The 115343-nt window shown below is 60.3% G+C and carries 101 protein-coding genes and 3 pseudogenes (3 of these 104 cut by a window edge); 63 read left to right on the top strand and 41 right to left on the bottom strand.

What is annotated here, in order from left to right; genetic code table 11:
* The 7 genes from HBN98_RS12140 to aspA form a co-directional block, all read right to left on the bottom strand.
* A protein-coding gene (locus HBN98_RS12140; protein WP_083367513.1) for a DUF6543 domain-containing protein crosses the window boundary here: on the bottom strand, positions 1-4248 show its 5' portion. It extends 357 nt beyond the left edge of the window; 4248 of the gene's 4605 nt are visible here — the first part of the coding sequence; its start codon is at positions 4246-4248; the stop codon falls past the left edge of the window.
* 151 nt (positions 4249-4399) lie between these two features.
* Positions 4400-5500, bottom strand: coding sequence for a polyamine ABC transporter substrate-binding protein (locus tag HBN98_RS12135; protein ID WP_083367514.1), 1101 nt, complete (start codon positions 5498-5500; stop codon positions 4400-4402).
* Positions 5497-6522, bottom strand: a complete 1026-nt coding sequence (locus HBN98_RS12130) for a histone deacetylase family protein (protein WP_083367515.1) — start codon at positions 6520-6522, stop codon at positions 5497-5499. The genes HBN98_RS12135 and HBN98_RS12130 overlap by 4 nt, the downstream gene beginning before the upstream one ends.
* Before the next feature lie 207 nt (positions 6523-6729).
* Positions 6730-7722, bottom strand: coding sequence for an AraC family transcriptional regulator (locus HBN98_RS12125; protein WP_083367516.1), 993 nt, complete (start codon positions 7720-7722; stop codon positions 6730-6732).
* Positions 7723-7924: 202 nt separating this feature from the next.
* The gene (locus HBN98_RS12120) at positions 7925-8929 is read right to left on the bottom strand and encodes an asparaginase (RefSeq protein ID WP_083367517.1); all 1005 of its coding nucleotides are present in this window, start codon (positions 8927-8929) and stop codon (positions 7925-7927) included.
* A 170-nt stretch (positions 8930-9099) separates the two neighbouring features.
* On the bottom strand, positions 9100-10545 hold the full coding sequence (locus HBN98_RS12115) for an alanine/glycine:cation symporter family protein (protein ID WP_064589863.1): 1446 nt from the start codon (positions 10543-10545) through the stop codon (positions 9100-9102).
* A gap of 485 nt (positions 10546-11030) precedes the next feature.
* Entirely contained in the window at positions 11031-12455 is a 1425-nt protein-coding gene (gene aspA / locus HBN98_RS12110; protein WP_003229645.1) for an aspartate ammonia-lyase, read from the bottom strand.
* 180 nt (positions 12456-12635) lie between these two features.
* Between aspA and HBN98_RS12105 the strand changes: the two genes are divergently transcribed.
* The 5 genes from HBN98_RS12105 to HBN98_RS12085 all read left to right on the top strand — a co-directional run bounded on the left by HBN98_RS12105 (position 12636) and on the right by HBN98_RS12085 (position 16462).
* On the top strand, positions 12636-13544 hold the full coding sequence (locus HBN98_RS12105; RefSeq protein WP_064589862.1) for a LysR substrate-binding domain-containing protein: 909 nt from the start codon (positions 12636-12638) through the stop codon (positions 13542-13544).
* A 332-nt stretch (positions 13545-13876) separates the two neighbouring features.
* The gene (purE, locus tag HBN98_RS12100) at positions 13877-14368 is read left to right on the top strand and encodes a 5-(carboxyamino)imidazole ribonucleotide mutase (RefSeq protein WP_003229641.1); all 492 of its coding nucleotides are present in this window, start codon (positions 13877-13879) and stop codon (positions 14366-14368) included.
* A 10-nt stretch (positions 14369-14378) separates the two neighbouring features.
* Positions 14379-15461, top strand: coding sequence for a 5-(carboxyamino)imidazole ribonucleotide synthase (locus HBN98_RS12095; RefSeq protein ID WP_083367518.1), 1083 nt, complete (start codon positions 14379-14381; stop codon positions 15459-15461).
* A gap of 117 nt (positions 15462-15578) precedes the next feature.
* Positions 15579-15824: a GlsB/YeaQ/YmgE family stress response membrane protein gene (locus tag HBN98_RS12090; protein ID WP_003229635.1), complete on the top strand. Its 246-nt coding sequence runs from the start codon at positions 15579-15581 to the stop codon at positions 15822-15824.
* A gap of 101 nt (positions 15825-15925) precedes the next feature.
* On the top strand, positions 15926-16462 hold the full coding sequence (locus HBN98_RS12085; protein WP_027610367.1) for a DUF3299 domain-containing protein: 537 nt from the start codon (positions 15926-15928) through the stop codon (positions 16460-16462).
* Between the two features lie 125 nt (positions 16463-16587).
* On the opposite strand, the gene HBN98_RS12080 is transcribed toward HBN98_RS12085, so the two are convergent.
* Positions 16588-17487, bottom strand: a complete 900-nt coding sequence (locus HBN98_RS12080; protein ID WP_083367519.1) for a D-hexose-6-phosphate mutarotase — start codon at positions 17485-17487, stop codon at positions 16588-16590.
* A 58-nt stretch (positions 17488-17545) separates the two neighbouring features.
* Positions 17546-17950 (bottom strand): acyl-CoA thioesterase, encoded by a 405-nt coding sequence (locus tag HBN98_RS12075; RefSeq protein ID WP_003229628.1) that lies wholly within the window; start codon positions 17948-17950, stop codon positions 17546-17548.
* 375 nt (positions 17951-18325) lie between these two features.
* Here HBN98_RS12075 and HBN98_RS12070 point away from each other — a divergent pair, with 375 nt between their 5' ends.
* From HBN98_RS12070 to HBN98_RS12035, 8 genes are all read left to right on the top strand, one after another.
* Entirely contained in the window at positions 18326-19624 is a 1299-nt protein-coding gene (locus HBN98_RS12070) for an MFS transporter (protein WP_083367520.1), read from the top strand.
* Between the two features lie 213 nt (positions 19625-19837).
* A complete protein-coding gene (locus HBN98_RS12065) occupies positions 19838-20842 on the top strand; it encodes a phosphate ABC transporter substrate-binding protein PstS (protein WP_083367521.1) in 1005 nt (334 codons plus the stop codon).
* Between the two features lie 425 nt (positions 20843-21267).
* Positions 21268-23301: an ABC transporter permease subunit gene (locus tag HBN98_RS12060; RefSeq protein ID WP_169844055.1), complete on the top strand. Its 2034-nt coding sequence runs from the start codon at positions 21268-21270 to the stop codon at positions 23299-23301.
* A 15-nt stretch (positions 23302-23316) separates the two neighbouring features.
* A complete protein-coding gene (gene pstA / locus HBN98_RS12055; protein ID WP_064589857.1) occupies positions 23317-24987 on the top strand; it encodes a phosphate ABC transporter permease PstA in 1671 nt (556 codons plus the stop codon).
* Between the two features lie 144 nt (positions 24988-25131).
* A complete protein-coding gene (gene pstB / locus HBN98_RS12050; protein WP_007962289.1) occupies positions 25132-25965 on the top strand; it encodes a phosphate ABC transporter ATP-binding protein PstB in 834 nt (277 codons plus the stop codon).
* A 72-nt stretch (positions 25966-26037) separates the two neighbouring features.
* The gene (gene phoU / locus HBN98_RS12045) at positions 26038-26799 is read left to right on the top strand and encodes a phosphate signaling complex protein PhoU (protein WP_003229617.1); all 762 of its coding nucleotides are present in this window, start codon (positions 26038-26040) and stop codon (positions 26797-26799) included.
* A gap of 178 nt (positions 26800-26977) precedes the next feature.
* A complete protein-coding gene (locus HBN98_RS12040; RefSeq protein ID WP_064589856.1) occupies positions 26978-27934 on the top strand; it encodes a response regulator in 957 nt (318 codons plus the stop codon).
* A gap of 204 nt (positions 27935-28138) precedes the next feature.
* Positions 28139-29035, top strand: a complete 897-nt coding sequence (locus tag HBN98_RS12035; RefSeq protein ID WP_064589855.1) for a peptidoglycan DD-metalloendopeptidase family protein — start codon at positions 28139-28141, stop codon at positions 29033-29035.
* Positions 29036-29221: 186 nt separating this feature from the next.
* On the opposite strand, the gene HBN98_RS12030 is transcribed toward HBN98_RS12035, so the two are convergent.
* The 3 genes from HBN98_RS12030 to phoB all read right to left on the bottom strand — a co-directional run bounded on the left by HBN98_RS12030 (position 29222) and on the right by phoB (position 32736).
* A complete protein-coding gene (locus tag HBN98_RS12030; protein WP_064589854.1) occupies positions 29222-30562 on the bottom strand; it encodes a hemolysin family protein in 1341 nt (446 codons plus the stop codon).
* 123 nt (positions 30563-30685) lie between these two features.
* A complete protein-coding gene (gene phoR / locus HBN98_RS12025; RefSeq protein ID WP_186352785.1) occupies positions 30686-31972 on the bottom strand; it encodes a phosphate regulon sensor histidine kinase PhoR in 1287 nt (428 codons plus the stop codon).
* Positions 31973-32046: 74 nt separating this feature from the next.
* On the bottom strand, positions 32047-32736 hold the full coding sequence (gene phoB, locus HBN98_RS12020) for a phosphate regulon transcriptional regulator PhoB (protein ID WP_003229608.1): 690 nt from the start codon (positions 32734-32736) through the stop codon (positions 32047-32049).
* Between the two features lie 151 nt (positions 32737-32887).
* Between phoB and HBN98_RS12015 the strand changes: the two genes are divergently transcribed.
* Entirely contained in the window at positions 32888-33274 is a 387-nt protein-coding gene (locus HBN98_RS12015) for a COG4315 family predicted lipoprotein (protein ID WP_083367523.1), read from the top strand.
* Positions 33275-33387: 113 nt separating this feature from the next.
* On the opposite strand, the gene ubiA is transcribed toward HBN98_RS12015, so the two are convergent.
* Together ubiA and HBN98_RS12005 are read right to left on the bottom strand one after the other, a co-directional pair.
* Positions 33388-34278, bottom strand: coding sequence for a 4-hydroxybenzoate octaprenyltransferase (gene ubiA / locus HBN98_RS12010; RefSeq protein ID WP_083367524.1), 891 nt, complete (start codon positions 34276-34278; stop codon positions 33388-33390).
* Positions 34278-34838, bottom strand: a complete 561-nt coding sequence (locus tag HBN98_RS12005) for a chorismate--pyruvate lyase family protein (protein WP_064589850.1) — start codon at positions 34836-34838, stop codon at positions 34278-34280. Before HBN98_RS12005 ends, ubiA begins: the two co-directional genes overlap by 1 nt.
* Before the next feature lie 201 nt (positions 34839-35039).
* On the opposite strand from HBN98_RS12005, the gene HBN98_RS12000 reads away from it, so the two are divergent.
* The 3 genes from HBN98_RS12000 to HBN98_RS11990 all read left to right on the top strand — a co-directional run bounded on the left by HBN98_RS12000 (position 35040) and on the right by HBN98_RS11990 (position 36843).
* On the top strand, positions 35040-35207 hold the full coding sequence (locus HBN98_RS12000) for a rubredoxin (RefSeq protein WP_064589849.1): 168 nt from the start codon (positions 35040-35042) through the stop codon (positions 35205-35207).
* A gap of 21 nt (positions 35208-35228) precedes the next feature.
* Positions 35229-36377 carry an NAD(P)/FAD-dependent oxidoreductase gene (locus HBN98_RS11995; protein WP_083367525.1) on the top strand — a complete coding sequence of 383 codons (1149 nt, stop codon included), beginning with the start codon at positions 35229-35231 and terminating at the stop codon, positions 36375-36377.
* A 190-nt stretch (positions 36378-36567) separates the two neighbouring features.
* On the top strand, positions 36568-36843 hold the full coding sequence (locus HBN98_RS11990; RefSeq protein WP_003213368.1) for an HU family DNA-binding protein: 276 nt from the start codon (positions 36568-36570) through the stop codon (positions 36841-36843).
* A 95-nt stretch (positions 36844-36938) separates the two neighbouring features.
* On the opposite strand, the gene HBN98_RS27905 is transcribed toward HBN98_RS11990, so the two are convergent.
* The 3 genes and pseudogenes from HBN98_RS27905 to tssI form a co-directional block, all read right to left on the bottom strand.
* On the bottom strand, positions 36939-38018 hold the full coding sequence (locus HBN98_RS27905) for a hypothetical protein (protein WP_229754977.1): 1080 nt from the start codon (positions 38016-38018) through the stop codon (positions 36939-36941).
* A 13-nt stretch (positions 38019-38031) separates the two neighbouring features.
* A pseudogene (locus HBN98_RS11980) lies at positions 38032-38301 on the bottom strand (DUF2931 family protein); the annotation flags it as partial.
* A pseudogene (gene tssI, locus HBN98_RS11975) lies at positions 38295-39437 on the bottom strand (type VI secretion system tip protein TssI/VgrG); the annotation flags it as partial. The pseudogenes tssI and HBN98_RS11980, both read right to left, overlap by 7 nt.
* A gap of 715 nt (positions 39438-40152) precedes the next feature.
* Here tssI and tssA point away from each other — a divergent pair.
* The 32 genes from tssA (at position 40153) to HBN98_RS11815 (ending at position 78317) form a co-directional block, all read left to right on the top strand.
* Positions 40153-41715, top strand: a complete 1563-nt coding sequence (gene tssA, locus HBN98_RS11970) for a type VI secretion system protein TssA (RefSeq protein WP_003229588.1) — start codon at positions 40153-40155, stop codon at positions 41713-41715.
* A gap of 32 nt (positions 41716-41747) precedes the next feature.
* On the top strand, positions 41748-42251 hold the full coding sequence (gene tssB / locus HBN98_RS11965; protein WP_003229587.1) for a type VI secretion system contractile sheath small subunit: 504 nt from the start codon (positions 41748-41750) through the stop codon (positions 42249-42251).
* A 25-nt stretch (positions 42252-42276) separates the two neighbouring features.
* Positions 42277-43752, top strand: coding sequence for a type VI secretion system contractile sheath large subunit (gene tssC / locus HBN98_RS11960; RefSeq protein WP_064589845.1), 1476 nt, complete (start codon positions 42277-42279; stop codon positions 43750-43752).
* A 9-nt stretch (positions 43753-43761) separates the two neighbouring features.
* Positions 43762-44169: a type VI secretion system baseplate subunit TssE gene (gene tssE, locus HBN98_RS11955; protein WP_064589844.1), complete on the top strand. Its 408-nt coding sequence runs from the start codon at positions 43762-43764 to the stop codon at positions 44167-44169.
* An 11-nt stretch (positions 44170-44180) separates the two neighbouring features.
* Positions 44181-44705: a PAAR domain-containing protein gene (locus tag HBN98_RS11950; protein WP_083367526.1), complete on the top strand. Its 525-nt coding sequence runs from the start codon at positions 44181-44183 to the stop codon at positions 44703-44705.
* Positions 44706-44717: 12 nt separating this feature from the next.
* Entirely contained in the window at positions 44718-45647 is a 930-nt protein-coding gene (locus tag HBN98_RS11945; RefSeq protein ID WP_083367527.1) for a DUF6402 family protein, read from the top strand.
* A 52-nt stretch (positions 45648-45699) separates the two neighbouring features.
* Positions 45700-46113, top strand: a complete 414-nt coding sequence (locus tag HBN98_RS11940) for a hypothetical protein (protein WP_151101614.1) — start codon at positions 45700-45702, stop codon at positions 46111-46113.
* Between the two features lie 124 nt (positions 46114-46237).
* Entirely contained in the window at positions 46238-48025 is a 1788-nt protein-coding gene (gene tssF / locus HBN98_RS11935; protein ID WP_083367529.1) for a type VI secretion system baseplate subunit TssF, read from the top strand.
* Positions 47989-48996 (top strand): type VI secretion system baseplate subunit TssG, encoded by a 1008-nt coding sequence (gene tssG / locus HBN98_RS11930; protein ID WP_064589840.1) that lies wholly within the window; start codon positions 47989-47991, stop codon positions 48994-48996. Before tssF ends, tssG begins: the two co-directional genes overlap by 37 nt.
* Before the next feature lie 11 nt (positions 48997-49007).
* Complete coding sequence (tssH, locus tag HBN98_RS11925) at positions 49008-51665, top strand: type VI secretion system ATPase TssH (protein WP_083367530.1); 2658 nt, start codon at positions 49008-49010, stop codon at positions 51663-51665.
* Between the two features lie 10 nt (positions 51666-51675).
* Entirely contained in the window at positions 51676-53196 is a 1521-nt protein-coding gene (locus HBN98_RS11920; RefSeq protein WP_083367531.1) for a sigma-54 interaction domain-containing protein, read from the top strand.
* Positions 53197-53511: 315 nt separating this feature from the next.
* Entirely contained in the window at positions 53512-53652 is a 141-nt protein-coding gene (locus tag HBN98_RS11915; protein WP_003229566.1) for a hypothetical protein, read from the top strand.
* Positions 53653-53670: 18 nt separating this feature from the next.
* The gene (tagH, locus tag HBN98_RS11910) at positions 53671-54864 is read left to right on the top strand and encodes a type VI secretion system-associated FHA domain protein TagH (protein ID WP_083367533.1); all 1194 of its coding nucleotides are present in this window, start codon (positions 53671-53673) and stop codon (positions 54862-54864) included.
* 5 nt (positions 54865-54869) lie between these two features.
* A complete protein-coding gene (tssJ, locus tag HBN98_RS11905; RefSeq protein WP_007962325.1) occupies positions 54870-55370 on the top strand; it encodes a type VI secretion system lipoprotein TssJ in 501 nt (166 codons plus the stop codon).
* Positions 55371-55372: 2 nt separating this feature from the next.
* Positions 55373-56704: a type VI secretion system baseplate subunit TssK gene (gene tssK / locus HBN98_RS11900; RefSeq protein WP_007962327.1), complete on the top strand. Its 1332-nt coding sequence runs from the start codon at positions 55373-55375 to the stop codon at positions 56702-56704.
* A 5-nt stretch (positions 56705-56709) separates the two neighbouring features.
* A complete protein-coding gene (icmH, locus tag HBN98_RS11895; RefSeq protein WP_003229559.1) occupies positions 56710-57585 on the top strand; it encodes a type IVB secretion system protein IcmH/DotU in 876 nt (291 codons plus the stop codon).
* A gap of 12 nt (positions 57586-57597) precedes the next feature.
* The gene (gene tssM, locus HBN98_RS11890; RefSeq protein WP_083367534.1) at positions 57598-61137 is read left to right on the top strand and encodes a type VI secretion system membrane subunit TssM; all 3540 of its coding nucleotides are present in this window, start codon (positions 57598-57600) and stop codon (positions 61135-61137) included.
* Positions 61137-61865, top strand: a complete 729-nt coding sequence (locus tag HBN98_RS11885; RefSeq protein ID WP_027610389.1) for a PP2C family protein-serine/threonine phosphatase — start codon at positions 61137-61139, stop codon at positions 61863-61865. The genes tssM and HBN98_RS11885 overlap by 1 nt, the downstream gene beginning before the upstream one ends.
* Positions 61862-62863: a serine/threonine-protein kinase gene (locus tag HBN98_RS11880; RefSeq protein ID WP_083367535.1), complete on the top strand. Its 1002-nt coding sequence runs from the start codon at positions 61862-61864 to the stop codon at positions 62861-62863. Before HBN98_RS11885 ends, HBN98_RS11880 begins: the two co-directional genes overlap by 4 nt.
* 28 nt (positions 62864-62891) lie before the next feature.
* Entirely contained in the window at positions 62892-64946 is a 2055-nt protein-coding gene (locus tag HBN98_RS11875) for a type VI secretion system Vgr family protein (protein ID WP_083367536.1), read from the top strand.
* 51 nt (positions 64947-64997) lie between these two features.
* Entirely contained in the window at positions 64998-67727 is a 2730-nt protein-coding gene (locus HBN98_RS11870; protein ID WP_083367537.1) for a hypothetical protein, read from the top strand.
* A complete protein-coding gene (locus HBN98_RS11865; RefSeq protein WP_151101618.1) occupies positions 67724-68608 on the top strand; it encodes a hypothetical protein in 885 nt (294 codons plus the stop codon). The genes HBN98_RS11870 and HBN98_RS11865 overlap by 4 nt, the downstream gene beginning before the upstream one ends.
* A 314-nt stretch (positions 68609-68922) precedes the next feature.
* A complete protein-coding gene (locus HBN98_RS11860) occupies positions 68923-69348 on the top strand; it encodes a hypothetical protein (protein WP_083367538.1) in 426 nt (141 codons plus the stop codon).
* 9 nt (positions 69349-69357) lie between these two features.
* Entirely contained in the window at positions 69358-69819 is a 462-nt protein-coding gene (locus HBN98_RS11855; protein WP_083367539.1) for an XAC2610-related protein, read from the top strand.
* Between the two features lie 20 nt (positions 69820-69839).
* Complete coding sequence (locus HBN98_RS11850) at positions 69840-71198, top strand: lysozyme inhibitor LprI family protein (protein ID WP_083369386.1); 1359 nt, start codon at positions 69840-69842, stop codon at positions 71196-71198.
* Positions 71199-71264: 66 nt separating this feature from the next.
* Positions 71265-72659 carry a TIGR01777 family oxidoreductase gene (locus HBN98_RS11845; RefSeq protein WP_083367540.1) on the top strand — a complete coding sequence of 465 codons (1395 nt, stop codon included), beginning with the start codon at positions 71265-71267 and terminating at the stop codon, positions 72657-72659.
* A gap of 9 nt (positions 72660-72668) precedes the next feature.
* Positions 72669-75119: an alpha/beta fold hydrolase gene (locus HBN98_RS11840; protein WP_083367541.1), complete on the top strand. Its 2451-nt coding sequence runs from the start codon at positions 72669-72671 to the stop codon at positions 75117-75119.
* The gene (locus tag HBN98_RS11835) at positions 75116-75625 is read left to right on the top strand and encodes a hypothetical protein (protein WP_003229535.1); all 510 of its coding nucleotides are present in this window, start codon (positions 75116-75118) and stop codon (positions 75623-75625) included. The genes HBN98_RS11840 and HBN98_RS11835 overlap by 4 nt, the downstream gene beginning before the upstream one ends.
* An 87-nt stretch (positions 75626-75712) precedes the next feature.
* The gene (locus HBN98_RS11830; RefSeq protein ID WP_083369387.1) at positions 75713-76168 is read left to right on the top strand and encodes a hypothetical protein; all 456 of its coding nucleotides are present in this window, start codon (positions 75713-75715) and stop codon (positions 76166-76168) included.
* Positions 76169-76172: 4 nt separating this feature from the next.
* Positions 76173-76718 carry a hypothetical protein gene (locus HBN98_RS11825; RefSeq protein ID WP_003229531.1) on the top strand — a complete coding sequence of 182 codons (546 nt, stop codon included), beginning with the start codon at positions 76173-76175 and terminating at the stop codon, positions 76716-76718.
* Complete coding sequence (locus HBN98_RS11820) at positions 76705-77556, top strand: tetratricopeptide repeat protein (RefSeq protein ID WP_083367542.1); 852 nt, start codon at positions 76705-76707, stop codon at positions 77554-77556. The genes HBN98_RS11825 and HBN98_RS11820 overlap by 14 nt, the downstream gene beginning before the upstream one ends.
* Before the next feature lie 2 nt (positions 77557-77558).
* Positions 77559-78317: a lysozyme inhibitor LprI family protein gene (locus tag HBN98_RS11815; protein ID WP_083367543.1), complete on the top strand. Its 759-nt coding sequence runs from the start codon at positions 77559-77561 to the stop codon at positions 78315-78317.
* A 59-nt stretch (positions 78318-78376) separates the two neighbouring features.
* On the opposite strand, the gene HBN98_RS11810 is transcribed toward HBN98_RS11815, so the two are convergent.
* A complete protein-coding gene (locus HBN98_RS11810) occupies positions 78377-78748 on the bottom strand; it encodes a DUF6124 family protein (protein ID WP_064589828.1) in 372 nt (123 codons plus the stop codon).
* Between the two features lie 599 nt (positions 78749-79347).
* Between HBN98_RS11810 and HBN98_RS11805 the strand changes: the two genes are divergently transcribed.
* Complete coding sequence (locus tag HBN98_RS11805; RefSeq protein ID WP_003229522.1) at positions 79348-79731, top strand: helicase; 384 nt, start codon at positions 79348-79350, stop codon at positions 79729-79731.
* 245 nt (positions 79732-79976) lie between these two features.
* On the opposite strand, the gene HBN98_RS11800 is transcribed toward HBN98_RS11805, so the two are convergent.
* From HBN98_RS11800 to exbB, 6 genes are all read right to left on the bottom strand, one after another.
* A complete protein-coding gene (locus HBN98_RS11800) occupies positions 79977-81377 on the bottom strand; it encodes an aminoacyl-tRNA deacylase and HDOD domain-containing protein (protein ID WP_016985804.1) in 1401 nt (466 codons plus the stop codon).
* 79 nt (positions 81378-81456) lie between these two features.
* Positions 81457-83532, bottom strand: coding sequence for an ATP-dependent DNA helicase RecG (gene recG, locus HBN98_RS11795; protein WP_064589827.1), 2076 nt, complete (start codon positions 83530-83532; stop codon positions 81457-81459).
* 9 nt (positions 83533-83541) lie between these two features.
* A complete protein-coding gene (locus tag HBN98_RS11790) occupies positions 83542-84471 on the bottom strand; it encodes a hydrogen peroxide-inducible genes activator (protein ID WP_027610401.1) in 930 nt (309 codons plus the stop codon).
* 275 nt (positions 84472-84746) lie between these two features.
* Positions 84747-85496, bottom strand: coding sequence for an energy transducer TonB family protein (locus HBN98_RS11785; RefSeq protein ID WP_064589826.1), 750 nt, complete (start codon positions 85494-85496; stop codon positions 84747-84749).
* Complete coding sequence (gene exbD, locus HBN98_RS11780; RefSeq protein ID WP_041071566.1) at positions 85493-85921, bottom strand: TonB system transport protein ExbD; 429 nt, start codon at positions 85919-85921, stop codon at positions 85493-85495. The genes HBN98_RS11785 and exbD overlap by 4 nt, the downstream gene beginning before the upstream one ends.
* A 6-nt stretch (positions 85922-85927) precedes the next feature.
* Positions 85928-86881, bottom strand: coding sequence for a tonB-system energizer ExbB (gene exbB, locus HBN98_RS11775; protein WP_083367544.1), 954 nt, complete (start codon positions 86879-86881; stop codon positions 85928-85930).
* Positions 86882-87069: 188 nt separating this feature from the next.
* On the opposite strand from exbB, the gene HBN98_RS11770 reads away from it, so the two are divergent.
* Positions 87070-87927 carry an SDR family oxidoreductase gene (locus tag HBN98_RS11770; RefSeq protein WP_083367545.1) on the top strand — a complete coding sequence of 286 codons (858 nt, stop codon included), beginning with the start codon at positions 87070-87072 and terminating at the stop codon, positions 87925-87927.
* A gap of 138 nt (positions 87928-88065) precedes the next feature.
* On the opposite strand, the gene HBN98_RS11765 is transcribed toward HBN98_RS11770, so the two are convergent.
* From HBN98_RS11765 to HBN98_RS11740, 6 genes are all read right to left on the bottom strand, one after another.
* Positions 88066-88806, bottom strand: a complete 741-nt coding sequence (locus tag HBN98_RS11765) for a putative periplasmic lipoprotein (protein ID WP_083367546.1) — start codon at positions 88804-88806, stop codon at positions 88066-88068.
* Positions 88807-88879: 73 nt separating this feature from the next.
* The gene (locus HBN98_RS11760; protein WP_003229509.1) at positions 88880-89260 is read right to left on the bottom strand and encodes a RidA family protein; all 381 of its coding nucleotides are present in this window, start codon (positions 89258-89260) and stop codon (positions 88880-88882) included.
* Positions 89261-89284: 24 nt separating this feature from the next.
* Positions 89285-91390, bottom strand: a complete 2106-nt coding sequence (gene spoT, locus HBN98_RS11755; protein WP_064589822.1) for a bifunctional GTP diphosphokinase/guanosine-3',5'-bis pyrophosphate 3'-pyrophosphohydrolase — start codon at positions 91388-91390, stop codon at positions 89285-89287.
* Between the two features lie 57 nt (positions 91391-91447).
* Positions 91448-91711 carry a DNA-directed RNA polymerase subunit omega gene (gene rpoZ, locus HBN98_RS11750; protein WP_008030604.1) on the bottom strand — a complete coding sequence of 88 codons (264 nt, stop codon included), beginning with the start codon at positions 91709-91711 and terminating at the stop codon, positions 91448-91450.
* A gap of 167 nt (positions 91712-91878) precedes the next feature.
* Complete coding sequence (gene gmk / locus HBN98_RS11745; RefSeq protein WP_064589821.1) at positions 91879-92499, bottom strand: guanylate kinase; 621 nt, start codon at positions 92497-92499, stop codon at positions 91879-91881.
* Positions 92500-92509: 10 nt separating this feature from the next.
* A complete protein-coding gene (locus tag HBN98_RS11740; protein ID WP_083367547.1) occupies positions 92510-93373 on the bottom strand; it encodes a YicC/YloC family endoribonuclease in 864 nt (287 codons plus the stop codon).
* Between the two features lie 270 nt (positions 93374-93643).
* Here HBN98_RS11740 and rph point away from each other — a divergent pair, with 270 nt between their 5' ends.
* Both rph and HBN98_RS11730 read left to right on the top strand, forming a co-directional pair.
* The gene (gene rph / locus HBN98_RS11735) at positions 93644-94366 is read left to right on the top strand and encodes a ribonuclease PH (RefSeq protein ID WP_064589819.1); all 723 of its coding nucleotides are present in this window, start codon (positions 93644-93646) and stop codon (positions 94364-94366) included.
* A 29-nt stretch (positions 94367-94395) separates the two neighbouring features.
* Positions 94396-94764 (top strand): DUF4870 domain-containing protein, encoded by a 369-nt coding sequence (locus HBN98_RS11730; RefSeq protein ID WP_003229492.1) that lies wholly within the window; start codon positions 94396-94398, stop codon positions 94762-94764.
* Between the two features lie 76 nt (positions 94765-94840).
* Here HBN98_RS11730 and HBN98_RS11725 read toward each other — a convergent pair whose 3' ends face one another.
* Entirely contained in the window at positions 94841-95620 is a 780-nt protein-coding gene (locus HBN98_RS11725; RefSeq protein WP_003229491.1) for an exodeoxyribonuclease III, read from the bottom strand.
* An 82-nt stretch (positions 95621-95702) separates the two neighbouring features.
* Here HBN98_RS11725 and pyrE point away from each other — a divergent pair, with 82 nt between their 5' ends.
* Positions 95703-96347 carry an orotate phosphoribosyltransferase gene (pyrE, locus tag HBN98_RS11720; RefSeq protein WP_007954442.1) on the top strand — a complete coding sequence of 215 codons (645 nt, stop codon included), beginning with the start codon at positions 95703-95705 and terminating at the stop codon, positions 96345-96347.
* Positions 96348-96534: 187 nt separating this feature from the next.
* Here pyrE and argB read toward each other — a convergent pair whose 3' ends face one another.
* The 4 genes and pseudogenes from argB to coaBC form a co-directional block, all read right to left on the bottom strand.
* Positions 96535-97440, bottom strand: a complete 906-nt coding sequence (gene argB, locus HBN98_RS11715; protein ID WP_003229488.1) for an acetylglutamate kinase — start codon at positions 97438-97440, stop codon at positions 96535-96537.
* Between the two features lie 17 nt (positions 97441-97457).
* Positions 97458-98834, bottom strand: a pseudogene (locus HBN98_RS11710) (phosphomannomutase/phosphoglucomutase); the annotation flags it as partial.
* A gap of 331 nt (positions 98835-99165) precedes the next feature.
* A complete protein-coding gene (gene dut, locus HBN98_RS11705) occupies positions 99166-99621 on the bottom strand; it encodes a dUTP diphosphatase (RefSeq protein ID WP_003229483.1) in 456 nt (151 codons plus the stop codon).
* Positions 99622-99626: 5 nt separating this feature from the next.
* Positions 99627-100835, bottom strand: a complete 1209-nt coding sequence (coaBC, locus tag HBN98_RS11700) for a bifunctional phosphopantothenoylcysteine decarboxylase/phosphopantothenate--cysteine ligase CoaBC (RefSeq protein WP_003229480.1) — start codon at positions 100833-100835, stop codon at positions 99627-99629.
* Between the two features lie 135 nt (positions 100836-100970).
* On the opposite strand from coaBC, the gene radC reads away from it, so the two are divergent.
* Entirely contained in the window at positions 100971-101645 is a 675-nt protein-coding gene (radC, locus tag HBN98_RS11695; RefSeq protein WP_064589817.1) for a RadC family protein, read from the top strand.
* Positions 101646-101778: 133 nt separating this feature from the next.
* Here radC and HBN98_RS11690 read toward each other — a convergent pair whose 3' ends face one another.
* Positions 101779-103365, bottom strand: coding sequence for an ABC transporter substrate-binding protein (locus HBN98_RS11690; protein ID WP_083367550.1), 1587 nt, complete (start codon positions 103363-103365; stop codon positions 101779-101781).
* 446 nt (positions 103366-103811) lie between these two features.
* Between HBN98_RS11690 and rpmB the strand changes: the two genes are divergently transcribed.
* Together rpmB and rpmG are read left to right on the top strand one after the other, a co-directional pair.
* Positions 103812-104045 (top strand): 50S ribosomal protein L28, encoded by a 234-nt coding sequence (gene rpmB / locus HBN98_RS11685; RefSeq protein WP_003229474.1) that lies wholly within the window; start codon positions 103812-103814, stop codon positions 104043-104045.
* A gap of 11 nt (positions 104046-104056) precedes the next feature.
* Positions 104057-104212 carry a 50S ribosomal protein L33 gene (gene rpmG / locus HBN98_RS11680; RefSeq protein WP_003177274.1) on the top strand — a complete coding sequence of 52 codons (156 nt, stop codon included), beginning with the start codon at positions 104057-104059 and terminating at the stop codon, positions 104210-104212.
* Between the two features lie 179 nt (positions 104213-104391).
* Here the strand turns inward: rpmG and HBN98_RS11675 are convergent, their stop codons facing one another.
* Entirely contained in the window at positions 104392-104754 is a 363-nt protein-coding gene (locus HBN98_RS11675) for a cupin domain-containing protein (RefSeq protein ID WP_064589815.1), read from the bottom strand.
* Between the two features lie 234 nt (positions 104755-104988).
* Here HBN98_RS11675 and HBN98_RS11670 point away from each other — a divergent pair, with 234 nt between their 5' ends.
* Both HBN98_RS11670 and HBN98_RS11665 read left to right on the top strand, forming a co-directional pair.
* A complete protein-coding gene (locus tag HBN98_RS11670) occupies positions 104989-106482 on the top strand; it encodes an aldehyde dehydrogenase (protein WP_064589814.1) in 1494 nt (497 codons plus the stop codon).
* Between the two features lie 184 nt (positions 106483-106666).
* Positions 106667-107809 carry an MFS transporter gene (locus tag HBN98_RS11665; protein WP_064589813.1) on the top strand — a complete coding sequence of 381 codons (1143 nt, stop codon included), beginning with the start codon at positions 106667-106669 and terminating at the stop codon, positions 107807-107809.
* Between the two features lie 86 nt (positions 107810-107895).
* Here HBN98_RS11665 and HBN98_RS11660 read toward each other — a convergent pair whose 3' ends face one another.
* Together HBN98_RS11660 and HBN98_RS11655 are read right to left on the bottom strand one after the other, a co-directional pair.
* On the bottom strand, positions 107896-109464 hold the full coding sequence (locus HBN98_RS11660; RefSeq protein WP_083367551.1) for a phospholipase D family protein: 1569 nt from the start codon (positions 109462-109464) through the stop codon (positions 107896-107898).
* A gap of 60 nt (positions 109465-109524) precedes the next feature.
* Positions 109525-110946 carry an aminotransferase-like domain-containing protein gene (locus tag HBN98_RS11655; protein ID WP_083367552.1) on the bottom strand — a complete coding sequence of 474 codons (1422 nt, stop codon included), beginning with the start codon at positions 110944-110946 and terminating at the stop codon, positions 109525-109527.
* 179 nt (positions 110947-111125) lie between these two features.
* Between HBN98_RS11655 and HBN98_RS11650 the strand changes: the two genes are divergently transcribed.
* A complete protein-coding gene (locus HBN98_RS11650) occupies positions 111126-111371 on the top strand; it encodes a DUF1127 domain-containing protein (RefSeq protein WP_083367553.1) in 246 nt (81 codons plus the stop codon).
* 107 nt (positions 111372-111478) lie between these two features.
* Here HBN98_RS11650 and HBN98_RS11645 read toward each other — a convergent pair whose 3' ends face one another.
* The gene (locus tag HBN98_RS11645) at positions 111479-112789 is read right to left on the bottom strand and encodes an NAD(P)/FAD-dependent oxidoreductase (protein ID WP_083367554.1); all 1311 of its coding nucleotides are present in this window, start codon (positions 112787-112789) and stop codon (positions 111479-111481) included.
* Positions 112790-112935: 146 nt separating this feature from the next.
* Between HBN98_RS11645 and HBN98_RS11640 the strand changes: the two genes are divergently transcribed.
* Entirely contained in the window at positions 112936-113289 is a 354-nt protein-coding gene (locus HBN98_RS11640) for a YkgJ family cysteine cluster protein (RefSeq protein ID WP_064589808.1), read from the top strand.
* 110 nt (positions 113290-113399) lie between these two features.
* Here HBN98_RS11640 and HBN98_RS11635 read toward each other — a convergent pair whose 3' ends face one another.
* Positions 113400-113888: an Lrp/AsnC ligand binding domain-containing protein gene (locus HBN98_RS11635; protein WP_003177284.1), complete on the bottom strand. Its 489-nt coding sequence runs from the start codon at positions 113886-113888 to the stop codon at positions 113400-113402.
* Between the two features lie 156 nt (positions 113889-114044).
* On the opposite strand from HBN98_RS11635, the gene dadA reads away from it, so the two are divergent.
* Positions 114045-115343, top strand: partial view of a D-amino acid dehydrogenase gene (dadA, locus tag HBN98_RS11630; protein WP_083367555.1) — the 5' portion only. The gene runs 6 nt beyond the window's last position; only the first 1299 of its 1305 coding nucleotides appear in the window; its start codon is at positions 114045-114047; the stop codon falls past the right edge of the window.
* Positions 115321-115343 carry the 5' end (the start) of a RidA family protein gene (locus HBN98_RS11625; protein ID WP_064589806.1) on the top strand. 331 nt of this gene lie beyond the right edge of the window, so the window shows 23 of its 354 coding nt (coding positions 1-23); its start codon is at positions 115321-115323; the stop codon falls past the right edge of the window. The genes dadA and HBN98_RS11625 overlap by 29 nt, the downstream gene beginning before the upstream one ends.

Here is a 115343-nt window from a genome sequence, read left to right as displayed (position 1 = left end):
TTCGATCCGTATCCGCTGGCCTTCGGCGTTCAGCCGATCCCGGGCCTGATGCAGTTCGGTCTTCAGCTTCGTGGCAACCGGGCGCTGGCTTGCGGTTGTACCGGGGAGGTTCAAGGCCCTTTCCAGGGCTCTGGCGCTTTGATCGAAGTGTTCGCTTTTCTGGCGAAACAGGTCCTCGATTTCTACCGGGATGCGCCCGGGTTTTTTTGAGCTGGCTTCGGTTTGCCTAATGAAGCCTTCCAGACCGTCAAGCAGGCTCTGCCCTTCGGTCAGTTGTGCGGTGAGGGGCATTGGCGCGGCGGGGCGCCGGCGTCTGGCCGGGACGCGTTCGACCCAGACGCCCGGCGTCTTTTCGTGGAAGGTGGCGATGACTCTGCCGGTCATCGGCGCGCGCACCTCCAACAGGACCGGCTCGCCCGGCTGCGCGGGTCGTACTTCACCGACCACCGTGCCTTTGAAGCGTGTCTTGACCACGCGTTTGCGAGGTGCACGCGCAGGTCTTGAGGGCCCGGGACGAGGTTCCGCGGGGACATGCTCGCGCAACAATTGCGCCAGATGGTCTTCGGTGAGTGTCTGAAACTCGCCGATTCGCTTGCGCATATGCTGGAAGGGCTCATCCAGCACGGCGTCCTTGTGCTCGAGGGCGAAGTCCTCCATCGCTTGATCAATGGCGACAAACTGTTCGAGCAGTCCGTCGAGGGCTTCGTTACGTTCGCTGAGGCTTGCGGGGTTTTCCTCCAGCATCAGTTCCTGTGAGGTCTGGATCACCAGGTTGGTGGTGTCGAGCAGGCGGCAAAAGTCAGCCCGGGCCTCATTCAGTGCGGCGGTATCACCTTCCTTGAGACACACTTCACGGGCCAGCGACACTTGTAGCGACTTGAGGTCATTGAGGCTGAACGCCGGCAACCGCTGGCGATACTGCACGATCACTTCGGCCGCATCGCGGCCGAGTCGCTCCAGGGCCTGAAACTTTGATCGGGCGAATTCAATTTTGCTGATCACGCCTTCAGTCAGGTCGACCATTTGTTGATAGGTCGCACGGTCACCGGCGGCACCGTTGATTTCTTCGGCCTCCAGCAGGGCCAGAGTATCGCGCAAGGTCTGAACGAAAGCGGGGTTCTTCTGATCAAGCCATGTCTGGTTAAAGTGCAGCTGGGTGTCGAGCATCGTGGTCATGGCGTTACGGTAGTTGGGCACGGTCTGCAGCAGGCTCAACGCCTTGAGCTGTTCCATCGGCGCCTCGTATTGAAGTGTGCGACGGTCAAGCTGTTCCAGAAACGCTTGTCGCAACCCAGGCAATGTCTGGTCGTTGGCATCCCTCATTTTCTGGTGAGCGGCCAGCAGTTCGGTTTTTGCTTTGGCGCGCTCGTCATCGAAGTCGGAAAGTTGCTGTTTGAGCTCGACGATGCGTTGCCGGTTTTGCTCTTTCACCGCTTTGCGCCTTGCCGACAAGCCACCGCCGCGCAGGCGCAGACGGGTGTCGACGAACCACTGCCCGGCGGCGTTGCCGATCAATGCAGGGCCTCTGCGTGCGGGCTGTTGCCGGGTGTCGATCATCGATACCGCACCCGTTTCGTCGACGGCCACTTCAAACCAGCGCTCACCGATCGGCGCATAGTAGCGGGCGCCCAGGCGATGAAGGTGGCGGTAAAGACCGCTGCCGCTATCGGGTGGCACCAATAATGGGGGACGGGTGACAGCGAAGCGTTCCAGCGTTTGCGTGAGGCCCAGGGCCGCATCGGTCAGCACGCTGGTGCGATGTTGCGCCGGGGCCGGCTCACCCGCGATATCGGGCAGGTGCACAATGCTGATCGGCGCCGGCGGTTTTTCCGCCAGCACGGTTTGCGAGGCATTCGAGTCCATTTTTTCGCTGCCTCGGGCGTTCGACTGACGGGTACTGGCGCGATGGGCGAGGACCATCGCGAGGATCAGCAACAGGTCGGTCATGGCGCTGGCCTGTTGCTGTCGCTCACCTCGTTCGCCAGCGTCGAGGGTCTGCTGGACGTCGTCCAGCACCTGCCAGATCCAGGCAACGGTGCCGACCGTGCGCCCGAGAAAAGGCAGCGCCGCATTGAAGATCATCCATGCATCCTGCTTGAACGTCGCCCAGCGGTTTTGCGCATTGGACACCGATTGTCTATGCGCCAGTTCGACCAGCGCATCGACGTTGGCCTTGAACAGGAAAACCAGATAATCGGTGGCGACGACGCGCGAGCCAAGGGTCAGCGTGCCACCCATCTGTAACGGGGTCAGCGGGTCTGCCAGCAACTGCGCGAGCGACCAGACCGAGGGCAGGCTACCGGTGAACACGTAGTTGGCATAGTTGGCCCGCACCCCGTCGGGCAACCAGGCCAGCACCGATTGCCGTAGCGTTGCCGAGTGCTTGATCGCGTAGATCAGGTTGGCGGGTGTCGGATATTGGCTCAGGGGCTGATCGAGCAAGGGCCGGTAAAGCAGGCAGGGCCCCTTGTCCATGTGCCGGGGGCCGATCACGAACATGTTGGCCACTTCGTCCGCAGCGCCGATCAGGCGCCAGCCGGGATTGAACGCCAGTGGACGGATGACAATTTCCTGACCGTCGACCCAGCGATTGGCTTCGAGCGCCTGAACCACGGCAGCCACATAGCGATAGCCCAACTCATCGATACCGTCCTGGCCGCGGATCTTCTGCTGCAAGGCCAGCAGCGGCAGTTCGACTTGCAAGTGACGGGTGAACAGATTCTGCCGGCGCAGGCTTTCCACCGGGTCATCGAGCAGCTTGTCCTTGATCAGCGCCGGGTAGGTCTTGCCGATGTCGACGCTTGTGATCAGCGCTTCGAGGTAGGCCAGCGTCATCCACGACGGCAACGTTGCCGCGCTTTTGCTGCGCACGATCTTGTTGCCCAACGGCACGGCGATCAGGTTTTGCAGAGCCAGGTCGACCAGGCTCAGTGTGGTGCGTTCCGGCTCCGTCAGCGGCACGAAAGTGCCCCAGACTACGACGCTGTCGACCTCGATCTCGATGTCCGCCAGATTCACCGTCGCCGCATCGGCGTGCTCCTTGAGCATGGCTGCGCGCAGGCTATCCAAAGCAAACTCGCGGATCGGCTTGATGCCGTCCTGAAATGACTGGTCGTTTGTCTGCGTGCGAACGGTCGCCAGATCCATCAAGTGCCGGCTGTACGCCGTGAGGTCGGCGGGGGAGGCGTTGATCATCCAGTCCGGCAAACTTTGCTCGACCCGATTGAATTGCGAAGAGGCGTGTTTATCCGTGGGGTCGAGTTCATTGTTGGCGCGGCTGATATGCGGGGCCGGATCGCGTTTCGCGGCATCGCTGTCCTTGGCCAGTGCGCCGATGGCGTCGGCCTGCAGAGCAATCAGGCTGCACGCCAGATGATCAAAGTAATTGCCTTCGGGTTCGATCAAACGCCATTGCAGCGCGTTGTCAGGTTTCTCTCTGTCGGTGTACCTCACCAGGGACTCGCCGAGGGTCTGCAGCGTGTCGTAGCGTTCAAAGCCACCGGTCACGGTGTGCGCGAGGATCAGGCTGCGCGACCCTGCGGTTCCGATCAGTACGGCCATGTCGAGGGTGTTGAAGCGGGGCGCGCCGCCCTTTGTGTGGCCGAAGTCGAGGTCGATAAGGCAGGCGCGTGATTGATAGGGGTCGTTTGCCGTGCGCGCATTTTTCTCCGGGTGGCTGAACAGGTGGCGCGTCATGCTGACTTCGTCTTGGGTCCATTCCGGCCCGGCGTCGACGTTCCAGCAATCGCGCAGAGAGTTGGATAACCGTTTCCAGCGCGGCGTCGAGGGCTGCACGAGCTGATTCCAGTAAGCGATTTGCTGTTCCTGAAAGGCGAAAAACAGCAACGGCGCGAGTTCGTTGATCAGGTGCCCGATGACCTCAATGCTCACGGGCATCTGCACCGGAACCGGCGCTGAGGGATCCAGGGTCAGGTAGTGCTCACCATCGAAATAAAACACCGGGGTCGACGCCACGCCATGACGTACCAGTGCATCGGTCAGTGATTCGTAGTGTGATTGTCCAGGGCTGATGTGCTGTTCGTTAACGCGCCAGGTGGGCGTCACTACCAGCGCCAGACGGGGATCGATATCGAGTTGCGGATAAAGGGTTTTCAGGGCCGGCAGCAACGCCTGAGTAGCGACTTCGCGGATCGAAGGACCGGTCACCAATTGCGTAACCAGATCGTCCTGATCGTCCTGTTCGTTGGTGAGGCCGAGGTCGGTGGCTGGGCTGGAATCTTCGGTCATGATCACATCCTGTGTGGGGAGGCACCGTCGGGTGTTCGGTGCACATGACGCTCCACGGTAGTGACGCCGGCAGAAGGGCAGGTGGTAGATAAATATTGCGGGCAAAAAAAGACCTGCGTGAACGCAGGTCTTTCGGGTGCGGCGGCCGGCGTCAGGTGCCGGACTTGATCTTGGTCCAGGCCCGGGTCCGCGCCCGCTCGGCATCGCGGGGCAATGGCTGCAGGGTGTACAGCGTATTCATCGCCGCATCGGTCGGGTACAGGTTGGGATTGTTGCGGATCGCCGGGTCCACCAGACCGGTGGCGTCCTTGTTCGGGTTCGGATAGCCGACGAAGTCGCTGACCGGCGCAATCACCGCCGGTTGCAGCAGGTAGTTGATGAAGGTGTAGGCGTCTTCCGGGTTTTTCGCGCCCTTGGGTATCGCGAGCATGTCGAACCAGATCGGCGCACCTTCCTTGGGCAGGCGCATGTCGACCACCACACCGTTCTTCGCTTCCTTGGCGCGGTTGGCCGCTTGCGAGAAGCTGCCGGAATAACCGACCGCGACGCAGATGTCGCCGTTGGCGATATCGGCCATGTACTTGGAGGAGTGGAAGTAGGTGATGTACGGGCGGATCTTCATCAGCAGCGCTTCAGCCTTGTCGTAGTCCGCAGGCTTCTTGCTGTTGGGATCGAGCCCCAGGTGTTGCAGGGCCAGCGGCAGGATCTCCGACGGCGAGTCGAGCAGGGCCACGCCGCACTGCTTGAGCTTGCTGATGTTCTCTTCCTTGAAGATCAGGTCCCAGCTGTCCACCGGCGCGTTATCGCCCAGCGCGGCCTTGACCTTGGCCGGGTTGAAGCCGATCAGGATTGTGCCGTACATGTACGGTACGGCGAACTGGTTGCCCGGGTCGTTGGCCTCGATCAGCTTCATCAGTTTCGGATCGAGGTGATTCCAGTTCGGCAGCTTGCTGCGATCCAGCGGCTGGAACACCCCGGCCTCGATCTGCTTGGCGAGGAACACGTTGGACGGCACCACCACGTCATAACCGGAGTTGCCGGTCAGCAGCTTGGCTTCCAGCGCTTCGTTGGTGTCGAAGATGTCGTAGACCAGTTTGGTCTGGGTGTTCTGTGCCTTGAAGTCTTCCAGCGCCTTGGGCGTGATGTAGTCGAACCAGTTGTAGACGCGCAAGGTGCGTTCTTCGGCGTGAACAGCGCCGCTCAGCAACGCCGCACACAGGGCTGGCGCGAGGAGGTGCTTGAAGTGGTTCATTGTTCGAACCCTTCCAGCACGTTCACCGCGTTGATGCCGATTTCCTCCACCGCGTAACCGCCTTCCATGACGAACAATGTCGGCTTGCTGAGGGCGGCGATGCGCTTGCCCATGGCCAGGTAATCCGGGCTGTCGAGTTTGAACTGCGAGATCGGATCGTCCTTGAACGTGTCGACACCCAGCGACACGACAATGATGTCGGCGCCGTAGCGGTCGATCTCGTTGCAGGCCTGTTCCAGCGCCGCGCTCCACACGTCCCAGCCGGAGCCGGCCGGCAGCGGGTAGTTGAAGTTGCAGCCTTCACCGGCGCCTTCGCCGCGCTCATCGTCGTAGCCGAGGAAGAACGGAAACTCGGCTTCCGGATGGCCGTGGATCGAGGTGAACAACACGTCGCTGCGTGCATAGAAAATCGACTGGGTGCCGTTGCCGTGGTGGTAGTCGACGTCGAGGATCGCGACTTTCTTGTGGCCCTGATCAAGGAACGCCTGGGCGGCGATGGCGGCGTTGTTAAGGTAGCAATAACCGCCCATCAAGTCGCTGGCGGCATGATGTCCCGGTGGACGGCACAGGGCAAAGGCGCTGCGTGCGCCGCGCTGGATTTCCGCCTGGGCAGTCAACGCCACTTGCGCTGCGCTGTAGGCCGCTTGCCAGGTGCCGGCGGTGATCGGTGCGCCGCCGTCGAAGCTGTAATAGCCGAGCTGGCCGTGCAGGCTGGTCGGTTTGATCTGCCGCAGCGTGCGCGCCGGCCAGGTGTAGGGCAGCAGGTCGCCGTCGGTGTTGAATTCGGTCCAGCGCTGCCACGCACCCTTGAAGAAGTCGAGGTAGTCGCGGCTGTGGATCCGCGCGATCGGCTCCAGGCCGAAATCCTTCGGTGCCTCGACCGGGCCCAGGTGCTGGTGTTGGACCCGTTGCAGCACGTGGTCGGCGCGCGAAGGCATCTCGAAGCACGGCTTGAGCTGGCCGTCGATGAGTTCGCAGCGGCCATGGTGCAGGTGGTGATCGTCTGAGTAGATCGTCAGCATTTGTTGTTCTCCGCAGGGCTGATTCGGTTACCCCCAGTGTTGCGGCGCGCGGCGAATCGGAGAACGGCAGGAAAGGCCAAAAGGGGATCGATATGGCCAAAAGATCTGACCGTTATTCGCCCCTTTTTAGATCAAAAAATCGCAGCCTTCGCCAGCTCCTGCAGAGATCGGTGCAGGAGCTGCCGAAGGCTGCGATCTTTTGAACGTTCAGGTTCTGAACTGACTCGGCGCCACGCCGCTCCAGCGCACGAACGCATGGCGGAAGCTCGCGGTCTCGCTGAAACCCAGGGTTTCGGCGATGCGGTAGATCGGCAACTGATCCTCACACAGCATCTGCTTGGCGCGCTCGAAACGCAGTTCGTCGAGCAGTTCCTGATAACTGCTGCCCATGTCCTTGAGGTGTCGGCGCAAGGTGCGCGGCGAGCACTTCATCTGCTGGGCCAGGCCTTCGAGCCCCGGCGCGGCATTCAACTGAGCGCTGAGCAACTGGCGGATGCGCCCGAGCCAGGCCTGGCGGCCGGTGAATTCGAGGTTCTGCTTGCGGCAGCGCTCGGCCATCGCCTGATGGGTAATGGCGTCGGCCAGTGGCAGCGGCTGCTCGAGCCAGCGGCGGTCGAAGGCGAAGGCGTTGTCCCGGGCGGCAAAGTGCAATGGGCTGGCGAAGTGTTCGGCGTAGCTGTCGCGATAATCCGGCGCGGCGTGCTCGAATCGCGTGGCGAGCAGCGGCAGCGGATGACTCAGCAAGTCATCGCAAATGACTTTGAGCGAAACCAGGCAGAACTCGGCGTTGAACACCGCCATCGCCGGACTCTCGCGGTAATCGGCGGCGACGAACCAGACGCGCTCGCCATCGTCTTCCAGACTCAGTTCGAAAAGTGTTCCCAACAGCGCCGGATAACGGATCGCCAGGCGCAAAGCGTCACCGAAGGTGGCACAGGTCAGCAGCGCGTAACCGAGAATGCCGTAGCAGGACACATGCATGCGCCGGCCCAGTTCGAGGCCGATGTCGTGCTTGAGCGCGACTGCGTTGGCGCAGACCTGCATTTCCTGATTGGTGGTGATGCGCGTGTCGGTGCGGTGCAAATCCGCGGCGCTGATGCCGCTGCCCGTGAGCAAGGCGTCACTGGAGAGGCCTTGATCCTTGAAGGTGTTGAGCACCAGCGAGACGGCGTTGAGGGTGGTGAGGTGGGAGTGCAGCATAAGATCTTCCAGCCTTGGGGATGGCTGGAGTGCAGCAAGTTGCATGCCGGACGCCGATCAAACTGTGGGAGGGCGGTTGTGGTGAGGGAGCTTGCTCCCGCTGGGGCGCGCAGCTCCCCCAAAATATCGCGACTGCTTCGCAGCCGAGCGGGAGCAAGCTCCCTCGCCACAGGGGCTCACTCCTACAGGGGGGGGCGTAGTGTCAGATCAGCTCGCCACACAGGTCGAGTTCGATCAGTCGGCGCACTTCAGCCGATTCCAGACCGGCGCCCAGCAACGCCTGCAACTTGCCGAACGCCGCTTCGCGGGTCATGCCGCCACCGGACAACACGCCCACGCCACGCAGCCGGCTGCCGGCCTCGTAAACGTCCAGTTCGACCCCGCCTTCATGGCACTGTGTGACCGCGACCACCACCACACCGCTGTCCCGGGCACGGCCGAGGCTTGCGAGGAACTCGGGGTTGTCGCTCGGTCCGGTGCCGCTGCCGTAGCACTCCAGGACCAGGCCCTGGATGCCGCCGTCGAGCAGGCCGTCGACAATCCCGGCGCTGATGCCGGGGAACAGCGGCAGTACCGCGACATTCGCCAGTCGTTTCGGCTGGTTGTAGTTCAGCGCTGCCGGGATCGACGTGGCTTTCACCCCGCCACCTTGACGCTCCAGGCGCTTGAACGGATGCCGGCCGAAGCTGCGCACTTTCGCGCAACGGGTCGGGTCCAGCAGCTCGCCGTGGAAGTACAGGTGCACGCCCGGCGCCAGGCCCTGGCCGAGCGCAACCAGTGCGCCGCCGAGGTTTTCCCAGGCATCGCTGTCAGCCACGCCCGCCGGCAGCATGGAACCGGTGAAGCACACACGCGCCTGCAGGCCGAGCACCTGGAAACTCATCGCGGCGGCGCTGTAGGCCAGCGTGTCGGTGCCGTGCAGGATCAGCACGCTGTCGCAGCCTTGCACGTCCACGGCATCGACCACCGCTTCACGCAGTTGCTGCCAATAGGCCGGGGTCATGTTGGCGCTGTCGATCAGCGGCGACATTTCCCGGAAGCGCCACTGCGGCACCACCAGCTCAGGCTGGCTGTGCAGGTAGTCGCGCATGCGGGCTTCGAAACCGGATGCCGGGGCCAGCCCGTTGGCACTGGCCTGCATGCCGATGGTGCCACCGGTGTAGAGCACCATGACCTGTTGGGCGGCGGGGTAGGAATTGGCAATCATCTGAAGGTCTCCACAAGAGATGACATTGTAGGAGTGAGCCTGCTCGCGATAGCGGTTCATCATTCAACATTGATGTTGGCTGAAAGACAGCTATCGCGAGCAGGCTCGCGCCTACAGGTAGTGCATCACAATAACTGACGGGCGCAGGGGATGCGCCCGTCATTCACCTGTCAGCGTTGCGCTGCAGGGACGCCTTGCGGCTCGACTTCGCTCTTGCCGGCGGCTGGCGCGTCGGCCGGCCAGGCCTTCAGGTCCAGGTCCAGATCGGCAAACTTGCTGGAGTCGAACACGGGCTGCTTGACGCCGGCGCGGCGCTGCTCGTCGTAGTCGCGCATCACACGCATGCCGACCTTGAACAGCATCGCCAGGGCCATCAGGTTGACGAAGGCCAGGCAGGTCATGGTGATGTCGGCGAAGGCGAACACCGTCGAAAGGTCCTGCATCGAACCCCAGACCACCAGCGCCAGCACCAGGCCGCGGAACGCCATCAGCGCAGCGCGGTTGCGGGTGAGGAATTGCAGGCTGTTCTCGCCCAGGTAGTAGTTGTAGAGGATGCAGGTGAAGACGAACAGCGACAGCGCGACGCTGACGAAGATGCGGCCCCAGTCACCGACCACGGCGGCCAGCGAGTTCTGGGTCAGGACGATGCCGTCACCTTCGAAGCCCGGGGTGTAGAAGCCCGACAACAGGATCAGCAGTGCGGTGCAGGTGCAGATCACGAAGGTGTCGAGGAACACGCTGAAGGCCTGAACCACGCCTTGGGCGCCCGGGTGTTTCACCGAGGCCACGGCGGCGACGTTCGGCGCACTGCCCAGGCCCGCTTCGTTGGCGAACACGCCACGCTTCACGCCCATGACGATGGCGCTGCCGAGCAGGCCGCCGAAGGCCGGGTCGAGACCGAAGGCGCTCTTGAAGATGGTTTCCAGCATGGCTGGCACGTGTTCGATCTGGGTGCCGATCACGTACAGGGTCACGCCGATATAGGCCAGGGTCTTGACCGGTACCAGCAGGTCGGACACCGCCGCGATGCGCTTGATACCACCGATGAAGGTGATGGCCAGCAGCACTGCCAGGACGATCCCGGTGTGACGCGGGTCGAAGGCAAAGGCGTTTTGCAGCGAGTGGGTCACGGTGTAGGACTGCAGGCCGATGAAGGCGAAGCCGTAGGTGACCAGCAGCAGGATGGAGAACACCACCGCCATGCCTTTGAGCTTCAGGCCGTGCTGGATGTAGTAGGCCGGGCCGCCACGGTACAGGCCGTCGCCATCGGCGCGCTTGTAGACCTGAGCCAGGGTGCATTCAAAGAAGCTGCTGGACATGCCGACCAGTGCGGTCACCCACATCCAGAACACCGCACCTGGCCCGCCGAGGGTCACGGCGATGCCGACACCGGCGATGTTGCCTGCACCGACACGGCCGGCAAGGCTGAGCATCAGGGCCTGGAACGAGCTGAGTTGCCCGCCGCTGCTTTTCAGGCTGTCGCGGAACACCGCGAACATGTGGAAGAAGTGCCGCAATTGAACGAAACGCGAGCGAATCGTGAAGTAGCTACCGAGCCCGACAATGAGCACGATCAGTACTTTCCCTGAGAGGAAGTCGTTAATGACTTCGAGCATGGATTTTTCCTCGCTGTTTTTTGTGTAAGCAAATGCTGGATGTTCAGAAACATCGCGTTACACCGGTTTGCGCACGGCACAACAGGTGAGGCGAAGGTTTCGTCCCGGATCCATTTCGCGGGTTTGTTATTAGTTCGGGTTTCGCATGGGTTATGGCCTCGTTACCGACGACCGCTCACGCGAAGAGGGGCGGCACTATACCGATCAGTGCGGCGCCCGTCTGCACGCTCGTGGTGCAAGCGACGAAACGAGGGTGCTGCAAGATCAAAAGATCGCAGCCTTCGGCAGCTCCAACAGGGGTACATCGATCATGTAGGAGCTGCCGAAGGCTGCGATCTTGGCGGTATCTGATACACAAAACATTTAACGTCCTGCCCGCAAAGAAGTTAAAAAAAAGGGCTTGGGGACAAATCCCCAAGCCCTCAAAAGGTGAGAGGTGTCTAGTCCCTCGACCTGGTGAGCGGTGCTACAAGAAATGCGTCGGCTCAGGCTTTGAGCGGAACCAGACGCGGAGCAATCATGTTTTCCGGGCGCAGGATGTCGGCGAGCATGGCTTCGTCGAGCAGACCTTCTTCGCGCACCAGTTCCAGCACGCCGCGGCCGCTTTCAAGGGCGATACGGGCGATGCGGGTGGCGTTTTTGTAGCCGATGTACGGGTTCAGCGCGGTGACCAGACCGATCGAGTGCTCGACCAGTTCGCGGCAGCGTGCTTCGTTGGCGGTGATGCCGACGATGCAGTGCTCGCGCAGCATGTCCATGGCGCGTTGCAGCAGGCGGATCGAGTCGAGGATCTTGAACGCGATCAGCGGCTCCATCACGTTCAGCTGCAGTTGGCCGCCTTCGGCTGCCATGGTCAGCGCCAGATCGTTACCGATGACCTGGAAGGCCACCTGGTTAACGGCTTCCGGAATCACCGGGTTGACCTTGCCGGGCATGATCGAGCTGCCTGGCTGACGCGCCGGCAGGTTGATTTCGTTGATGCCGGTGCGTGGGCCGCTGGACAGCAGGCGCAGGTCGTTGCAGATCTTCGACAGCTTGACCGCGGTGCGCTTGAGCATGCCGGAGAACAGCACGAAGGCGCCCATGTCGGAGGTGGCTTCGATCAGGTCGGCGGCGGGTACCAGCGGTTGACCGCTGATCAGCGCCAGACGCTGAACAGCCAGCGCCTGATAGCGCGGGTCGGCGTTGATGCCGGTGCCGATCGCGGTGCCGCCCAGGTTCACTTCAGTCAGCAGTTCCGGGGCCAGCGTCTTCAGACGGGCCAGGTCTTCGCCCATGGTCGTGGCGAAAGCACGGAACTCTTGACCCAAGGTCATCGGCACGGCGTCTTGCAGTTGGGTACGACCCATCTTCAGGACGTGGTTGAATTCTTCACCCTTGGCTGCGAAGGCCTGAATCAGGCTGTCGAGGCTGGCCAGCAGCGCGTCGTGACCCAGCAGCAGACCCAGGCGGATCGCGGTCGGGTAGGCGTCGTTGGTCGACTGCGCCATGTTGACGTCGTCGTTCGGGTGCAGGTACTGGTACTCGCCTTTCTGGTGACCCATTGCTTCGAGTGCAATGTTGGCGATCACTTCGTTGGCGTTCATGTTGGTGGAGGTACCGGCGCCACCTTGAATCATGTCGACCACGAACTCTTCGTGGAAATCACCGCGGATCAATCGGGCACAGGCTTCGCTGATGGCAGCGTGCTTGGCTTCGCTCAGATGACCCAACTCACGGTTGGCGTCAGCGGCGGCCTGTTTGACCATCGCCAGACCCACAACCAGTTTCGGGTAATGCGAAATCGGAACGCCGGAGAGACGGAAGTTGTTCACCGCTCGCAGGGTCTGGATGCCGTAATACGCTTGAGCCGGTACTTCGAGGGCGCCAAGCAGGTCGTTTTCTGTGCGGAAAGATGCAGCGGAGGACATGATAGAAATCATCTCGATATGGACCCGGTCTGTGCCGGAACGCTGCGAATGCTAGGCTTGTGGGATTTTTTGGGCCAATGCTGTTAAACACTGCCCTATGCACATTCGGCATAATGCCCGTGTGACGCCGCGTGCGCGGCAGACGTGTGACCTGTTTTGGTGCGTTCCCGGGAGGGCGTGATGAATCTGGAAAGCAAATGGCTCGAGGACTTCAGTGCTCTGGCCGCGACCCGCAGCTTCTCGCAGGCCGCCGAACGGCGCTTCGTGACCCAGCCGGCATTCAGTCGGCGGATCCGCAGCCTCGAAGCGGCGCTGGGGCTGACACTGGTCAACCGCTCGCGCACGCCGATCGAGCTGACGGCGGCCGGGCAGCTGTTTCTGGTGACCGCGCGCACCGTGGTCGAACAGCTCGGTGAAGTGCTGCGTCATCTGCATCACCTCGAAGGCGGGCAGGGCGAAGTGATGCAGGTCGCCGCCGCGCACTCGCTGGCGCTGGGCTTTTTCCCGCGCTGGATCGCACAACTGCGCAACGAAGGACTGAACATCGCCACGCGGCTGGTGGCGACCAACGTCGGCGATGCGGTGCACGCGTTGCGTGAAGGGGGCTGTGATCTGATGCTGGCGTTCTACGACCCGGACGCGGCGATGCAGATGGACCCGGAAATCTTCCCGTCGCTGCACCTGGGCCAGACCGAAATGCTCCCGGTGTGCGCGGCGGATGCCGACGGCAAGCCGCTGTTCGATCTCGAAGGGGATGCCAGCGTGCCGTTGCTGGCGTACAGCGCCGGGGCGTTTCTCGGGCGTTCGGTGAACGGCTTGCTGCGTCAGCGGCAGCTGCGTTTCACCACCATCTACGAAACTGCGATGGCCGACAGCCTGAAGAGCATGGCCCTGGAAGGCCTCGGCATTGCCTGGGTGCCACAACTAAGCGTACGTGCCGAACTGGCCCGCGGCGAACTCGTGGTCTGCGGCGGCCCGCAATGGCATGTGCCGCTGGAGATTCGTCTGTACCGCTGCGCGCTGGTGCGCAAGGCCAATGTGCGCCTGTTGTGGCGCAAGCTGGAAGGCGGTGCCGCCCAAAACTCTTGAATCCGCCCGCAGTCCCTGTGGGAGCGAGCCTGCTCGCGAAAGCGGTGTGCCAGATAACATCAATGTTGACTGACACCCCCTCTTCGCGAGCAGGCTCGCTCCCACAATGGAATTTAGGGTGTGTCTTGGCTGACCTTCAAGTCAATAAAACCGGGCGTTTCGCTCATTTGACAGATGGTCGTTTCGGGGGCTGTTTATTGGCTTCTTTGCGGTATACTGCGCGGCCTTCGGCCGGTACATCCGGCCATTTTTCGTACAATCAAGCCACGCAATCCTGCGTGGCTTGTTGTTTTTGACGCGCCTGCGGGCGCCCAGAGAGAAGAGGCGCGACGATGAGTGCACTGGTTGGCGTGATCATGGGCTCCAAGTCCGATTGGTCCACCCTTAGCCACACCGCCGATATGCTGGAAAAGCTCGGCATCCCGTACGAGGTCAAGGTGGTCTCCGCTCACCGTACCCCGGATCTGCTGTTCCAGTACGCCGAAGAGGCTGAGGGCCGCGGCATCGAGGTGATCATCGCCGGTGCCGGTGGTGCAGCTCACCTGCCAGGCATGTGTGCGGCCAAGACCCACCTGCCGGTGCTGGGCGTTCCGGTGCAGTCGTCGATGCTCTCGGGCGTCGATTCGCTGCTGTCGATCGTGCAGATGCCGGCCGGCATTCCGGTTGCCACCCTGGCCATCGGCAAGGCCGGCGCGATCAACGCCGCGCTGCTCTCGGCGAGCATCCTCGGCGCCAAGCATCCACAGTTCCACGCGGTACTGAAAACCTTCCGTGCCGAGCAGACAGACAGCGTCCTGGACAATCCAGACCCACGTATTGCCTGAGGTTGTTGAGATGAAGATCGGTGTAATCGGTGGCGGCCAGTTGGGCCGCATGTTGGCGCTGGCGGGCACCCCGCTGGGCATGAACTTCGCTTTCCTCGACCCGGCGCCGGACGCTTGCGCCGCTGCACTGGGCGAACACCTGCGGGCCGATTACGGCGATCAGGATCACCTGCGCCAACTGGCTGACGAAGTCGACCTGGTGACGTTCGAGTTCGAAAGCGTTCCGGCCGAAACCGTGGCGTTCCTCTCGCAATTCGTGCCGGTCTACCCGAGTGCCGAAGCCCTGCGCATCGCTCGCGACCGCTGGTTCGAGAAGAGCATGTTCAAGGACCTGGGGATTCCGACCCCGGCCTTCGCCGACATTCAATCGCAAGCCGACCTGGACGCCGCCGTGGCGTCGATCGGTCTGCCGGCCGTGCTGAAAACCCGCACCCTGGGGTATGACGGCAAGGGCCAGAAAGTCTTGCGCAAGCCGGAAGACGTGGTGGGTACCTTCGCCGAGCTGGGCAGCGTGGCCTGCCTGCTGGAAGGCTTCGTGCCGTTCACCGGCGAAGTCTCGCTGATCGCCGTGCGTGCCCGCGACGGTGAAACCAGGTTCTATCCGCTGGTGCACAACACCCACGACAACGGCATTCTCAAGCTGTCGGTGGCCAGCACCGATCACCCATTGCAGGCGTTGGCGGAAGACTATTCCAGCCGCGTGCTCAAGCAACTGGATTACGTCGGCGTGATGGCGTTCGAGTTCTTTGAAGTCGACGGTGGCCTCAAGGCCAACGAAATCGCCCCGCGCGTGCACAACTCCGGGCACTGGACCACCGAAGGCGCCGAGTGCAGCCAGTTCGAAAACCATCTGCGCGCCGTTGCCGGCCTGCCGCTGGGTTCGACGGCCAAGGTCGGCGAGAGCGCGATGCTCAACTTCATCGGCGTGGTTCCGCCGGTGGAGAAAGTCATCGCCATCGAAGACTGCCATCTGCACCACTACGGCAAAGCCTTCAAGGCCGGGCGCAAGGTTGGTCACGCCAACCTGCGCTGCGCCGACATGGCCACGCTGCAGGCGCAGATCGTCAAGGTCGAAGCGCTGATCGCCGAGTAACGACAGTTTCATGTGGCCGCGGCGGAACCATTCAGGGGCCGCCGTTCTCTCATTGCAGGATGCCAAAGTCTGACTAGGCTTTGGCATATCTACTATTGAGCGTCAGAGGGAAATGCCATGGGAATTATCGGAACCATCTTTATCGGCTTGATCGTCGGCCTGCTGGCACGCTTCCTGAAACCGGGCGATGACAGCATGGGCTGGATCATGACCATCCTGCTCGGTATCGGCGGTTCGCTGGCGGCCACTTACGGCGGCCAGGCCCTGGGTATCTATCAGGCCGGTCAAGGCGCAGGCTTCATCGGCGCACTGGTCGGTGCGATCGTGCTGCTGGTGATCTACGGCCTGATCAAAAAGAACTGATCCAAGCGACCAAGCCCTCTCTGCCAACGCGGCAGGGAGGGCTAGAATGCTCGGCGATTCAACGTCCTTTCTTATCCGAGCATCTTTTACCGAGCACCTCCATGCGCCGTCTTTTGTTGACTCTCCTTTTGTTGGGCAGCGGTCTGGCCCACGCCGGCGAACTGCCGGAAACCGACTGGCTCGAACTGATGCCCAAGTCGGACCAGAAAGCCCTCGAGGCCATGCCCGAAATCGATCACAACTCCCCGGAGGCCACCGGCACCTTCACCGAGAAGGGCGGGATGAAACAGGCCAAGGGCCTGCCGGCGGTGATGTATTCGACCAAGACCGTGGCGTCGATGAACGACAAACACATCCGCATCGGTGGCTACCCGGTGCCGCTGGAGTCCGACGCCAAGGGCCGCAGCACGCTGTTCTTCCTCGTGCCGTACCCGGGCGCCTGTATCCACGTGCCGCCACCACCACCGAATCAATTGGTGCTGGTGCGTTATCCGAAGGGTTTGAAGCTGGACGATATCTACACGCCGCTGTGGGTGACCGGCACGCTGAAGATCGAGAAGGTCAGCAATGACCTGGCCGATGCGGCGTATGCGCTGGAAGCGGACAAAGTGCGGGTGGTGCAGGAGTCTGACCTCTAACCGTCACCGCAAAACAACTGTGGGAGCGAGCCTGCTCGCGAAAGCGGAGTGTCAGACATTTAAATGTTGACTGATACAACGCCTTCGCGAGCAGGCTCGCTCCCACATTTTTATTGTGGTGCAGGTCAGAGCAGTGTGCTGCCGATGCTGACACCCATGGTATGGCTCGCGCCCGAGGCCAGGTTCACCACGTCATCCATCACATTCGCCGTCTCGATGCAGAGCATGCGCTGCCAGCCATCGTTGTCCATGTCGCTGAACGCCGCTGCGCGGTCGATCCACGGGTTCCAGATCACCGCCGTGCGTGAACCGCTGGCGTTCAGCACGATGCGCCGTTCCCAGCTCGGGTCGACAATGCTCAGTTGCGGCGGAGCGTCGAGGTAGATGCGATCGGTTTCCCCGGCAAAGCGCAGTTCGCCTTGCTGGCTGTGGGTGTTCCAGTTGTCCAGGGTCTCGATGTAGTCCAGACCTTCAACACCTTCGACGTGCACGTTGCGCACATCGCTGACCGCAAAGTAACTGTGCAGCGCCTGACTGAGGCTGACCGCCTCGGTGCCACGGTTATGGCTGGTCAGGCTGATGTGCAGTTGATCGTTCAGGTGCAGGGTCAGTGTCAGGTCGACCTGATGCGGCCAGCCCGGGAAACCACCTTCGGGGTAGGGCAGCTTGAATTCGACCTTGATCCCATCGCCCTCGGCTTCGATGCCGCCCAGTTCCCAATCCATCGCTCGGACAAAACCGTGGGCCGACGCCGGCTCGGCGCTGACGCGCATGGCTTTGACGCTCTGCGGGTTGCGCTCGAAGACGCCGAACCACGGCCAGCACACCGGCACACCGGCACGGATGCTCTTGCCGGTCTTGAACACGGCCTTGTCGTTGAGCCAGATGATCGGCGGCTGGCCGTCTACCTGATAACTGAGGATGTGCGCGCCTTGCTGGGCCACCAGCACTTCGGCCTGACCGTGGCGGATGCGCCAGCAGTTCAGTTCATCCAGTTTCACGGCTTCAACGTTGGGCGTGTTCATGGGACAGCTCTCGATCAGACACTTGGGACGACTATCGACCGCAAAACCGCGGCGAGGTTTAACGCGCGCGGGGCGGTACCGAACGGGTGCGACCGCTGCCGTCGATGGCGACGAAGACGAACACCGCTTCGGTCACTTTACGCCACTCGCTGGACAGCGGATCGTCGCTCCACACCTCGACCATCATCTGGATCGAGCTGCGGCCGATTTCCAGGGTCTGGGTGTAAAAGGACAATTGCGCGCCCACCGCCACCGGCACCAGAAATGCCATGCGGTCGATGGCCACGGTCGCCACACGGCCACCGGCAACGCGGCTGGCCATTGCGGTGCCTGCCAGGTCCATCTGCGCCACCAGCCAGCCGCCGAAAATATCGCCGAAGCCGTTGGTTTCGCGGGGAAGTGCGGTGATTTGCAGGGCCAGGTCGCCTTGCGGGATCGGATCTTCTTGTTCGAGCTCTATCATGCCGGGGGTGCCTCTGACCCGTGACTCTTCGTTGGTATTGCTGGTGGTAGCCGTCTTCAGGAAAAACGATTCAGCACCGAACATACTGCGTTCGTCACGTTTTCCATAAGGCGCCTGAAGGGAAACTCTGCGAAACCGGCTGCTCCGTTCAAGGGCGGGCCAACGACGTTTTCGCACAGCAACCCCCTACAAACCGGAGCAAGGTTGCGAGTATATCGGTCGGTAGACTCCGCGACGACCATCCGGTTCTGATTTTGACCGTCAAATACGCGCCTCTATGTGCTTTTTCGAACAATTTGCTATGGTGCCGAACCTGCCCGAGCCACAGCCAGCGTTGTTGTGGCGGCAGATCCGACTATAAGAGAAGCCCTTGCCATGACCACAGCGCCTTCGAGCCTCGCGCAGCCCGAGCAACCTGCACGACCCCTGACCCGCAATGACTACAAGACTCTGTCGCTATCGGCCCTGGGCGGTGCGCTGGAGTTCTACGATTTCATCATCTTCGTGTTCTTCGCCACCGTGGTCGGCAAGCTGTTCTTCCCGGCCGACATGCCCGAGTGGCTGCGCCTGATGCAGACCTTCGGCATCTTCGCCGCCGGTTATCTCGCGCGGCCGTTGGGCGGCATCGTCATGGCGCACTTCGGTGACCTGCTGGGGCGCAAGAAGATGTTCACCCTGAGCATTTTCATGATGGCTGTGCCGACCCTGATCATGGGCCTGCTGCCGACGTATGCGCAGATCGGCCTGTGGGCGCCGATCCTTCTTCTATTGATGCGGGTCATTCAGGGCGCGGCGATTGGTGGCGAAGTGCCGGGCGCCTGGGTCTTCGTTTCCGAACACGTGCCGCAAAAGCACATCGGCTACGCCTGCGGCACGCTGACCAGCGGCCTGACGGCGGGCATCCTGCTCGGCTCGCTGGTCGCGACCGCGATCAACAGCATTTATACGCCGGTGGAAGTCGCGGATTACGCCTGGCGGATTCCGTTCCTGCTCGGCGGCGTGTTCGGCCTGTTCTCGGTCTACCTGCGTCGCTGGCTGCACGAGACCCCGGTGTTCGCTGAACTGCAACTGCGCAAGGCGCTGGCCGAAGAAGTGCCACTGCGCGCGGTGCTGCGTGACCATCGCGGGGCGATTGCGATCTCGATGCTGCTGACCTGGTTGCTGTCCGCCGGCATCGTCGTGGTGATCCTGATGACCCCGACCGTGCTGCAGACGGTCTATCACTTCTCGCCGACAGTGGCCCTGCAATCCAACAGCCTGGCGATCGTGTTCCTGAGCGTTGGCTGCATCATCTCCGGCGCCCTCGCGGACCGTTTTGGTGCCGGCCGGGTGTTTGTCTTCGGTTGCCTGGGCCTGCTGATCAGCTCCTGGACCTTCTATCACAGCCTCGCCGATCACCCGAACTGGCTGTTCCCGCTGTATGCCCTGACCGGTTTCCTGGTCGGCACCATCGGTGCGGTGCCGTGCGTGATGGTCAAGGCGTTCCCGCCGGTGGTGCGCTTCAGCGGGTTGTCGTTCTCGTACAACGTGGCGTACGCGATCTTCGGCGGGTTGACGCCGATGGTGGTCAGCCTGCTGCTCAAAGAAAGCGCGATGGGCCCGGCCTATTACGTAGCCGTTCTTTGCACGATGGGGGTTCTGGTGGGGGCGTGGCTCTGGAAGAAGGGCCGCTGATCGGCAATTTCCTTCAGCACTATCGGCCCCTTCGCGAGCAGGCTCGCTCCCACATTTGCAATACATTTCAATTGTGGGAGCGAGCCCGCTCGCGACAGCAAAAACCCGAATGCTGGCCTTTCATCCAATTGTCATATTTCAGCCATAGAGTGTTCACACGGCCTGCTGATACTTGGCCCCGACTTAACACACCCTATCTGCTAGGAGTAAGGCATGAAACTGAAGCGTTTGATGGCGGCAATGACTTTTGTCGCTGCTGGCGTTGCGACTGCCCACGCGGTAGCCGCTGGCGTTGACCCGGCAATTCCGGCTTACACCAAGGTCACCGGTGTATCGGGCAACTTGTCCAGCGTTGGTTCCGACACTCTGGCCAACCTCATGACCCTGTGGGCTGAGAACTACAAGAAAGAATACCCGAACGTAAACATCCAGATTCAGGCCGCTGGCTCCGCCACTGCGCCACCTGCGCTGACTGAAGGCACCTCCAACCTGGGCCCGATGAGCCGCAAGATGAAGGACACCGAACTGGCGGCCTTCGAACAGAAATACGGCTACAAGCCAACCGCTATCCCGGTTGCCGTGGACGCCCTGGCTGTATTCGTACACAAGGACAACCCGATCCAGCACCTGACCATGGAACAGGTTGACGCGATCTTCTCGTCCACCCGTCTGTGCGGCGCCAAAACCGACGTGAAAACCTGGGGCGACCTGGGCGTGACCGGCGACCTGGCCAACAAGCCAGTGCAGCTGTTCGGCCGTAACTCGGTATCCGGTACCTATGGCTACTTCAAAGAAGAAGCCCTGTGCAAAGGCGACTACAAACCAAACGTCAACGAACAACCAGGTTCGGCGTCGGTTGTGCAGTCGATCAGCTCCTCGCTGAACGGCATCGGTTACTCGGGCATCGGCTACAAGACTGCCAGCGTGAAAACCGTTGCACTGTCGAAGAAAGGCAGCACCGAGTTCATCGAAGACACCGAAGAAAACGCCCTGAACGGCAAGTACCCGCTGTCGCGTTTCCTCTACGTATACGTGAACAAGGCCCCGAACAAGCCTCTGGCCCCGCTGGAAGCCGAGTTCGTGAAACTGGTTCTGTCGAAACAGGGTCAGGAAGTGGTAGTGAAAGACGGCTACATCCCACTGCCAGCCAAGGTTGCTGCAAAAGCACTGGCTGACCTGGGTCTGAAGGAAGGCGGCGCTGAAGTCGCAAAAAAGTAACAAATTGAGTCCAGAGTGAACCCCACCGGACTCTTGTAAAAGGCCGGATCTGCCAGCAGACCGGCCTTTTACACACCTCAAATTTTCGATCCTCTGCCAGTCCCGCTGGCGGTGGATTTGCTGCGTCACTGCACTGTCATCTTTCTGTCATACAGGATCGCTAGGGTGAGCGCATGAATGATCTGGCCAATTCCCCAATGACTACGACTTCCCCTCCCAAGCGCATTGATTTCAATACGCCTGAGCTGCAACGCAAGCGCCGCATTCGCGCGCTCAAGGATCGCTTCACCCGTTGGTACGTCCTCGTGGGCGGGCTGGCGGTGCTGGCAGCCATCACCCTGATCTTCTTCTTCCTCGCCTACGTCGTTGCACCGTTGTTCCAGGGTGCCAGCCTGACCGCGAAAGATGCCATTACCCCGGCCTGGATGCAGGACGCGGGCAAGCCGCTGATGATTTCGCTCGAAGAGCAGAATCAGGTGGCCATGCGCGTTTCCGACAAGGGCCAGGCACTGTTCTTCGATATCGACAGTGGCGCTGAACTGAAGCGCGTCGATCTGCCGGTTCCTGCTGGCGCAACCGTAACCTCCATCGGCGAAGACCAGCCAGGTCATCCGCTGGTGGCCGTGGGCCTGTCCAACGGCCAGGCGCTGGTGTTCCGTCACACCTATAAAGTCAGCTATCCCGATGGCAAGAAAACCATCACCCCGGCCATCGAATACCCGTACGGCAACACGCCGATCGCGGTGAACGAAAGCGGCGGGGCGCTGGAGCACGTGAGCCTCAACGCCACCGATTCGACCCTGATGCTGGTGGGCTCGACCGGTTCGCAGCTCAACGTGTTGGCGCTGACCAGCGAAGAAAACATGATGACCGGCGAAGTCACCAACGAGCAGAAGCGTATCGAGCTGCCGCAGATGACTGAGCCGGTGAAAAACATCTTCGTCGACCCGCGTCAGCAATGGCTATACGTGGTCAACGGGCGTGCCCAGGCCGACGTGTTCAGCCTGCGCGACAAGAGCCTCAACGGTCGCTACAAACTGCTGGAAAATGCTGACGCCGAAGTCACCGCAAGCACCCAACTGGTGGGCGGTATCTCGCTGATCATCGGTGACTCCAAGGGTGGTCTGGCCCAGTGGTTCATGGCCCGCGACACCGATGGCGAGTTGCGCCTGAAGCAGATCCGCACCTTCCAGATGGGCACCACGCCAATCGTTGAAATCACTGCCGAAGAGCGTCGCAAAGGTTTCGTTGCCCTCGATGCGTCCGGCAAGCTCGGCGTGTTCCACAGCACCGCGCACCGCACTTTGCTGGTTGAGCCGGTCGCCGAAGGCCAGGGCATTTTCGGTCTGTCACCGCGCGCCAACCGGGTGATCGTCGAGGCCGGCGGCAAGCTGCAACCGTTGCTGCTCGACAACCCGCACCCGGAAGTGTCGTGGAGCGCGCTGTGGAGCAAGGTCTGGTACGAGAACTACGACGAGCCTAAATACGTCTGGCAATCGACTGCGGCCAACACCGACTTCGAACCGAAACTGAGCCTCTCGCCACTGACCTTCGGCACCCTGAAAGCCGCGTTCTACGCCATGCTGCTGGCGGCACCGCTGGCCGTTGCTGCGGCGATCTACACCGCGTATTTCATGGCCCCGGGCATGCGCCGCAAGGTCAAACCGGTGATCGAGCTGATGGAAGCAATGCCGACGGTGATCCTCGGTTTCTTCGCCGGTCTGTTCCTCGCACCGTATGTGGAAGGGCACTTGCCGGGCATCTTCAGCCTGCTGATGCTGCTGCCGATCGGCATCCTGGTTGCCGGTTTCACCTTCAGCCGCCTGCCTGAGTCGATCCGCCTGAAAGTCCCGGATGGCTGGGAAAGTGCGCTGCTGATTCCGGTGATCCTGTTTGTGGGCTGGCTGTCGCTGTACATGAGCCCGTTCATGGAGAACTGGTTCTTCGGCGGTGACATGCGCATGTGGATCTCCCACGACCTGGGCATCACCTACGACCAGCGCAACGCTCTGGTGGTCGGTCTGGCCATGGGTTTCGCGGTGATCCCGAACATCTACTCGATCGCCGAAGACGCCGTGTTCAGCGTGCCGCGTGGCCTGACCCTCGGCTCCCTGGCCCTCGGTGCCACACCGTGGCAGACCATGACCCGCGTGGTGATCCTCACCGCCAGCCCGGGCATCTTCTCCGCGCTGATGATCGGCATGGGCCGTGCGGTCGGGGAAACCATGATCGTGCTGATGGCCACGGGTAACACCCCGGTCATGGAAATGAACCTGTTCGAAGGCCTGCGCACCCTGGCCGCCAACGTCGCGGTGGAAATGCCGGAGTCGGAAGTCGGCGGCAGCCACTACCGCGTGCTGTTCCTCTCGGCGCTGGTGCTGCTGTTGTTCACCTTCGTCATGAACACCCTGGCAGAACTGATTCGTCAGCGTCTGCGCAAGAAATACTCGTCGCTTTAAGAAAGGTAGAAGTCTGTGAAACAGAACTCCCTGAATGGATGGTTCAAGAGCGGCGCCCCGGGCGTCTGGATCAGCGGTGGCGCGGTGTCCATCGCGGTCATCATGACCATTGGCCTGCTGGCGGTGATTGCCGTGCGCGGCCTGGGTCACTTCTGGCCGGCGGACCTGATCCACGCCAGCTACGACGTGCCGGGCCAGGCCAATCACCTGGTCATCGGCGAAGTGGTGCAGAAAGAAGAAGTGCCGCGTGCCCGCCTGAAGAGCGCCGGCCTGCCGGTGCCCGATCAGGGCCCGGAATTCATGACCCGCGAGCTGATCAAGGTCGGCAACCGTGACCTGAATGGCAACGACTTCACCTGGGTGGTCGGCGAGTGGCTGACCAACCAGACCACGCCGCCAGAATTGATGGCCATCGAGCGTCGCGAGTGGGGCAACTTCTACGGCTACCTGGTCAACGTCAAACAGGATGGCAAGGTGATCGCCGAGGGCGAGGCTGCATGGCCCGAGCTGCAAGCGCGGATCAACCGTGTGAACGGCCTTGCTGCGCAGCTGAAGTCGCTGGAAAAGACCGACATCGGTGCGATCAACTCAGGGCTTGAGCGCATCCGTCTGCACGGCCGCAAACTGGAACTGGAAGGCAAACTCGACGCCACCGCGCAAGCGGACATGGACGCCGAGCGTGCCGAACTCAATGCCCGTTATCAGGACATCGAAGCGCGTCTGAGCGATCTGCATGCGCAGTTCAACCGCGACGCCCTGACTGCCCGCGATGCCAACGGCAAAGAGATCGAAATCAGCCTGGGCAAAGTGGTTCACGCCTATCAGCCGAATGCGATGGGCACGATGACCAAGATCGGTTTCTACTTCAGCAAGGTCTGGGAGTTCCTGTCCGACGACCCGCGTGAAGCGAACACCGAAGGCGGGATCTTCCCGGCGATCTTCGGCACCGTGATGATGACCCTGATCATGGCGATGATCGTGACCCCGTTCGGCGTGCTGGCAGCTGTGTACCTGCGTGAATACGCCAAGCAGAACGCCCTGACCCGGATCATCCGCATTGCGGTGAACAACCTCGCGGGTGTTCCGGCCATCGTTTACGGTGTGTTCGGTCTGGGCTTCTTCGTCTACGTGCTGGGGGGTTCGGTCGACCGTCTGTTCTTCCCCGAAGCATTGCCGGCGCCGACCTTCGGTACACCGGGCCTGCTCTGGGCCTCGCTGACTCTGGCGCTGCTGGCGGTGCCGGTGGTGATCGTGGCGACCGAGGAAGGGCTGGCGCGTATCCCGCGCACCGTCCGTGAAGGCTCGCTGGCACTGGGCGCGACCAAGGCGGAAACGCTGTGGAAGATTGTCCTGCCGATGGCCAGCCCGGCGATGATGACCGGCATGATCCTCGCCGTGGCGCGTGCTGCTGGTGAAGTGGCGCCGCTGATGTTGGTGGGTGTGGTGAAACTGGCACCGTCGCTGCCGCTGGATGGCAACTACCCGTACCTGCACCTGGACCAGAAGATCATGCACCTGGGCTTCCATATCTACGACGTCGGCTTCCAGAGCCCGAACGTCGAAGCCGCACGGCCACTGGTGTACGCCACGGCGCTGCTGCTGGTGCTGGTGATTGCGACCCTGAACCTGTCGGCAGTGTGGATTCGTAACCACCTGCGCGAGAAGTACAAAGCGCTGGACAGCTGATTTTGCAGCACTGATTTCTATGTGGGAGCGAGCCTGCTCGCGAAGGCATCACTGCGGTTTCATAGACAAACCGCAGCGCCTGAATCGCCAGCAGGCTGGCTCCCACAAAAACCGAACCGAATTTGTTAGCACAGGGAGCCTCCCATGCAGCACGAAACACATACCCACGGCATCAACATGTCTGCCCTGGGCCGCGACAAGCAGAGCCTGAGCCTCGAGCAGGAAACCGTCGCCATCGAAGTCCCGGGCCTGAGCCTGTTCTACGGTGAGAAGCAGGCGCTGTTCGACGTCAGCATGAACATCCCGAAACAGCGTGTGACCGCTTTCATCGGCCCGTCCGGCTGCGGCAAGTCCACGCTGCTGCGTACCTTCAACCGCATGAACGACCTGGTTGACGGCTGCCGTGTCGAAGGCGCGATCAACCTGTACGGCAACAACATCTACCGTAAGGGCGAAGACGTTGCCGAACTGCGTCGCCGCGTCGGCATGGTGTTCCAGAAGCCCAACCCGTTCCCGAAGACCATCTACGAAAACGTGGTTTACGGCCTGCGCATCCAGGGCATCAACAAGAAGCGCATCCTCGACGAAGCGGTCGAGTGGGCGTTGAAAGGCGCGGCACTGTGGGACGAAGTGAAGGATCGCCTGCACGACTCGGCTCTCGGCCTGTCCGGTGGTCAGCAGCAGCGTCTGGTGATTGCCCGCACCATCGCGGTTGAGCCGGAAGTGTTGCTGCTCGACGAACCGTGCTCGGCCCTCGACCCGATCTCGACCCTGAAAGTCGAAGAGCTGATCTACGAACTGAAGTCCAAGTTCACCATCGTCATCGTCACCCACAACATGCAGCAAGCCGCGCGGGTTTCCGACTACACGGCGTTCATGTACATGGGCAAACTGGTGGAGTTCGGCGACACCGACACCCTGTTCACCAATCCGGCGAAGAAGCAGACCGAAGACTACATCACCGGTCGTTACGGCTAGCAGACGCTGGTTGTCGCTCACTGAATTGACTGCGGCCCGCCGCACCTTACCGGACGCTCCAAGGACGCCAACATGATTAGTAAAGAAGGCCTTACCCACCACATTTCCGCGCAGTTCAACGCTGAGCTGGAAGAAGTGCGCAGCCACCTCCTGGCCATGGGCGGGCTGGTCGAGAAGCAGGTCAATGACGCGGTCACCGCGCTGATCGAGGCCGACTCCGGCCTGGCCCAGCAGGTGCGTGAGATCGACGACCAGATCAACCAGATGGAACGCAACATCGACGAAGAATGCCTGCGCATTCTCGCTCGTCGTCAGCCGGCGGCGTCCGACTTGCGCCTGATCATCAGCATCTCCAAGTCGGTGATCGACCTCGAGCGCATCGGTGACGAAGCGACCAAGATCGCCCGTCGCGCCATTCAGCTGTGCGAAGAAGGCGAAGCGCCACGCGGTTACGTCGAAGTGCGGCACATTGGCGACCAGGTGCGCAACATGGTCCGTGATGCGCTGGACGCATTTGCCCGCTTCGACGCCGATCTGGCCCTGTCGGTGGCGCAGTACGACAAAGTCATCGACCGCGAATACAAGACCGCCCTGCGTGAGCTGGCGACCTACATGATGGAAGACCCGCGCTCTATCTCGCGGGTTCTGAGCATCATCTGGGTCCTGCGTTCGCTGGAGCGCATCGGCGACCACGCGCGCAATATCTCGGAACTGGTGATCTACCTGGTGCGCGGCACCGACGTGCGTCACCTGGGCCTCAAGCGCATGAAAGAAGAAGTTGAAGGCACAAGCGGCGAAACCGCTAATGTTCCGGGCAATGCTGACGATAAGTAAGATTGCCTGAGAAAAGCGCCCGGCCCTTTGGCCGGGCGTTTTTGTTTGGGCGCTTGAATCAGGAAACCGAATTAAAAAGCAGCACCCGCGAACGAAAAGTCCCGGCGTGACTGAAGATTGTTGGCAATGTGCCATCAGCAAAGCGGTATGCTTGCCGGGATTTTTATAGGGGTGTTGGATGAGCAAGATCAGTGTGTTGGTCGTGGACGACGCTTCGTTCATTCGCGACCTGGTGAAAAAGTGCCTGCGTAACTACTTCCCGGGGATTCGTACCGAGGACGCCATCAACGGCAAAAAGGCCCAGGCGATGCTGGCCAAAGAAGCGTTCGACCTGGTGCTGTGCGACTGGGAAATGCCGGAAATGTCCGGCCTCGAACTGCTGACCTGGTGCCGCCAGCAGGACAATCTCAAGTCCATGCCCTTCATCATGGTCACCAGCCGTGGCGACAAAGAGAACGTGGTGCAGGCGATCCAGGCCGGCGTTTCCGGCTACGTCAGCAAGCCGTTCACCAACGAGCAACTGCTGACAAAGGTCAAGCAGGCGCTGAACAAGGTCGGCAAGCTCGACACCCTGATGAACAGCGCACCGACCAAGATGAACTCGGCGTTCGGCAACGACTCCCTGAGCGCATTGACCGGTGGCAAGCCTGCCGTGGTGGGTGGCGCGCCGGCAGCCGCTGCAGTCAATCCGTTCGCCAAGCCTGCTGCGGCCGCTCCGGCGCCTGCTGCTGCGCCGTCCCGTGGTTTGCTCAACAGTCCGCCGGTCCAGGCACCGGCAGCCTCGAAGGCGCCGGCTGCGGGTCGTGGCCAAGGCCAGTTGCGCCTGCCAAGCGGCACCCAGCAATGCGTGATCAAGGCTCTGAGCATCAAGGAAGCGCTGTTGGTGGTGAAGCGCACCGAGACCCTGCCGCAGATCCTCGACAGCGCCGTGCTCGACCTGGAGCAGGGCGACAACGCCGAAATCGCCCGTCTCAACGGCTACCTGCACGCCGTCGTCGCCCACGAGCCGAAGCCAGACAGCGAATGGCTGCAACTGACCTTCCGCTTTGTCGACCAGGACGCGCAGAAACTCGACTACATCTCCCGCCTGATCGCCCGTGGCACGGCGCAGAAGCACTTCGTTCCGGGCGCTTGATCTTCGTCGCCTGACACACCGCTTTCGCGAGCAGGCTCCCACATTGGAATGCATTTCAAAGGTGGGAGCGAGCCTGCTCGCGAAGGGGCTCTCACTTGCACTATCAATCTCCCAGACTGCCCAATTTGAAACATCTGTCGACTAGCCTGGTCTGTCTCAGCTGCTAGGCTCATTCCCAGGCCTTACTTCGACAGACTCTTGCCCATGCTCGCGCGCCTGCTGTTTTTCTGTGGTCTTTTCATGGCCTCCACCTCGGCTGTGGCCATGACGATCTACAAATCCACCGATGCCAACGGCGTGGTCTCGTACAGCGACCGGCCGAGCAAAGGCTCGCAGGTGTTCGTGTTTCAGGACCGTATGGTCGAGCACCTGGAGCGTCAGGTGTACCTCGACATCAAGAAGCAGAAGGGCACCGACGTGGTGTTCGTGCGCAACGACCTGTACGCGCCGGTTGAGGTGGCGCTGGCGTTTACCGGGATGAGCAACGTGCGTGGTGCACCGGCGCAGACGATCCGTCGGGTGCTGCCGGCGCGCAGCAATACGCGTCTGGCGCTGTTGACGGCGATTAGCGGCGGCCAGCCGCTGGTGTATACGCCGCAGTTCCAGTATTCGCTGGGCGACCCTGGCGGAGCTGCGCAGAGCTATCGCTATCCGTTGCCGTGGCGGGGTGGGCCGTTCCGTCTCAGTCAGGGTGCCAACGGCCAGTACAGCCACTACGGGCCGAAGAACAAGTATGCGATGGACATCGCCATGCCGGTCGGCACCCAGATCATCGCAGCGCGGGCCGGAGTGGTGGTGAAAACCGAAAACGCGCAGAGCGGGCGCGGCAATGATGCCTCGGGCAATTTCGTCCGGGTATTGCACGATGACGGCACGATGGGCGTGTACCTGCACCTCAAGCAAGGTTCGGTGAGCGTGCGCGAAGGGCAACGGGTGACGGTCGGCAGCCCGCTGGCGCTGTCGGGCAATACCGGCAACAGCAGCGGCCCGCACCTGCACTTTGTGGTGCAGCGCAATACCGGGCAGGGGCTGGTGTCGATTCCGTATCAGTTCAACCAGCCGCTGGGGGCGTTGCCCAACTTTGCGTTGGGCAAGCAGTAGAAGTGGTGGAGGGCCGCTGTGGAGGGGCTTTTGTGGTGAGGGGATTTATCCCCGATGGGCGGCGCAGCCGTCCCAAAATCATTGAAGGCATTGAGTCAGGAGTTACGCGATTGCAGATTACAGGGCCGCTCCGCGACCCATCGGGGATAAATCCCCTCACCACAGAAGCGTCCCCCAAAACATCCATCAATCCAGCATCAACACCTTCGCCAACACAATCTTCGGCCCCTTCATCTTCTTGATGATGATTCGCAGGCCTTCGACTTCCAGCACTTCTTCCTCTTCCGGCACCCGTTTCAGGGTTTCGTAGACCAGCCCGGCGAGGGTTTCGGCTTCGATGTGGTCGAGGTCGATGCCGAGCAGGCGCTCAACCTTGAACAGCGGCGTATCGCCGCGTACCAGCAGCTTGCCCGGCTGATAGGCGAGGATTCCGCGTTCAGCCTTGCGGTGTTCGTCCTGGATATCACCGACCAGCACTTCCAGCACGTCTTCCATGGTCAGGTAGCCGATGATGTTGCCGTCGGCTTCCTCGACCACAGCGAAGTGCGAACCGCCCTTGCGGAACTGTTCCAGCAGCTGCGACAGCGGCATGTGCCGCGACACGCGCTCCAGCGGGCGGGTCAGCTCGGCCAGGTTGAACGACTCGGGAATGTGGTCCAGCGCCGCCAGTTCCAGCAGCAGGTCCTTGATGTGCAGCAGGCCGACGAATTCCTGGCGCTCGCTGTCGTACACCGGGTAACGGCTGAACTTGTGACGGCGGAACATCGCGAGGATTTCTTTCAGCGGCGCGTTGAATTCCAGGGTGATCAGGTCTTCACGGGAGTTGGCCCAGTCGACCACTTCCAGTTCGCCCATTTCCACCGCCGAAGCCAGTACGCGCATGCCCTGATCGCTCGGATCCTGACCACGGCTGGAGTGCAGGATCAGTTTCAGTTCTTCGCGGCTGTAATGGTGTTCGTGGTGCGGGCCGGGCTCGCCCTGGCCGGCGATACGCAGGATCGCGTTGGCGCTGGCGTTGAGCAGGTAGATCGCCGGGTACATCGCCCAGTAGAAGAGGTACAGCGGCACCGCCGTCCACAGCGACAGCAGCTCGGGTTTGCGAATCGCCCATGACTTGGGCGCCAGCTCACCGACGACGATGTGCAGGTAGGAAATGATGAAGAACGCGGTAAAGAAAGAAATGCCCTTGACCACTTCCGGCGACTGCACGCCGACCGCGCTCAGCAGCGGCTCGAGAATGTGCGCGAACGCCGGCTCACCGACCCAGCCCAAGCCCAGGGAGGCGAGGGTGATACCGAGCTGGCACGCCGAGAGGTACGCATCGAGCTGACTGTGCACGGTGCGCAGGATGTGCCCGCGCCAGCCGTTTTTGTCGGCGATGGCCTCGACCCGGGTCGAGCGCAGCTTGACCATGGCGAATTCCGCCGCAACGAAAAAGCCGTTGAGCACAACCAGGATCAGAGCGAAAAGAATCATGCCGAAATCGGCGAATAGTGTTGCGAGGGACAAGCCAGGGGAAGGGTCCATGATGGAGTTTTGCGGGTTCCGTGTGATTCGTAAGAGAGAAAAAGTCGCGCCTGAAAGGCAGACGCAAGTCAGCCAATGTAGCGGCTGACATGGCGATTGCCTAGTGGCGCGTGCTGGCCGGTATCACTCGGCGGCGCTGATGGCCCGTGCATGAGCGACCTGGGCCGGGGCGAAATGGCAGGTGAACGTGCTGCCGTGACCGGGCACGCTGCTGATTTCCATCCGCGCGCGGTGGCGCAGCAACACGTGTTTGACGATGGCCAGGCCCAGCCCGGTGCCGCCGGTGTTGGAGTTGCGGCTGGAGTCGACGCGGTAGAAGCGTTCGGTCAGGCGCGGCAGGTGTTTGCTGTCGATGCCGATTCCCGAATCCTGCACGCTCAGGTGCGCGCCTTGCTCGTCGCCCCACCAGCGGATGCGGATGTTGCCTTCGGCCGGGGTGTATTTCACGGCGTTGAACACCAGGTTGGAGAACGCGCTGCGCAGTTCCGCCTCGCTGCCCTTGAGGAGGATTTTTCCGTCGGCCTCCAGGGTAATGCGCTGGTTTTTCGAGCCGGATAATTGCTGCGCGTCGCTCTTGATCGACTGCAGCAGGGTGTCGATCTGCACCGGCTGGTTATCCGACGGATAATCGGTGGCTTCGAGTTTCGCCAGCAGCAACAGATCGTTGAGCAGCGTCTGCATGCGCCCGCCCTGTTGCTGCATCTGCTGCAGCGCACGGCTCCAGCGCGGGTTCACTTCCTCGACGTTGTCGAGCAGGGTTTCCAGATAGCCACAGATCACCGTCAGCGGCGTGCGCAGTTCGTGGGAGACGTTGGCGATGAAGTCTTTGCGCATCTGTTCCAGTTGATGGATGCGCGTGACATCGCGCACCAGCATCAGGTGTTCGTTGTTGCCATAGCGGGTCAGGTACAGCTGAATGCGCACGCGATCATTGGTTGGAGACGGGATTTCCAGCGGTTCGGCGTAGCTTTCCTGCTCGAAGTATTCCTTGAAGCGCGGATGCCGTACCAGATTGGTCACCGGTTGGCCGCTGTCCTGCGGGGTCTTGAGGCCGAGCAGGGTTTCGGCGGCGCGGTTCCACCACTCCAGGTTGCCGTCGCTGTCGAGCATGATCACCGCGTCTTTCAGTGCGGCCGTCGACTCCTGCACCCGGTCGATCACCGCTTGCAGGCGCCCGCGCACCCGTTGGTCGCGGCGTTGCAGGTGGTAGATGCTGTCGAACACCTCACCCCACAGGCCGTAGCCGTCGGGCGGTGCTTCATCGGGTTGGTGCAGGCGCAGCCATTCGTGCAGGCGCAGCAGTTGCTTGAGCGTCCAGGCCAGGTAAAGGCCCAGGCCTGCAGCGAGGCTCCAGCCGTAATAGCCGGTGATCAGGCCGGTCACCAGACACGCTGTGACCAGCAACAGCATGTGGCGAATCAGGGTGCCATGCCAGTTTTGATTCACGGAAAATACGGTCCTTGTCAGCGAGTCTGGCGGTCGGGTCAGGCCTTGGTGGAAAACCGGTAGCCAGTGCCGCGCACGGTTTGTACCAGATTTTCGTAAGCATCGCCGAGGGCCTTGCGCAGGCGCCGGATGTGCACGTCGACGGTGCGCTCTTCAACATAGACGTTGCCGCCCCAGACCTGATCCAGCAGCTGCCCGCGCGTGTAGGCGCGTTCCTGGTGGGTCATGAAGAATTGCAGCAGACGGTATTCGGTCGGGCCCATTTCCGCCGGACGGCCGTCGATGGTCACGCGGTGGCTGATCGGGTCAAGCAGCAGTCCGCCAACTTCGATCGGCGCTTCGCCATCGGTCGGGCCGGCGCGGCGCAGCACAGCCTTGAGGCGGGCGACCAGTTCGCGTGGCGAGAACGGCTTGGTGATGTAGTCGTCGGCGCCGACTTCCAGGCCCTGGATCTTGTTGTCCTCTTCGCCCTTGGCAGTGAGCATGATGATCGGGATGTCCCCGGTCAGCTCGTCGCGCTTGAGGCGGCGGGCCAGCTCGATGCCGGAAGTGCCGGGCAGCATCCAGTCGAGCAGGATCAGGTCCGGTTTGCGGTCAACGATAATGGCGTGTGCCTGCTGCGAGTTTTCGGCCTCGAGGCAGTCATAGCCGGCCATTTCCAACGCAACGGCGATCATTTCGCGAATGGGCGCTTCGTCGTCGACGATCAGAATGCTCCTGCCAACCATGCCTTAATCCTCTTGTCATTTAACTGTCTTGCGCCGCATTAGATAACGGAATTATTGCAGTCGTGTGACAGTATTTTAGTCGCCCGGCGGATGGCGGGATCCTGGACTAAGCTCTAAGTCCGAATCCTGACAACCACAAAAGAAGGTTTCCATGACTCAAATGACTGTTTCTTTCAAAGCCCTGCTGATGGCTGCTGCACTGACTCTGCCTGGATTTGCCATGGCCGCCGAACCGGCCATGATGAAAGACGGCATGATGGTCGATCACAAGGGCATGACCGTTTATACGTTCGACAAGGACGCTGGCGGCAAGTCGATGTGCAACGGCGATTGTGCGAAGAACTGGCCGCCGATGATGGCGCCGGCAGGTGCCAAGGCTGAAGGCAAATGGACGGTGATCAAGCGTGATGACGGCATGATGCAGTACGCCTACGACGGCAAGCCGCTGTACACCTTCATGAAGGATGAAAAGCCTGGAGAAATGAAAGGCGATGGCATGAAAGACATGTGGCATGTCGTTCACGAATCACAGAAATAACCGCAATCCCCCTGTGGGAGCGAGCCTGCTCGCGAAAGCCGTGTGTCAGTTAACCCATTTGCTGACTGACACGACGCCTTCGCGAGCAGGCTCGCTACCACAGGTTTTGTGGATCAACGCAATGCGTAATCCAGCACGATCCCGACAAAAATCGCCAGCCCGGCCCAATGGTTGTGCAAGAACGCCTGGAAGCAGCGCATCCGGTCCTTGCTGCGGGTGTACCAGAACTCCCACGCATAACACCCGGCAGCCACCAGCAAGCCAAGATGGAACCAGATTCCAAGTTCAAACTTGGATCCCGCCAGCATCAGGCAACTCAGCGACAGCGCCTGCAGCGTCAGGATGATCACCCGATCCGCATCGCCGAACAGAATCGCCGTCGACTTCACGCCAATCTTCAAATCGTCATCGCGATCAGTCATCGCGTAATAGGTGTCGTAACCCACCGTCCAAAGCAGATTGGCGATCCACAGCAGCCACGCCGCCGCCGGCAACTCGCCGGTTTCGGCGGTGAATGCCATCGGCATGCCCCACGAGAACGCCGCGCCGAGCACCACTTGCGGGTAATAGGTGTAGCGCTTCATGAACGGGTAGGTGAATGCCAGCGCCAGGCCGCCCAGCGACAGCCAGATGGTCGGCGCATTGGTGCACAGCACCAGCAGGAAGCTCACGCCCATCAGCAGCGCGAAGAACACCAGCGCCTCTTTCGAACTGATCTTGCCACTGGCCAGCGGCCGTTGCGCGGTGCGTTTGACGTGGCCGTCGACCTTGCGGTCGGCCCAGTCGTTGATCACGCAGCCGCCGGCGCGGGTCAGCACCACACCGAGGACGAAAATCACGATGTTGGCCAGCGATGGCGAGCCCTTGCCGGCAATCCACAACGCCCACAGCGTCGGCCACAGCAGCAGGTAAATGCCGATCGGCTTGTCCATGCGCGTCAGCTGAATGAAATCCCAGGCCCGTGGATTCAAACGGTTCAGGGACTTGAGCAGGCTCTGGTACATCAGCAGTTCTCCGGATGGGCGCGGGCGGCGGTCCACAGGCTCGGCAGGAAAATTTCCGCGACCAGTACGCTCAGCGCGCCACGGTCGAAGCGCGAACGGCGGCCCCACAGTTCAGGCGCTTTTGCGGCAGGTGGCAGCCAATGTTCAGGGTAGTGGCAAACTTCGATGGCACGGCGCTGGAACGCCTGATCGCAAAACAGCAGTTCGCCCAGCGAGCGGCTGCCCAGTTCGTCCATGTGCAAGCCGTCGCCTTGCAGCGCGGCACGCGACGCTACGCTGCGGGCGAACACCCAGGCCTCGCCGTGACCGCGCAGATAGACCTCGCGCACCCAGCCCTCGCTGCCTTCGGCCAGATCCAGCGCCACGCATTCGTCGTCGCGCAGGGTGTCCCAGCCTTCGAACAACGGCGTGACGCTGAAGCCGTCACTGGACAGTCGCGTCAGGCGGCGGGTCAGCGAGCCTTCGTCGAACAGCCAGTCGAGGGTCAACGAATCGGGAAGGGGCGTCAGTCGGCTTTGAGTCAGCCAGAGCGGGGCCGGGCAGGCATTTGAATGTTGCACAATGAGTCATTATTGGCCGCAAATGAGGCGGCGAGCTTAACATGGCGTGCTGCGATTTTGATTGATCCGGGTCGCCGTTGCGCCGAACAGGCTTGCATCTGTCCGGCACCATCAGTACAAAACGCCCTGAGCCGGATGGCAGCGCAACACCCATCGACCGTCCGTGCCGGCACACCGCCTGAATCCTGAGGAAGTACCTGAATGAAAAAGTGGCAATGCATCGTCTGTGGCCTGATCTACAACGAAGCCGATGGTTGGCCGGATGACGGCATCGCGCCGGGTACCGCCTGGCAAGACGTGCCGGAAGACTGGCTGTGCCCCGACTGCGGCGTCGGCAAGATGGACTTTGAAATGATCGAAATCAACTAAGCAAAACTGAAGGAGTAAGGCATGAGCGCACCTGTCGTAATCGTCGGCACCGGGCTTGCGGGCTACAACCTGGCTCGGGAGTTTCGCAAACTCGACAGCGAAACCCCGCTGCTGCTGATTACCGCCGATGACGGGCGCTCTTACTCCAAGCCAATGCTCTCCACCGGTTTCGGCAAGAACAAGGATGCCGATGGCCTGAGCATGGCCGAACCCGGCGCCATGGCCGAGCAGTTGAAGGCCGAGGTGCGCACCCACACGCGCATCAGCGGCATCGACGCCGGCCACAAACGCCTTTGGATCGGCGAAGAAGCAGTGTATTACCGCGACCTGATCCTCGCCTGGGGCGCGGAAACCGTGCGGGTGCCGATCAAGGGCGATGGCGCCGATCTGGTATTCCCGATCAACGATCTCGAAGACTACGCACGTTTCCGCGTGGCCGCCGAGGGCAAGCGTCGCGTATTGCTGCTCGGCGCCGGCCTGATCGGCTGCGAATTCGCCAACGACCTGATCCTCGGCGGTTACGAGGTGCAGCTGGTGGCGCCGTGCGAGCAAGTCATGCCGATGCTGCTGCACCCGGCCGCTGCGGCGGCGGTGCAGGCCGGGCTGGAAAGCCTCGGTGCGCGCTTCCACCTCGGCCCGGTGCTGACCCGTCTGCAAAAAGTCGCGGATGGGCTGGAGGCGCATCTGTCCGACGGTCAGGTCATTGCCTGCGATCTGGTGGTGTCGGCCATTGGCCTGCGCCCGCGCATCGATCTGGCGGCGGCTGCCGGCGTGCAGGTCAACCGCGGCGTTGTCGTCGACCGCCACCTGAAGACCTCCCACGCCAATATCTACGCCCTGGGCGACTGCGCCGAGGTCGATGGGCTGAATCTGTTGTACGTGATGCCCCTCATGAGCTGTGCGCGAGCGCTGGCACAAACCCTAGCGGGCAACCCGACGGCGGTGAGCTACGGCCCGATGCCGATCACCGTGAAAACGCCGGTGTGTCCGCTGGTCGTTTCGCCTCCGCCCCGCGGCAGCGAGGGCGTGTGGACGGTCGAAGGGCAGGGCGCCGACATCAAGGCCCTGTGCCACAGCGCCGACGGCCAGTTGCTCGGTTACGCGCTGACTGGCGCGGCGGTGATGGAAAAACTCGCCCTGAACAAACAGCTTCCGGCCCTGCTGGCGTAAATACCGGTCGTTCTGTCGGAATCACCCCGCTTTTGCCCCTACAAAGGTCGCGGGGAGACTGGCGCAGCCGGTATCCGCGTGCCATTCTCACTCCCGTCTGCCGCAGAGTAGAGCCTGCGGCGCCTTGGGCGCTGTTCCAACGAGAACAGCACGGACATAACAACAAAAAACCGTCAAAGGGGCTTCACTAATGCGTAAACCAGAACTCGCCGCTGCAATCGCTGAAAAAGCGGACCTGACCAAAGAACAGGCCAACCGCGTTCTCAACGCCGTCCTCGAAGAAATCACCGGCGCTCTGCACCGCAAGGACAGCGTCACGCTGGTGGGCTTCGGCACCTTCCTGCAACGCCACCGCGGCGCCCGCACCGGCAAAAACCCGCAAACCGGCGAGCCGGTCAAAATCAAGGCCAGCAACACCGTGGCGTTCAAGCCAGGCAAGTCGTTGAAAGACAGCGTTAATCCATAATTGCGCCGAACTGTCTGAATAACGGGGAGCAGCGCAATAAAAAATGGGCACACCGATTGCGGTCGGGTGCCCATTTTTTGTGCCTGCAAGCAAGGTTATTGGCGGCGGAAGCAGGCTTTGCCATTGCCAAAGTCTACGGCCAGGCAGTTTGGCTCAATGGCCAATTGCAGATCTTTGAACAACACAGAAAGATCGCCGTTGGCAGGGTCAGGATAGGCTTGCCAGTCCAGCGTCGCCCATCGAGTTTCCGGCATGACGTTAAACCACTCGATTTCATCAGGAGAATTTTGTGTATGTAAGCCGATTTTCGCCAATGCTTTATTTGGGGAAAACGGCAGTGTCAGCGTGTTTTGCTGCGAGTCTGTCCAAACCTCCTTCAACGTCGAACCGTCTTCTAATTGCCAATGAACTTCCACTGGACGGATCGCGGGTGGTGAGACCGGATCGAAGTGATAAAACGTCAACCAATAGTTATGGTCAACTCGCTCTCTCTCTTCGGGAACCAGGTATTGAGTGGTGGTCGCCAGATCAAATCCGATTGGTTGTTCGAACGTTAAGGGCTGGTTTTTCCGTTTCTTCCAGCCAATGTTGAAGGCGCGGCTATCCCCCGCGACGTCGAACCATTGATAGGGTTCGTGATTCTGGTCTGTGCCAAAGCCAATTTTTTTCAGCGTTCTGTGTTGATCGTAAGGAAACCAGAGGTCTGTTTGTTGATTCGAGTTCAAGAGCAATTGACCCGGCGGACCTGAATCGAACTCGAGACTGACCATCACGGGCTTCAGGGGCGGCGGCGGAGGCTGGTGATCGTAACGTAGCTCTAAAACGTAGTTCTCTTTAGCCAACTCATTTTTTTCTTTGTCGGCATATTCCTTGAGTTCGACCAGAGTTCTCTCGCGAGAAAGATTGTAGGAAAGCTTCTTTGCTGGTTGGACATCAGGCTCTTGCTCCAGCATGAGAGTGTTTTCCTCGACATACCAGTTTCCCTTGGCGACACCACCAGCCGATCCGTAGGCGATACCCGCAGAAAAGGTGCCGTCCTTACGCAACAGCAACTCGGCGCCCATTTCCATTGCACCTGTCAGGTAGTAATGGCCCTCCAGTGGCGGGGTGTCTGCATGCGCCTGGGTAACGGGAAGCCACATCAGCGTTGCGAGCAACAGCGGTTTCAATTCCATGAGGTAATGCTCCTTACCAGCTCCCGAAGGGAATGCCGAATTTTTCGATGTAGGCTTTAGATTCAGGTGATAGAGGCAGTGCGTACCGCCCCTCGTTTTTTCCTTGATACGGGCCTTCCTTCATTACACTCCCTTCGACCCGAGTAATCTCGACAGACTTGAGGCAAGCGCCCCCTAGCCAGACTTTTGCAATACCGCCGGGGGCCAAGCCAATACACATGTCATCGCGGTAGTCCGTGATCCATTTGCCATCAGCCCTGCAGAAAGTTTTTTCCGGTCTTCGTCTTCGGGGCCTGTAACCCGTGCGGTCTGAGTCACCAGCGGACGGCGTGGTGCAGGCAGCGGAGGCCGAAAAACCACCTCGGCGGGAATCACGCTAAAGCGATTTCGGTAGCCCTGGGTAAAACCATCGGCGGTTTTGACGTCGCTGGGGCCGGACTCCTCAAGCACTTGTGGCTGTCGGCCTTCATGGGCAACGCTGAGCAGAAGCCACAGGTCGTTGCACTTTTTACGCGGGTGTCCGGTCAGCTCAAACAGGTGACCGCAACGCAGATTCGTCTGATCGCTTTCGCCGTCGCCCAGTTCGTAGTCGCTACGGTGGCGCTCCACTGCCTGCCGGGCAATTTGCTTGCCGCGCCTTTCGTTCTCGATCAGCAGTGGATAGCGGTAATCTTCGAGCGTTGGCGTGAACCCGGCGGTGAAGCGGCTTTCGAGCAACAGACTCGGGCGCTTCAGGTCGTAGTCACGGCGGGTGACGGAGCTGGTGCGCGTACTGTTACGCACACCCAATCGGCTGATCACCTGATGCTCGGCCACCATGCCGGATTCCCGCTTATACGGTGTCGCAGCCAACCTGGGGAGAAACACCTGGTCATCGGTGAACACCAGCAAATGGCCGTCGATCGAATGCTGGTGATGCCAGGCGATACCGTCCTCGGCGCACAGCCGCTGGATAAATTCAAAATCGCTTTCCGCGTATTGAGTGCAATAGTCGCGAGGCGGGTTCGGGGTGGCATGAAAGGTGAACGCATCACCTTGAATTCCGTGCCCCTTGAGCACCTGCGCGATGATCTGCGGCACCGTGTGCTGCTGAAAAATCCGTTGGTCATGGCTGAACTGCAAGTAGTACAACGCCGGCACCAGCGTCAGTTGGTAATCGGTAAGGCGATTTCCGGCTTCACCCATCCGCACATCTTCAATGCGTCCGTGAATACCTTCTTGGTTAAACCCGAATTGCAGAAACGCCGGCTGACTGAGCAGGCCCTCCAGATCGATATCCGCTCGTTCACTGACCAGCTCGATGCGGATGGCGTACAGGCAACTGATGGCTTCATCACCCTCAAACGCGAGCACCTTGAAGTCGTGGTGGACTCCGGGAATTTGCAGGTTAAAAGGCGCGCAATTGCCCGTACTGAACATACGCTTGTCCTTAAGCAAGGTGAGTCGATGCGCGGTGTTCGATCGTCCCTGATCGCCACGCGAAAAGAATTTGCCAAGGCAAGCTAGCAACGCGATAAATAAATTGATGTAAGAAGTATCTCTGACATTCGTCAGAGCATTCCCGGCGTGAAAGTGTTGTGCGGATTGAAGGAAATGACTGTAGGACGTCACTTCGATAATTATTGAGTTGGTACTGAAGTACACCATTCACGAGGTGAATAAAGTTTCAAAAGAATGAATTGCCATCAAATTGATGGCACTTTTGTTGTTGAACGTTGTCACCGGCCAATTGTTTGTAAAATTCGGCAAGTTTTCAGAAGAATCCTACTTCTATTTTTTTCAAGAGTTGTCATGCTTGCCGCCGTGTAATGGGGCGAACGCTCGAGGCGAAACGCTTCGTTCGGAGCAGGGCGCTCTGGATCAAGGGTTCTGAGGGGGTTGGGCAAATGCGTACAATATAAATCGCCATCAGGGATTCCCCTGTCACATATAGGGCGATCTCCTACACGGCCCAATGAACACTTCGTCTTGTTGTTTAATCAGATGCTTGCTAGTGGCCATCATAGTGATTACGATGCGCCCACTTGAAAGAGCACATCTCAATTGGATGAGTCGCTTTACTGCTCTTCGATACTGTCCCGCGCCGTGGCAACTCCAATAGGCGCATGACCGTAATCCTAAATAAAGGCCATGGATGTCCTACTCAAGCAAACTTTCCGCCCATTACCTCGAACTCGCAAAAGTCTCTGTTTCCAAAGAGAATTTCGCGGGCGAAGACGTTCGTTTCTCGAGCGAATTCGAGGCGCTGGAAAGCGAGCTGGCCAAAGCCTCGTCGATGCACGAAAGCGGGCAGATCGACTGGCTCAAAATCCGTGAAAACAGCGAAAACCTGCTGCGTACCCAATCCAAGGATTTGCGGGTCGGCGCCTGGCTGACCTGGTCGTTGTACCAGCGCGAATCCTTCCCCGGGCTGCTGGCCGGCCTCGGCTTGCTGCACCATCTGTCGGAAAACCACTGGGCCGACGTTCACCCGCTCAAACCTCGCACCCGTGCCGCCGCCATCGGCTGGCTGGTGCCGCGCCTGGAGCAGGTGCTCACCGAAAACATCGCGATCAAGGAACAGCTGCCGATGTTCCGGCAGTTGTCCGAGCATCTGGCCGGCCTCGATGCCGCGTGCACCGAGCACCTGGGCGACGACGCGCCGCTGCTGCTGCCGCTGTCCCGTCGCCTGAAAACCATGATCCAGCGTGCGGCCGATAACCAGCCCGCTCCCGGCGTGGTCGGCGCGGCGGTGGCGCAGGTCAAGCAGGCCGCGAGCCAGTTGCTCACCCCCGGCGCACCGATCGACAACGAAAAAGACGCCTACAAGGCCTTGCGCGCCCAGCAGGAAAGTGCGCGCCCGTTGTGTGCCTGGTGGCTCAAGCAGAAAGCCACCGACCTGCGCGCCCTGCGCCTGAACCGCACCTTGCTCTGGCTGCCGATCGACGCGGTGCCCGAGCGCAACGCCGAGCAGATCACCGTGCTGCGCGGCCTGCCTGTCGACAAACTCAAGCAGTACCAGGATCGCTTCGATCAGGGCAAATACGCCGACCTGCTGGTGGAACTGGAGGCGAGCCTGGCGAAGGCGCCGTTCTGGTTCGATGGCCAGAGGATGGTCTGGGAATGTCTCCAGAACCTCAACGCCGAGATGGCGATGCGCGAAGTGGAAATCCACTTCGCGCTTTTGGTTCAGCGCCTGCCCGGCATCATCGAATGTCGTTTCCATGACGGCGCGCCGTTTGCCGATCCGTCCACCCGGGCGTGGATCGCCGGCAATGTCATGCCGCACCTGCAAAGCGCCAGCGCGCCGCGCAAGGTCGAAACCGATGACGTCGAAACCCAGCCCGCCTGGGAAAAGGCGCTGCAGGAAGTGCTGCCGCTGCTGCGCAAGGAAGGCCTCAAGCCTGCCGTGCAGATTCTCAAGCAGGGGCTGCAATCGGCCCATGGTGGCCGCGAGCGGTTTTTCTGGCAGTTCGCCCTCGCGCGGCTGTGCTTCATGGCCAAGAAGTACGAACTGGCCAAGAACCAGCTCGAAACCCTCGATCAGACATTACAGGACTCAGGCCTGCACGCCTGGGAGCCCGATCTTGCATTGGAAGTGCTGCACCTGCTGCACAGTTGCTGCGAGTTGTTGCCGCAGAACCATGCAGTGCGTGAACGCAAGGAAGAGATTTATCGCAGGCTGTGCCACCTCGACCTCGAAGTGGTACTCGAATAGGCCCCAGGGCCACAACCGCAAGGAGAAAAGCCATGGCCAAAGAAGGCTCGGTAGCCCCCAAGGAACGCATCAACGTCACCTTCAAACCCGCCACCGGCGGTGCTCAGGAAGAGATTGAACTGCCGCTGAAGCTGCTGGCAATCGGTGACTACACCCACCGCAAGGACGATCGCAAAATCGAAGATCGCAAGCCGATCAGCATCGACAAGATGACCTTCGACGAAGTGTTGGCCAAGCAAGAACTGGGTCTGACGCTGAGCGTGCCGAACCGTCTGCAGGAAGATGGCGAGGCCGACGAGCTGGCTGTGCAACTGCGCGTCAATTCGATGAAGGACTTCAACCCGGCCAGCCTGGTCGAGCAAGTGCCTGAGCTGAAAAAACTGATGGAACTGCGCGATGCGCTGGTGGCCCTCAAAGGCCCGCTGGGTAACGCACCTGCGTTCCGTAAAGCGATCGAAGGCGTGCTCGCCGACGACGAATCCCGCGGTCGCGTACTCGGTGAGCTGGGCCTGAACGCCGCAGCCCCGGACGCCTGAGACTCCAGCCAAGGAAGCCAACACAATGAGCACTAGCGCAGCACAAGAGAAGAGCGCCGCCAGCGGCGAGTACAGCATTCTCGACAGCATCATCGCCGAAACCCGTCTGACTCCGGACGACGAAGCCTACGACATCGCCAAGCGTGGCGTGTCGGCGTTCATCGAAGAACTGCTCAAGCCGCAGAACAACGGTGAGCCGGTCAAGAAGGCCATGGTTGACCGCATGATCGCCGAGATCGATGCCAAGCTCAGCCGTCAGATGGACGAAATCCTGCACCACCCGGACTTCCAGGCCCTGGAATCGTCGTGGCGCGGCCTGCAGTTGCTGGTCGATCGCACCAACTTCCGCGAAAACATCAAGATCGAAATCCTCAACGTCTCCAAAGAAGACCTGCTGGACGATTTTGAAGACTCGCCGGAAGTCATGCAGTCGGGCCTGTACAAGCACATCTACACCGCTGAATACGGCCAGTTCGGTGGTCAGCCGGTGGGCGCGATCATCGCCAACTACTACATGTCCCCAAGTTCGCCGGACGTGAAACTGATGCAGTACGTGGCCAGCGTATCCTGCATGTCCCACGCGCCGTTCATCGCCGCGGCCGGCCCGAAATTCTTCGGTCTGGAAAGCTTCACCGGCCTGCCGGATCTGAAAGATCTGAAAGACCACTTCGAAGGCCCGCAATTCGCCAAATGGCAGAGCTTCCGTACTTCGGAAGACTCCCGCTACGTTGGCCTGACCGTGCCGCGTTTCCTGCTGCGTAACCCGTACGACCCGGAAGAAAACCCGGTCAAGTCGTTCGTGTACAAGGAAACCGTTGCCAACAGCCACGAGCACTACCTGTGGGGCAACACCGCTTTCGCGTTCGGCACCAAGCTGACCGACAGCTTCGCCAAATTCCGCTGGTGCCCGAACATCATCGGCCCGCAGAGCGGTGGCGCTGTTGAAGACCTGCCGCTGCACCACTTCGAAAGCATGGGCGAAATCGAAACCAAGATCCCTACCGAGGTTCTGGTTTCCGACCGTCGTGAATACGAATTGGCCGAGGAAGGCTTCATCTCCCTGACCATGCGCAAAGGCTCCGACAACGCGGCGTTCTTCTCCGCCAGCTCGGTGCAGAAGCCGAAGTTCTTCGGCATCAGCGCAGAAGGCAAGGCGGCAGAGCTGAACTACAAGCTCGGCACCCAACTGCCGTACATGATGATCGTCAACCGCCTGGCTCACTACTTGAAAGTGCTGCAGCGCGAGCAACTCGGTTCGTGGAAAGAGCGTACCGACCTCGAGCTGGAACTGAACAAGTGGATCCGCCAGTACGTGGCCGACCAGGAAAACCCAAGCGCCGAAGTGCGTGGCCGTCGTCCGCTGCGCGCTGCGCAAGTGATCGTCAGCGACGTTGAAGGCGAGCCGGGTTGGTACCGCGTCAGCTTGAACGTGCGTCCGCACTTCAAGTACATGGGTGCCGATTTCACCCTGTCGCTGGTTGGCAAGCTGGACAAAGAGTAAGAGCGACTCATGGACGGATACGGCAGCCTGTTCGAACGCCTCAACGGCGACGCGCAACAACGCAAGGGCAACAGCCTTGAGGCGTGTGCCATGGCGTCGGTGGCTGCCCATCTGGCCAAAATGCTCAGCACCCGGGCCGGCAGCGTGCAAACGCTGTCCGACTACGGGTTGCCCGATCTCAATGACATGCGCTTGAGCCTGCACGACTCCCTGAGTCAGGCCCGCCTTGCCATCGAAAGCTTCATCGAAGCCTACGAGCCGCGTCTGAGCAACGTGCGTGTCATTTCCCTGCCGCGTGACCACGACCAACTGCGGCTGGCCTTCAGCATCGAAGGCCTGCTGGAAGTCGAGGGTTTCAAGCGTCAGGTCAGTTTTTCCGCGCGCCTGGATGGCAGCGGTCAAGTGAAGGTCAACTAAGGAGAATCCCGATGTCTGGCAAACCTGCAGCACGCGTATCCGACCCCACCGCTTGCCCACTTCCAGGCCACGGCACCAACCCGATCGCCGCCGGTTCCGGCGACGTGTTCTTCGACGGCCTCGCGGCCGCCCGCCAAGGCGATGCCTCGGCGTGTGGTGGTGCGATGTCGGGCGGTTTGGCTACCACGGTTTTGATCAACGGCAAACCTGCCGCGACGGTTGATTCGGTGGGGACCCATGGCAACAAGGTCACGGCGGGGTCCGGAACGGTGATTATCGGCAATTCGCATTCGCCGGTGCCGTTTGTGCCGCCTTTGCCGGTGGAGATCAAGTGGCCGTTTAACGAGCACTACGTCATCAATTGTCAGGACTCCGGGAAGCCACTGGCGGGAGTGGCATACAGTTTCAAAACGGCCTCGGGGAAAGTTATCAGTGGCGTCACGGGAGCCGACGGGAAGACGCAAAAAATCTCGTCCTCTGTAGCGGAGTCCTATGAGTTGATTATTGAACAGCAATCTGAAGTCGTAATTGGATAAAAGGATTTTGTTATGGCGGATACGAAAATAGCATCAAGTCTGACGCCGGCCAGTAACCAAACTGGTAAGTCTGCAGCTGTCCGTCAATTCAAAATCACAGATATACCTGATGCGATGGATAAGATGAAGTGGCCAGTTGCTGCGAAGCTGATGCGCCATTGGTTTGATGGCAAACCATGGCAAACTGCCGATGGTGCGATGAGTAAAGAGGTCAAAGACCATATTGCTCTTGCTGACATCGCTTACGTAAATGACACCATCGTAAAAATGGCCTGGCTGGAAAAATTTGAGCCTGCGAAAGCTGTCATTGAGGAGCTTAAGTCTGCTTGGGATAATCCTGCAGGCCGCAATAATATAAGCAAGAAGATTAAAGATAAGTATCTTGGCTTGGCGCCGGGTGTCTATCCTTTTAAGTTTGCGAGCGCCAGAAAGGTTGAAGAGTTTGGATACAGTAATAATCGAGCAGTTAAATTCGGTCTAATAGAGAAGACTGATGAATTGCGAGCTGCGCTGGCAAACTTTAACGTCCGCGTATTTCCAGAAGGGAAGCTGGTTATTTCCGTAGACAGCATTCAACTGTTTGTAGAGCGAATTGGGTTTTACGCTGAGGACGCCTATGACTTCAATGACGCACCGGATGACAACTTCAGTCAGCCATTGGGGTTTTGGAACTTCGATGGTATAGCCAACCCGGCCTATGCGGCCACTGCAAATGCCGGTGCGGCGCAGATGAAGTCAGACATCGCTTCAAACCCCTATATCAGTGCAGAAGACTCTCAGGCGATGTTTCGGGAAATAGAGAACTCGCGTTATTTCTATATTACGAATTCTCATTTTGTAAGATATCGGACGGAATTTAAAAAAGGCGGTGATTTCCAGGTTTTGTCTGATGTCCGATATCAGAATGTTCCCGTAACAGTTATTAATGTTTGGAATAAGTAATGCATATTTTTTGCTCATATACAATAGCAGTAGAAGCGGGTGCGGCGAAAAAATGACTACGCTTAAAAAGAAATGGCTAGTGCCTATCAGTTTGCTCTTGGTGTTGATTGCGTCGCTCGTTTATTGCGTAAACGCAATGCTAGGGTATCCTGCAAGTACAACTACAGCTAGCCCCTCGGGCCGCTACACAATTGAGAATGTGCGTGTCGGCAGGATCTTCATGCTTGGCGGTATGGCGTATTTAAGAGTTGTCGACTCAAAGGACCCAGGAAAGGTATATCGAACCCCGTTGTATGATACACAGTCATTGGATATGCGCACATTCGAAGATGATGCTGAGGTTGGAATTACTTGGATCGCCTTCGAAAAGAAAGATAAGGTTTTTATAATCTCCATGCCGCAATGGGAAGAAAATTGGCTGAATATTTTCATTAGTAATACACCCTACGAGATTCTGGAAAATTGATAGCAGTATGAACAGCTACGTTCGTCTCACCCTATGCTTATTAATCCACGCCCTCGGATGCGTGGCTTAAAGCGTAATCCGCAGGACAGTTATTCCATGAGCTCCACTACCAGGCAGGTAACCCGTGTCCTTTAACCACTACTACCAAAGCGAACTCACCGCACTGCGCCAACTCGGTCGCCGTTTCGCCGAGCGTAGTCCGGCGTTGGCGCCGTTCCTGGGCCAGGCCGGGCGGGATCCGGATGTGGAGCGGTTGCTGGAAGGTTTTGCGTTCCTCACCGGGCGGCTGCGGCAGAAGCTCGATGACGAGCTGCCAGAGCTCAGCCACTCGCTGATGCAGCTGCTGTGGCCGAACTACATGCGCCCGCTGCCGGCGTTCAGCATTCTGCAGTTCGATCCTTTGAAGCGTTCGGGCCCGGCGCTGGTGGTCGAGCGCGATACGCCAGTTGAAAGCAAACCGATCGAAGACGTGCGCTGCCGTTTCCGCACCTGCTACCCGACTGAAGTGTTGCCGCTGGATCTGGCTGCGCTGAATTACTCGGTGAAGGGCGATGGTTCGCTGCTCAGTCTGCGTCTGGAAATGAGCGCCGACGGCCATCTCGGTGAGCTGGAACTGAGCAAGCTGCGCCTGCACTTTGCCGGTGAGCGCTACATCAGCCAGATGCTCTACCTGAGCCTGCTGCGCAACCTGGAAGGCATCGAACTGATCCCGCTCGACGGTGCCGGCAAGCCAATCGATGGCGTGGCCGGCAAACCCATGGCGTTCAAGATTCCGGGCGACCGGGTCAAGCCGGTGGGCTTTGCCGAAGAAGAAGCGTTGATCCCGTATCCGCTGAACACCTTCCGTGGCTATCGCTACCTGCAGGAATACTTCGCCTTCCAGGACAAGTTCCTGTTCGTCGACGTCAACGGTCTGGACATCCTCAAGGCGTTGCCGGAAGACACCCTCAAGCAAATGCGCGGCCTGGAACTGCGTTTCGATATCCGCAAGAGCGGCATCATGCGCATGCGTCCGACCCTGGATAACGTGAAGCTGTTCTGCACGCCGATTGCCAACCTGTTCGCGCACGACGCCTTGCCGATCCGCCTCGACGGCAAGCAGGATGAATACCTGCTGCTGCCGGCGGAATACGATCTGGAAAACTGCGGCGTGTTCTCGGTGGAAACCGTCACCGGCTGGAAGCCTGGCGGCCTCGGTTATCAGGAATACGTGCCGTTCGAATCGTTCGAGCACGACCCGAGTTTTGACGTGCCCAACAGCCGTCCGCATTACAGCATCCGCCAGCGTTCGTCGCTGCTGCACGACGGCCTTGACACCTACCTGAGCTTCGGCATCCGTCACACCGAGGCCCACGAAACCCTGTCGATCGAGCTGATGTGCACCAACCAGAACCTGCCGCGCAAGCTCAAGCTTGGCGACATCTGCATGGCCTGCGAAGAGACCCCGGAGTTCCTCAGCTTCCGCAACATCACCCCGGCCACGTCGAGCTTCGCGCCGCCGCTGAACCGTGACTTCCTGTGGAAGCTGATCAGCAACATGTCGCTCAACTATCTGTCGCTGGCGGACGTCAATGCGTTGAAGGTGATTCTCGAAACCTACGACCTGCCGCGCTACTACGACCAGCACGCGGAGAAGGTCAGCAAGCGCCTGCTCGGCGGCCTCAAGCACATCAAGCACCACCACGTTGACCGGCTGCATCGGGGTTTGCCGGTGCGCGGTCTGCGCACCGAACTGACCATCGATCCGGAAGGGTATATCGGCGAGGGCGACCTGTTCGTGTTCGCCTCGGTTCTTAACGAGTTTTTCGCGCTTTACGCCAGTCTCAATTCGTATCACGAGCTGCGGGTAAAAAGCACACAGGGAGAGGTGTACCAATGGACACCACGTATGGGCCTGCAGCCCCTGCTTTAAGCGGGCTGACGAAGGTAATACGCGAGTACTCGCTGTTTCAGGCCGTGCTGCTGGTGATCGACCGGCTGCGCGATGCTCACCCGTACCTGAGCGAAGACGATTTGTACGATCAGGTGGAGTTCCAGGCCAACCCGAGCCTGGGCTTTCCGCGCAGCGACGTCGATCGTGTGGAGTTTTTCGAAGAGCACGGGCAGATGCGCGCGCGCATCCGTTTCAACCTGATCGGTCTGGTCGGTTCCGGTTCGCCGCTGCCGGCGTTCTATGGCGAACAGGCGTTGGGCGACAGCGAGGACGGCAACCCGACGCGCAACTTCCTCGACCTGTTCCACCATCGCCTGCAACGGCTGATGCTGCCGATCTGGCGCAAGTATCGCTATCGCGCCAGTTTCCAGAGCGGCGCGATCGACCCGTTCTCCTCGCAGTTGTTCGCCCTGATCGGTCTGGGCGGCGACGAGATACGCAAGGCCAAGGAGCTGAACTGGAAACGCCTGCTGCCGTACCTCGGCTTGCTCAGCTTGCGGGCGCACTCCGCGGCGCTGATCGAAGCCGTGCTGCGTTACTACTTCAAGCACGAAGACCTGGTCATCGAGCAGTGCATCGAGCGTCGCGTGGAGATCCTCGACGAGCAGCGCAACCGCCTCGGTCGCGCCAACAGCCTGCTCGGTGAAGACCTGGTCCTGGGCGAGCGAGTGCGCGACCGCAGCGGCAAATTCCGCATTCACATCACCGAACTCGACTGGGAGCGATTCCACGAATTCCTGCCCATCGGTTTCGGTTACCAGCCGCTCTGTGCGCTGGTGCGGTTCACCTTGCGTGACCCGCTCGATTACGACATTCGCCTGGTGCTGCGCCCGGAAGAAATCCGCGAACTGCGCATTGGTGAGAAGAACGACTGTCGCCTGGGTTGGACCAGTTGGCTGGGCTGCGAGAAAGCAGACGGCGTGGTGACTCTGGGCAGCAAAATTCATTAAGGACGTGAGCCATGATCAACGTAGACCTGCAACAACTCATCCAGGCGCTGGACGCCGAAACCCGTCGTGACCTGGAGCGTTCGGCCGAACGTTGCGTGGCCCGTGGCGGCAGCAAGATCCTCGTCGAAGACCTGCTGCTAGGTCTGCTGGAGCGTCCGAACGGCTTGCTGTCGCGCGCGCTGCAGGATGCAGACGTCGACGCCGGTGAACTGAGCGCCGCGCTGCAATCTCGCGTTGAACACAGCGCCTCGCGCAACCCGGTGTTCGCCCCGGAGCTGGTGCAGTGGCTGCAAGACGCGCTGCTGGTGGCCAACCTTGAACTGGGCCAGACCCAGGTCGAAGACGCCGCGCTGATCCTCGCCCTGCTGCGCAACCCGATGCGCTACGCCGGCAGCCGTTATCAGCCGCTGCTCGCCAAATTGAACATCGATCGCCTGAAAGAATTCGCCCTGTCGCAACAGGAGCAACCGGCGGCCAATGGCAAGCCGGCAGCCCAGGGCGAATCGCTGCTGCAGCGCTTCACCCACAACCTGACCCAGCAGGCCCGCGACGGCAAACTCGACCCGGTGCTGTGCCGCGATGGCGCGATCCGCCAGATGGTCGACATCCTCGCCCGTCGCCGCAAGAACAACCCGATCGTGGTCGGTGAAGCCGGCGTCGGTAAGACCGCCATCGTTGAAGGCCTGGCCTCGCGCATCGCTGCCGGTGAAGTGCCGCAGGTGCTCAAGGGCGTTGAACTGCTGTCGCTGGACATGGGCCTGCTGCAGGCGGGTGCCAGCGTCAAAGGTGAATTCGAGCGTCGTCTCAAAGGCGTGATCGACGAAGTCAAAGCCTCGCCGAAACCGATCATTCTGTTCATCGACGAAGCCCACACCCTGATCGGCGCGGGCGGCAATGCCGGCGGTTCCGACGCGGCCAACCTGCTGAAGCCGGCACTGGCGCGTGGCGAACTGCGCACCATCGCCGCCACCACTTGGGCCGAGTACAAGAAATACTTCGAGAAAGATCCGGCACTTGCCCGTCGTTTCCAACCCGTGCAACTGCACGAACCGACCGTCAGCGAAGCGGTGACCATCCTCCGGGGTCTGGCCCAGGTTTACGAAAAAAGCCACGGCATCTACCTGCGTGATGACGCCGTGGTCTCGGCGGCCGAATTGTCCGCGCGTTATCTGGCCGGTCGGCAACTGCCGGACAAAGCCGTCGACGTTCTCGACACCGCCTGTGCCCGGGTGCGCATCAGCCTCGCCGCGGCCCCGGAAAGCCTTGAGCGCCTGCGTGGCGAATTGGCTGAAGGTGGCCGTCAGCGTCAGGCCCTGCGTCGCGATGCCGAGGCCGGTCTGCTGATCGACCACGAAGCACTGGACGCACTGGAAGCGCGGCTGGACGAAGCCGAAAGCGAGATGCTCGCGCTGGAAACGCTGTGGACTGAACAGAAAGCATTGGCCGAGCGCCTGCTGGAGCTGCGTCAGCAACTGGCCAAGGCCCGCGAAGCCGCCGCCGTCGAGCCGACCGTCAGTGTTGAAGAAGACGCCGAAGGCACGGTGATCGAAACCCTCGTTGCCGAGGTCGAGGAAGGCCAGAGCGTCGAAGCGCTGGAGGCCGAGCTGAACAAGACCCACAGCGAGCTGACGGCCGCGCAGGTCAAAGAGCGTCTGGTCAGCTTCGAAGTCTGCCCGCGTCTGGTGGCTGAAGTGATCAGCGCCTGGACCGGCGTGCCGCTGGCGCAACTGGCCCGCGAGCACAACGCCAAGGTCGCCAGCTTCGCTACCGATCTGCGCACGCGGATCCGCGGCCAGGAGCAAGCCGTGCACGCACTGGACCGCTCGATGCGCGCCACCGCCGCCGGCCTGAACAAACCTGATGCGCCGGTCGGCGTGTTTCTGCTGGTCGGCCCGAGCGGCGTCGGCAAGACCGAAACCGCGTTGGCCCTCGCTGACCTGCTGTATGGCGGCGACCGTTTCATCACCACCATCAACATGTCCGAGTTCCAGGAGAAGCACACCGTTTCGCGTCTGATCGGTGCGCCACCGGGCTACGTCGGTTACGGCGAGGGCGGCATGCTCACCGAAGCGGTGCGCCAGAAGCCGTACTCGGTGGTGTTGCTCGATGAAGTCGAAAAGGCCGATCCGGACGTGCTCAACCTGTTCTACCAGATCTTCGACAAGGGCGTGGCCAACGACGGCGAAGGTCGCGAAATCGACTTCCGCAACACCTTGATCCTGATGACCTCGAACCTGGGCAGCGACAAGATCAGCGACCTCTGCGAAGACGGCGCCCGTCCGACCGCCGAGCTACTCGAAGAGACCATTCGCCCGGTGCTGAGCAAACACTTCAAACCGGCGCTGCTGGCGCGGATGAAAGTGGTCCCGTATTACCCGGTCGGCGGTCCGGTGTTGCGCGAGCTGATCGAGATCAAACTCGGTCGTCTTGGCGAGCGCCTCAACCGTCGTCAGCTGGATTTCAGCTGGTGTCAGAACCTCGTCGATCACCTGTCCGAGCGCTGCACGCAAAGCGAGAGCGGCGCACGTCTGATCGACCATCTGCTCGACCAGCACGTGCTGCCGCTGGTGGCCGACCGCTTGCTTGATGCGATGGCCACCGGTGAAAGCCTCAAGCGTGTGCATGCCACGCTCGACGGCAACGCCAGCGTGACGTGCGAGTTCGCCTGAGGTGGGTGTGATGTTCACTCAAGTGCCGCAGCCACTGGTCTATGCCGAAGCCTTGCTGGCGCAGTTCGCCAGCCTGTCGCGCGCGGCGGACGGGTCTGCGCTGCTGGGTGACTTCGTGCGTGGACTGGCCGAGCTGAGCGGTTGCGAATTGACCCAGCTGTACCTGCTCGACGCCACCCACACCTGCCTGGGGATGAACGCCGAATGCCTGGACGGCGCGCTGCAACCGCGCGCCGCCACCAGCCTGCCGGCGGACTACAACGGTGAGCAACTGCTGCAGTTTGCCCTGTGCCAGAACCGCGTGGTCTGCCTCGACGATCTGGGCGCCAGCCTGCACGAAACCAGTTTTCTGCCGGCCACTGCTGGTGCCTGGCAATCGCTGCTGTGCGTGCCGCTGGTCAATCAACACAAAGCGGTCGAAGGCTTGTTGCTGTGTGCCAGTCGTCGTCGCGTGGACCTGCAAGGCTTTGCCGATTCGCTCGGTCAGCTGGGTTCGTTCGTGCTCGGTCAACTGCACTTGTTGCAGCGTCTGCGCCAGCCGCTGGCGGAATCGGCCACGGTGGCGCGCAGTGTGCCGAGCATCAACGGCTATGGCCTGATCGGCAAAAGCGCGGCGATGCGCCAGACCCATTCGTTGATCAGCAAAGTCCTGCACAGCCCGTACACCGTGCTGTTGCGCGGCGAAACCGGCACCGGCAAAGAAGTGGTCGCGCGGGCGATTCACGATTGCGGCCCGCGTCGCTCTCAGGCGTTCATCGTGCAGAACTGCGCGGCAGTCCCGGAAAACCTGCTGGAAAGCGAACTGTTCGGCTATCGCAAAGGTGCTTTCACCGGTGCCGACCGTGACCGTGCGGGTCTGTTCGATGCGGCCAACGGTGGCACGCTGTTGCTCGACGAGATCGGCGACATGCCGCTGTCGTTGCAAGCGAAGATATTGCGTGTGTTGCAGGAAGGCGAGATTCGCCCGCTGGGTTCCAACGACACCCACAAGATCGACGTGCGCATCATCGCCGCGACGCACCGCGATCTGTCGACGCTGGTCAGCGAAGGCAAATTCCGCGAGGACCTTTACTACCGCCTCGCGCAGTTCCCGATCGAGCTGCCGGCGTTGCGTCAGCGTGAAGGCGACATCCTTGAGCTGGCCCACCACTTCGCCGAGAAGACCTGCGCGTATTTGCAGCGTGATCCGGTGCGCTGGTCGAGCGCGGCGCTGGAACATCTGTCCGGGTACAACTTCCCCGGCAACGTGCGTGAACTCAAGGCCCTGGTCGAACGCGCCGTGCTGTTGTGCGAGGGCGGTGAGTTGCTGGCCGAGCATTTCTCTCTGCGTATGGAGCCGATGCCCGAAGACCACAGCGGCCTGAATCTGCGCGAACGCCTGGAAAAGGTCGAACGCACGCTGTTGCTCGACTGCCTGCGCAAGAACGACGGCAACCAGACCCTCGCCGCCCGCGAACTGGGCTTGCCGCGCCGTACGCTTCTGTACCGCCTCGGGCGCCTGAATATCAATTTGGGTGACTTCGATGGTTGATCTGCAGAAGTGTCCTGAATCGGAATATTCCCCTGTGGCGAGGGAGCTTGCTCCCGCTCGGCTGCGCAGCAGTCGCAACCCGATGAACTTGGTTTCCCTGAGGCACCGCAGTGTCTGGTTTTGGGGCTGCTGCGCACCCCGGCGGGAGCAAGCTCCCTCGCCACAAATTGCTCACTTGCCACAAGAGGTACTTGTACCTCGATGGTCTGGCTCAAGGCCCCGATGTAGAGCCTTCGAAACCTCCCAAAGAATTAATTTCAGCGCCGCCCGCAAGGGTCGGCGCTTTGTGCTTTGTCTACCCCTGGAGACCCTCTGATGTCTGTTCGTCACTGGCACGCTGTCCTGCTGACCCTCGTCGTTCTATGCGGCCTTGGCGGCTGTAGCGGCAATTACAAATTCAACGACAACGACTATCGCCCGTTGGGTGATCCGCAAGCGGTCAATCGCGGCAAGTGACCGCAAGGAGCATCAAACATGGAACTGGTTTTCGAAATGCTGAACACCAAGCAGTTCGTGCCCACCGAGTTGTGCCAGAAGACCTTCAAACAGGCCGGCGGCGTGATCGGGCGGGGCGAGGACTGCGACTGGATCATTCCTGACCGCAAGCGTCATCTGTCCAATCACCACGCGATTGTCAGCTACCGCGAGGGCACGTTTTTCCTGACCGACACCAGCAGCAACGGTGTCCAGGACGGCGACAGCGGCGCGCGCCTGCACAAGGGTGAACCGGTGCGCATCGAGCACGGCAGCACCTACGTGCTCGGCGACTTCGAGATCCGTGCACGGCTGGTGCGTGACCCGGCGACCTTCGACGGTGAAGTCGGCCGTCCGCGTGCCGCCGGCAGCATCATTCCGGACGACGCGTTTCTCGATCTCGATCCGCTCAACGCCCTCGAACAGCAAGAGCGCGTGTACTCGGAAATCGACGAGCTGCTGGCACCGAACACCAAGCCGGAAGACACCCGCCAGCGTGCCGACTACGCGCGCATCGACATGGAAAGCCTGATGGTGCCGGAGCTGATTGCCCCGGTTGAACCCGAGCCAGCTCCGGCCCCGAAAGCCGTCGAGCGTCAGAGCGAAGGGTTCTGGGAGCATTTCGGCGCGGCGCTGGGCGTGGATGTCAAAAGCCTGGATCACGACGCCCGCGAAGCCTTGGCGCTGAACGCCGCGCGTCTGCTGCGCCAGAGCATCGGCGGTTTGCAGCAGAGCCTGCGGACTCGTTCGGAGCTGAAAAACGAACTGCGTCTGGCCCAGACCACCGTGCAAGGCACCAACAAGAACCCGCTGAAATTCGCCGTCGATCCGAGCGAAGCGCTGGAGATTCTGTTGCAGCCGCACAAGCCCGGTCATCTGCCGGCCGAACAGGCGATCTCTCGGGCGTTCCGCGATCTGCAGGCGCATCAGGTGGCTTTGCTCACCGCCAGCCGCGCCGCCGTACGCGGCACTCTGGAGCACTTCTCGCCAGAGCAACTGACCCTGCGTTTCGAGCGCGACAACAAACCGTTGATCGCCACCTCGGGCGGACGCTGGAGAGCGTTCGGCCGTTACCACCAGGCACTTCGTCAGGACGATGACTGGAGCGAGCGTCTGCTGGCCCGCGACTTCGCCCAGGCCTACGAAGAACAGATCCGCCTGATCTCCACCCTCCACACCGACCACCAAGGATGATGCGCATGTCTCGCCGCTCGACCGCTTTTTTCAAGACGCTGACTGCGCTCACCGTGCTGGTGCTGCTGGCCGGTTGCTCGTCGCTGTCGCCGTACTCGAAAGTGACCAAGATCAACCTGAAGCTGACCGGCAGCGATCAGCTCAACCCGGACCTCAACGGTCGCCCGTCGCCGATCGTCGTGCGCTTGTTCGAACTCAAGCACCCGGTGACCTTCGAGAACGCTGATTTCTTCAGCCTCTACGAGCGCGCCAAGGAATCCCTCAACCCGGATCTGGTGGCCAGCGAAGAACTCGAACTGCGCCCGGGTGAAACCGTGGAAATGAAGCTCAGCGTGGAGGAGGGCAGCCGCTACGTCGGCGTTCTCGCCGCCTACCGCGATCTGCCGGAAACCAAGTGGCGCTACACCGTGCAGGTCACGCCGCTGGAGCTGACCGAAGCTGATCTGACCCTGGATCAGGCGGGTATCCGCAACACCCATGAAGCGCTCGCCAAGGCGGATGACTGAACATGAATACCCATAAAGTCATTTGGCAGGAAGGCATGCTGCTGCGGCCGCAGCACTTCCAGCACAACGATCGCTATTACGATCACCAGATGAAAACCCGCACCCAATTGCTGGGTGGCTACACCTGGGGTTTCCTCAATCTGGAGATCGACCTGCAGTTCCTCAACATGGGCAAACTGGTGATCAGTGCCGCGTCGGGGATCCTGCCGGACGGCAGCCTGTTCGAACTCGGCGGCAACACCGAACCGCTGGCACTGGATGTGCCGCCGAACACCGGCAACACACCGATCTACCTGGCGCTGCCGTTGGTTACCGGTAACCACATCGAAGCGCGCCGTCCGGAGCAATCCGACGTGCTGGCGCGTTACACCGCGTATGACGCCGAAGTGGCTGACTCCAACGCCGGCGACGATTCCGCCAGCCAGGTCAGCTGTGGCCGCCCGGACTTCAAACTGCTGCTCGGCGAGCAGCAGAGCGATCAGGCCTACGTGAAGCTGAAGATCTGCGACGTGCTCGACACCACGCCCGACGGCGTGATCAGCCTCGATCCGGACTTTGTGCCGACCTACATTCAGGCCCACGCGTCCAGCTATCTGCTGTCGTGCCTGAAAGAAGTCATCAGCATGCTCAACCATCGGGGCGACACGATTGCCGAGCGGATTCGCTCCAACGGCAAGGTTGGCGGTGCGGAAGTCGGTGACTTCATGATGCTGCAACTGATCAACCGCACCGAACTGCTGCTGCGCCATTACCTGGGTCTGGAGCAGGTGCACCCCGAAGAGTTGTACCGCACGCTGCTGACCATGCTCGGCGATCTGGCGACCTTCTCCAGCGACAGCAAGCGTCCGCGTCTGGACAGCCGTTATTCCCACGCCGATCAGGGCGCGAGCTTCCGCAAACTGATGGAAGCGATTCGTCAGGTGCTGTCGATGGTGCTGGAACAGCACGCCATCGAGCTGATCCTGCAAGCGCGTCAGTACGGCATCATCGTTTCGCCGTTGCACGACCACAAACTGCTGGGCTCGGCTTCGTTCGTGCTGGCGGCGAGTGCCAACTGCGACTCCGAAGAACTGCGCCACCGCTTGCCGGCGCACCTCAAGGTCGGCCCGGTGGAGCGCATCCGCCAACTGGTCAACCTGCACTTGCCGGGGATCAAGGTCAAACCGTTGCCGGTGGCCCCGCGGCAGATCGCGTTCCACTCGAACAAAACCTACTTCATCCTCGAACTCAGTTCCGAAGACCTGGCGCAACTCGAGCGCTCCGGCGGCTTCGCGTTCCACGTGTCCGGCGAATTTGCCGAGCTTGAACTGAAATTCTGGGCCATCAGGAACTGACCGACATGATCAAGGAAACGGATTACAACCAGGACGACAAAACCGTCCTGCTCGATCGTCAGGGCCACGGACCGGCAGCAAGTCCGCTGACCGACTTCGCCGCGCCACCGCGCTTCGAGCAACTGGAAGAACGGATGATCTACGCCGCGCGCCTGCGCCCGGCGGAGGCCTTCAACATCAGCCTCAATTCGCTGGTGGCGGCGTCGTCCGAACTGCTCTCGGAAGTGGTGCGCCTCAAGCACAGCGAAACCCGCGAAGACCTCTACGCGCTCAACGAGCGTCTGACCGCCGGGCTCAAGCTGTTTGAAGTGCGCGCCCTGCACAACGGCGCCGAAAGCAGCCAGGTGATGGCCGCCCGTTACGTGCTCTGCACCGTGGTCGACGAAGCGGTCGTGACCACGCCGTGGGGCAACGAAAGCGAATGGTCGCAGATGAGCCTGCTCAGCAGCTTCCACAACGAGACCTTTGGTGGCGAGAAGTTCTTCCAACTGCTCGATCGCCTGTCGAAGAACCCGGTCAAACACCTGCCGATGCTTGAGCTGATGTACCTGTGCCTGTCCCTCGGTTTCGAGGGCAAGTACCGCGTGCAGGCGCGTGGCATGCTCGAACTCGAAGGCATCCGCGACGCCCTGTACCGGCAGATCCGTCAGTTGCGTGGCGACGTGCCGCGCGAGTTGTCGCCGCACTGGGAAGGCCTCAACGATCAGCGCCGCAACCTGGTGCGCATCGTGCCGGCGTGGATGGTGGTGCTGTTCACGTTGGTCTGCCTGGTGGTGATGTATTCGGGCTTTGCCTGGGTCCTGGGCGAGCAGCGCGACACCGTTCTGCAACCTTATCAGCCGCTTGATCCGGCCGCGGTTCAACCGCAGTCGCAGCCGTAACAGGGACGTGTGATGAAAAAGTTTTTCAAGAAAGTCGGCGCCTTCCTGCGCCAGACCTGGGTCTGGACCCTGCTGCTGGTGCTGTTCGTGGCACTGCTGGTGTGGTTCGTCGGTCCGTTGTTGGCAGTGGATGACTACAAGTTCTGGGAAAGCGCGACCTCGCGTCTGCTGACCATCAGCGTGCTGTTCCTGATCTGGGGCCTGACCATGGTCTTCGTCAGCTGGCGCGCGGGTATCCGCAAGAAAGCCGTCGAAGAAACCGAAGACGGCCAGGATCGCATTCGTCGTGACGAGCTGATCGAAGAAGAGCAGAAAGAGTTGAAGGCGCGCTTCAAGGACGCGCTGAAAACCCTGAAGACTTCGAGCCTGTATCGCGGCCGCAGCGAACGCTGGCGCAACGACTTGCCGTGGTACCTGCTGATCGGTCCGCAGGCCTCCGGCAAGACCAGCCTGCTGGACTTCTCCGGTCTGGAATTCCCGATCAACAAGATCGACCGCAAGCTGACCCGCGACACCCTCGGCACCCGTCATTGCGACTGGTACTTCGCCGATCACGGTGTGCTGATCGACACCGCCGGTCGCTACACCACGCAGCCGGACGCGGAAGTCGACGGCAGTGCCTGGACCACCTTGCTCGAGTTGCTGCGCAAGCGCCGTCGCGGGCGTCCGTTGAACGGTGTGCTGGTGACCATTCCGGTGGAATCCCTGATCGGTGGCAGCGAGCAGGACATCGATACCCTGGCGCGCCAGGTGCGTGGTCGTCTGCAAGACGTCTATCAGAAACTGCACGTCGATGTGCCGGTGTATCTGGTGCTGAGCAAGGCTGACAAGCTGCTCGGTTTCGACGAGTTCTTCGATCAACTGACCCGCGAAGAAAGCGATCAGGTGTTGGGCACCAGTTTCCGCAAGGATCAGATTGGCACCGACGTCGCTGTACTGCGCGGCGAGTTCGAAGAGCTGCTGCGGCGCCTGAACAATCAGGTGATCATGCGCATGCACTCCGAGCGCGATACCCAGCGCCGTGGCCGCATTCTCGATTTCCCGCATCAACTGGGGCAGATCGGCGAGCGGCTGTGCCTGTTCGTGGATATGGCGTTCACCGGCAACCGTTACCAGCGCGCCTCGCTGCTGCGTGGTTTCTACCTGACCAGCGCCCCGCACCTGACTCAGGAAATGGACGCGACCACCGCCGGCATCGGCGCCAACCTTGGCATGAATGCTGGCGTGCTGCCGACCCTGCGCAGTGGCCGTTCACGTTTCATCCATCATCTGTTCAGCCGGGTGATTTTCCCGGAGTCGGATCTGGCCGGCCTCGACAAGCGCGAGCGCAGCCGCATCCATTGGGGCCAGCGTGCGCTGTATGTCGGCGCACTGGCGGCACTGGCGCTGTTCGGCATGCTCTGGGCCGGCGGGTTCTCGGCCAACTACGAACGTCTGGAAAACCTGCGCACACTGGCGCAGAACTGGACTCAGCAGCGTTCGGCGCTGCCCCCGCGTGATGATGCGATGGGCGTGCTGAAAACCCTCGACACCAGCTACGCCGCGACTCAAGTGTTCCCGAAGAAGGGCGACGTCTCGTACCACGAGCGTGGCGGTCTGTATCAGGGCGAAGACGTCAATCCGGTGGTCAAGCAAGCCTACGAGCACGAGCTCGAAGCGCAGTTGCTGCCGCGGGTCGCGACCACGCTCGAAGGGCAGATCCGCGCCAACATGAAGGACCGCGAAAAGCTGCTCAACAGCCTGCGTGCGTACCTGATGCTGAACATGAAAGACCGTCGCGACGCCGCGTGGCTCAAGGACTGGGTCGCCACTGACTGGTCGCAGCGCTACACCGGCAACACCGCGGTACAGAACGGCCTGAACACCCACCTCGAGCGCCTGCTGAAGCAGCCGTTCATCTACCCGCTGAACGATCAGTTGGTGACACAGGCACGTCAGGTCCTGCGCGCCGAATCGCTGGCCACCGTGGTTTACCGCATGCTCCGCGAGCAAGCGCGCAACCTGCCGGAATACCGTTTCAGTCAACACCTCGGCCCGCAGGGCTCGCTGTTCATCGGCACCGAATACGTGATCCCGGGGTTCTACACCCAGCAGGGTTACCAGCAGTATTTCTCGGTGCAGGGTTCGGCGCTGGTCACCGACATTCTGCGTGACAACTGGGTGCTGGGCGAAGGCGCGGGCATCAGCGACATGGACTTGCGTCGCCTGATGGTCGAGCTGGAGCAACTGTACTTCCGCGACTACGCCAACTACTGGAGTGAGGCCGTTGGCCAGGTGGCCTTGCCGCCGATCAGCGACGCCGGTGAAGGCGCCGAGCAACTGGCGGGCCTGACGTCGGCCAACTCGCCGGTGCTGGCTTTGCTCACTGAAGTACGCGAGAACACGCGCTTCCCGGCCGCTGCCGATCCGGTGGATGAAGCCGGTGATGCTGCTGATGCGCTCGCCGGGCAGAAAGGCAAACTGGGCAAGGTCGGCAAGCTGGCCTCGGCTGTCGCCGACAAGGCTTCGGCGATGGCCGTGGCGAAAAGCCTGCCGGACACCGCGAAGAAGTCGCTGCAACGCCGCTTCGAGCCGCTGCATCGTTTGCTCGATGACAACAACGGCCCGGCCGCTGACCTGACTCCGGCCCTCAGCGCGCTCAACGACCTGCAACTGCAACTGTCCGGTCTGGCCCGCTCCAGTACACCGGAACAAGCCGCGTTCGAACTGGCGAAAACCCGCATGAGCGGCCAGCGTGATGCGCTGACCAACCTGCGTGCCGCCTCGGGTCGCCTGCCGCGTCCGCTGAGCGTGTGGTTCAACGTACTGGCCGAAGACTCGTGGCGCCTGGTGCTCAACGATGCCTACCAATACCTGAACGGCCGTTATCAGAACGAGCTGTACAGCGTGTATGGCAAAACCATCAGCAAGCGTTATCCGTTCAGCGCCAGCAGCACCAGCGACGTGGCGATCAGCGACTTCCGCGAGTTCTTCCGGGCTCAAGGCACCGTCGACCGCTTCTTCGACAGCTACATGCGTCCGTTCGTCAGCGGTGATCCGGGCAACTACCGGATGCGCAGCGTCGACGGTCACAGCCTGCCGGTGTCGAAGATGTATCTCGACCAGATGGCGGCAGCCCTGACCATTCGCCAGAGCTTCTTCTCGATCAACCCGGCCGAGCCGACCGTGCAGTTCAAACTGGAACCGTACACCCTCGACCCGGCGGTGAGCCGTTCCGAGTTCAAGTTTGGCGACAAGACCATCGAATACCGTCACGGCCCGATTGTGCCGGTATCGTTCAAGTGGCCGACCGATGCTGAAGACGGTCGCACCAGCCTGGTGATGGACAAGATGGCCGGGCGTCCGATCGGTATCGAGAAGAACTCCGGCCCATGGTCGCTGTTCCGTCTGTTCGACCTGATGCAGACCGAGTACCTGAGCGGTCGCGACGTGCTGGTGCTGAAAGCCGACGTGGGTGGCCTGCGCGCCAACTACCTGCTGACCAGCCAGCGCACGCCGAATCCGTTCGACATGGGCGTGCTGCGCACCTTCCGTATGCCGGTGCAGCTCTGATGCTGGTGGCCAGTCCCTGGCGTAGCGCGGCGCGTACCGACCCGGGCAAGGTGCGGGCGCGCAACGAAGATGCCTTCCTCGACTCGCCGCAGCAGGGGCTGTGGGTGGTCGCGGACGGCATGGGCGGTCATCAGGGGGGCGACATAGCCAGCCAGTTGATCGTCGCCAGCCTGGCTGAACTGCCGCAACACGAGGACTTCGACGAACGCCTCAAAGCCATCCGCCAGTGCCTGCACTGGCTGAACCGGCGCCTGGGGCAAGAGTTGACGGTCACCGCCGGACGTCACGACAGCATCATGGGCAGCACCGTCGTGGCGCTGTTGGTGGAAGGCAATCGCGCGGCCTGCATCTGGGCCGGCGACAGCCGTTGCTATATGTGGCGCGGGCAGCGGCTGTATCAGCTGTCCAAGGACCATTCGCTGCAACAGCAACTGATCGACGAACAGCAAATGAGCGTTGAACAGGCGGCGGCGCATCCGGCAGCTCAGGCCTTGACCCGAGCCGTCGGCGCCGCTGAGCAGCTGACCCTGGATGTCCTCGAACTCGAGGTCTATCCGGGCGATGCGTTCTTGTTGTGCAGCGATGGTTTGTATCAGGGCCTGAGCAGCGATGCCCTTGGCAACGCGCTCAGCCTGAGTGCGCCGCACGTGGCGCTGGAACGTCTGTTCGACGGTGCCCTGCGGGGCGCCGCCCGGGACAACCTGACTGCCGTGGTGATCCGCCAATGAGTGAAATCGAATCGCCAATCGATGACGTGCTGATGAGCGAAGAACAGGCCAACAACCTGACCTACTTCGCCTTCGCCAAGGCAAACAACGCCGAGCCGTTGCTGGCGCCGACCAAGGCCAGCATCGGTGCACTGCCGGACGTACTCGCCGGCCGCTACCACCTCGAGCGTCTGCTCGGGGCGGGCGGCATGGGTGCGGTCTATCGGGCGCGGGACCTGCTGCACGAGCAGTTCGGCGATCCCGACCCTTACATTGCGCTGAAAATCCTCAGCGAAGAATTTGCCGAGTCGCCGGACGCCAGTGCCTTGCTCTACAGCGAGTTCGCCCTGACCCGACGCCTGCGCCACGACAACGTCGTGCGTGCACACACTTTTGAAGTCGACACCGACTGCCAGCGGGCCTTCATCACCATGGAATACATGCGTGGCCTGACCTTGGACAAATTGCTCTGCGAGCGGCCCCTGGGCCTGCCGTGGAAAGAAACGCGCGACATCGCGCTGCCGCTGCTCGATACGCTGGCCTACGCCCACCGTCGCGGCGTGCTGCACGGTGACATGAAACCTAGCAACGTCATGCTCAGCGAAGACGGCCTGCGCCTTTTTGACTTCGGCTTGGGCCAAGCAGAAGAGGGCACCTTGCCCGGCCTGCCGCACCTGAGCCGCGAGCGTTTCAATGCCTGGACCCCGGGCTACGCCGCCCCCGAACTGCTTGAGGGCCAACCGTTGTCGGCCAGCGCGGACGTGTACGGCGTGGCCTGCGTGATCTATGAACTGGCGAGCGGCAAACACCCGTTCCGCCGCTTGCCCTCGACCCAGGCTCGCGACGAGCACCTGGAGCGCGAGCTGCAAGCCCCGGCGAACTTACCGAAACACGGCTGGCCAGCGCTGCGAACCGCGCTGAGCTTCAATGCGGCAGAACGCACCATCACTGCCGAACAATTGCGTGACGCCTTGGGCGCCACTTCGTCCTGGCTGCAACGGTTGCGACTTCGGGCGTAACGGACGACATTCGAACAGGGAGCACTTTATGTTCAACCCAGCTAACGAAACCCACTTCAGCCTCAAGGTCGAAGACTACGTCGGCGACCTGCAAGTGCTGTCGTTCACCGGCACTGAAGGCATCAGCCAGCCGTTTCGTTTCGACCTCGAACTGGTCAGCGAAAACCCCGATCTGGACCTGGAAAAACTCCTGCACAAGCAGGCGTTTCTCGCGTTCGATCCGCAGGGCTCGGGCATTCACGGCCAGATCTACCGCGTCGCCCAGGGCGATGCCGGCAAGCGCCTGACCCGCTACAAGGTCTCGCTGGTGCCGCAACTGCAATACCTGCATCACCGCACCAACCAGCGCATCTACCAGCAGATGTCGGCGCCGAAAATCATCGCGCTGATCCTCGACGAACACGGGATCAAGGGCAACGCCTACAGCTTCCAGCTGAGCCAGCCGTGCCCGGATCGCGACTACTGCGTGCAGTACGACGAAACCGATCTGCACTTCGTCCAGCGCCTGTGCGAAGAGGAGGGCATTCACTACCACTTCCAGCACAGCGAAAAAGCCCACCTGTTGGTGTTCGGCGACGACCAGACCGTGTTCCCCGACCTCGGCCAGCCGACCGCGTACGTGCAGGGCAGCGGCATGGTCGCCGAAGAGCCGGTGATCAAAGGCTTCAAACTGCGCCTGGAAACCCGTACCAGCCGCACCACGCGCCGCGACTACGACTTCGAAAAGCCGCGCCTGCAAATGGAAGCGGCTTACAAACCGGATGGCGCTTCCGACAGCGAAAACAGCGAACCGGATCTCGAAGACTACGACTACCCCGGCCGCTTCATCGACCGCGCACGCGGCAAGTTCCTCAGCCAGCGCGCCCTCGAACGCCACCGCGCCGACTACCGCCAGGCCGAAGGTCGCGGCGACCAGACTAAACTGGTCAGCGGCCACTTCATGGCCATGTCCGACCACCCGCGCAGCGAGTGGAACGACCTGTGGCTGCTCACCGAAATCTTCCACGAAGGCAAACAGCCGCAAGTCCTCGAAGAAGGCGTGACCAGCGACACCACCGACAACAAGGACGACTTCCACCAGGGCTACCGCAACACGTTCCTCGCGACCCCGTGGGACGTGTTCTACCGCCCGGCCCTCGAACACCCGAAACCACGCGTGCTCGGCAGCCAGACCGCCATGGTCACCGGCCCCAAAGGCGAAGAAATCCACTGCGACCAATACGGCCGCATCAAAGTCCAGTTCCACTGGGACCGCGAAGGCCTGGCCGACGACAAAACCAGCTGCTGGCTGCGCGTCTCCAGCTCCTGGGCCGGCGACCGCTACGGTGCCATCTCCATCCCGCGCGTCGGCATGGAAGTCCTCGTCACCTTCCTCGAAGGCGACCCCGACCAACCCCTCGTCACCGGCTGCCTGTACCACAAGGAAAACCCGGTGCCGTACGCCTTGCCGGCAAACAAAACCCGCAGCGTCTTCAAAACCCTCAGCTCGCCGGGTGGCGGCGGCTACAACGAACTGCGTATTGAAGACAAGAAAGGTGCGGAGCAGATCTACATTCATGCCCAGCGTGATTGGGATGAAAACGTTGAGCACGATCAGAAGATTCGGGTTGGTAATGAACGCCACGACACGGTCGAGAAGAACACCTACACCGAGCTCAAGGCTGAAGAACACCGCACCACGATCTCCGACCGCAAGGTTGAAGCGAAGCTGGACGATCACCTCACGGTTGGGCAGAACCAGCATGTGAAGTTGGGGACTGCGCAGCTGACCAGTGTGGGGAAAGAGATACATCTCAAGGCTGGGGACAAGATTGTTATCGAGGCGGGGACGGAGCTGACCATTCTTGGGGGTGGGAGCTTTATCAAGCTCGATGGTGGTGGGGTGACGGTGGTTGGGCCGGTGATCAAGATCAATGCTGGCGGCTCGGCTGGCTCCGGTACGGGCATCGGGATCAAACCGCCGGTACTGCCGGGCGCGGCGGATAAGGATAAGGCGGGGAGTTTGATGGATCAGGCGTTGTTGAATGCGTCTGAGGAAAAGATCAAACGCAAACCGAAGCGCATGCTCAATTTTTCCGGGTAAGGCATCGACGGCAATCCAAGCCACCAGGGATCAGAATTCAGGTAATTGGTAATGACAGAGACAACCAAGAAAGTAGAAAAATGGTCGTATCCATTAAAAGTTGGAGCGGCAGGGGCGACTGATCCGCAGCAGTTTTACAAGGCTTTAGCCAAGGCCAAAGATGGTTTCTACCCGTTGGGTGCTAATGGCCTTTGGCATGGTGGTGTTCATTTCGATGAAGCCTCGGGTCTAGTGCCGGACTTGGCAGAAGTTAAATGCATCGCTGACGGTGAAGTAGTCGCTTATCGCATTGATAGCACGTACCCGAAATCCGCCTACGGTACGGTTGAGGCTGAGTTTTCGACTGGTTTTGTATTGGTTAAGCATCGTTTGGAAGTGCCGGTACCTCCTGCTCCTCCAGCCACTGCCGGAGCCCAATCAGTAGCAGCAGCTCCTGGCCCCAGCCTGACGTTTTTCAGCCTTTACATGCACCTATTGCAGTGGAAAAACTACGAAGAAGCCCCAGCACTGTCGCGCCCAGCGTTTTGGAGTGGCGGCACGTTGCAGGTCAAAGCAACCGCCGACGACGAAATTCTTGGTTTGCGCGTGCGTTTGGAGCGGCGCGGAAAGCCAGGCTACGGTACCGTGTTAACGGTTTTGGCTCGCGGTACGGTTGTTCAGACAGGTGAGGAAGAGGATGGTTGGCTGAAGGTCGTGAGCGTTACACCGCCTAGTACCGATCTGACGCCAGGTACAGGCTGGGTCTATAAAACAGAAATGACGGCGGGTTCGACACCTAATACTTACGTCATTGGCACCGCTGCAAAAGACCCGATGAATCCGCCTCAGAAAGGTCTCGTTGTCCGCGCCTCTGCAAGCCAATCAGGTGCTGCAAAAGCAATTTTGCCCCACGGTACTCAAGTTAAAATCGGGAACGACGGGACGCGCGGCAAATATCAAAAATTGTTGGAGATCGTTAGTGGGAATGCTGTCCCGCCCTTGGCATCGGCTGAGGTGCTTGGGTATGTCTGGGAGGGGCAACTTGAAGCGAAAAGTGAGCCAGCTGAAAAGGACGCTGTACATGTTCTGACAACTCCAATCCCGATTTCGGCGGGAAGTCTGATCGGTCACGTAGGGAAGTATCAAAACCATTCGGACTCGGCCCCAAAAAATCTGCTGCACGTTGAGGTATTTAGCTGCGAAGACGTTAAGGCATTCACTGTCCTGAGCAAGGACAAAGCTGCAGGATTGCCAGCAGTCGAAAAAACACTTGTGAAAATTCCCCAAGGCAGCGTGTTGGTCACGCACTCCCAAGGAATGAGCGCAACAAACCCTCCGCGAGTGACAGATCCCCACAAAACTGTTGGTCATGATTTCTTTGTTCCTGTCGGGGTGTTGGAGGCGCTACCGGCGGAGAAAAAGATAAAGGCGCCTGTTGTTATGGCGGGATCTACCACCTATACGCTTTGGTGGCGTTTGGATGGATTGCTAGGTGATGCTGAAGGGAATGAAATTAGCGGTTGGTTTGCAGAGCCAGATACTGCTCTGTCACGCCATTCTCCCTTTGAATGGGAAGGCTTCAGCTTCATAGAGGAGACAGGAAGTAACGTGGACCATCTGTCTGCTTTTCTTCATGCGCAACAAAGCCTCAGTGAAGAGGAGCAAGCCACTTATTCACCAAATATCGATAATGCTGAAGATGGAACGGCGAAACAGCGCTTATATAAAATTCTCGACAGGAATGGAGATAAAAAACTTACGCCCGATGAGATAAAAGAAGCATTGAAGAAGCCTTGGTTTTCTCAGCCTATTTCTCAGATAGTTACTCAGTACGAGAGCGAGTGGTTTTATGAGAGCGAAAAATGGAACGCATTAGATGAAGTGATGGGGCACACTGATTCTGAGCCTAATATAGCTTGGCAAGAGGAAAAGGTTCGAATCAAACGCTTGGGGTGGTTAGACAAACTGACGGGTAAGTACGGCATCGATAGTAAAAAGTTATGGCATCTTCACCCTATAGGTTTTATTGGAAATTTTTTTGGGAAGTCAGCGCGTAAGTTAATTACTCAAGCAATGTTGAAGGCGGCCAAGCCTAGCATTACGGATGCCTATTGCGAAGAGATATTGCCTTATCTAAATAAGTATGCCGCGCTTTATAAGGTTGATAGTCCTCTGAGGGTCGCGCATTTCTTAGCTCAGGTGGGCCATGAGAATGGATTTAAAGTTACCTCTGAAGATTTGAATTACACTGCCATTGGCATGCGAAAACAATTCGGCTGTCGTAATAATGCAAAAGGATATGAGGCGTCAACGGACGAGTGCAAAGTTCTGCCTAGGTTACGGCCAAAGCTTTGGAGTGAGCCTGAGACGTACGCACATAATCCTGTAAAGCTTGGCAGCTATGTATATGCCGATAGGAATGATAACGGTAATGAGGCTAGTGGCGAAGGGTATAAATATCGTGGTCGTGGGGTGATACAGCTAACGGGTAAGTATAATTATCGCCAATATACAAAAATTCACAACCAAGCTGACCCTTCGGATCCTCAGGATTTTGTTGCTAATCCAGATTTGATAATGGAAAGCATAAAATATGGAGTTGAATCTGCCTTTGTTTGGTGGTCGATGTTTAAGATAAATCAAGCTATTGATGATTCTCTGGCCCTGAGAACGATGTCAGATATTGATGGCCATGTTTCTGATATCTCTATAAAGGTTAACGGCGGAACTACCGGGCTTCAAGAGCGTATTAATTTGTTCAAGTTGTTGAAAGACATGGTTGCGGAGGAGATGGGGTTATGAAAGTTGTATTTTTGGTTTTGTCGCTTGTTTTTCCTGTTTTATCCGTTATTGCTGATGAGAAAGTAGTAAACCTCGATCCTGTTTTTGGTTTGTCTCAAAGCGCCAGATTTTATTATGTGGGATCAGAAGGGAGTCAAACACTCCGTGGCGAGTTGCTAGTGGCGGGGAAAGGAAGTACTCAATTTCCAGATGTCTGCGAGCATGAGGGGGGAGATGCACAGTTGCATGATGCTTACACGGTGAGCGCGGGCAACACATTTTTTGTTTTTACGTGTAGCTGGGTTGTTATGCACCCTGGGGTCAACTTAAAAGGGACAGATTTTGTTTCCTACGTTTATAGCGATAAAGAAATACGCAGTCTTGTAAATGACAAGAAGCTTGCTTCATCTATTTCTGGGTATGAAGGAAGCCTGGAAGAGGGGGGGGGGGATTATTTTTGGTATTCAACACGAGCGCTTGCCTCAAAGAAACTAAAAGAGACCGCTAGCGGAGCTAGACAAGATTCTTTGGAGTTGTCTCACGATATCGTTCTGGTGAGACTTAAAGATAAAGATTATGAAGCTCTCAAATCTTATCTGACGCAAGAGAGACTTGACTCGTTATTAAGGGAGGCTCCGGTGTCGAGAGTTAACTCCGGAATCTATAATGATTTTGGCTTTGCTCTGGGAGAGGCTGGATCTAACAAAGTTGCTTATTCTTTGCTTTCTAAAGTTGAAGCCGTCTCTCCTGAGCGCGTGGTTCTCAAACTCAATATTGCGGACGTTTTGTGGAGTAGTGATGAAGTGAAGTCGAAACAGTACTATCAGAGTTATATCGCGATGATGAAAGGTCGAGGCAAAGAGCATCTAATTCCTTCAAGGGCAATAGAAAGAGTTAAATAAGGGGGTGGGGCCTATTCGGTTATTGGTAGATTTGAAATAAGAAGCCTTTCAGAAGGGAGTAGGGCGGCAGCGTAAGATAGAGTATTTAGGCCCTTGCGAAGAAGGGGCAGATTACTTTGGTTCAATTCGCCCGCCCGTATCTCCTACATTTCCCTTATTCATAGTCGCTACTAATGCGAAAGGGGGCGGATTTAATTATTTGGCTTGACGTTCTTAACGTCTGATTAAGGTCTTAAATAAATTTTTCGCTCGTCAACAGCAATACTGCATTGACTGCTTGAGAAATCGTCCGTGGTTAACGAGTTTCGATAAATATGAATAAGTCATGTTTTGGTTTTTTGGCGTTATTTCCTTTCGCCGCCCACAGCGCAGTCACCAGCGAATCACTCTGCTTCGAACTATCCGAAACGAGTCCGGTGAAGTTCGAATTCCGTATTTTTTACGATGCCTCCAGCAAATGGTCTGGCGGCTTCGTAAAGTACGCCAAGTCCAGCGAGCCAATTTCCGTTGTGTCAACGCATTCCGAGGAGGAGATGCTCGGTCCCGATGCCCCTTTGCAGAGCACTACAATCTGGTCTGAAGTCATCAGGGGCAAGGTTTCAGGGATTTACGAACTCGTGACTCAAGGAACGCAGATCGTCTCGATGACGTACACGAAGAAGTCCAACGGCAAGGTTTACTACTTTGGAAATATCACCAGCGTCGACTCCTCTCTGGAGTCCGGATGCAAGTGGGAGTAGGGCGAGTACATGAGATCAAAAACTCTAGCAGCATCATTACTCGGCCTGCTGTGGACGATGCCGGTATTAGCCGAAACCACTACGTTCAGCCCAACCAAAGGTGTCGAAGCGACACTGGTTCTCGAAGGCTCCACGCTGAACGTCGCGGTTAAAGGCGAAACGCATAACGAGTCGCGGACGGTCGATTTTGAAGCCGTAAACGAACTCCACATGCAGTTCGACGATTTCAATTTCGACGGCGCTCAGGATTTCGCGATCTGGCAGCTCGATGACGGCATGGGCACTTACCATTACTACCGGGTGTTCATTTACCAAGTAAAAACCGGCACCTTCGAAGAATTGCAGCCGGACTGCGGCGATGGCTTCGTTAATTTGCTCGTCGAAAAAAAACGTAAAGCGTTGCTCAGCACCTATTGGGAAATGAACATACCCAAGCAATGCGTCACCCGGTTCGCCAAAAGCAAAGCCTGAATGACTCAAGGATGAACACAGTGAACCGTTTCGTTTTTACCCTTCTGGCCGTGCTGCTGCCGGTTTCAGCGGCCTATGCGCAGGACGACTGCAGCCATGTCACATCAAGCCTGGAAATGGTGCCCTGCTCGGAGGCGGCGAAGAAGGCTGCCGATACGCAGTTGAACCTCAGCTACAAGCAATTGATGGCGCGGCTTGAGTCTGACTATCGAGCAGATCCGGCGTTGGGCGCAGAGTACGCGGCGAAGGTCAAAGAGTCGCAACGTGCGTGGCTGAAATTACGCGATGCGAACTGCCCTTTGGAAGCATTCGAGATCGAGACGGGGATGCCTGCGCATGTGTTCGCGGTCAACTCGTGCATCGCCAGAATGAGCCGCGAGCGCTCGGCGTATCTGGACAAGATTGTGCCGGCACAGTCGGCGCAGTTATCCGAAAAAGTCGGCGCCAGTAATGCTTGCCCATCCGAGGATTTCTTACCCTTCCTGGCAGTGTTTTCTGCCGATATCGAAGCACAGCGCCGGCTCACCGCGTTTACCGTCAAGTCGATGGTGTTAAGGCCAAAAGCCGAGCCGGGACGTTTCGAGCCTGTGACCACGGGCGAGAAGGGCGCCGGATTGGCCTATCCGTTGATGGCATCTATTGAATCTCGCAAAACGCCGGGTGTTGTGATTTGGGAATACGACGACAGCCACTCAACTGTTGTGGATCGACGCGCCGGCTGGAGCAACGTCAAAGTCTTCAATTTTTCCCGTCAGGCGTGCTGGGTGCTTGAAGGCGTTGAAGACTGGTCTATTCGCGAGAAAGACCTGGTCGCGGCGAGTACGCCGACGATGAGCAAGGAAGAAAGTCTCTGTTTCCAGCGTGCCGAGGCGTTCGAAGCATTGGCTGCACCGGAAGACCAGCCTCGCACCGTTGAGTTGTATGAGGCCACGCTGGAAAACTTGTTATGTGCAGCACACTCCGGAGACCCACTTGCCAGTTATAAAGCCGCTATTTTGAGCCTCTCGGGCATGGCGCCGCAGGTGCCGACGGATACTTTAGAGTCACTATTCAAAGCAGCGGCCACTACTTTGCCGAACGGTGCGATGGGACTTTCCGAGTTTTACTGCGATGGCAACGAACTAACATCCGACGGTCCCTGCAAAAATCCTGCGCTTGCAGAGCAAGCACTGATGGGCGCCGTAAAAATGGGCAATGCCAACGCGATCAGCAAGTTGGGATCTACCTTCGCTAGCGGCGAATGGGGTACCAAAGATCCATCTCGAGCCATGGCCTGTTACCAAATGGCCCTCGCGAAGGGTAGTGATGGCGCGCGTTTCGGTTTGGAACACTTGAAGAAAAACTCCTCCACACCAATCCAACCCAGCTACTGCTACTGACAACCCCCGAAACCCCACGCATTCCTTTAAACTCCCCACCCCCAAGGAATGCGCTCAGGACACGGAATGCCAGCCCCCTCGATCTCCCTTCGCCCAGCGTTAGTACTCTGGCTATACGCCGCCGCAATCGCGCACATACTCGCCGGCCTCACCCTGGCCTGGGCCGGTCACTCCGGTTTACTCGACGGCTATCTGCAAGTTCTCGAACTCGCATTCTGGGGCGCCGATGCGGTGCCCGCCGCCGGCCACGAACAACAGGTCTGGTGGCTCGCGCTTTTCGGCGCGACGCTGCAAAGCTATTCGCTGTACATGCTAGCTCTGGTGCACATCGGCAATCGCTCGAAAGCCCCGATGGCGTGGGGCTGGTTGATCGCCGGCATCCTGCTATGGGCACCGCAGGACATGTGGCTTTCAGCGCAACGGCAGGTCTGGTCGCACCTGTGGCTCGACGGTTTTGCGTTGCTGGTGTTGTTGCCACCGCTGGTTTGGCTGTATCGCCATGACCGCCGAAAATCCCCTTCAGTAAAGACTCCGAGCACATCCAACCCGTTTGTTGGCAGCGCTTTCAAACGCGTACTTATCACCGGCGGCACAGGGTTTATAGGTGAAGCTTTAGTCCACCAGTTACTCGACGCCGGTCATTCAATTAGCGTTTTAACGCGTGATCCGTTGAGCGCCGCCACCTTGTTCAACGGCCGCGTCCGCTGTATGCATTCGCTCGGCGAACTCAGCCACGACGAAGCCTTCGACGTAGTGATCAACCTCGCAGGCGCACCCGTCGCCGGCCCACGCTGGACTCCCAAGCGTCAGGCGCAACTGCTCGCCAGTCGAGTCGGCACCACCGAAGCCCTGATGATCTGGCTGAAGAACACCAAGCAAAAACCACCGCTGTGGATTCAAGCCTCAGCCATCGGTTTCTACGGCGTGCGCGATGCCAGCGAAAGCCTCGATGAACACGCCAGCAAGGGTGACGGTTTCATGGCCGAACTCTGTGCGCGTTGGGAGGCTTCGGCGCAACCCGCCACGCAGTTTGGCGTGCGTCAGGTGGTGCTGCGCCTCGGCGTGGTGTTTGGTCCAGGTGGTGCGCTGTTGCCATTGCTGATTCCGTTCCGCCTGGGCTTCGGCGGGCGCATGGGCGATGGTCGGCAGATCATGAGTTGGGTGCATCGCGATGATGTGCTTCAGGTGATCGCAAGGGCTTTCAATGACGACAGTCTGCGCGGCACCTACAACATGGTGGCGCCGGAAACGGTCAGTCAGGCAGCGTTCGCCGAGCAGGCCGGCAAGGTCCTCAAGCGTCCGGTGTGGTTCCATATTCCCGCCGCGCCAGTGCGTGCAATGGCAGGGGAGATGGCGCAGCTGTTCTTCGACGGTCAGCGCGTGGTGCCGCAGCGTTTGACCGAGGCTGGCTACACATTCCGCTTTCCAACCCTCGACGCCGCTCTGCGCGATCTGACCTGAGGATCGCTCATGAGCAAGCCCTTGATGTACCTGTTGGCCGGCAACGGCAGCGCCGCCGATTGGTGGGATGACGCGCTGCCGCACTTCAAGCGTTACGAAGTGGTGCCGCTGGAGTTGCCGGGTTTCGGCGCCAATCCGCAGCCGCCCTGTGAGGATCTGGCGGACTACGCGCAGATCTTGCTGGCGATGACACAGCAGGGCAGCGCGATCATGGCGGTTGGGGTCAATGCGTTGCTGGTGCTGCATGCGCTGCAACGTCGGCCCGGGCACTTTTCTCGCAGTGTGTTGCTGGCGCCGGTGGGCGCCTTTTTGTGGCAGCGCCGATTGCCGGCGCTGATGTCACCGCTGCCAATCCGCAAGTCCATTCATTGGCTGCTGTCGAACAGACCCTCGCTGTTCGCGCGCAAGTTTTCCAACCAGACTTGGAGGCCCGCGCAGTACCAGCGCATGGGCGCCGGCTATGCGCGCTGTCGTGCGTTCGTGCCGCACTGGGATCTGATCCGCGCAGATACTGCGCTGCCGCTGCTGGAGTGGATCACCGATCCGGTTGAGCTGGTCTGGGGTGATCAGGACGCTGTGCTCGGCATCGAGCAAGCGGCGGCGTGGTCGGCGATTCTCGCTCGCGCTGATCTGACTATCAGCCTCAAACCGGGATGGGGTCACTACCCGTGGATCGACTCGCCCGCGCAGTTCGCGCAATGGCTGGAGTCGGGCGAGCGCGGGTTTGTTGCGCACACCAAGGGCGGGCGTTTGCGTCTGGCTCAACTGGCGCGGCAAACGGTACCGGCAGCGCTGACCCTCAACGATTGCAGCGATCCGCGCCTGCCGGCATTTCTCGCTGCTCAACCTGATGTGACCTGGGCGGTGCGCTCCTCCAGTTATGGCGAGGATCAGGCCGATTCGGCGAATGCCGGTTTGAGCACAACCTATCTGCGCGAGCCGACCGCCAATGTGCCGAAACGCATTGCCGAACTGACGGCCGAAGGTGTCGAGGAAGTGGTGGTGCAACGCTTCATCACCCCGGTGGTTTCCGGGATCGCATTCGTGCGTCATCTCTCGGTAGAACTGGAATGGGTTGAAGGCCATCTCGAATCGTTGGCCGACGGTCACGTCAGCCCCTCACGAGCAACGCTTTCGCGACTCGGCGATGCGTGGCGAAGCGGCACGTTCACGCCTTCCCACGGTTTGACCGAAGACCTGCTGTGGCGCTTTCTGCAAGAGGTGTTGCGCGTGTTCCACTACGTGCCCGGCGACGTCGAATGGGCCTGGGACGGTTCGCAACTCTGGCTGCTGCAATACCGGCCGATCAGCGATTACGGCTGGCGCCGGCACCTCACCGCCGCGAACATCGCCGAGATTCTGCCGCCGCAACCGAGCGTGCTGGTCGAGTACGCCCAGCGCCGCGCCGCTGCGAGTATTCCGGCAATCATGGCGCGTTGGGATGCGCGGGTGTTGCAGGACAACGAGCCGTTCACTGCTGTGTTCGGCGGCGCGTCCTACATCAACAATGACCTGTTTCTTGCCCGGTTGGCCGACTGGGGCATCAGCGCCGATAACTACGCCGGTGAAGTTGGTGGTGCGACGCCGCATCTGCCGTGGCAACCGCTGAAGATGCTGCGTTCGTTACCGCTGTTTTTGCGTATGCAACGCAAGGCTCGCGGCCATTTGCTGAACCTTGAAAACGGTTTGCAGCGCTTCGATCGGGAGCTGGCCGAACTGGTCGCCCAAAGTGCCAATGGCCAGCAATTAGCAGACTGGTTCACCCGGTTCTACGTGTTCGTGGTGCAAGGCAATTTGTGCATTGCCACTGCACTGGCCAGCAGCGGTGGTGATTGGCTGGGCCGCCCGCCGACCGCGTACGACAATCTGGAAAACAGTCCTCATCGACTGCCGTGGGAAACCGATCCGGCTACCCCGCGACCCGCGTCGAGCGAACTGCCGCTACAGTCATTCCCACAATGGTCCGGGCTGATCCGCCTCGCGCATTCGACCGGCCTGCCGGGCCTGCGCGGTTACTACCTGCAAGTACGCGAGTGGTATCGCGACAATCTGATGCGCATCTTCTTCCGTCTTCACCACGCCATGCCCATGGCGGATCGCGAACATTGGTTCGCGCCGCATCCGGACGTACGCACTCGCGACGGCAGCTTCTGGCAGGACGGTCGCGAAGGTGCGGAGCGGGCGACCGGTTTCATGATTTATCCGGGGCGGGTGCAAGGCATTCTCGGCGAGGACATCTTGCTCGAAGACACTCTCGATCCCGGGCGTCACGCGCACTATCAGACCGCCCGGGCGGTGATTGCGCGGATGGGTGGACGGTTGTCGCATGGTTCGACGTTGTTGCGGGAACTGCGCAAGCCCTCGGCGGTGATGCCGCAGGTGGATCTGGCGTGGATCGGGTGCGAAGTGTTGTATCGGGATGGTGAATTGGAATTGATGAATTCGAAGGATGTGAAGTGAAACGACTGCTGGTGTTATTCATGAGCTGGTTGCCGATAGCCGTTATGGCGGCAGGTGTCTGCAATCAGGAAACTGACTCTAAATATTTCTTATCTCAATGGCCGGAGAGCAGCGGAGATCAGGAAGACATACTTTCCAGTCTCGATGGAAAAGAATTCTCTATCGAGCCAGGCCACGTAGTCTTCCGTGGCGACCTAAACGGCGATGGTATCGAAGACTTCATCTTCAATTCCCGCGTAGGCATTGGTTCTTCGATGGACAGCACATTCGCCTTCCTGATCCAGTGCCGTGGTTACTTGAAGTATTCGGGTGGCGATTACTTCGCCGGGGTCAAAGTTCTGGACGGTCCGCCTAAAGGTGGCGGTGAATTCAAGGACATCGAGATCTACTCCTACATTAGGGACAAGCGAGGGCGGATTCGCTACAAGGGCGAAGAGGGCATGACCCGGCCACATCTGTGGCAATTCAACCCGCAGACACAGCGTTATGAAGGTCAGTCCGAGTAAGCCAACGGTTTCCCACTGCTGTTATGGAGTTAGTACTTGAAAGGATTTTCGATTGTTCTCGGCAGCTTGCTATCAACTGCCACTTCCATGGCATTCGCCGCCGATCCCGACTTCAAGGATTACGCCGTCACCCCCGTTTTCAGCGGCCCCAACCATGAACCGGTGCAGCAGGAACAAAGCAACCCGGTCATGGACAGCACCCGGGCGAAGGCCCTGCAAGGCAAGGTCAACTTCGCCGGCCATTACATCCTGTACAGGTTCGGCTGTGGCGGCGGCGCCATTTGTGGCGAAGTGCTGGACGCCCAGACCGGTGATGTCGTTGGCGGTCTTCCGAATGCCTATGACGGCAGCACTTTCGACACGACGTATTTGCCCGATAGTCGCTTGATCATCATTTCCGGCGTCACGCTCGATGGCGAAGAAGACGCCCAGGGAAATCGCCTGGAAAACCGTAACCGGGATCGGTACTACGAATTCGTGAACAATGAGTTCCGGCTGCTTGGCATGACCGACGTGGAATCACCGTCGATCGATGAGGGGTGAGTCGATGAACCGTCTTCTTGCGAGCAGCCTTTCGCTGTTGCTCTCGTTTCCAGCTTTCGCCGCTCCCAAGGACGCCTACACCCAGCGCGATGTCATGCAATGTGGCGGCGTTGAAGTGGTGATGGTGTCGTCCTGCCGATCCGTGACGGTGGATGACGCAGAAACCCACCTCATACCGGTCTGCTCCGATCAGACGATCAACATTGGCGGCAAAGTGTTGCGGCGCAATATCGACAAGGTTTCACAGCTCACGTCTGACGGTAAGAAGACGAAGATGCTGAGTAACGTGGCAGTGGAGATGGATTGTGTAAAAGGAAGCAAGGGCAGCCTGGTGTTCATCGGCGGTTATGGCGGGTGTGGATCCTGTCCGGAGTGGCGCGGGTATTACTCCACCGCTGGAAGGTTGGAGCATTACAGCTACAGCAATAGTTATCGGTCGTTTGGTTCGAAGGGGTCCTGGGAAGGGCTCATAGAGGCTTATGGCATCACTGAAAGACAGTTACAGCAAACAAGCCCTGCGGCTAAAAGGATCGAGTATGGGCAGCCTTAGATCCGCACTATTGCTCGCGAGTCTGTTGCTGGCGAATGGGGCTACGGCAGAAGAAGTGCGAGTCACTGGAGTCGACGGGCACACACTGACATTGCATTTGAAAGCAAAAGTATGGCCCGAACACTCAGTGGAAGCGGCGAGCGCGACCTTTACCGCGAATGGAAAAACATTCCCGCTCTACGGAACCGATATCGGGGTCGAAGTCCTTCCTCGATGGCTTAGCCCTGACAAGAAGACCTTACTCGTGAACCAAACGATGTATGGAATGTTGTCAGACGGGAGTGGTGAAGACAGCTTCCAGTCACGAAGTCACTGCGATGTGATTTCGATGGAGACCGGTTGTGTGCTGCTTCAGCGTGATGATCAGTTCTGCGCTGGCAAATGGGTGGGCAATAGCTGGACTACCGACGAGGGTGAAGTACTCAAACCTGAAATGGAGACACCTTCCCCACAGGCACTACTGAAAACCCTCTCGAACATTGAATCTGCGCAATATCGAGCCAGCGAGATCGAATGGAGCTTGGTCATGGGGGCGGATTCGTACATGGCTTGCCATCCACCGGCTCGAAATGTTCAGGGTCTTAATGATCTTGGCTTCTATTTAGCCGAGGGCGGCAACGATGCACTGGCGCTGAAGTTGTATCGCGGCGTTGAGGCCGTCGGTAAACGCACAGTACTGATGTTGAACATCGCCGATTCACTCTGGCGCCTTGATCGCAAAGACGAGGCGCAACGCTATTACAGCCAGTACCGCGACGCGATGAGTGCCGATGGCAAGGCGCAGAAAATACCTCAACGCGTAGTTGAGCGATCCGCAATTCAGGGAATGAAAAATTGAACGTGTTTGTGCGTTTTATCGCGTTGTCCTTTGGATGCCTGTTTGCCTCTTTTGCGATGGCCGAGGACGACTGCAAAGAAATCACCGTTAGCGCCCAGGTCGATCGGTGTGTGGAGGCAGCCCGCAAGGAAGCCGACACGCAACTCAATGCCAGTTACAAGAAACTGCTGGGACGGTTTGAGGCTCAACAACGGCGCGACCCTGAGCAGGGCAAGGCGCTGGTCGCCATGGCCACAGAATCCCAGCGCGCCTGGATCAAGCTACGCGACACCACATGCCCGCTTGAAGCCACGGAAATCGAGCCTGGGGTGGCAGCGCACGTCACGACGATCAACAACTGCATGGCCAGAATGAGTCTGGAACGTGCGGCTTACCTGGACACAATCGTGGCTGATGAGCCGGGTAATGTGCTCGATCTCAACAAGGTGTACCTGTCCGGCTCCCAGCGCTTCGGCAATGTCGTGGCGCGCTATGTCAGCACGTTTGGCAGTTCATGCCTGACAGTCCAGATACTGGCGCCCAACGGCGGTTGGAGAGTGCTGTCCTCCAAGCGGTTCTGCAGTTTCGAAGGCAAGGCATTCTGGACGGACTATGCCGATGCCGGGTTTGAGGATCATGCGTTTGCCGAGGATGGGTTGCACGTGACGCTCAGTTTGACGGAGCTTCGTGGGTTCGGAGAGAAGCGTCTCATTTGTTTGATTCCGATTCAGAGCGAGCAAATCAAAGAACTGAAGTGTGACGGGGCTGAGCCTGGTGCATAGCAGGCCCGAAATATTCAGAAAGGGGACTTAACGTCCCCTTTTTTCATCTGCAAATCTCGCTACGACTTGGCCGCCACGTTCCGCACTTCAATATGGTCGAGCATCCCTTCGACCATCAATCGCACCCCATCCGCCATTCTGCTCAGGGCCAGCGCCACCGAGCGGCGTGAGCCGTGGAGGTCGTCGGCCAGGTCGCTGGCGATGACGCTGATGGACAGGAGGTCTTCGGAGGCGTTGGCCATGAGGGCTTCGGCGTCGGTGCCGGGGGAGAGGCTGAAGAGGCCGGTTTCGCGTTTGGGGTGTGGGTCGAGGGGTGGTTTGAAGTGGTGGTCGAGGGCGCGTTCGGCGGCTTCGTGGAATTTCTTGGATTCCAGCGATTCGTAGGGCGATATATCTGGGGATTCTGGGGGATTGGGTGTTGGTTTGATCATTTGGTCTTACTCCAGTTTTAGGAGCCGACACCGTTTCGCTCGCACTTCGAAAGTGGTGGCAGCTGTGCATAGGTGTGCAAGACCGGTGGAGTCACCCGGCAGACCCGAAGGTCTCCCATACACAGCAGCCATAACGATCCGCGAGCATAGGTAAACGCTCGGCGAATTGCCATAACCAATGTGTACTCCCGCCGGACTTGCACGTCCGTATCGCCGATTTTGCGACGACGCACAGAGCCTATCTATACCGATCCCGCTCGCCTAGTTCATGGACAGCCCGGCACTTTGCAGGAAATTTCCCATAGGTTTGCGGGGCGGAAGATCAAAAGATCGCAGGCTTCGCCAGCTCCTACAGGTATGTGTTTCAACAGGTGTAGGAAAGGTGAGTGGTGAGACGCGGAGCGTCTCGGGGTGCATTCCCAAGGGTAGGGGGGGGAATGATCAGCCAAGGCGTAGGGCGTTTAGCTGTAAAGGCGTGACTTGGTGGTCATCGTGCGGGAACTTGACTGCATCCTCTTCCAATAGCGGCAGATACTGGCGTTATCGTCCGAATCCCTTACACTGCCCCGGCCGTTCATTTTCCTTTTGAGGCTGTGCTCATGAAATTTCGTTTTCTTCTGTGGATGATGGGTTTGTTGATGGGTAAGGCCAGCCGGACAAATCCTGCGTTCCAGCAGCAGTTGGGTGACAAGGATCTGGTGTTTCAGCTGCAGACGCTGGACGGGAAAGTGGCGCGGCATTTCGTGGTGAAGAATCAGCGCGTCACCAGCAAGTCTGGCGTGGTGGCGGAGCCGGCGTTTGCGATTGCGTTCAAGGATGCGGGTTATGCCTTTGCCACGATGCAGGCGAAGAACAAGCAGTTGGCGTTTATGCAGGGGATTCAGGACAAGTCGATCCAGCTGAAGGGGAATCCGGCGCTGGTGATGTGGTTTCAGGGGTTGATGAAGTATTTGAAGCCGAGGAAGGCCAAGCCTAAGGCTTGAGAAGATGGGCTGTCGTGGCGAGGGGATTTATCCCCGATGGGCTGCGCAGCGGCCCCAAAACCTGAGACCTCGATACAACTGACACACCCTGTTGGCTGGGTTTGCGACTGCTGCGCAGTCGGTCGGGGATAAATCCCCTCACCACAGGTTTTGTGTCAGCCAGGTAAATTGGTTTGGATTCTTCGCGAGCAGGCTCGCTCCCACAGGGATTTGTGTAAATCCTGGGGGAGCGGGCCTGTTTGCTTTCAGGCCTGGCTGAATTGCGAGGCTAGTTCGCGCAGCAGGACTTCGGCCTCGAGGACTTTGCTGACCACGTCGTTGGCTTTGTCGCGAGTCAGGCCAACGCGTTCGAGCAGGGCGTCGGGGATGTCTTCGTCGGGGCCGGAGCCGATGCCGCGGCTGCGCAGCAGGCGTACGGCCAGGCAGACGAGGTTCGGGTATTCGGCGTAGGCGCCGTCGTAGCTTGGGTCGTGCTGGAAGCGCAGGGCGGTGGCCAGCTCATCGGGCATGTCCCAATAGCGCATCAGCCACGAGCCGATCTGTTCGCGGCTGATCCCCAGCAGGTGCTGCTCGATGTAGCTGTGGCACAGATGCGGGTTGACCTCCAGGTGACGGCAGATCAGCGAGAAGTGCGGCGGGAACACGTGGGCCAGCAGCAGGTAACCGAAGTTGTGCAGCAGACCGGCCAGATACGTCAGGCCGGCTTCCGGGCGCTGGGCGCGGGGCATGGCGCGGGTCAGGCCTTCGATGACGGCGGCGGTGTAGATCGATTGCTGCCAGTACGGCGTGGTGTGCTGCGGGTGGTCTTTGGGCAGGCTCAGGGTCTTGCCGAGGGCCAGGCCCAGGGCGAGGTTGATCACCAGGTCGAAGCCGAGCACGCGAACGATCGCGTCTTCCACCGAACGGATCTTGCCCGGCGAGGCGTAGTACGGCGACGCGGCCCAGCTCACCACTTGTGCAGCCAGCGCCGGATCGGTTTCGACCACGCCGGTGATGTCGTCGATGGTGGCGTTGGGGTCGACGCGCAGCTTGATGATTTTTTGCGCGGTTTCGGCCAGCGGCGGAATCTCGATGGTCGCTTCCAGGCGCTGCTGAATCCGGCGCGCGGTGAACGCCTGCACGGCCTGGGTGATTTCCTCGCGGTCATCGTCCGGGCGGTCGAGGTTCGGGCGGATGCTGCTCAGGGCTTCGCCGAAGTTGGCTGCGCTGGCCTTGGTCAGCATGGTCTTGAAATCTTCGCTGGCGATTTCCAGCAGCAGGCCCGGCTCGCCCGAGTTGATCAGCAGCTTCGGCTCGCGCAGCAGGCTTTCTTCGTAGAGGCACGGCGAACTGGTCAGCGCCGGCAGGCCCGGCAGCAGGCTCAGGCTGTGTTTGCCGAGCATCTTTTCCAGGCGTTCGGTGGACACGGCGGTCAGGCGCCGGCCGGTGAGTTCGGCGAGGCGATTGAGGTCCAGCAACTGGCTCTGCGGAAACAGCACCATCAGCGCGCCGACGGCATCGTCCAGCAACACGGCTTGCACCTTGCGCGAAGCATTGAGGCCGTGGTGGTCGAGCACTTCTTCGTAGGCGATCCCGAGTTTGCCTAGCAGCAGCCGAATGACAGACGGCGCGTGCGGGGATTCGGGGGCGAGGGCGGCTTCGGTCATGATCTGTATCCGTTTTTGAAACAATGGCAGGAGTATAACCAGCTTGGTCAGAACGATCTGTCAGAAACTGCGACGGTGCTCACACTTGGCCGTATTGCTGCCCGTGGCGCAACCAGCGGTCAAGCAATGGGCTGACGTGAGTTGGCCAGCGCTCGAGTAAAGCCTGGGCGGCATCGCGTACGGCGGGCAGCAGGTCGGCGTCGCGCATCAGGTCGGCGACCTTGAATTGCAGCAGGCCGGTCTGGCGCGTGCCGAGCATTTCGCCGGGGCCGCGCAGCTCGAGGTCTTTTTCGGCGATGACGAAACCGTCGTTGGTCTCGCGCATGATGCCCAGGCGCTGGCGGCCGATCTGCGACAGCGGCGGATGGTAAAGCAGCACGCAATGGCTGACGGCGCTGCCCCGACCGACGCGACCGCGCAACTGGTGCAGTTGCGCGAGGCCCAGACGCTCGGGGTTTTCGATGATCATCAGGCTGGCGTTGGGCACGTCGACGCCGACTTCGATCACCGTGGTGGCGACCAGCAGTTGCAGGTTGCCGGCCTTGAATTCGGCCATCACCGCCGCTTTTTCGGCAGGCTTCATGCGCCCGTGAATCAGCCCGACTTTCAGCTCGCCGAGGGCGGCGGTGAGGTCTTCGAACGTGGTTTCGGCGGCCTGACAGGTCAGCTCTTCCGACTCTTCAATCAGCGTGCACACCCAATAGGCCTGACGCCCTTCGGCGCAGGCGCTGCGCACCCTTTCGATGACTTCGACGCGGCGGGTGTCGGTGACCAGCACGGTGTTGACCGGGGTGCGCCCGGGCGGCAGTTCGTCGAGGATCGAGGTGTCGAGGTCGGCGTAGGCGCTCATCGCCAGCGTGCGCGGGATCGGCGTGGCGGTCATGATCAGTTGATGTGGGCACATGCGCCCGCCGACGCCTTTCTGCCGCAGCGCCAGACGCTGTTGCACGCCGAAGCGGTGTTGTTCGTCGATGATCACCAGTGCGAGGTTCTTGAACTGCACTTCGTCCTGGAACAGCGCGTGAGTGCCGACCACCATCGGTGTGCCGCTGGCGATCTGTTCCAGTGCGGCGACGCGGTTTTTGCCTTTGAGCTTGCCGGCCAGCCACGCGACTTCAATGCCCAGCGGTTCGAGCCAGCGCTTGAAAGTGATGAAGTGTTGCTCGGCGAGGATCTCGGTCGGCGCCATCAGCGCGACCTGATAACCGGCCTCCAGCGCTTGCAACGCGGCGAGGGCGGCGACCACGGTTTTACCCGCGCCGACGTCGCCCTGAATCAGGCGCAGCATCGGTTCGTGCTGGCTGAGGTCGTAGGCGATTTCATTGCCGACACGCTGTTGCGCACCGGTCGGGTTGAAGCCGAGGTTGGCCAGGTATTTCGGCGGCAGCTTTTTCGCCTTCGGCATCGCTGGCGCACGCAGCGAACGCATGCTTTCGCGCAGACGTTGCTGCGACAGTTGGTGGGTCAGCAGCTCTTCGAAGGCCAGACGATGCTGCGCCCAGTGATGACCGAGGGCCAGCTCATCGACGTCGGCATCGGCAGGCGGGTTGTGCAGGTAGCGGATTGCGTCGGCCAGCGGCGCGAGTTGGTAGTCGCGAGCCAGTTCGGTCGGCAGCCAGTCGGGCAGGGTGGATGGCTTGAGCAGGGTCAGGGTCTGCATGCACAACTGACGCAGGCGCTGTTGGGTCAGGCCTTCGGTGAGCGGGTAGACCGGGGTCAGAGTTTCGTCCACCGGCGGCGGCTCGTCACCGGTGATGGCGCGGTATTCCGGGTGGTAGATTTCCAGCCCCGAGGCACCGGGCCGCACCTCGCCGTAGCAGCGAATCCGCGTGCCGCGCTTGAGGCCTTCTTTCTGTGCATTGCTGAAATGGTAGAAGCGCAAGCTCAGGCCGCCGGTGCCGTCCTGCATGCGCACCACCAGGCTGCGACGCCGGCCCATGACCACGTCGGCACCGCTGACGGTGCCTTCGACCACCGCGTCCTGGCCCGGTCGCAAGTGACCGATCGGCACCACGCGGGTGCGATCCTGATAACGCAGCGGCAGGTGAAACAGCACGTCCTGGAGGTTCTCCAGACCGACCTTGGCCAGTTTCTCGGCCATGGCTTCGCCGACACCCTTGAGTGCCGTCACCGACACTTGCGACAGCTCAGTCATGACGCTCGCTTAACCGGCCGTAACCGGTGCTGCGGGCTTGGCCACCGAGCACAGGCGAACGGAGTCGGCGAGGATCTCGATGGCTTTCGGCCGCGGGAAGCTCGCGCGCCAGGCAATCGCCACGGTGCGGAACGGCACCGGCGCCGACAGCGGGCGCACTTCGATCACGCCCGGGGCGTAGTGATGGCTGTCCACTGCCGACAGCGGCAGGATCGAGATGCCCAGACCGGACGCAACCATGTGGCGGATGGTTTCCAGCGAGCTGGATTCCACCGTGGTGTGCTTGGCGCCGTCGTTGCCCTTGGTCAGGGTCGGGCAGGCTTCGAGCACTTGATCGCGGAAGCAGTGGCCTTCGCCGAGCAGCAGCAGGCTCTTGTCGTTGAGCAGGGCGGCGTCGATGCTTTCCTTTTGCGTCCACGGGTGCTGGGCCGGCATCAGCACGTAGAACGGCTCGTCGTACAGCGGCAGGGTCAGCACGTCGGCTTCGTTGAACGGCAGGGCGATGATGATCGCGTCGAGCTCGCCGTTGCGCAGTTTGTCGCGCAGCACGTGGGTGAAGTTTTCTTCGATGTACAACGGCATCTGCGGGGCGACCCGGTGCAGTTGTGGAATCAGGTGCGGGAACAGGTACGGGCCGACGGTGTAGATCGCGCCGACTTTCAGCGGGGCGGTCAGCTGGTTCTTGCCGGCCTGGGCCAGTTCACGAATGCCCTGCGCCTGCTCCAGGACTTTTTGCGCCTGGGCAACGATGCCTTCGCCGACCGGGGTCAGGCGCACGGCGCTTTTGCTGCGCTCGAAAATCAGCACACCGAGTTCGTCTTCAAGCTTTTTCACGCCCACCGACAGGGTCGGCTGACTGACGTGGCAACGCTCGGCGGCGTGGCCGAAGTGCTGCTCTTGGGCGAGGGTAACGATGTAGCGTAATTCTGTGAGAGTCATAGCGAGCGTCCATGAAGTTGCGGGCCAAGCATAACGGCTGCAATCGATAGACGCACGTTATCAGACTGAGTGAGGAATGCGACACCGGGCAATGTGAGTTTGCCGCGGGTAGATAAGCAAAAGGCACCTTGCGGCGCCTTTTGGCTGGATCATCCGGCTGGCGGAGAATCTTTGTAGGAGTGAGCCTGCTCGCGATGGGGGTGTGTCAGTCAATCATTCATTGTCTGACACACCGCTATCGCGAGCAGGCTCACTCCTACAGGTTTTGTGTTGCGTTAGCGGCGGCGTTCGAGCGAGTACACAAACGGCGCCACAATTTCGATAGAGCCGTTGTTCAGCATGTCGGCCGGTGGCTTGGGCAGCGGTTGCGCACGGCGGATCATTTCCAGGGTGGCCCGGTCCAGATCGGCATTGCCCGAGCGGCCCACCAGTTCGAACGACAGCACGTTACCTTCGCCATCGACCACGAAGCGCAGACGGTTCAGGCCTTCCTTGCCCCGTGCCTGTGCGCTTTGCGGGTACTTTTTGTACTTGGCCAAATGCGCGAGCAGGGTGCCTTGCCAACTGGCCTTGGCGGCCAATTGTGCGGGCGACGGGCCCGGTGCCGGCTGGGCGGATTTCTCCGTCGGTGCCTGGGTCGGTTGCGTGTCGGCCGGTTTTTCCTCGGAAGGTTTTTCCTTCACAGGCTCAGGTTTTTTCTCGACCGGTTTGGGCGGCTGCGGTTTCGGCTTTGGCTTGGGTTTGGGCTTCGGTACGGCAATCTCGGCCTTGGGTGCTTCAGCCAGTTTCGGAATCGGCAACTCTTCGACCGGCGCCGGGGGCTGCGGCGGTGTGACGACTTTCGGCGGAGCAGGCGGTGGCGGGGCCGGAACCGGTGCCAGCTCGACCATCATTGCCTGCGGCGGCAGTTCGATGGGCGGGCGGGCGGTCCAGTTGAGCGCCAGCGCGATGGCCAGCGCGTGAACGCCCAGCACCACGGCCAGGCTACCGCTGTAACGCGTCAGCTTATGGCGCGTCGTGATCATTTCTTGGCTGCGCTCTCAAGGCCCACCAGACCGACCTTCAGGTAACCGGCCGAGCGCAACTTATCCATCACGCTCATCAGGTCGCCGTAGTCCACGCCTTTGTCGGCCTGGAAGAAGATGGTGGTGTCTTTCTTGCCCTGGGTCTTGGCGTCGAGCGTCGCGCCGAGGGTGTCGGCGTTGACTTCGTCGTCGCCGATATACAGACGCTGATCAGCTTTTACGCTGAGGAACACCGGTTTCTCTGGCCGTGGCGCCGGTTTGGCGGTCGAGGCAGGCAGGTCGACTTTGATATCCACGGTGGCCAGCGGTGCGGCCACCATGAAGATGATCAGCAGCACCAGCATCACGTCGATGAACGGCGTGACGTTGATTTCGTGGTTCTCGGCCAGATCGTCGTCTGCGCCTTCTTTCAAATGCAGGCCCATGGCCGATTACCCCACTTTCACCATGTGCGGTTGCGAGCTGCTGCGCTCAGGCTGGTGGTCGAGGTCACGGCTGACCAGCAACAGAACCTGCGCCGAAGCGTCGGAGACCTGCGCTTTGTAGCCGGCGATGGAGCGGGCGAACACGTTGTAGATCACGACCGCAGGAATCGCAGCCACCAGACCCAGTGCGGTGGCCAGCAGCGCTTCGGCGATGCCCGGCGCGACGACGGCGAGGTTGGTGGTCTGGGTCTTGGCGATGCCGATGAAGCTGTTCATGATGCCCCACACGGTGCCGAACAGGCCGACGAACGGCGCGGTGGAACCGATGGTGGCGAGGACGCCGGTGCCGCTGCTCATGTTGCGGCCACAGGCTGCGACCAGACGCTCAAGACGGAAGCTGACGCGCTCCTTGATGCCTTCTTTTTCGCGGCTGTTGACCGAGAGGCGCATCTCTTCGAGCGCGTCGTGTACCAGCAGGTTGGCGAGGGTGCCTTCTTTGGCTGCCGTGGCGCTGGCTTCCTTGAGGGTGGCGGCTTTTTTCAGGGCGGCGATTTCACCCCGCAGGCGACGCTTGGCGCCCATCAGCTCGAAGCCTTTGGCGATCCAGATGGTCCAGGTGATGATGGAGGCGATGGCCAGACCGATCATCACGATTTTCACGATGATGTCGGCGTTCTGATACATGCCCCATGGCGACAGGTCGTGGGCCATGCCCAGGCTGTTGTCGGGTTCGAGTATTTCAGGGGCGTCTGCCGGGCTGGCGTCTACCGCTTGCACCGGGTCGGTGGCAGCTGGCGCGGCGGCAGGCGCGTGCTGTTCGGTGGCTGCCGGAGCGGCCGGGGCTTGGGCGTCAGCGAGCGCGGCGGTCGGCGCCAGCATCAGGCTGAGCAACAGCGCCGCTATGGCGCTCCAGGCGCGAGGTCGTGTGGTTGGCGAAGCGGGAAATTGATTACGTGTCATGCTGGCCGGACCTGAGATAGAAAAACGGTGATGCTCTTCCAGGCCTCGTGAGGCCGAGAACAAAAGTGGCGTGCATTATTGCAAGTAATTCTTGTTAACTAAAGTAATAGAGTCTCTTTTTTTCCTTGATTGCTAACCACTCGTCACCCGATGAGTGTGGTTTAAGCCCTTGTAACGGGAGTTTTTGAATGTCTGCGCCTTCGGTTTTGATCGCCGGTTGTGGTGATGTCGGGAGCCGTCTGGCCAAGCAATTGCTGGCTAGCGGTTGGGAAGTGCACGGCCTGCGTCGCGATGTTTCGCGTCTGCCTGAGGGCGTGATCGGCGTGGCCGGTGACTTGTTCAAGGAGGACTGCCCCGAGACCTGGCCGGTGGGTGCCGTGGATTACCTGGTGTATTGCGCGGCGGCCACTGATCACGACGAGGCCGGTTATCGCGCAGCGTATGTGCAGGGGTTGCAGAACGTATTGAGCTGGCTGGACGACTACGGGCAAACCCCGGATCGGCTGCTCTTCGTGTCTAGCAGCAGTGTGTATGGGCAGTTGGAAGGGGAGTGGGTCGACGAGGATTCAGAAACCGTCGCCAGCGGATATTCCGGGCGACTGATGCTCGAAGCCGAGCAAGTGGCGCTCAAGAGTGGTATCCCGGCGAGCATTGTGCGCCTGACCGGGATCTACGGTCCGGGGCGTGAGTGGTTGCTGACCCAGGTGCGTCGCGGTTATCGGGTGGCGGTCGAGCCGCCGCTGTATGGCAACCGCATTCATGCCGATGACGCTGCGGGTTTGATGGCGTTTCTGCTGGAAACCGATCATCGTGGCGAACCGCTGCAGGATATCTACATCGGGGTTGACGACGCGCCGGCGCCGCTGGCCGAGGTGGTCGCGTGGCTGCGCGAATACCTGGGTGTCACCGAGTGGGCCGAAGACGCCAGCGTACGCCGCACTGGCAGCAAGCGCTGCAGCAATGCCCGGGCGAAAGCGCTGGGGTGGACGCCGACGTATCCAAGTTATCGCGAAGGTTATGCGGCGATTCTAGAAGGTAAGTGCTGACTTCCGGTCACCCCAAATAACTGTAGGAGTGAGTCTGCTCGCGATGAGTCCATAACATTCAACACTTATGTTGGCTGTTAAAGCGTCATCGCGAGCAGGCTCACTCCTACAGAGTCATGTGTTGCTCTCGGGGGATGCTTACTGCTTCTCAAGCAACCACTTGCGTTCACCCGGGGTGAACTGCGGCATTTCATCGGTCAGTGCAGTATTTACCGCCTGGAAAATCTCCAGTGCCTTGCCTTTGCGGGCGAAGATCCAGTTGTTGCCTTGCCCGTTGAGCTGCAGCCACATGCTGTCGTGGTCGCTGTTCATCGAGGCGCAGTCGCCTGCCAGGCACAGGGCATAGCGGTCGGCGCCGGGCAGGCCGGAGACCTGGCCGTCGGCCTGGAATTGCACGGTATTGCCTTCGCCGTCGCCGCTGGCAATCTTCCAGCTGCCGCCCAGATACGCCGAATACAGTGCGCGCTCGAAGCTGGCGCCGATCGGTGCGCCTTCGGGTATGGGGATCTGCGCGCGGTCGAACACCTGGTCGGGTTCGTTCTCGGTCGCGGCCTGTTTCATCCGGCCGCCGTCGCGTTTCAGCTCGCTGCCGGAGCTGCCATAGAAGTCGACTTTCCAGGCGCCGGACTGTTCACCCTGCAGCCGTCCTTCGACGTTCTCGAAACCGTTGGTGTAGCGGGCCTGACCGGCCTTGGTGTTGACGTCCCACTCCAGGTTCGGGCCATAGGCCTGAAGCGCTTCGCGCAGGGGGCCGCCCTTGGCAGCAGCATCGATCGCCACCTGGTTGAGCCAGGTGCCGCTGATGTCACGGTCGGCGGGGTCGCTGGCACAGCCGCCGAGGAAAATGGCGAGCAGCGAGAGAGCAAGCGCTTTGCGCATGGTGGAATCCTTTCAAAACCTTTTCTTTACCGCAGAGCAGTCGGCGCAGCGGTTGAAGGCTGCGCCGTGTGCATTACTCGATGACCAGGATGGCATCCATTTCGACTTGCGAGCCCTTCGGCAGGGCAGCAACGCCGATGGCGGCGCGGGCCGGGTACGGCTGGTCGAAGTATTTGCCCATGATCTCGTTGACCTTGGCGAAGTGGCTCAGGTCGGTGAGGAAGATGTTCAGCTTGACGATGTCCTTGAACGAACCGCCGGCCGCTTCAGCGACGGCTTTCAGGTTCTCGAATACCTGGACGGTCTGGGCTTCGAAGCCTTCAACCAGTTCCATGGTCTTTGGGTCCAGAGGAATCTGACCCGACATGTAGACGGTGTTGCCGGCCTTGATCGCCTGGGAGTAGGTGCCGATGGCGGCTGGGGCCTTGTCGCTGGTGATAACGGTCTTGGTCATGTATGACTCCTTGTTAGGTGTGAGTTATGCACGCATGCGGGTGATGCGGATGACCCCGGTCAGGGCGCGCAGTTTCTTGATCACGCGGGCCAGGTGCACACGGTCGTGGACGCTGACCACCAGCTGGACGACGCTGATGCGACCATCGCGCTCGTCCATGCTGATTTTCTCGATATTGCCATCGGCTGCGTTGACGCTGCTGGCCAGCAGGGCGATCAGGCCGCGCTGGTGCTCCAGCTCGACGCGCAGTTCGACGTTGAATTCGCCGGTGACATCCTTGGCCCACGAGAGCTGGATGCATTTTTCCGGGTTGTGCCGGATTTCGCTGATGTTGCGGCAGTTGTCCAGGTGCACGACCATGCCTTTGCCCGCTGACAAGTGGCCGACAATCGGGTCGCCCGGGATCGGCGTGCAGCATTTGGCGTAGCTGAGCACCAGGCCTTCGGTGCCGCGAATCGCCAGCGGACCTTCCGGGCTTGGCAGCTGTTCGCCTTCACCGAGCAGACGGCGCGCCACGACATAGGCCATGCGGTTGCCCAGACCAATGTCTTCAAGCAAATCCTCGATCAGTTCGAGACGGTACTCGGTGAGCATCGCCTTGACCCGCTCGGCCGGGATTTTCTCCAGCGCGCTGTCGAAACCATTGAGCACCTTGTTCAGCAGACGTTCGCCGAGGCTGATGGACTCGGAGCGGCGCTGCAGTTTCAGTGCATGGCGGATGTGCGTGCGTGCCTTGCCGGTGACCACGAAATTGAGCCACGCCGGGTTCGGCCGGGCGCCGGGGGCACTGACGATCTCGACCGTGGAGCCGCTTTGCAGCGGTTCGGACAGCGGCGCGAGACGACGGTTGATCCGGCAGGCGATGCAGCTATTGCCGACGTCGGTGTGCACCGCGTAGGCAAAGTCGACCGCCGTAGAGCCTTTTGGCAGCTCCATGATCCGGCCTTTGGGCGTGAACACGTAGACCTCGTCCGGGAACAGGTCAATCTTCACGCTCTCGATAAATTCCAGCGAGTTGCCGGCACGTTGCTGCATTTCCAGCACGCCTTTGACCCACTGACGGGCGCGGGCATGGGTGCCTTTCGGCTGTTCGTCACCGCTGGATTTGTACAGCCAATGGGCGGCAATGCCGTTGTTGGCCATCTCTTCCATTTCACGGGTGCGGATCTGGATCTCGATCGGCACACCGTGCATGCCGAACAACGTGGTGTGCAGCGACTGGTAGCCGTTGGCCTTGGGAATCGCGATGTAATCCTTGAAGCGCCCTGGCAGCGGTTTGTACAAATTATGCACAGCACCCAGCACGCGGTAGCAGGTATCGACCTTGTCGACGATGATCCGGAACGCATAGACGTCCATGATCTCGTTGAAGGCCCGACGCTTGCCGCGCATTTTCTTGTAGATGCCGTAGAGGTGTTTCTGACGACCGCTGACTTCGCCCTGGATGCCGTCGATGGCGAGGCAATGGCCGAGGGACTCTTCGATCTTGTTGACGATTTCCTTGCGGTTGCCCCGGGCGCGTTTGACCGCCTGGTAGATCCGCGCGGAACGCATCGGGTGCATGGCCTTGAAGCCGAGGTCTTCGAATTCGATGCGGATCGCGTGCATGCCCAGGCGGTTGGCGATGGGCGCGTAGATCTCGAGGGTTTCCTTGGCGATCCGCCGGCGTTTTTCCCCGGACAGCACTTCCAGCGTGCGCATGTTGTGCAGGCGGTCGGCGAGTTTGACCAGGATCACACGAATATCGCGGGCCATGGCCATGGCCATTTTCTGGAAGTTTTCGGCTTGGGCTTCGGCCTTGGTCTCGAAGTTCATCTGGGTCAGTTTGCTGACCCCGTCGACCAGTTCGGCCACGGTTTCACCGAACTGCGCCTGCAGTGCTTCTTTGGCGATACCGGTGTCTTCGATCACGTCATGCAGCATCGCGGCCATCAGGCTCTGATGGTCCATGTGCATGTCGGCAAGAATATTGGCCACGGCAAGAGGATGCGTGACGTACGCCTCGCCGCTGCGACGGCGCTGACCGTCATGGGCTTGTTCGGCGTAGAAATACGCTCGGCGGACCAGGTTGACCTGGTCATTGCCGAGGTAGGTCGATAAGCGATCGGCGAGGGCGTCTATGCTCGGCATGATGACTCCTGCCGTAGGCTGTGTTCCCGCGCCGTGCTACGTCGACCAGGCATAGGCTTAGACGGCCTCGTTGGACTCGTCCTCGAAAGCAGCGAAGAGCGGTTCATCCTGGACGATTTCCTGCTCGGCGATGAACTCGTAGCTCATCAGGCCTTCAGCGATTTCACGCAGGGCGACAACGGTAGGCTTGTCGTTTTCCCACTGGACCAGTGGCTCTTTGCCGCCGGTGGCCAGTTGACGGGCACGCTTGGTAGAGAGCATGACCAGCTCAAAGCGGTTTTCCACGTGTTCTAGGCAGTCTTCAACGGTTACGCGGGCCATGGTATTCCTCGGAGCGAATGCAATATGCGCGCTGCCCGGTTGGGCGAGCGGACTCAACAGTTTAAAAAATCACCAGCGATTAGGGAAGCGCTGATTTTTTGACCAGACCCTTCAACGCGCTGCAAGCACCAATGTAAAGCGCTTGCAGCGGTTTTGGGAAGTGCTGTTTAACCGAGCAATTCAGCCAGCAATCTGCCGAAACGCACTTGCTGGCGTTTCTGTTGCAGCTGATTGGCGCGGAAAATCGCCTGCAGATCGTTCAGCGCGTGGGCGAAATCGTCGTTGATGATCAGGTAGTCGTACTCGACATAGTGACTCATCTCGCTGACCGCTTCGCGCATCCGCCCGTCGATGATCTCGTCGCTGTCCTGGCCACGGTTGGTCAGGCGCTGGTGCAGGGCCTGCAGCGACGGCGGCAGGATGAAGATCGAGCGCGCCTGCGGCATCAGCTTGCGCACTTGCTCGGCACCCTGCCAGTCGATTTCCAGGATCAGGTCGTGACCTTCGTCCAGTGTCTGCTGCAGGCGGCTTTGCGAGGTGCCGTAGAAATTGCCGAAGACCTCGGCGCGTTCGAGGAAGTCGCCGTGCTCGCCCATCTTCACGAACTCTTCGCGGGTCACGAAGTGATAGTTCACGCCGTCCACTTCGCCCGGGCGCATGGCGCGGGTGGTGTGGGAGATAGAGACACGGATCTCTGGATTGGCATCGGTCAAAGCCTTGACCAGGCTGCTTTTGCCCGCGCCCGATGGCGCGGAAATGATGTAAAGGGTGCCGGTGCTGTGGGTCATGTCTGTTGCCTTACTCAATATTCTGCACTTGTTCGCGCATCTGCTCGATCAACACCTTGAGGTTGACGGCGGCTTGGGTGCTGCGCGGATCGAAGGCCTTGGAGCCCAGTGTGTTGGCTTCGCGGTTGAGCTCCTGCATCAGGAAGTCCAGGCGCCGGCCAGCGGCACCGCCGGACTTGAGCACCCGGCGCACTTCGATGATGTGGGTGCTCAGGCGATCCAGCTCTTCGGCCACATCGCTCTTTTGCGCGAGGATGACCATTTCCTGTTCCAGACGCTGCGGGTCCAGCTCGGCCTTCATGTCAGTGAAGCGGTCGAGGACTTTCTGGCGCTGCGTGGCAAGCATCTGCGGCACCAGTTCACGCAGGGTCACGACGTCTTCTTCGATCGAGGTCAGGCGCTCGTTGATCAGGCGTGCCAGCTCCGCGCCTTCGCGCTCGCGGCCAGCCTTGAGTTCCTTCAGGCCTTGATTGAACAGGGCCAGCGCCTCGGCATTCAGCGCCTGCGGATCGGTTGCGTCGGCGACCAGCACGCCAGGCCAGGCCAACACTTCCAAGGGGTTCAGTGCCGCCGGGTTGTTGATCAGGCCGGCAATGGTTTCGGCCGCGGCGACCAGTTGCGCGGCGCGCTCGCGGTCGACTTGCAGCGGCTTGCCGGTGCTTTCTTCGGTGAAACGCAGGGTGCATTCCAGTTTGCCCCGCGACAGGCCCTGACGCAGCGCTTCACGCACGGCGCCTTCGAGGTCGCGAAACGACTCCGGCAGGCGCAGGTGCGGTTCCAGATAGCGGCTGTTGACCGAGCGCAGCTCCCAGCTCAGTGTGCCCTGGACGCCGGCTTTCTCGACGCGGGCGAAGGCGGTCATGCTGTGCACCATGGCGGTGACCTCGCAATGCAGATCGGCGCAGAAGGGATGTTCCGCAGGCTCGATATCAATGAATTTAAGCCGACTGGCAGCAAAGGCGCAGGATTGTAGCGCAGTGCGGCGGATGCGCCCAAACACACGGTGTGACAAAGAGCTGCAGGCCGTCGGTTATGCGCGTTTCAGGGCTTTGGCTCGACGGCCGGAATTTTTAACCCGTGCCCAGGCGCGGTGCAGCGCTCTATAATGCTCGGCAGTTTTCCGTCCCCAGTACAGGTATTCCCTATGAAACGTCCAAGTGGTCGCGCTGCCGATCAGCTTCGCTCGATCCGCATTACCCGCAACTACACCAAACACGCCGAGGGATCCGTACTGGTCGAATTCGGTGATACCAAGGTCATCTGCACCGTCAGCGTCGAAAACGGCGTGCCGCGTTTCCTCAAAGGCCAGGGCCAGGGCTGGTTGACCGCCGAATACGGCATGCTGCCGCGCGCCACCGGCGAGCGTAACCAGCGTGAAGCGAGCCGTGGCAAGCAGGGCGGCCGCACCCTGGAAATCCAGCGTCTGATCGGCCGTTCCCTGCGCGCTGCGCTGGACATGTCCAAACTGGGCGATGTGACCCTGTACGTCGACTGCGACGTGATCCAGGCTGACGGCGGCACCCGCACCGCGTCCATCACCGGCGCCATGGTTGCTCTGGTCGATGCGTTGAAAGTGATCAAGAAGCGTGGCGGCCTGAAAGGCGGCGACCCGCTCAAGCAAATGATCGGCGCGGTGTCGGTTGGCATGTATCAAGGCGAGCCGGTGCTGGATCTGGACTATCTTGAAGATTCCGCTGCCGAGACCGACCTCAACGTGGTGATGACCAGCACCGGTGGCTTCATCGAAGTCCAGGGCACCGCTGAAGGCGCACCGTTCCAGCCTGAAGAGCTGAATGCCATGCTGGAACTGGCCAAGAAAGGCATGAACGAAATCTTCGAACTGCAACAGGCTGCACTGGCCGACTGAGCAGGTTCGTAACCCGCAAGGAGGACGCGATGAGTGATGAGCAAGAGTTACTGCCCAAGCCGAGCCAGGAGGTTCGCCAATGGGCGATGTTTTGTCACTTGTCTGCGTTGCTGGGGATCTGGATTCCGTTCGGTAACCTGATCGGGCCGTTGATCCTGTGGCAGATGAAGCGCGAAACCGATCCGTTCATCGATGCTCAGGGCAAGGAAGCGCTGAACTTTCAGATCACCGTGGCGATTGCTGCCGCGATCTGTCTGCTGCTGATGGTGTTGATCATCGGCTTCTTCCTGCTGGGCCTGCTGGCCATCGGCGCATTGGTGCTGACGATCATTGCCGGGGTGAAGGCCAATGAAGGGTTTCCTTACCGTTACCCGTTCACTTGGCGGTTGATCAAATAACGATCAGCTGCAGGAAATCAGCGCGCACAAAAAAGCCGACAGCGATGTCGGCTTTTTTGCACCCACGAATCGACGCTTAGATGGTCAGCGTCCAGTCGTAGTCGACGATCAGCGGCGCGTGCTGCGAGAACCGTGGCTGACGCGGCAGGCGTGCGCTGCGCACGAAGCGCCGCAGGCCCGGGGTCAGCAGCTGGTAATCGAAGCGCCAGCCCAGGTTCAGCATCTCGGCCTGTTCGTTGTCCGGCCACCAGCTGTACTGGTCGCCTTCGCGGCTGACTTCGCGCAGGGCGTCGACGTAGCCCATGTTGCCGACAATCTCGTCCATCCAGGCGCGTTCTGGCGCCAGGAAGCCCGGGGATTGCTGGCTGTCGCGCCAGTTCTTGATGTCGAGCTTCTGCTGCGCGACGTACAGCGAGCCACAATAAATGTACTCGCGACGTTTGCGCCGCTGTTTGTCCAGGTACTTGCCGAAGTCGTCCATGAGCTTGAACTTCTGGTTCAAGTCCTCATCGCCGTTCATCCCCGAAGGGAGCAGCAAGGTGGCAATACTGACTTTGTCGAAATCTGCTTGCAGGTAGCGCCCGTAGCGGTCGGCCGTCTCGAAACCGAGACCGCTGATGACAGCCTTCGGTTGCAACCGCGAATACAAAGCCACGCCACCTTGGGCAGGGACTTCAGCATCGCAGGCATAAAGGAAGTAGCCATCCAGTTGGAAGGCTGGGTCATCCAGTTCAAAGGCGGAGGCACGGGTGTCCTGCAGGCAGATGACGTCGGCATTCTGTGCTTGCAGCCAACTGAGCAAACCACGCTCGACTGCAGCCTGAATACCATTGACGTTCACACTGATGATCCGCATAAATGGCCCCAAAAATCGCGTGCGTGTATGATACACGGCGTCAAGCTAATTAGCTAAATCCGTGGTATTTGGGGTTTTTTTCATGCAAGCGTATCAGCGCGATTTCATTCGTTTTGCCATCGATCGCGGCGTTTTGCGCTTCGGTGAGTTCACCCTGAAGTCCGGGCGCACCAGTCCTTACTTCTTCAACGCCGGCCTGTTCAACTCGGGTTCGGCCCTGGCGCAGCTGGGGCGTTTCTACGCAGCAGCCATTGCCGAGAGCGGCATTCCTTTCGACGTACTGTTTGGCCCGGCCTACAAAGGCATTCCGCTGGCGGCAACCACTGCCGTCGCGCTGGCCGAGCACCACAACCGTGACCTGCCGTGGTGCTTCAACCGCAAGGAAGCCAAGGCCCATGGTGAAGGTGGCAGTCTGGTCGGCGCGCCGCTGACCGGTGAAGTGCTGATCATCGACGACGTGATCACCGCCGGCACCGCGATCCGCGAAGTGATGCAGATCATCGCTTCCCAGGACGGCGCCAAGGCGGCGGGCGTGCTGATCGCCCTGAACCGTCAGGAGCGTGGCAACGGTGAGTTGTCGGCAATCCAGGAAGTCGAGCGTGATTTCGGTATTCCGGTGATCAGCATCGTTTCGCTGAACCAAGTACTGGAATTCCTAGCTGACGATCCGCAGCTCAAGCAGCACCTGCCGGCCGTGGAAGCGTATCGCGCCCAGTTCGGCGTGTAATTGCTTGGAGTGAGCACTGTGGCGAGGGAGCTTGCTCCCGCTTGAGTGCGTAGCGCTCATCCGCCTTTTGGGTCTGCTACGCAGCCCAGCGGGAGCAAGCTCCCTCGCCACAAAAGATGGAATGCAGCAGACAAAAAAAGACCCCGCTCAGCCAGGCTGAGCGGGGTCTTCTTGTTTCCGCGACTGCTTAAGGACGCTTGCGATTGCTGATCAGCGTGCCCACACCGGTGTCTGTGAAGATTTCCAGCAGGATCGCGTTCGGTACGCGACCGTCGATGATCAGCGAGCTGCCGACACCGCCCTGAACCGCTTCCAGTGCGCAGCGGATCTTCGGCAGCATGCCGCCGTAGATGGTGCCGTCGGCGATCAGGTCGTCGACCTGCTGGGTGCTCAGGCCGGTCAGGACGGTGCCCGACTTGTCCATCAGGCCGGCGATGTTGGTCAGCAGCATCAGCTTCTCGGCTTTCAGCGCCTCGGCGACTTTACCGGCCACCAGGTCAGCGTTGATGTTGTACGACTCGCCGTTCTCACCCACGCCGATCGGCGCGATCACCGGGATGAAGTTGCCTTTGACCAGCAGGTTCAGCAGCTCGGTGTTGATCCCGACCACTTCGCCCACCTGACCGATGTCGATGATTTCCGGCTGGGTCATCTCCGGGGTCTGGCGGGTGACGGTCAGTTTCTTTGCACGAATCAGCCCGGCGTCTTTACCGGTCAGGCCGATGGCACTGCCGCCGTGACGGTTGATCAGGTTGACGATGCTTTTGTTGACCTGACCGCCGAGGACCATTTCCACCACGTCCATGGTCGCGGCGTCGGTGACGCGCATGCCGTCGACGAAATGGCTTTCGATCGACAGGCGCTTGAGCAGATCACCGATCTGCGGGCCGCCGCCGTGAACCACGACCGGGTTGATGCCCACGGCCTTCATCAAGACGATGTCGCGGGCGAAGCCGGTTTTCAGCTCCTCGCTTTCCATCGCGTTGCCGCCGTATTTGATCACCAGGGTCTTGCCGACATAACGTCGGATGTAAGGCAACGCTTCGGACAGGACCTGGGCGGTGTGGGCGGCGGCTTCGCGTTCGAGGGTCATTCAGGGCTCCGGGTGAATCAGAACGGTAGTTGGAGATCAGGTGCAACGCGTTTCAGTTGGGCGTGGAACACATCCTTGATGCGCTGCAATTCAGCCTCGTCATCGGCCTCGAAACGCAGCACCAGCACCGGTGTGGTGTTGGACGCGCGCACCAGGCCCCAGCCTTTGGCGTAGTCGACCCGCACGCCGTCGATGGTGGTCAGGTCAGCGCCTGCGCCCCATTGTGCGTCGTGCAGTGCATCAATGATGCTGAATTTGCTCTCTTCGGTCACATGGATATTGATTTCAGGCGTAGAAATATCGTTCGGGAAGGTCGCAAACAGCTCTTCGGCGGTGGATTTTTCCTTACTGAGGATCTCCAGCAAGCGCGCGGCGCTGTAGATGCCATCGTCGAAACCGAACCAGCGCTCCTTGAAGAAGATATGCCCGCTCATCTCACCGGCCAATAGAGCACCGGATTGTTTCATTTTCTTTTTGATCAACGAATGACCGGTCTTCCACATGAGCGGACGACCGCCGTATTCCTTGATCAGCGGCACCAGACGGCGGGTGCATTTGACGTCGAAGATGATTTCCGCGTCCGGGTTGCGCGCCACCACGTCGCGGGCGAACAGCATCAGCAGGCGATCCGGGTAGACGATGCTGCCAGTGTTGGTCACCACGCCGACGCGGTCGCCGTCGCCATCGAAGGCCAGGCCGAGGTCGGCGTTGGTTTCCTTGACCTTGGCGATCAGGTCGACGAGGTTCTCAGGTTTGCCCGGATCCGGGTGATGGTTGGGGAAGTTGCCGTCGACTTCGCAGAACAGCGGGATGACTTCGCAGTTCAGCGCTTCGATCAGTTGCGGGGCGATCACGCCGGCTGCGCCGTTGCCGCAGTCGACCACGACTTTCAGGCGGCGGGCCAGTTTGATGTCCTGGACGATTTCGGTGGTGTAACGGTCGAGGATCTCGACCTGCGTCACACTGCCCTGACCGCTGGTCAGGTTATTGGTCTTGATGCGCTCGTGCAGCACCTGAATCTGCTCGTTGGCGAGGGTGTCGCCGGCGATCACGATCTTGAAGCCGTTGTAGTTCGACGGGTTATGGCTGCCGGTGAGCATCACCCCCGACTTGCCGGCCAGCACGTTGGCCGCGTAATACAGCGCCGGGGTCGGGACCAGGCCGACATCGCTGACATGGCAGCCGCTCTCGGCGATACCGCGGATCAGCTCGGCCACCAGTTCCGGGCCGGACAGGCGACCGTCACGGCCGACAGACACATTCGGCTCACCCTGGGCCAGGCTCTGCGAGCCGATGGCGCGGCCGATCCAGTAAGCGGTTTCGGCATTGAGGAATTCCGGCACGGTGCCGCGAATGTCGTAGGCGCGGAAAATGCTGTCGGGCAGCTTCGGGGCGATCTTGGCTGGGGTGCTCATCTGCACAAATGCTCCATCTCGAAAGTGGCGGGACAGACCGACGATTCACTCGGCGGCAGGCTCAAACTGAAGGGTATGACGGCGTTTTCCACAGAGAGTTCGTGGTGTGAAAGGGCCATGACGCCTCGGCTGGCGTGGCTTGTGGCCAGCAAAACCCTGATTTTCGGTGCTAAAACCTGCTGCCGATGTAGCGCATTCTTTGTGGCGAGGGAGCTTGCTCCCGCTGGGCTGCGTAGCGGCCCCAAAGATCTTGTGGGCGCTGCGCACCCAAGCGGGAGCAAGCTCCCTCGCCACAATGAATCTTCACCCGTTACTTGGTGCCGGTATGGCCGAAACCGCCCGCGCCGCGCTCGGTTTCAACGAACTCTTCAACCATTTCGAAGTGCGCCTGCACCACCGGCACCAGCACCAGTTGCGCCAGACGCTCGCCGACGGTCATGGTGAAGTCGGACTGGCCACGGTTCCAGCAGGACACCATCAACGGGCCCTGGTAATCGGAGTCGATCAGGCCGACGAGGTTACCGAGCACGATGCCGTGCTTATGGCCCATGCCCGAGCGCGGCAGGATCAGCGCGGCGAGGTTCGGGTCGCCGATGTAAACCGACAGGCCGGTAGGGATCAGCACGGTTTCACCCGGCTTGATCACGATGTCCTGTTCCAGCATGGCGCGCAGGTCGAGGCCGGCGGAGCCCGGGGTGGCGTATTGCGGCAGCGGGAATTCGGTACCGATGCGTGGGTCGAGGATCTTGGCTTGCAAAGCGTGCATGTAAATTAAACCTGGTTCAGACGTTCGGCGATAAAAGTGACCAGTTGGCGAGCGATCTTGCTCTTGCTGGTCTGGGCGAAAACGGTGGCGTGAAGCTCACGGTCGATCACGCTGCAGGCGTTTTCTTCGCTGTTGAAACCGATGCTCGGATTGGCCACGTCGTTGGCGACGATCAAATCGAGATTCTTGTCTTTCAGCTTGCGTGCAGCGTAGTCGAGCAGGTGTTCGGTCTCGGCGGCGAAGCCGACACTGAACGGACGGTCGGGACGGGTCGCGATGGTGGCCAGGATGTCCGGGTTACGCACCATTTGCAGGACGAAGCCGTCGCCGCTTGTAGGGTCTTTCTTGAGTTTTTGCGGGGCAACGACTTCCGGACGGTAGTCCGCCACCGCGGCCGAGGCGATGAACACATCGCACGGGATGGCTGATTCGCACGCTGCGAGCATGTCGCGGGCGCTGACCACGTCGATGCGCGTGACGCGATCCGGCGTCGGCAGGTGCACCGGGCCGCTGATCAGGGTCACACGGGCGCCGGCTTCCACCGCGGCTTCGGCGAGGGCAAAGCCCATTTTCCCGGAGCTGTGGTTGGTGATGTAGCGCACCGGGTCGATGTTTTCCTGGGTCGGGCCGGCGGTGATCACTACGTGCTTGCCGGTCAGTGCCTGACGCTGGAAGCAGTCTGCCGCGCACTGCGCCAGATCGGTGGCTTCCATCATCCGGCCCATGCCGACGTCGCCGCAGGCCTGGCTGCCGGAGGCCGGGCCGAAGGTCTTCAGGCCGCGGCTTTCCAGAAGTTGCAGGTTGGCCTGGGTCGCCGGGTCGCGCCACATCGCCTGATTCATCGCCGGCGCGACGGCTACAACGGCGTCGGTGGCGAGTACCAGGGTGGTCAGCAAATCGTTGGCGATGCCTTGGGCCAGACGGGCGATCAGGTCGGCGGTGGCTGGAGCGATCAATACCAGGTCGGCCCATTTGGCCAGCTCGATGTGGCCCATCGCCGCTTCGGCGGCCGGGTCGAGCAAGTCGAGGTGAACCGGGTGCCCGGACAAGGCCTGCATGGTCAGCGGGGTGATGAACTCGGCGCCGCCATGGGTCATGACCACGCGCACTTCGGCGCCCTGGTCGATCAGGCGACGAACCAGATCGGCGCTCTTGTAGGCCGCGATGCCGCCGCCGACGCCCAGAACGATGCGTTTCCGATACAGCCGCTGCATAGGTCTGCCTTTGATTTCGTGGGTGACTTACGTGGCGAAACCCCCTCCCCAGGGTGAATTCGCCCGCAAAAAAGATGGGCTACGATATCACAGCGACCGCTATGGAACAGCGGCGCCCACAGACAAGGAGTGTGCATGAGTATTCGCGATTGGCCTGCGGCGGAACGGCCGCGGGAACGGTTATTGGAACAGGGTTCGGCGAGTCTTTCGGATGCCGAGTTACTGGCCATTTTTTTGCGCACGGGCGTGGCGGGAAAAAGCGCCGTGGATCTGGCGCGACACCTGTTGAATCAGTTTGGCAGCCTGCGTTTGCTGCTTGAGGCCGATCTGGAAGCTTTCAGTAAACAGTTGGGCCTGGGGCCAGCAAAATTTGCCCAGCTGCAGGCCGCTCAGGAAATGAACAGGCGCCATCTGGCCGAGTGTTCACGCGAAAAAACGGCGCTGGAAAACCCGAAAGCCGTTCGCGATTACCTCAAATCCATGCTGCGCCATGAGCCGCACGAGGTCTTTGGTTGCCTGTTTCTGGACTCCAAACATCAAGTGTTGAACTTTGAAGCGCTGTTTCGCGGCTCCATCGACAACACCAGCGTGCATCCCCGGGAAGTGGTCAAGCGCGCTCTGGCAAACAACGCGGCGGCGGTGATCCTGTGCCACAACCATCCGTCGGGCAACACCGATCCGAGTCAGGCGGATCGCCTGCTCACCAAGCGCTTGCAGAAGGCGCTGGAGTTGATTGATGTGCGGGTGCTGGATCACTTCATCATTGGCGACGGGGAGCCGCTGTCGATGGCGGAGTGTGGCTGGATGTAATTCTCACGGGCAAAACGCAACTCCATGTAGGAGTGAGCCTGCTCGCGATGGCGTCATTTCAGTCAGCTTGTTCAGTGACTGGAAGATTGCTATCGCGAGCAGGCTCACTCCTACAGGTTTTGTGTAGGGCAGGTTATTTGAGGTTGACCTTCGAATAGTCCTGCCGCCCGAACGGGCTCACCGAGTAACCCTGCACATCCTTGCGCGTCAGCGCATAAGCGGTCGGGTGCGCCAGCGGCAGCCACAATGCCTGCTGCTGGATCTGCGCCTGGGCCTGTTCATACAGCTTGGTGCGCACGCCTTGTTCGCTGGTGGTCTTGCCGGCGCTGATCAGCTTGTCCAGATCGGCATTGCAGTAGCGGGCGAAGTTGGTGCCGGACTTGACCGCCGCGCAGGAAAACTGCGGCGTGAGGAAGTTGTCCGGATCACCGTTGTCACCGGCCCAGCCCATGAACAGCAGGTCATGCTCGCCAGCCTTGGCGCGGCGAATCAGTTCGCCCCACTCGATCACGCGGATTTCCGCCTGAATGCCGATTTCTGCCAGATCCGATTGCAAGAGCTGAGCGCCGAGGCTCGGGTTCGGATTGAGCAGGCTGCCGGACGGGCGAGTCCAGATGGTGGTCTGGAAGCCGTCCTTGAGTCCGGCCTTGGCCATCAGCGCCTTGGCTTTGGCCACGTCATGTGGATAGCCCGGCAGGTTCTTCGCGTAGCTCCAGGTGTTCGGCGGGTAAGGGCCGTTGGCGGGCTCTGCAGTGTCTTCGAACACGGCTTTGACGTAGTTGGCCTTGTCGAAGGCAAGGTTGATCGCCTGGCGTACTTCTGGTTTGTCCAGCGGCGGGTGCTGGCTGTTGATGCCGACGAAAGCGGTCATGAAGGCGTCAGTTTTTTCCACTTTCAGCGTCGGCTCTTGCTGCGCCGCTTGCACATCCAGCGGTTTCGGCGAGAGGGCAATCTGACACTCGTTACGCCGCAACTTTTGCAGGCGCACGTTGGCGTCCGGGGTGATGGCGAAAATCAGCGGGTCGACCGCAGGTTTGCCACCAAAGTAATCCGGGTTGGCCTTGTAGCGCACCGATGCGTCTTTCTGGAAGCGCGTGAAGATGAACGGACCGGTGCCGATCGGCTGGCTGTTGAGCTTGTCGGTCGCGTCGCTCTTGAGCAGCTTGTCGGCGTACTCGGCGGAATAAATGGAGGCGAAGCCCATGCTCAGGGTCGCCAGGAACGTCGAGTCCGGGTGGTCGAGGGTAAAGCGCACGGTCAGCGGGTCGAGCGCGTCGATCTTCTTGATCAGCGCCGGCAGTTGCATGGACTGGGCGTGCGGGAAGCCGCTTTGCGCCACTTTGTGCCATGGGTTGGCCGGATCGAGCATACGGTCGAAGCTGAACTTGACGTCTTCGGCGCTCAGGGTGCGGGTCGGCTTGAAATAGTCTGTGCTGTGAAACTTCACCTGTGGGTGCAGCTTGAACACGTAACTCAAGCCGTCGGGACTGACTTCCCAGCTGTCGGCCAGGCTCGGCACGACTTTGCCGCTGGCGGTGTCGAAGTCGACCAGACGGTTCATCAGCACGTCGGCCGAAGCGTTGGTGGTGGTCAGCGAGTTGTATTGCACCACGTCGAACCCTTCGGGGCTGGCCTCGGTGCAGACGCTCAGGGCGGCAGCCTGGGCCAGTGGGCTCAGCAGAAGCGGGGCGAGCAACAGGGGTAGGGCAGCGAGGCGCATGGTCGGCTTCCTTTACAGATCGAAGGCCCATCTGCAGGTGCAGTCTGGAAAAGGGTTACCCTAGAGGGCTGGATTGCAAATGACTATCCCCTTTTTGCATTTTCGGGGCAGTGCACTGGCGATTTTCAGACCGTGGCGCGCGGAGAAAAGTCGGAAACCTCTGTAAGAGCGGTTTTCTGCGACGAGTGGTCAAAACTGGCGGCAGCCTTTATCCAAGGCGCCCGCAGCCGGAAAATTCGCCTTTTTACCGGTTGATTGCACATCCATTGTTGTTGCACCCCGGTCTTTCTGGTATAAAGCAGCGCTCTTTTCTAGGGGCCCGGTTCCTTCACTGTAGGTGTAGCCGGTAAGACCTCTAAAGAAACGCGGCGCCTGGCGCCAAATGACTGAGAGATTAAGCGGCCAACCCATGCCGGGTTGGGCATGTGGTTTTAGAGGGCTGAGGCATGTCGAGAGTATGTCAAGTTACCGGTAAGGGTCCGGTAACCGGGAATAACATTTCCCACGCAAACAACAAAACCCGTCGTCGTTTCCTGCCGAACCTGCAGCATCACCGCTTCTGGGTTGAAGAAGAGAAACGTTTTGTGCGTCTGCGCGTATCTGCCAAAGGCATGCGCATCATCGACAAGCGTGGCATCAGTGTCGTGCTCGCCGAACTTCGCCGCGATGGCAAGATTTAAGGGAGCTAATCATGCGTGAATTGATTCGTTTGATCTCGAGCGCCGGTACTGGTCACTTCTACACTACCGACAAGAACAAGCGTACTACCCCGGACAAAATCGAGATCAAGAAATATGATCCGGTTGTTCGCAAGCACGTGATCTACAAGGAAGGCAAAATCAAGTAATTGATTTTTCCCGACTTACAAAAAAGGCCCGTATCTCACGATACGGGCCTTTTTTGTTGCCTGGAATTTTGTGCTGACTGTTGCGACGCTTTCGCGAGCAGGCTCGCTCCCACAATGGAAAGCGTTCGAATGTGGGAGCGAGCCTGCTCGCGAAGGGGCCGGTAATATCAGCGAAAGACTCAGGCCTTCTGTTCGAAAATCACATAGATCTTGCGGCACGCTTCCAGCACTTCCCAAGTGCCACGGAAACCCGCCGGAATCACGAAACGGTCGCCCACGCGCAAGGTCTTGGCATTGCCATCGCTATCACGCAGCACCGAAACCCCCTGCAGGATTTCGCAGTATTCATGCTCGGTGTAATTCACCGTCCACTGCCCGACCGCACCTTCCCACACGCCGACGCCCATCTGTCCACAGGGGCTTTCGTATTGATGAAACACCGCTTGCTCGGGATCGCCCTTGAGCACTTTGGCCGGGTCCGGACGATAGCGCTCGGCTTCGCTGCTGGTCAGGCTGATGTCGACGACGTTCTGGATGTTCATTGTTGTTTTCTCCCGTGATGACGGCGCGGTGGCTTGAAAAGGCCAAAGTCTATGTTTATTAAATTGAACACCGCAAGGCCGTATGGCGCGCTTATGTCAAATATATTGAAACAACCCCGGCCGCTGGTTTAGGGTGGCGGGTGCCTTGGGCCGAAAAGCAGGCTGGCCGGGCAGCATTCCTGAAGACGACCGCGAAGACCGCGGCGCTCTATTCAACAAGAGGAGGACACTCGAATGACCACCCTGACTCGTGCCGATTGGGAACAACGCGCCCGCGACCTGAAGATCGAAGGCCGCGCCTACCTCAATGGCGAATACACCGACGCCGTTTCCGGCGAGACGTTCGAGTGCATCAGCCCGGTCGATGGCCGTCTGCTGGGCAAAATCGCCAGCTGTGATGCCGCCGACGCTCAGCGTGCTGTGGAAAACGCCCGCGCCACCTTCAATTCCGGCGTCTGGTCGCGCCTGGCGCCGTCCAAACGCAAAGCCACCATGATCCGTTTCGCTGGCCTGCTCAAGCAGCACGCCGAAGAGCTGGCGCTGCTCGAAACCCTCGACATGGGCAAGCCGATCAGCGATTCGCTGTACATCGACGTGCCGGGCGCGGCGCAGGCGCTGAGCTGGAGCGGCGAGGCGATCGACAAGATCTACGACGAAGTGGCGGCTACCCCGCACGATCAACTGGGTCTGGTGACCCGCGAGCCGGTCGGTGTTGTCGGCGCGATCGTGCCGTGGAACTTCCCGCTGATGATGGCCTGCTGGAAACTCGGCCCGGCGCTGTCCACCGGTAATTCGGTGATCCTCAAGCCATCGGAAAAATCCCCGCTGACCGCCATCCGTATCGCTGCGCTGGCCGTCGAGGCCGGTATTCCTAAAGGCGTACTCAACGTGCTGCCGGGTTACGGTCATACCGTTGGCAAGGCGCTGGCCCTGCATAACGACGTCGACACTCTGGTATTCACCGGTTCGACCAAGATCGCCAAGCAACTGATGATCTATTCCGGCGAATCGAACATGAAGCGCGTCTGGCTGGAAGCCGGTGGCAAGAGCCCGAACATCGTGTTTGCCGATGCGCCGGACCTGCAAGCCGCTGCCGAATCCGCTGCCAGCGCCATCGCCTTCAACCAGGGCGAAGTCTGCACCGCCGGTTCGCGTCTGCTGGTCGAGCGTTCGATCAAGGACAAATTTTTGCCGATGGTGATCGAGGCGCTGAAAACCTGGAAACCGGGCAATCCGCTGGATCCGGCCACCAATGTCGGCGCGCTGGTCGATACCCAGCAGATGAACACTGTGCTGTCGTACATCGAGTCCGGTCACACCGACGGCGCCAAACTGGTGGCCGGCGGTAAGCGCATCCTTCAGGAAACCGGTGGCACATATGTTGAGCCAACGATTTTCGATGGCGTGAGCAACGCCATGAAGATCGCTCAGGAAGAAATCTTCGGGCCGGTGCTGTCGGTCATCGCGTTCGACACTGCTGAAGAAGCGATCCAGATCGCCAACGACACGCCGTATGGCCTGGCCGCTGCGGTGTGGACTCAGGACATCTCCAAGGCCCACCTGACCGCCAAGGCACTGCGCGCCGGCAGTGTGTGGGTCAACCAGTACGACGGTGGCGACATGACCGCGCCGTTCGGCGGCTTCAAGCAGTCGGGCAACGGTCGCGACAAATCGCTGCACGCGTTCGACAAGTACACCGAGCTGAAAGCGACGTGGATCAAGCTGTAAGTCGTTAACGAAGGGCCTGTCACGAGCAGGCCTTCCAGACGTGATCCCCTGTGGGAGCGAACCTGCTCGCGATAGCGGTGCATCAGTCAGCCGTTGTGCTGAATGTGAAACCGTATTCGCGAGCAGGCTCGCTCCCACAGTGTTTTGTGTGAATACAAAAAGAATATCCACAGGAGCGTGGACCATGCGTTGGGCGACGTATTTCGCCGTGTTGGCGTCTGTCTTGAGTGTCGGTCTGGCCCTGGGGGTCAGCATGCCGCTGGTGTCGTTGCGTCTGGAGAGCTGGGGTTACGGCTCTTTCGCCATCGGTGTGATGGCAGCGATGCCGGCGATTGGCGTGTTGCTGGGGGCGAAGATTTCCAGTCATCTGGCAGCGCGTTTCGGCACGGCGAACCTGATGCGCCTGTGCTTGTGGGCCGGCGCGTTGTCGATCGGCTTGCTGGCGCTGTTGCCGAGTTATCCGATCTGGCTGGTGCTGCGCCTGATGATCGGGGTGATCCTGACCATCGTGTTCATCCTTGGCGAAAGCTGGATCAACCAACTGGTGGTGGAGCATTGGCGCGGCCGCCTCGTGGCGCTGTATGGCAGCAGTTACGCATTGAGCCAACTGTCTGGTCCGCTGCTGCTGGGCGCACTGGGCACTGAACACGATTATGGGTTCTGGGTCGGCGTCGGGCTGCTGACAGTCTCGCCATTGCTGTTGATGGGCCGCAGCGGTGCGCCGAGCAGTGAAGCCAGCAGCGTGACCTTCAGCGACCTGTGGGGGTTTGCCCGCGAGTTGCCGGCAATTGCCTGGGCGGTGTCGTTGTTCGCCGCGTTCGAGGCGATGATCCTGACGCTGCTGCCGGTGTATTGCCTGCAACAGGGCTTCACCGCCGAGATCGCGTTGGCGATGGTCAGCACGGTGGTGGTGGGCGATGCGCTGCTGCAACTGCCGATCGGTGCGCTGGCGGATTACCTGTCGCGGCGCACGTTGTTCACCGGCTGCGCAGTGGTCCTGATGCTGTCGAGCCTGGCGATCCCGATGCTGATCGATACGCTGTTGATCTGGCCGTTGTGGGTGTTGTTCGGAGCCAGTGCTGGCGGGCTGTTCACCTTGTCACTGATCCTGATCGGCGAGCGCTATCGCGACGACGCGCTGGTGCGGGCCAATGCGCACATTGCGCAGCTGTGGGGTGTTGGCTGTCTGATCGGGCCTTTGATGGCGGGGGCGGGTAGTCAGTGGATCAGCGGGCATGCGTTGCCATTGTTGATGGCGGCCGGGGCGTTTGGACTGGTGATTCTGCTGATGCGCCAAGGTGCGTTCGGGGCGGTGCAAACGGCTTAAGGTCAAAAGATCGCAGCCTGCGGCAGCTCCTACAGGGATACCGCATTCCAGTGTAGGAGCTGCCGCAGGCTGCGATCTTTTGCTATTTAAAGCATCCGCTCCAGACCCACAGTGGTGCTGAACCACGCATTGAAGCGCCGCCACCAGCTCCCCGGCTCCTTGGTCAGTGTGTGCATCTGGCCGTTGTCTTCGGTCACCCAGACAATCTTGCCATCCTGCAGTTTTGCCTGATAACTCAGCGCTGGCGCCATACCCTGCAAAGCCAGTTCGCGCACGTGCTCGGCCAGTTCCGGGCTGTCCACCAGGACCCCGACTTCGGTGTTCCACAGCACCGAGCGCGGGTCGAAGTTGAATGAGCCGATAAACGCTTTCTGCCGGTCGAAAATCATCGCCTTGCTGTGCAGGCTGGAATCCGAGCCGCGAAACGACTTGCTGTAAAACAGGTGCGGTCCGCTGCCGTAGTTATCCCCAGGCTGACGGCGCAGCTCATACAGTTTCACCCCGTGCTCCAGCAGCGCCTTGCGGTACGGCGCGTAACCGCCGTGCACCGCCGGCACGTCGGTGGCTTCCAGGGCGTTGGTCAGCAGGCTCACCGACACCCCGGCGTCGGCGCGGCCGGTCAGGTACACCAGCCCCGGCTGGCCGGGCACGAAATACGCCGAGATCATGATCAGCTCTTTGCTGACACCCCGCAGCTCCGGCGCCAGTTGGGTGGTCAGCAGCAATTGCGGGTCCGGCTCGTCCTTGGCCAGCACCTTGCTTGGGGCATCCCACAGCGCCTGGTTCCAGGCCCAGATCAGTTCCTTGCGCCAGATGTCCATGCGCGGTGCGGTCTTGAACGTCATCAACTGTTGATACAGCGCGTGATTCTGTTTGCGGGTTTCGTCCAGCGATTCTTCCAGGCGCGTGCGGGTGTTCTGCAGGTCTTTGGCGGTCGGTTTGCTGGAGAGGAATTCGTCGATCGGCTTGCTCAGCGCGCTGTTCCAGTACTGATCGAAACTGTGCCCGAGCTGCTCGGCCACCGGGCCGACGCTGAGCATGTCGATGTCGGTGAAATTCAGGTTCGGCTCGGCATCGAAATACTCATCGCCCAGATTGCGTCCGCCGACGATGGCCACGCTGTTGTCCGCCAGGAACAGTTTGTTGTGCATGCGCCGGTGTTGCAGCGACAGGTTGAACAGACGTCCGGCGGCGCGGGTCACGCCCGTGCTGCGACCCAGGTGCAGCGGGTTGAACAGGCGGATCTGGATCTGGGGATGCGCGGCCAGTGTGGCGATGATCGTGTCGAGGCCGTCGCTGGTGGTGTCGTCGAGCAGGATGCGCACGCGCACGCCACGGTCGGCGGCCTTGAGCAGTTCTTCCACGAGCATCCGCGTGCTGACGCCGTCATGGACGATGTAGTACTGCAAGTCGAGGCTGGTTTGCGCGTTGCGGATCAGTTCAGCACGGGCGGTGAAGGCTTCGCTGCTGTTGGACAGCAGGCGAAAGCCGGAACGGCCCTGCCAGGGCGCGGCCTGGGCCTGGATCGAGCGGCCGAAACTGGAGTCCGACGCCGGCAGCGCCTGGCTCGGCTCACGTGGCACATCGAGGCTGGCGCAGCCGCTCAGGAGCGAGGCGAACATCAGCAAAGCGAGTAGGGGCTGTCTGAAGCTCACGTAGGATCATTCCGGTCGGCGGCAAAGGTCGGCATATGGACGCTGATCACTCGAAAAAAGTCAGTCGGCTTCGGCCAGTAATTTGATTGCGGCTGCACCGACCTTGCGCACCGCTTCTTCGATCAGCGGTGTCGGTTTGGCAGCGTAGTTCATCCGCAGGCAATTGCGGTATTTGCCCGAGGCGGAAAAGATGCTGCCGACGGCAATCTGTACGCCCTGGTCATGCAGCGCCCGATTGAGTTTCAGCGTATCGAATCCTTCCGGCAGTTCGACCCACAGCATGAAGCTGCCCTGTGGACGGCTGGCGCGGGTGCCGGCCGGGAAATAACGGGTAACCCAGTCGATCATCGCGTCGCGATTGCGTTGGTATTGAGCGCGCATCCGTCGCAAATGCGGTTCGAAGTAACCACCTTTGAGGAATTCGGCGATGGCAATCTGCGGCTGCGGCGCGGTGGAGCCGGTGCTGATGTATTTCATGTGCAGCACCCGCTCCAGATAACGTCCCGGCGCGACCCAACCGATGCGCAGCCCTGGCGCCAGGGTCTTGGAAAACGAACTGCACAGCAGCACGCGGCCGTCCTCGTCGAAGGACTTGATCGTGCGTGGGCGCGGGTAGGTGTAGGACAGTTCGCCATACACATCGTCTTCGATGATCGCCACGTCGAAGCGCTGGGCGAGGTTGAGCAGCGCGCGTTTGCGCGACTCCGGCATGATGTAGCCCAGCGGGTTATTGCAGTTGGGCGTGATCTGGATGACCTTGATCGGCCATTGCTCCAGCGCCAGTTCCAGTGCTTCGAGGCTGATCCCGGTCAGCGGATCGGTGGGGATTTCCAGCGCTTTCATGCCCAGCCCTTTGAGCGTCTGCATGGCGCCGTGAAAGCTCGGCGAATCCACCGCGACGATGTCGCCCGGCTCGCAGATCGCGTGGATGCTGGTGGACAGCGCTTCGTGGCAACCGGTGGTGATGACCAGGTCACTGGCGCTCAACTGGCAGCCGGAATCGAGCATCAGCCGGGCGATCTGTTCGCGCAGTTCGAGGGTGCCGTGGATGTTGTCGTAATACAGGCCGGGCATGTCCTGGCGGCGGCTGATCCGCGCCAGTCCGCGCAGCAGCGGTTTCATGGTTGGCGTGGTCACATCGGGCATGCCGCGACCCAGTTGCACCACGTCCTTGCGCGGCACCGCGCGAATCAATTCCAGCACCTGATCCCACTGCGAAATCTCCACCGGCCGCTGCGCCGGACGTCCGACCGCAGGCAGCTCCGGCAGCTCGCGCCCGACTGGCACAAAGTAGCCGGACTTGGGTTTCGGCGTTGCCAGGCCGCTGTCTTCAAGCATGCGATAGGCCTGTTGCACCGTGCTCAGGCTGACCCCGTGTTCTACGCTCAAGGCGCGCACCGAAGGCAGGCGATCGCCAGGACGGTAGAAGCCTTGTTCGATGCGGGTGCCGAGCAGCTCGGCGAGGTTCACATACAGGGTCATGGCACTGCCTCGATGCAGGTGATTCGTTAAACCAGTACAGATGCGGCAAAAATCGGTGATTCAGACGCAAAAACGGCAAATCTGTATGGAGTTAATACAGAAGTGTTGAATCTGTAATGCTTTTGCCGACCCGCGCATCATGGAATCTCTGGCTACCCAAGTAAACAGGAGCGACAAAAATGAACGGCTTGAGCGATGTGCGGCTGACGTTACACAGTCAGGAACTGGAGGCAGGGCAGAGGGACAGTGCGCGCAACGAGATGTTGCGCAACGCACCGTCCGGCCTGAGTCGCTGGGGCCTGTTCTGGCATCGTCTGCACACGCGCAAGGCGTTGCTGGAACTGACGCCGGAGCAGCTGAAGGATGTCGGGCTGACCCGCGAGCAGGCGCTGGAGGAGGGGTTGAAGCCGTTCTGGCGGATCTGACTCATTGAAATGTCCTCTGTAGGAGCTGCCGCAGGCTGCGATCTTTTGACTTTGTATTTAAAGATCAAAAGATCGCAGCCTGCGGCAGCTCCTACAGGGGATCAACTTCAGACCAACTCTTTAAGTCGATGCCACAACATCCCCAGCGCCAGCAGCGGCGAGCGCAAATGTTTGCCCCCCGGGAAGGTGATGTGCGGCACCTTGGCAAACAGGTCGAACCCGCCACTGTGCTGCCCACTGATCGCCTCGGCCAGCAGTTTGCCCGCCAGGTGCGTGGCATTCACCCCGTGCCCGGAATAGGCCTGGGCGTAATACACGTTCGGCTGATCATTGAGTCGGCCGATCTGCGGCAGACGGTTGGCACCGATGCCGATCATCCCACCCCACTGATAGTCGATCTTCACCCCGGCCAGCTGCGGAAAGACTTCGAGCATCTTCGGCTGCATGTACGCGCCGATGTCTTTCGGATCGCGTCCCGAATAATGGCAGGCACCGCCGAACAACAAGCGGCGGTCCGCCGAGAGGCGGTAGTAATCCAGCGCCACCCGCTGGTCGCAGACCGCCATGTTTTGCGGCAGCAGGGCGTGAGCCTGGGCTTCACTCAGCGGCTCGGTGGCGATGATGTAACTGCCGGCGGGCAGGACCTTGCCGCTCAGTTGCGGGTTGAGGTCATTGAGGTAGGCGTTGCAGCCCAGCACCAGGGTCTTGGCATGCACCGAACCTTGTGCGCTGTGCACGCGCACTTCCGGGCCGTAATCGATGCGGGTGACGGCCGACTGCTCAAACAGTTTGACCCCCAGTTGCTGCGCGGCAGCGGCCTCGCCGAGCGCCAGGTTCAGCGGGTGCAGATGCCCTGATCCCATGTCGATCAAGCCGCCGACATAACGCTTGGAGCCGACCACGGTGTGCATGTCGTTGGCTTGCAGCAAGCGGGTTTCGTAGCGATAGCCGAGGCCGCGCAGTTCTTCGGCGTCTTCGGCAAAGCCTTCGAGGTCGGCAGGCTTGTTGGCGAGGTCGCAGTAGCCCCAGGTCAAGTCGCACTGGATCTGGAACTGCTCAACCCGCTGGCGAACGATTTCCACCGCTTCCAGGCCCATGAGTTTCATCTGGCGTACGCCGTCGGCACCGATGACGTTGGCGAACTGATCGAGGCCGTGACCGACCCCGCGAATCAACTGCCCGCCGTTACGGCCACTGGCACCCCAGCCGATCCGGTGCGCTTCCAGCAACACCACGCTGAGGCCGCGTTCGGCCAGTTCCAGCGCGGTGTTCAGCCCGGAGAAGCCGCCGCCGACCACGCACACGTCGGCAATCACTTCACCTTGCAGTTGCGGATGATCAGGCTGCGGCAGGCTGCTGGCGGCGTAATAAGAGGCAACGTGGGGTTGGCTCGCGAAGGTTCGGGCGCGGGCATTCATGGGCGTCATCCAACGGCTGAGTGTCGAGAAAATTTGACGGAGCATAAGCCGCACGCCCGAACACGGGCAACACTGGTCGGCCGTTGCTGTCTGGATCGCGGCTTTTGCGGCACAATTGCCGCCTATTCATGTGGGTTACCGTTTCGATGAGCTGCAACCGCCAGACAATTCGCGACCTGCGTCAGCAGATCCCCACGTTCGCCTGCGTGCCGGGCTGCCATGACTGCTGCGGTCCGGTGACCACTTCGCCGGAAGAAATGTCACGCCTGCCGCGCAAGACCCGCGCCGAGCAGGATGCGGCGATGGAGGAGCTGAACTGCGTGCACCTGGGGCCCAATGGCTGCACGGTGTATGAAGAACGGCCGCTGATTTGCCGGTTGTTCGGCACGACGAAGACGTTGCCGTGCCCGAATGGACGGGGGCCGGTGGAGTTGATTCATCCGCGAGTGGAGAAGCAGATATTCGAGTACATGGCGGCGAATCGGCAGGTGTTGGTTTAGCGGGTTCACTCCCGACCGATTTGCGGCTTTCGCGAGCAGGCTCGCTCCCACATTTGGAATGCATTCCTCTGTGGGAGCGAGCCTGCTCGCGAATGGAGTGCCACCAATCTTCAGTCTGGAATCGGTAAGCTCAAGCTCTCCTTCACCTCTTCCATCACGATATAGCTCTTGGACTCGCGCACATGCGGCAGCTTCAACAGAATGTCGCCCAGCAGCTTGCGATACGAGGCCATCTCGGAAATCCGCGCTTTCACCAGATAGTCGAAATCCCCTGACACCAGGTGACACTCCAGCACGTGCGGCAATTTCAGCACCGCGCGTCGGAACTCTTCGAAAGTGTCGCCGGATTTGTAGTCGAGGCTGATCTCGACAAACACCAGCAGGCTACCCTTCAAATGCTGCGGATTGAGCCGGGCGTTGTAGCCCATGATGATCCCCTCGCGCTCCAGCCGCCGCACCCGCTCCGTACACGGCGTGGTGGACAGGCCCACCTTCTCGCCGAGTTCGGTAAACGATATCCGTCCGTCCGCCTGCAGGATCCGCAAGATGTTGCGGTCGATCTTGTCCAGCTCACGTTTGGTCTGAGTGTTGGTACGCATAGGGGATGCGCCTCCGTGAAAAGGGTTTTTGCCGAGAATTGTCGCCAAATATAGGCGCTTATATAGTGAAATGCACTGGCCATTCTTTTTTACACTGCGCGCATCATTGCTCTAACAACAGACGTACGCGGCCCTGCCGCGATGAGGGATACAAAAATGCGCGTAATGGTCTTGGGTAGCGGCGTCATCGGTACCGCCAGTGCTTACTATCTGGCCCGTGCCGGGTTTGAAGTGGTGGTGGTCGACCGGCAGCCAGCCGTGGCCATGGAGACCAGTTTCGCCAACGCCGGCCAGGTGTCGCCAGGCTATGCCTCGCCGTGGGCTGCCCCGGGCGTGCCGCTCAAGGCCATCAAGTGGTTGCTGCAGCGGCACGCGCCGCTGGCGATCAAGGCCACCGCCGACATCGACCAGTACCTGTGGATGGCGCAGATGCTGCGCAACTGCACCGCCAACCGTTACGCGGTGAACAAGGAGCGCATGGTGCGTCTGTCCGAGTACAGCCGCGACTGCCTCGACGAACTGCGCGCAGAAACCGACATCGCCTACGAAGGCCGGAGCCTCGGCACTACTCAGCTGTTTCGCACTCAGGCGCAACTCGATGGCGCCGCCAAAGACATCGCCGTGCTGAAAGAGTCCGGCGTACCGTTTGAAGTCCTCGACCGCGCCGGCATTGCCCGCGTCGAGCCGGCTCTGGCCAATGTTACCGACATCCTCGCCGGCGCCCTGCGTCTGCCAAACGACCAGACCGGTGACTGCCAGATGTTCACCACACGCCTGGCTGAAATGGCCGTGAAACTCGGTGTGGAATTCCGCTTCGGCCAGGACATCCAGCGCCTCGATTACGCCGGTGACCGCATCAACGGTGTATGGATCGACGGAAAACTGGAAACCGCCGACCGCTACGTGCTGGCGCTCGGCAGCTACTCGCCGCAACTGCTCAAGCCGCTGGGCATCAAGGCCCCGGTGTATCCGCTCAAGGGCTACTCGCTGACCGTGCCGATCACCAACCCGGACATGGCCCCGACCTCGACCATTCTCGACGAGACCTACAAGGTCGCGATCACCCGTTTCGACAACCGCATCCGCGTCGGCGGCATGGCGGAGATCGCCGGTTTTGACCTGTCGCTGAACCCGCGTCGGCGCGAAACCCTGGAGATGATCGTCAACGACCTTTATCCTCAGGGCGGCAATCTGGCCGAAGCGAGCTTCTGGACCGGCCTGCGTCCGACTACCCCGGATGGCACGCCGATCGTGGGCGCCACGCCGTTCAAGAATCTGTTCCTCAACACCGGTCACGGCACCCTGGGTTGGACCATGGCGTGCGGTTCCGGTCGTTTGCTGGCCGATCTGATGGCGAAGAAAAAGCCGCAGATCAGCGCCGAAGGCCTCGATATTTCCCGTTACGGCAACAAGCCTCAGGAGTCCGCAAAACATGGCAATCCAGCGCCAGCTCAC

It is taken from the genome of Pseudomonas koreensis, assembly GCF_012986595.1.
Classification (GTDB): domain Bacteria; phylum Pseudomonadota; class Gammaproteobacteria; order Pseudomonadales; family Pseudomonadaceae; genus Aquipseudomonas; species Aquipseudomonas koreensis.
The sequence above is the reverse complement of the archived record's forward strand: the minus strand, read 5'-3'. Positions and strand labels throughout refer to the sequence as shown.

What these genes read in the sequence shown, in the direction of transcription:
- rph (WP_064589819.1), top strand. Translation starts at nt 93,644, where the DNA reads ATGAAACGTCCAAGTGGTCGCGCTGCCGATCAGCTTCGCTCGATCCGC.
- tssH (WP_083367530.1), top strand. Translation starts at nt 49,008, where the DNA reads ATGATCAACGTAGACCTGCAACAACTCATCCAGGCGCTGGACGCCGAA.
- HBN98_RS11920 (WP_083367531.1), top strand. Translation starts at nt 51,676, where the DNA reads ATGTTCACTCAAGTGCCGCAGCCACTGGTCTATGCCGAAGCCTTGCTG.
- tssK (WP_007962327.1), top strand. Translation starts at nt 55,373, where the DNA reads ATGAATACCCATAAAGTCATTTGGCAGGAAGGCATGCTGCTGCGGCCG.
- HBN98_RS12085 (WP_027610367.1), top strand. Translation starts at nt 15,926, where the DNA reads ATGCGCCGTCTTTTGTTGACTCTCCTTTTGTTGGGCAGCGGTCTGGCC.
- exbD (WP_041071566.1), bottom strand. Translation starts at nt 85,921, where the DNA reads ATGGGCCTGCATTTGAAAGAAGGCGCAGACGACGATCTGGCCGAGAAC.
- HBN98_RS12090 (WP_003229635.1), top strand. Translation starts at nt 15,579, where the DNA reads ATGGGAATTATCGGAACCATCTTTATCGGCTTGATCGTCGGCCTGCTG.
- HBN98_RS11740 (WP_083367547.1), bottom strand. Translation starts at nt 93,373, where the DNA reads ATGGTGCACAGCATGACCGCCTTCGCCCGCGTCGAGAAAGCCGGCGTC.
- tssJ (WP_007962325.1), top strand. Translation starts at nt 54,870, where the DNA reads ATGTCTCGCCGCTCGACCGCTTTTTTCAAGACGCTGACTGCGCTCACC.
- aspA (WP_003229645.1), bottom strand. Translation starts at nt 12,455, where the DNA reads ATGTCCTCCGCTGCATCTTTCCGCACAGAAAACGACCTGCTTGGCGCC.
- HBN98_RS12080 (WP_083367519.1), bottom strand. Translation starts at nt 17,487, where the DNA reads ATGAACACGCCCAACGTTGAAGCCGTGAAACTGGATGAACTGAACTGC.
- HBN98_RS27905 (WP_229754977.1), bottom strand. Translation starts at nt 38,018, where the DNA reads ATGGAATTGAAACCGCTGTTGCTCGCAACGCTGATGTGGCTTCCCGTT.
- HBN98_RS11635 (WP_003177284.1), bottom strand. Translation starts at nt 113,888, where the DNA reads ATGCGTACCAACACTCAGACCAAACGTGAGCTGGACAAGATCGACCGC.
- HBN98_RS12070 (WP_083367520.1), top strand. Translation starts at nt 18,326, where the DNA reads ATGACCACAGCGCCTTCGAGCCTCGCGCAGCCCGAGCAACCTGCACGA.
- HBN98_RS12075 (WP_003229628.1), bottom strand. Translation starts at nt 17,950, where the DNA reads ATGATAGAGCTCGAACAAGAAGATCCGATCCCGCAAGGCGACCTGGCC.
- HBN98_RS11690 (WP_083367550.1), bottom strand. Translation starts at nt 103,365, where the DNA reads ATGCGCCTCGCTGCCCTACCCCTGTTGCTCGCCCCGCTTCTGCTGAGC.
- pyrE (WP_007954442.1), top strand. Translation starts at nt 95,703, where the DNA reads ATGCAAGCGTATCAGCGCGATTTCATTCGTTTTGCCATCGATCGCGGC.
- recG (WP_064589827.1), bottom strand. Translation starts at nt 83,532, where the DNA reads ATGACTGAGCTGTCGCAAGTGTCGGTGACGGCACTCAAGGGTGTCGGC.
- exbB (WP_083367544.1), bottom strand. Translation starts at nt 86,881, where the DNA reads ATGACACGTAATCAATTTCCCGCTTCGCCAACCACACGACCTCGCGCC.
- tssA (WP_003229588.1), top strand. Translation starts at nt 40,153, where the DNA reads ATGTCCTACTCAAGCAAACTTTCCGCCCATTACCTCGAACTCGCAAAA.
- argB (WP_003229488.1), bottom strand. Translation starts at nt 97,440, where the DNA reads ATGACCCTCGAACGCGAAGCCGCCGCCCACACCGCCCAGGTCCTGTCC.
- purE (WP_003229641.1), top strand. Translation starts at nt 13,877, where the DNA reads ATGAGTGCACTGGTTGGCGTGATCATGGGCTCCAAGTCCGATTGGTCC.
- HBN98_RS12065 (WP_083367521.1), top strand. Translation starts at nt 19,838, where the DNA reads ATGAAACTGAAGCGTTTGATGGCGGCAATGACTTTTGTCGCTGCTGGC.
- HBN98_RS11875 (WP_083367536.1), top strand. Translation starts at nt 62,892, where the DNA reads ATGTTCAACCCAGCTAACGAAACCCACTTCAGCCTCAAGGTCGAAGAC.
- tssG (WP_064589840.1), top strand. Translation starts at nt 47,989, where the DNA reads ATGGACACCACGTATGGGCCTGCAGCCCCTGCTTTAAGCGGGCTGACG.
- radC (WP_064589817.1), top strand. Translation starts at nt 100,971, where the DNA reads ATGAGTATTCGCGATTGGCCTGCGGCGGAACGGCCGCGGGAACGGTTA.
- HBN98_RS11830 (WP_083369387.1), top strand. Translation starts at nt 75,713, where the DNA reads ATGGCATTCGCCGCCGATCCCGACTTCAAGGATTACGCCGTCACCCCC.
- coaBC (WP_003229480.1), bottom strand. Translation starts at nt 100,835, where the DNA reads ATGCAGCGGCTGTATCGGAAACGCATCGTTCTGGGCGTCGGCGGCGGC.
- HBN98_RS11810 (WP_064589828.1), bottom strand. Translation starts at nt 78,748, where the DNA reads ATGATCAAACCAACACCCAATCCCCCAGAATCCCCAGATATATCGCCC.
- HBN98_RS11670 (WP_064589814.1), top strand. Translation starts at nt 104,989, where the DNA reads ATGACCACCCTGACTCGTGCCGATTGGGAACAACGCGCCCGCGACCTG.
- HBN98_RS11675 (WP_064589815.1), bottom strand. Translation starts at nt 104,754, where the DNA reads ATGAACATCCAGAACGTCGTCGACATCAGCCTGACCAGCAGCGAAGCC.
- HBN98_RS11865 (WP_151101618.1), top strand. Translation starts at nt 67,724, where the DNA reads ATGAAAGTTGTATTTTTGGTTTTGTCGCTTGTTTTTCCTGTTTTATCC.
- HBN98_RS12040 (WP_064589856.1), top strand. Translation starts at nt 26,978, where the DNA reads ATGAGCAAGATCAGTGTGTTGGTCGTGGACGACGCTTCGTTCATTCGC.
- HBN98_RS11760 (WP_003229509.1), bottom strand. Translation starts at nt 89,260, where the DNA reads ATGACCAAGACCGTTATCACCAGCGACAAGGCCCCAGCCGCCATCGGC.
- phoB (WP_003229608.1), bottom strand. Translation starts at nt 32,736, where the DNA reads ATGGTTGGCAGGAGCATTCTGATCGTCGACGACGAAGCGCCCATTCGC.
- HBN98_RS11940 (WP_151101614.1), top strand. Translation starts at nt 45,700, where the DNA reads ATGACTACGCTTAAAAAGAAATGGCTAGTGCCTATCAGTTTGCTCTTG.
- HBN98_RS11945 (WP_083367527.1), top strand. Translation starts at nt 44,718, where the DNA reads ATGGCGGATACGAAAATAGCATCAAGTCTGACGCCGGCCAGTAACCAA.
- rpmB (WP_003229474.1), top strand. Translation starts at nt 103,812, where the DNA reads ATGTCGAGAGTATGTCAAGTTACCGGTAAGGGTCCGGTAACCGGGAAT.
- HBN98_RS11790 (WP_027610401.1), bottom strand. Translation starts at nt 84,471, where the DNA reads ATGACTCTCACAGAATTACGCTACATCGTTACCCTCGCCCAAGAGCAG.
- HBN98_RS12115 (WP_064589863.1), bottom strand. Translation starts at nt 10,545, where the DNA reads ATGCTCGAAGTCATTAACGACTTCCTCTCAGGGAAAGTACTGATCGTG.
- HBN98_RS11880 (WP_083367535.1), top strand. Translation starts at nt 61,862, where the DNA reads ATGAGTGAAATCGAATCGCCAATCGATGACGTGCTGATGAGCGAAGAA.
- HBN98_RS12000 (WP_064589849.1), top strand. Translation starts at nt 35,040, where the DNA reads ATGAAAAAGTGGCAATGCATCGTCTGTGGCCTGATCTACAACGAAGCC.
- tagH (WP_083367533.1), top strand. Translation starts at nt 53,671, where the DNA reads ATGGAACTGGTTTTCGAAATGCTGAACACCAAGCAGTTCGTGCCCACC.
- HBN98_RS11640 (WP_064589808.1), top strand. Translation starts at nt 112,936, where the DNA reads ATGAGCTGCAACCGCCAGACAATTCGCGACCTGCGTCAGCAGATCCCC.
- HBN98_RS11825 (WP_003229531.1), top strand. Translation starts at nt 76,173, where the DNA reads ATGAACCGTCTTCTTGCGAGCAGCCTTTCGCTGTTGCTCTCGTTTCCA.
- HBN98_RS12125 (WP_083367516.1), bottom strand. Translation starts at nt 7,722, where the DNA reads ATGCTGCACTCCCACCTCACCACCCTCAACGCCGTCTCGCTGGTGCTC.
- HBN98_RS11655 (WP_083367552.1), bottom strand. Translation starts at nt 110,946, where the DNA reads ATGACCCTGTATGTGAACCTCGCCGAGCTGCTCGGCACCCGCATCGAA.
- HBN98_RS11995 (WP_083367525.1), top strand. Translation starts at nt 35,229, where the DNA reads ATGAGCGCACCTGTCGTAATCGTCGGCACCGGGCTTGCGGGCTACAAC.
- HBN98_RS11950 (WP_083367526.1), top strand. Translation starts at nt 44,181, where the DNA reads ATGTCTGGCAAACCTGCAGCACGCGTATCCGACCCCACCGCTTGCCCA.
- HBN98_RS11770 (WP_083367545.1), top strand. Translation starts at nt 87,070, where the DNA reads ATGTCTGCGCCTTCGGTTTTGATCGCCGGTTGTGGTGATGTCGGGAGC.
- HBN98_RS11990 (WP_003213368.1), top strand. Translation starts at nt 36,568, where the DNA reads ATGCGTAAACCAGAACTCGCCGCTGCAATCGCTGAAAAAGCGGACCTG.
- HBN98_RS11800 (WP_016985804.1), bottom strand. Translation starts at nt 81,377, where the DNA reads ATGACCGAAGCCGCCCTCGCCCCCGAATCCCCGCACGCGCCGTCTGTC.
- rpmG (WP_003177274.1), top strand. Translation starts at nt 104,057, where the DNA reads ATGCGTGAATTGATTCGTTTGATCTCGAGCGCCGGTACTGGTCACTTC.
- HBN98_RS11860 (WP_083367538.1), top strand. Translation starts at nt 68,923, where the DNA reads ATGAATAAGTCATGTTTTGGTTTTTTGGCGTTATTTCCTTTCGCCGCC.
- HBN98_RS11840 (WP_083367541.1), top strand. Translation starts at nt 72,669, where the DNA reads ATGAGCAAGCCCTTGATGTACCTGTTGGCCGGCAACGGCAGCGCCGCC.
- phoR (WP_186352785.1), bottom strand. Translation starts at nt 31,972, where the DNA reads ATGCTGTTGCTGGTCACAGCGTGTCTGGTGACCGGCCTGATCACCGGC.
- HBN98_RS11725 (WP_003229491.1), bottom strand. Translation starts at nt 95,620, where the DNA reads ATGCGGATCATCAGTGTGAACGTCAATGGTATTCAGGCTGCAGTCGAG.
- icmH (WP_003229559.1), top strand. Translation starts at nt 56,710, where the DNA reads ATGATCAAGGAAACGGATTACAACCAGGACGACAAAACCGTCCTGCTC.
- HBN98_RS12095 (WP_083367518.1), top strand. Translation starts at nt 14,379, where the DNA reads ATGAAGATCGGTGTAATCGGTGGCGGCCAGTTGGGCCGCATGTTGGCG.
- HBN98_RS11870 (WP_083367537.1), top strand. Translation starts at nt 64,998, where the DNA reads ATGACAGAGACAACCAAGAAAGTAGAAAAATGGTCGTATCCATTAAAA.
- HBN98_RS11785 (WP_064589826.1), bottom strand. Translation starts at nt 85,496, where the DNA reads ATGATCACGACGCGCCATAAGCTGACGCGTTACAGCGGTAGCCTGGCC.
- tssB (WP_003229587.1), top strand. Translation starts at nt 41,748, where the DNA reads ATGGCCAAAGAAGGCTCGGTAGCCCCCAAGGAACGCATCAACGTCACC.
- HBN98_RS12105 (WP_064589862.1), top strand. Translation starts at nt 12,636, where the DNA reads ATGAATCTGGAAAGCAAATGGCTCGAGGACTTCAGTGCTCTGGCCGCG.
- dut (WP_003229483.1), bottom strand. Translation starts at nt 99,621, where the DNA reads ATGCACGCTTTGCAAGCCAAGATCCTCGACCCACGCATCGGTACCGAA.
- HBN98_RS11855 (WP_083367539.1), top strand. Translation starts at nt 69,358, where the DNA reads ATGAGATCAAAAACTCTAGCAGCATCATTACTCGGCCTGCTGTGGACG.
- HBN98_RS11730 (WP_003229492.1), top strand. Translation starts at nt 94,396, where the DNA reads ATGAGTGATGAGCAAGAGTTACTGCCCAAGCCGAGCCAGGAGGTTCGC.
- rpoZ (WP_008030604.1), bottom strand. Translation starts at nt 91,711, where the DNA reads ATGGCCCGCGTAACCGTTGAAGACTGCCTAGAACACGTGGAAAACCGC.
- HBN98_RS12035 (WP_064589855.1), top strand. Translation starts at nt 28,139, where the DNA reads ATGCTCGCGCGCCTGCTGTTTTTCTGTGGTCTTTTCATGGCCTCCACC.
- HBN98_RS11650 (WP_083367553.1), top strand. Translation starts at nt 111,126, where the DNA reads ATGAACGGCTTGAGCGATGTGCGGCTGACGTTACACAGTCAGGAACTG.
- HBN98_RS12030 (WP_064589854.1), bottom strand. Translation starts at nt 30,562, where the DNA reads ATGGACCCTTCCCCTGGCTTGTCCCTCGCAACACTATTCGCCGATTTC.
- tssC (WP_064589845.1), top strand. Translation starts at nt 42,277, where the DNA reads ATGAGCACTAGCGCAGCACAAGAGAAGAGCGCCGCCAGCGGCGAGTAC.
- phoU (WP_003229617.1), top strand. Translation starts at nt 26,038, where the DNA reads ATGATTAGTAAAGAAGGCCTTACCCACCACATTTCCGCGCAGTTCAAC.
- tssE (WP_064589844.1), top strand. Translation starts at nt 43,762, where the DNA reads ATGGACGGATACGGCAGCCTGTTCGAACGCCTCAACGGCGACGCGCAA.
- HBN98_RS11820 (WP_083367542.1), top strand. Translation starts at nt 76,705, where the DNA reads ATGGGCAGCCTTAGATCCGCACTATTGCTCGCGAGTCTGTTGCTGGCG.
- HBN98_RS12060 (WP_169844055.1), top strand. Translation starts at nt 21,268, where the DNA reads ATGCAGGACGCGGGCAAGCCGCTGATGATTTCGCTCGAAGAGCAGAAT.
- pstB (WP_007962289.1), top strand. Translation starts at nt 25,132, where the DNA reads ATGCAGCACGAAACACATACCCACGGCATCAACATGTCTGCCCTGGGC.
- HBN98_RS11885 (WP_027610389.1), top strand. Translation starts at nt 61,137, where the DNA reads ATGCTGGTGGCCAGTCCCTGGCGTAGCGCGGCGCGTACCGACCCGGGC.
- HBN98_RS11805 (WP_003229522.1), top strand. Translation starts at nt 79,348, where the DNA reads ATGAAATTTCGTTTTCTTCTGTGGATGATGGGTTTGTTGATGGGTAAG.
- HBN98_RS12120 (WP_083367517.1), bottom strand. Translation starts at nt 8,929, where the DNA reads ATGATTGCCAATTCCTACCCCGCCGCCCAACAGGTCATGGTGCTCTAC.
- HBN98_RS12130 (WP_083367515.1), bottom strand. Translation starts at nt 6,522, where the DNA reads ATGCTGACGATCTACTCAGACGATCACCACCTGCACCATGGCCGCTGC.
- HBN98_RS12015 (WP_083367523.1), top strand. Translation starts at nt 32,888, where the DNA reads ATGACTCAAATGACTGTTTCTTTCAAAGCCCTGCTGATGGCTGCTGCA.
- tssM (WP_083367534.1), top strand. Translation starts at nt 57,598, where the DNA reads ATGAAAAAGTTTTTCAAGAAAGTCGGCGCCTTCCTGCGCCAGACCTGG.
- HBN98_RS11765 (WP_083367546.1), bottom strand. Translation starts at nt 88,806, where the DNA reads ATGCGCAAAGCGCTTGCTCTCTCGCTGCTCGCCATTTTCCTCGGCGGC.
- ubiA (WP_083367524.1), bottom strand. Translation starts at nt 34,278, where the DNA reads ATGTACCAGAGCCTGCTCAAGTCCCTGAACCGTTTGAATCCACGGGCC.
- HBN98_RS11845 (WP_083367540.1), top strand. Translation starts at nt 71,265, where the DNA reads ATGCCAGCCCCCTCGATCTCCCTTCGCCCAGCGTTAGTACTCTGGCTA.
- HBN98_RS11645 (WP_083367554.1), bottom strand. Translation starts at nt 112,789, where the DNA reads ATGAATGCCCGCGCCCGAACCTTCGCGAGCCAACCCCACGTTGCCTCT.
- HBN98_RS11915 (WP_003229566.1), top strand. Translation starts at nt 53,512, where the DNA reads ATGTCTGTTCGTCACTGGCACGCTGTCCTGCTGACCCTCGTCGTTCTA.
- HBN98_RS11665 (WP_064589813.1), top strand. Translation starts at nt 106,667, where the DNA reads ATGCGTTGGGCGACGTATTTCGCCGTGTTGGCGTCTGTCTTGAGTGTC.
- gmk (WP_064589821.1), bottom strand. Translation starts at nt 92,499, where the DNA reads ATGACCCACAGCACCGGCACCCTTTACATCATTTCCGCGCCATCGGGC.
- HBN98_RS12135 (WP_083367514.1), bottom strand. Translation starts at nt 5,500, where the DNA reads ATGAACCACTTCAAGCACCTCCTCGCGCCAGCCCTGTGTGCGGCGTTG.
- spoT (WP_064589822.1), bottom strand. Translation starts at nt 91,390, where the DNA reads ATGCCGAGCATAGACGCCCTCGCCGATCGCTTATCGACCTACCTCGGC.